We start from the raw sequence: 108,863 nt of genomic DNA, 5'->3' as shown, positions 1-108,863 counted from the left end.
GCCCAGCATCAGCGGGGTGGCGATGGCCTCCGACCAGGGCACGCCCAGCGCGTCGACCACGTCCGCGACCATCATCGCGGTCGCGGGGCGGCCGGGGTCCACGACGAGGGCGGCGGCCCGGCGGGCATTCGTGCCGTGGTGGTCCACGTTCACGACCTCGCCGGAAAAGGTCTCCAGGTCGGCGCCCGCCACCCGGGCCGGGTCGTTGTTGTCCACGTCCAGCACTGCGGCCAGGGCGCCCTGGGGCCACTCGGTGAGGGGCGGGCTGATCTCCCCGGCCTCGGGCAGGAAGCGCAGGTAGCGGGGCACGTCCATCGGCGCGATGACCGTCTTGCCCAGTGCTCGCAACGCCCGGGTGAGGCCCAGGACGCTCCCCAGCGCGTCGCCGTCCGGGTTCTCGTGCGAGAGGACCACGATGGGGCCGGGGTGACCCCTCAGTTTTGCCGCGACCGCCCTGACCTCCTGCGTGTAGGTGGAGGTGGGCGCGGCCTCGTTCATGCCGATCATGGGGCCGAGTATAGAGGCGCCCTTTCCCAGCCAGTTCCCGCCCGGGTGAGGCGCGGTGGGGGTATGCCTCCGGTCTGAACAGCCGCCCCCGCGCACCCGGGCCGCTGGGGCAGAATGCCGGGCATGACGCCCCTCACCCCGGCCCCCCGCCACGTCGCCTTCGACTGGGGCGGCGTGTTTACCGTCGGCACCTTCGACGGCCGCTCCACCCAGAATATGGCGGACCGCAGCGGAGTGCCCGTGGCGCGCGTGCGCGAGAGCTACTTCCGCCACGTGCGGCAACTGGAGGTCGGGGAGTGGACCCTCCCCCAGTTCTGGGCCGTGATGCAGGAGGAAACGGGCATCACCCTGCCCTACGCCGAGTTCGAGGCGCTGTACTTGGGCAGCGTCCACGACAACGCGCCCATGTACGCCACGCTCGCCGCCCTGCCCGCCGGGGTGCGCGTCGGACTCCTCAGCAACAACTACCCCGTCGTCAGCGACCACCTGCGCCGCGACCCGCGCTTCGCCCGCTTCGACGCCCTGGTCTTCAGCAACGAGATTCGGCAGAAGAAACCGCACCCCGACGCCTTCGCCGCACTGGAGGAGGCGATGGGGGTGCCCGCCGCGTCGGTCGCCTTTGTGGACGACGTGCAGGAGAACATCGACGCCGCCCGCCAGGCGGGGTTTCACGGCCTGCTCTACCACCACGACCGCCACGCCGAGTTCGAGCGCGAGCTGGAGGCGTGGCTGGGGGTGCCGGTCGGCGTGAGGGGCTGAGGCCCCTGGTCGGGCTGCGCGGTTCTCCATCTGGCAGGGGATGGACTCTTCCCAGCAGCTCTGAGGTGTAGGGACCTGAAGAGGCTTCCCGGCGACCCCGAACGCCCGGCCCGCTCACCCCCACCCGGCCTCCCCCCTCAAGGAGGAGCTTTTTGCCCTCCTATAAGCCTTTTTTTCTCGGCGGGGGCCTTCATGCGTTATCCGGCCCGTGAGGAGAGGGGGAGAAAATGCCCTGGCCGCCGCGTTTCCCTTGTGGAGGGGCCGGGGGGTAACGTCTGCTTTCGTCCTTAACCGGTGTACCCGCCGAAGTGGTGTACCCCGCCGTGCAAGAGGTACACCAGTCTGTCATTCGGCAGGGTCCGGCACAATGAGCCTATCCAGTCCAGAGGCCCCTGCCTCGCCCCCAGCAAGCCGCCGTTCGTCCCCTCGTCCACCCGGGCGAGGAGCCCTTCTCACACCCCCAGGAGGCCCCCATGACCCCCACCCCCCGCACGCACGCCGAGATTCTGGAGAAGACTTGGAAGACCGAGGAACGCTGGCAGGGCATCCGCCGCAACTACTCCGCCGATGACGTGGTGCGGTTGCGCGGCAGCCTGGCGGTCGAACACACGCTCGCGCGGCACGGGGCGCAGAAGCTGTGGAGGCTGATGAGGGAAGAGCCCTTCGTGAATGCGCTGGGCGCCCTGACCGGCAATCAGGCGATGCAGCAGGTCAAGGCGGGGCTGAGGGCAATCTATCTTTCGGGCTGGCAGGTCGCCGCTGACGCCAACAACGCCGGGCAGATGTACCCCGACCAGAGCCTCTACCCGGCCTCCTCGGTGCCCGACGTGGTGCGGCGCATCAACAACACCCTGCGCCGCGCCGACCAGATTCAGCACGCCGAGGGCAGGGATGACGTGGACTACTTCGTCCCCATCGTCGCCGACGCGGAGGCGGGGTTCGGCGGCCCCCTGAACGCCTTCGAACTCATGAAGGCGATGATCGAGGCGGGCGCGGCGGGCGTTCACTTCGAGGACCAGCTCGCCTCCGAGAAGAAGTGCGGCCACCTGGGCGGCAAGGTGCTCGTCCCCACGTCGCAGTTCATCCGCACCCTGAACGCGGCCCGCCTCGCCGCCGACGTGTGTGGAGTGCCCACCGTCCTGATTGCCCGCACCGATGCCGACGCCGCCAACCTGCTGACCAGCGATATCGACGAGAACGACCGGCCCTTCTGCACGGGCGAGCGCACCCCGGAAGGCTTTTTCCACGTGCGCCCCGGCATCGAGCAGGCGATCAGCCGCGCGCTGGCCTATGCCCCCTACGCCGACGTGATCTGGTGCGAGACGAGCGTTCCCAACCTGGAAGATGCGCGCAAGTTCGCCGAAGCTGTCCACGCCAAGTTCCCCGGCAAACTCCTCGCCTACAACTGCTCGCCGTCGTTCAACTGGAAGAAGAACCTCGACGACGAGACCATCGCCAAGTTCCAGCGAGAGCTCGGCGCGATGGGCTACAAGTTCCAGTTCATCACTCTGGCGGGCTTCCACTCGCTCAACCACTCCATGTTCGACCTCGCGTATGGTTATGCCCGCCGTCAGATGAGCGCCTTCGTCGAGCTTCAGGAGCGGGAGTTCGCCGCGCAGGAGCGGGGCTTCACCGCCGTCAAGCACCAGCGCGAGGTCGGCACCGGCTACTTCGACCTCGTGGCGACGGCGGCGGGCGGCGGCCAGAGCAGCACGACGGCGCTGGCAGGGAGTACCGAGGCGCAGCAGTTCGGGAAGGACCGGGTGCTGGCGGGGGCGCAGGGCTGAGAGAGCGGTTCCGCGTCATGACCGCCGAGGGAGGGGGGCTTAGAGCGCCTTCCCTCCCTGGCATCGTCACGTCGTCATGCGGGGGTCGTAGCCTGGGGAATGTTCATGTTCGCGCTTCTGCTCACCGCTGCCTTCACTGCACCCGTGACGCCCACGGAGGAAGTAACCTTTCTAACTGGACAGCGTATGACGGTGACCGGCCCAACCAACCGTAGCGATGGTCAGGGCTGGTCGCCCCCCTGGACGCACGAGCAGACCCTGATGTCGCCCCGTGGCAACGCTGCTGCCGTGCGCTTCTGTTGGGACGCTGTGAAATACCACGGCTGCCAGGTCTACCTCGCCCGCCCAGCTCAACCCGTGATGGAACTGAAAAACAGCAACGTGACCCGCCTGCTCTGGACCGGGGATGGGAAATACCTGATCGGCGCGGGAGAGAACACCGTTCGGCTATGGAATCTGTCCGGTGGCAGCAGGGCCAGCGTTCCTCGTCCCGCTCTCGCCAGCGGGCAGCAGAGCGTCTCGCATATAGGGCGGTTGTGGTTGCGGGACCATGAGCTGTGTGGCCATGAACAGCGAGGTGTTCGGCCCGAATGGCGGGTATGCCATCAGTTATTCAACGACTACCACCCGCTACGCCCTCCCCACCCTCAAGCCGCTGACGGTCACGACCCTGGGGGTGGGACCGAACGAAAAAGCGAAGGAGGCGGAATGCCGCCCCTTCACCTCGTCTGACCTCTGGCCGTAACTGCTTCGTTCCTGGTGCCCAGCGCCCTTCCTGTGTTTAAGGGGCTATGACCAACCGCGCCACATCTTCCCCAAGGCGCCGGAAGTGTTTGGCATTGAGGGTCACTCGACCCGTCGCGCCGCTTTGGAGGGCGGCTTCGACCATGAGGGTGTCGTAGATCGCGCCGCCTTGCAGCCTCAGGTCGCGGCAGCGTTCGGCCGCGCGGAAATAGTGGGCTGGGGTGAGAAGGATGACGGCCCACGTCTGCTCCAGGAAACGGAGGAACCGGGCCACATCGTCGGGTGGGTACCAAAACGAGGGCTCGCCGTCATCACCGCGAAGCATTCGGCCAGGCTGTGGGCACACAGCGCCAGCCCGTCCGCTCGCGTGAATTGCTCACTTGCCCAGGCGAACTGCCCATGATTCCGCGTGTGGGCGGCGATGACCGCACTCGCGTCGAACAGGTGCATCACTTGCAGCGGTCGATCATCTCCTGCAACCGCTCGTCGCGCATGTCCTGAACCGGGTCGCCCGTGATGGGCGGTCCACCGACAAAGACCAGGCGGCCCTCGAATTCCACCAGGCGAGCCCGACTCGCAGGTGAGCGGATCACGAGCCTTCCCCCCTCCACCTCGGCGTCCAGCGGCTCACCGGGCCGCAGGCCCAGGGCTTCCCGAAGTTCCTGCAGAATCAGGACCCGGCCCTGCTCGTCCATCTGGAGGTGAGCCGTCATGCCCCAGTGTACCTACTCCGTCCCCACCTCGTGCCCGTCGTCGCGCTGCTCCAGCCGGAAGCCGTGGGGCAGGAAGTCGCGCACAAGTCCGCTCACCACGTCGCCGTGCTGGTTTACACACACCACGCGGGCGTCTGGCGCGAACTCGAAGAGAACTTGACGGCACGCCCCGCAGGGGCTGGCGGGCGGCGTGGCCTCGGAATACACCACGAGGTCGGTAAACTCGCGCGCCCCGGCGGTCGCCATCGCCTGCACGGCGCTCTGCTCGGCGCAGCGGCCCAGGCCGTAGCTGGCGTTCTCGACGTTGGCGCCGAGGAAGACCCGGCCATCCGGGGTTCTCAGCGCCGCGCCGACGCGGAACCTGCTGTAGGGGGCGTAGGCCTGCTTGAAGGCGATTTTCGCCCCCTCCAGCAGTTGCGGGTCGGGCGCGGGGTTCGGAGCGTCGGTCTCTTCACGGCTCAGGTGAGGGTCAATCACGAACATGGTCCTCCACGGGGTCCAGGGGGTCGGGGGTGGCGGCGCGCTCCACGCGCACGCGGGTCACGCGGCGCTGGTCGGCCTCCTCGACGATAAAGGCCCAGCCGCCATGAACGAAGCTCTGGCCCACCTGCGGGATGTCGCCGAAGTGGCTCGTCATGAAGCCGGATAGGGTGTCGTACTCGCCCTCGCCGTCCTCCAGATTGGTGCCCAGCCGCTCCTCGACCTCGCCGACGGTGAGAGAAGCGTCCATCAGGTACACGCCCTCAGCAATCACCTCGATCAGCGGGAGTTCGTCCTCGTCGGTCTCGTCGTAGATTTCGCCCACGATCTCCTCCAGGGCGTCTTCCAGGGTGACCAGGCCCGAGGTGCCGCCGAACTCGTCCACCACGATGCTCAGGTGAGACTTCTTCTCGCGCATCTTGGCGAGCAGGTCCTTGATCTTCATGCCCTCGGGGACGAAGAAGACCGGACGCATGATGTCCGCGATGGTGATCTCGTCGAGGTCGTCGAGGTGGCGCAGCATGTCCGCCGCGTGCGCGATCCCCACGATATTGTCGGCGGTGTCCTGGTACACCGGCACCCGCGAGTAGCCGTGTTCGTTGTTCAGCTCCAGCAGGCGCCGCAACGAGCTGGCCCCGTCCACGACCACCATGTCCACCCGCGGCGTCATGATCTCGCGCACGGTGGTGTCCGAGAGGTCGAAGACGTTGTACACGAGTTCCTTCTCGTCGTCCTCCAGCACGCCCTCCTGGCTCGACGCGCTGACGATCATGCGGATCTCCTCTTCCGAGTAGGCGGTGTGGTGCCCAGCGACAGGCTTGAGGCCCACCAGCCGCAGCACCAGGGCGCCCAGCCCGTTCAGGCCCAGGATGATCGGCCGGAAGAGGGTGGTGAACCAGACGAGCGGGCGCACGAGCGAGAGGGCCAGTTGCTCGCTCTTTTGCAGCGCCGCCGACTTCGGCACGAGTTCGCCCAGGACGATGTGCAGCATGGTCGAGAGCGCAAACGCCACCAGGAACGCGGTGGGCCGCTGCCACGCCTCGGGCAGCCCCGCCGACCGGAACACCGGCTCCATCAGGTGCTCGATGGCGGGCTCGGCGATAAAGCCGATAAGCAGGCTCATCATTGACACGCCGAGCTGCACGGCGGCGATATAGAGGTCGAGGCGGCCCAGCACGCGCTGCACGGTGCGCGCGGCCCGGCTGCCCTCCTCCACGAGTTGATCGATGCGGGTCCGGCGCACGCTGACCAGGGCGTACTCGACCGCGACGAAATATCCGTTGGCGACCACCAGAAACAGCAGCGACGCCACGCCTAACCAATCATTCATCTGTGTGCGCGCTCCAACGCGCCCCGGCGTGCCGCGAGGCACCTGCTGCCCACCCAAACCCCGTGGGTCAGGTGTCGGTCGCCGGATTTGGCTGTCTGCCACAGCAAAAACGCCGCCCGCAGGCGGTGTTCACCGGGCGTGTATGCAGAGCCGAAACTGGGAGGCTCCATAACAACCATCAGCATACCACGCGGCAGGCCGGCGACCGTGCCGAGATGACAGGGAGAGCGGCAGGATGACGTGGTGCCGGGTGGGGTACCTTTGCTCGCCCTTCCCTCCTTCCCAACCCGGCGCTCCGCCCCTCACCCCAGCAGCCGCAGCAGCGGAGGCCCCAGCACGGCCAGCCCGACGAGCAGCGCCCCCACGCTCGCCATCAGCACCGCACCCGCCGCCGCATCCTTTGCCACCTTCGCCAGCGGGTGCCATTCCGGGCTGGCGAGGTCCAGGGCCGCCTCCAGGGCCGTGTTCAGCAGCTCCACGCTCAGCACCAGGGCGCAGGCGAGCAGGATGGGGGCGAGCGGGGCGCGCAGGGCCAGGGTCAGCGTGACGGCCAGCATCCCCGCCCACACCTCGATGCGGAAGTTGGCCTGCACCCGGTACGTGTGAACGATCCCCGCCCAGGCGAAGCCCGCCGAACGCACCCAGCGGCGCCACGAGAGCGCCGAGCCATCCGACCTCACGCGCCAGGCGGCAGGGCAGAGCGCGCGGCGTGCCAGGCGTCGTGGAAGACCTGCCACTCCGGCCCCGTCGCCCCCTCCTCGAAGCCCAGGCCCTCGGCGTGCGGGTGGTCGTGCCCGACGAGGTGGGTCAGGCCGTGGCTGGCGAGCAGGGCCACCTCCCGCGTCAAGGAATGCCCCCGGGCCCCCGCCTGCCGCCCCGCCGTGTCCAGGCTGATGATGATGTCCCCGAGGTGAGGCGGCATGAAGGGATCACCCGGCTCCCAGGTCGGGAAACTCAGTACGTCCGTGGGCACGTCCTCACCCCAGTGCTCACGCTTGAGGGCCCGAATCGCCCGGTCCCCGACGAGCACGACCGTCACCTCGCGGTCCTCCACGCCGAAATGCCGCATCGCCGCCGCCAGGCTGGAACGCAGGGCAGAACGCAGGCCGGGCGGCGGCGTTTTTCGGGCGACCAGGTCGATCACGGGAAACAGGATAGGGCAGGGAGCCGACATGCCCCCTGCCCTATCACCCGCCCTCAGCTCGCGTCGTCTTCCGAGATGTTGGCGAACTCGCCCCGCCGGGCGGCCCGCTTGTCCTGCTCGGCTTCCTCGACGGCCTCGTAGGCCTTGATGATCCGGCCCACCAGCGGGTGGCGCACCACATCCACGTCGGTGAACTCGTGCCAGGCGATGCCCTCGATGCGGCTCAGCACCCGCTTGGCGACCGCCAGCCCGCTCGTCACGTGGCGCGGCAGGTCGATCTGGGTCACGTCACCCGTCACGACGACCTTGCTCGAAAAGCCCATGCGGGTCAGGAACATCTTCATCTGCTCGCCGGTCGTGTTCTGCGCCTCGTCGAGGATGACGAAGGCGTCGTTGAGCGTGTTGTGCGTGACGACGAAGTGTTCGGTCACGTACAGCGCGTCCTCGGCGGCGACCCGGATGCACTGCATGGGGGCGCGGCCCACCCGCTCGATGTTCGTGATGAAGCGCGTGGGACGGCCGCCACCGCCGAACGCGGCGTACCGCTCGGCCTTGCGCCGCAGCCGGAAGGGGGCGACGTGCGCGGGGAGGCGAATCTCCAGCACATGGGCGTCGTGGCGATACGGCACGGGGCGGCCGTTCGCCTGGCCGGGAGTCCGCCCCTGGGCCGCGCGGGTCCGGCGCCGGGCCACCCCACCCAGCGACTGCACGAGTTCCGTCACGTCCTCGGCCAGTTGGGCAGAGGTCGTCGTGTACTGGATGCGGCAGGTCCGGCCCGCCTGCGTGACCGGGCCGCCATCGGTGTCCAGGAGTCCTTGCAACACCGCCAGGCGCACGGCAGCAGAGTTCTGCCTGTAGACCTCGGGCACGAACTTCTGCGAGGAGGTCTTGCCGTCCAGTCCCAGCGTTCGCAGCGCGGTCGTAACGGGGTTCGCCACCCGCAGGCCGCCCCGCCCGCCCGCCGTGTGGCGCAGGGTGTAGTCGTACCGGCCCTTATGCGTGACGGCCAGGACGGGCTCGGCCTCAGCCGGGTTGAGCGCCACCTCCAGCGCCGTCACCAGTTCGGGGTCGGCGGTCGAGAAGCCCGGCGTGGTCGTGCAGGTCGTGCAGCCGTCGCCCAGCAGCAGGCCCAGCGCGTAGGGGTCGAGGGGCACGGGTTGCTCGGGCAGCTCGGCGGGAGCGCCCAGCATCGGGATTTCGTAGCGGTACTGGTGGGCCGACCTTAGGTTGCCCATCATCTCGCGGGTTTCCAGCACCCGCCCCGGCTTGCCGCGCCGCTTGTCGGAGGCCGTGTAGACCGTCCAGAGGTGTTCCTCGCAGCACTCCACGCTGGAGCCGTCGCTGAAGGTCACCCGGTAGGTGTCCTTCTCGCCCTGCGGGTACACACCGAGCACGCGCGTGGGGCGGCCATCCGACCCGATCACATGGTCCCCCACCTCCAGGCTGCCCATCTCTCGCCAGCCCAGGGGAGTGAGGACCTTGGCCGTCAGGGGTTGCGCCCGCCCGCGCATGAAGGCCAGCGGCGCGACCTCGATCACCCCGCTCGTCAGGTACGACTCGAACTTCTCCTGGTCGAGCATGTCGTACAGGGCGTCGTACAGGGGCCGCAGGTAGGGGTCGATCTTGGCCTGGAGGTCGCCGGGCAGGAAGCCCAGCCGCTCGCCCGCCTCGACCGCCGGGCGGGTCAGGATGATGCGCTTGACCTTCTTGGCCTTGAGGGCCTGCACGGCCATCGCCACCGCGAGGTAGGTCTTGCCCGTTCCGGCGGGGCCCACGCCGAAGGTGATGTCCGAGGCCTCGATCTTTTCGAGATAGACCTTCTGCCCCGGCGTCTTGGCCTTGAGGCCGCGCGGCAGGCTCAGGCCATTGACCTGCGTTTCCTGGGCGAGGCTGCGGCCCTCGCCGCTCAGGCGGGCCGAACGCAGCAGGCTCTCGGGCGTGAGTTCGCCGCCGGTCCTCACCACGTCGAGGGCGTCGCGCACCATCCGCTCGGCGGCCTGCACGTCGGCCTGCTCGCCGGTGATGGTCACGGTCTCGCCCCGCGCGATGATCTTGGCGGGCGTCAGCTCGCGCATACGCCGCAGGTTCGCGTCCCCCGCCCCCAGCAGGGCGAAGGCCTCGCGCTGGTTGGCGAGGTGCAGGGTCGCGGAGGTCCCCCCGTTCGTGGGCTCGGTCGGGGCGGGGGAGGGCTGGCCGGGATTACGTTCTGTCAACTTGGCTCCTGTCCGTCTTGCGCGTGTGCGGCATGGGCGCACTCTCCCCCCAGCGGTGTTCTGGCGGGAGTCGGGAGGGATGAACTCATTTCGGACGTTCTCATTCTCTGGCGTCCGGCCCGGCGCGGGCGTGGGGCGGTACACAATCTTCCCCGTGCCCCCGCCGACCCTCAGGAAAGGGTAAACGGGAGGGCGCCGCCTCCACGGGGAAACGGGCGGCCCCACTTTCAAGCCGGACGGTACACTTGTGCCCGTGACCCACGGCGTGCCCTTCCCCAGCAGCACGGCCCCCGGCGTGTTGCGTGCCTTCCTGTACGCCGACCCCGCCGCGCATTCCCTCTCGCCCGCCATGCACGCCGCCGCCTTCGCCCACGCGGGCCTGAGCGGCGAGTACACGGCGGTCCGGGTCCCCGCCACCGAACTGGGGGCGGCTCTGGAGCGCCTGCGCGGACCCGGCATTCTGGGCGCCAACCTCAGCCTGCCGCACAAGGAGGCCGCGCTCGCCCACCTGGACGACCTGACCCCGGCGGCAAGGGCCGTAGGGGCGGTGAATACGGTGGTCAACCGGGACGGGCGGCTGGTGGGGGAGAACACGGACGCGCCGGGGCTGCTGCAAGCCCTGCTCGACCTGGGAGCGGGAAGTACGGGCGAACGGGACTTGGACGGCCCCGTCGTCGTCCTGGGGGCGGGTGGAGCGGCTCGGGCCGCCGTCTACACCGCCCTCATCCTGATGGAACGCGACGTGTACGTCGTCAACCGGACGCGGGCGCGGGCCGAGGAGCTGGCCGCCTTCTGGGACGGGCCGGAGGCCGAGTTTCAGGCCAAGGCCGCCGATCTCCACGAAATCCCCTGGCCCGAGGTCCGCCTCGTCGTCAACGCCTCCAGCGCGGGCCTCTCGGACCCGGACGAGACACCGCTGCCGGGCTTCGACTTCACGAGCCTGCCCCCCGGCGCCCTGGTCTACGACATGGTGTACAAGCCCCTGGAGACGCGGCTGATGCGGGAGGCCCGCGCCGCCGGAGTCCGGGCCGAAAATGGCCTGTCCATGCTCGCCCACCAGGCGCGGCTCGCCTTTCTGGCCTGGACGGGGGTGGACGTGCCCGCGCACGTGTTCCTGGGGGCGCTGGGGGCCGCCCACCCATGACCCGCCTGCCGCGCCGTCACCTCATTCCGCTGGCCGTGTTCGTGCTGGTGCTGGCCCTGAGCGTCGGGGCCGCCCTGCTGCTGGGCAGCCTGGTGCGGGCGCAGCAGCAGGCCCGGTTCGACCGCGAGGTGAGCGCCTACACCTTCAGCCTGCGCGACCGCCTGAGCGACTACGAGAACCTGCTGCGGGCCACCCGGGCCTTCTGGCGGGTGCGGGGCGGGCCGGACCAGGCGGCCTTCGGGACGTATGTGGACGGGCTCGACCTGGAGGGCCGCTACCCCGGCGTGCTGGCGGTCGGCTTCATCCGCTGGGAGGAGGGGCCGGGGGGCCGGGTGCGCGCGCCGATCACCCGCATCGCCCCGCTGGACGCCACCAACCGCGCGGCGCTGGGCTTTGACATGATGACCGACGCCACCCGCCGCGAGGCCATCCTGCGCGCCCGCGACCGCGAGGCCAGCCAGGTCAGCCGCCAGGTGAGGCTGGTGCAGCGCGGCCCGGACGGCGAGCGGCTGGACGGCCTGCTGCTGTTCCTCCCCGTGCGGGAGGGCGGGACTTTGCGGGGCATGGTCTACCTGGCCCTGCAAACCGGCAACCTGCTGGCGGGCCTGGCGCCCCCCGCCTCCACGCCGGGCCTGACGGTGCGGCCCCTGCTGAACGGGGAAGCGCTGGTCCCGGCGGAGGCTGCCGGTAACGCCGCCTTTGGGGAACGCACCCACCTGGACGCGGCGGGCGCGACCTGGGCCCTGGAGTTCAGCGCCCCCGGGAGCTTCGGGCGGGACGTGGTGGCGGCCGTGCCGGTCGTGGTGCTGGTGGCGGGGCTGCTGGTGGCGGGGCTGGCCTTTTTGCTCACCCAGGCGCAGGTGCGCGCCCGCGAGCGCGCGGAGGAGGTCTCCCAGACCCTGCGCGAGTCGCGCGCCCGGCTGGAGCGGTCCCGGGCCGAGTTCGAGGCGATCTTCCAGGCGATTCAGGACTCGGCGGCCTTTACTGACGCCCAGGGGCGGGTGCGGCTGGTCAACCGGGCGCTCACCGGGCAGTTCGGCTACCCGGAGGGGGCGCTCCTGGGCGAGCCGCTCGCCCTGCTGCACCTCGACCGCAGGCTGGAGGGCCGCGCCGCCTTCCAGGCGATCACCACGCCCTACCGCCGGGCGGACGGCAGCGTGTTCTCCGGCGAGGCGCAGCGCAGCGAGGTGATCGGCCCCCACGGCGAGGTGCTGGGGGTGCTCGAGGTCGTGCGCGACGTGACCGAGCGCATCGAGGCCGAGCGCGCCGTGCAGGCCGAGGAGCGGCGCTCGCGGGCGGTGCTCGACGCCATCCCGCACATCCTGTGGGTGAGCGACCCGTCCGGGAACATCACCTATGTCAATGCCCAGCACCGCGAGCGGCTGGGCCGCGACTACGTGCGCGAGCGCGTCCACCCGGAAGACCGCCCCACCTACGACCAGATGTGGGAGGACGCCTACGCGGCGGGCACCCGCGCCCAGGGCGAGGTGCGCCTGGCCATCGGGGAGGGCCGCGACCCCTACCGCTGGTTCGTGCTGCGGGTGGCGCCCATCCACGAGGAGGGCCGCCGGGGGGACCCCGACCAGGCCCGGGCGGAGGGCGGCGGCGTGACCGAGTGGGTCGCCTCCGCCACCGACATCCACGACCGCCTGGTGGCCGAGCGCCTCGCCCAGCGCAACGAGGAACGCTCGCGCGGGGTGCTGGAGGGGATGCCCCAGATCGTGTGGCTCACCGACCCGCAGGGGCGGCCCACCTACTTCAACCGCCGCTGGGAGGAGTACGTGGGCCGCGAGCGGGCGGGCTACGGCTTCCTGAGCCTGCTGCACCCGGAAGACCGCGCCGAGTACCGGGCGCGCTGGGCCGCCGCGGTGGAGAGCGGGCGCCCCTTCGAGGCCGAACACCGCCTGCTGGGGGCGGATGGCCGCTACCGCACCTTCGTGACCCGCGGGCTGCCCGTGCGGGACGCGGCGGGCCAGGTGCTGGAGTGGGTGGGCACCAGCACCGACGTGGACGACCAGGTGTACGCCGAGGCCGCCGCCCGGCTGCTCGCCGACGTGTCCGAGCGGCTCTCCAGCCGCGCCGACGACCCGCTGGCCTCCCGCGCGGAGCAGTACCGGGCGGCGCTCGACCTCGTGACCGGGCGCCTCGCTGGCAGCGCCGGGCTGTGGGGCCGCCCGCCCGGGCTACCGCTGCTCGCCACCTCCCGGGTGGACCCCGGGCGCCTCTCGCCCGCCGCCCGTGAGGCGGCCCGGGCCGCCGCCCAGCAGGTCGTGGGGGGCGAGGAGCCGCTCTTCGTGAGCGTCTCCGCCTTCCCGCTGCTGGAGGAGGTCAGCGCCAGCGGCGCCGTGCTCTACCCCCTGCTCGGCCAGGACGGGGCCGTGCGCGGCGTCCTGGGCCTGGCCTACCGCCAGACGCCCACCGACCGCGACCACGACCTCGCCCAGGAACTCGCCAAGCGGTTTGCCACGGCGCTCGACAACGACGCCCTGCGCTTCCAGGCGGCGGCGGCCCAGGCGGACCTCCAGCTTCTGAACCAGTCGCTGGAGGAACGGGTCGTGCTGCGCACTCTGGAACTCCAGGAGGCCAACCGCGAGCTGGAGGCCTTTTCCTACTCGGTGTCGCACGACCTGCGCACGCCGCTGCGCCACATCGTGGGTTTCGGTGACCTGCTGCGCAAGGAGGCGGGTGGCACCCTCAGCCCCAAGGGTGAGCGTTATCTCGGCGTGATCACCGACGCGGCGGCCCGCATGAGCCGCCTGATCGACGACCTGCTGGAGTTCTCGCGCATGGGCCGCCAGGAATTGCGGCGCGGCCCGGTGGACCTCGGCGCCGTGGTGCGCGAGGCCTGGGCGGCGCTCGAACACGACCGCGAGGGCCGGGCCGCGGGGATCGAGGTCGGGCCGCTCCCCACGGTGGAGGGCGACGCCGCGCTGCTGACCCAGGTGTTCACCAACCTGCTCTCCAACGCGCTGAAATACACCCGCACGCGCGGGCAGGCCCAGGTTCAGGTCACCGCCCGCGAGGGGCCGGGGGAGGTGACCGTGACGGTGCGCGACAACGGCGTGGGCTTCGATCCCCGCTACACGGATAAACTGTTCGGCGTGTTCCAACGTCTGCACCGCGCCGAGGAGTTCGAGGGCACCGGCATTGGCCTGGCGAACGTCCGCCGCATCGTGACCCGCCACGGGGGCCGTGTCTCGGCCGAGTCCGTCCCCGGGGAGGGCGCCGCCTTCCACGTGACCCTGCCGCTGGGAGGTGCCCCGTGACCTGGACTGCGCCCCTCCCCGGCCCCCGCCGGAGGGCGCGGGCGGTTCCGCCCCCCACGGAGGCCCTATGACCAGGGGCCATTCCCTTCCCGAACCCGGCCAGCCCCTGCGGGTCCTGCACCTGGAGGACAACGAACTCGACCACGAACTCGTCGCCCTGCACCTCGACGGCGAGCTGCCCTGGCCGGTCGAGATCGAGCGGGTGGAGGACGAGGAGGGCTTCCTCGCCGCCCTGGAGAGCCACCGCCCCCACCTGATCCTGAGCGACTACGCGCTGCCGGGCTACGACGGCCTCTCGGCCTTCCACGCCGCGCACGCCCGCGCGCCCCAGCTCCCCTTCATCATCGTGACGGGCGCGATGGGCGAGGAGGTGGCGGTCGACACGCTGCGGCAGGGCGTGACCGACTACATCCTCAAGCAGCGCCTGGAACGCCTCGCCCCCAGCGTGAAGCGCGCCATCGCCGAGGCCGACGCCCGCGACCGCCGTGAGCGCGCCGAGCAGGAGGTGCGCCAGCTCAACCTCTCGCTTCAGGCCCGGCTGGAGGAGGTCGAGCGCCTGCGCGGCATCGCCGAGGCGCAGCGCCAGCGCCTGGAGGTGCAGGCCCGCCAGCTTGAGGAGGCCCTCAACCTCCAGAAGACCTTCCTGGCCGAGACGAGCCACGAGCTGCGCACCCCGCTCACCGCCCTGCTGGGCTATCTGCGCCGCGCCGAGCGCGAGGTGGGGGGTTCCCAGACCCTGCAAGACGCCCAGCGGGTCGCCGAGAACATGACCCGCCTCGTCAACGACCTGCTGCAACTCTCGCGCGGCGAACTCGTGCAGGGCATCGAGACGCATTTCGTCAACCTGGGCAATATCATCCGCCAGGTGGGGCGCGACTACGGGGTGCGGGCCGAGGCCCCCGACCTGGAGATCGTCGGCGACCCCGGGCGGCTCACCCAGGTGTTCGTGAACCTCGTCAGCAATGCCATCCGCGTTTGCGGCACCCCGGCGCTCGTGCGGCTGGAGGCGTGGCAGGAGGACGGCCAGGTCTGCGCCGCCGTGATCGACCGCGGACCCGGCATTCCCGACCACGTCAAGCCGCGCATCTTCGACAAGTTCTACCGGGGCAAGGAGGCGGGCTCGGCGGGCCTGGGCCTCACCATCGCGCAGCAGGTCGTCCACTCGCACGGCGGCACCATCGAGGTGCTGGACACGCCCGGCGGCGGCGCCACCTTCAAGGTCTGCCTCCCCACCCCCGACGAGGACGAGGACGACCTAGAATTGGGGGCGGACTTTTATCCCGTCCGAACCGACCACCCGGCCTCCTGAGGCGCGGTAGGCTGCACCCATGAAGAAGACCCTGAACGTCACCTGGCTGGGCGAGCAGCGCTACGTCGGCGTCAGCGAGAGCGGCCACCAGCTCCTGATCGACAACAGCCCCGTCAAGATCGGCGTCTCCCCGATGGAGGCGCTGCTGGGGGCGCTGGCGACCTGCACCGCCTACGACGTGGTCGAGGTGATGAAGAAAAAGCGTATCGGCCTGACGAGCTACCGCATCGAGGTCGAGGGCGAGCGGGCCGAGACCCACCCGAAGCGGTACACGACCATCACCGTGCGCCACATCGCCAGCGGCGAGGGCCTGACCCCCGAGGCGCTGGAGCGCGCCGCCCACCTCAGCCACGAGAAATACTGCTCGGTCGCGGCGAGCCTGAACAGCGAGATCCGGCTGGAAACGCGCGTGGAGCGGGTGGAGGAGGGCGTCGGCCAGTCCTGACGACAGATGGACGCCGTCGTTCTTCGGGAAGGGCAGGTCGTCCTGCGCTTCGAGGTGCTGGGTTACCAGTTCCCTGAGATCGAGGATCGGGAGGGGGATTCGGACTGGCTGCTTGTCCGGCTGCATTTGCGGGACGGCGAGCAACTTTGGGAACGGACGGACACCGCTCTCTTGACGTTCGAGGTGCAGTGGTTGACCGAGTGGCTTGACGAGGTGGCGGGCCACGCAGCGGTCTTTGGCTCGTGGCGGCGCAACCGATTGACGACACGCATCTTTTTCACCGAGCCGTGTCTCGGACTTGAGGTTCTGAGCGGGCATCCCTCTGGGGCACCCATGACCCTCCGTTGCTACCTGGCGGCGGAGTTCCTGCCGCCCTTCAAGGAGCTATGCCCTCACGCGGCCATAGGCGAGGAGCCGGACGAGGTCTGGCTGGACTTCGGCGTGGATGAGGAGCAGTTGCGAGTCATTGCCGCACAGTGGCGGGCGCAGTTGGACCGCTTTCCCGTGCGTGTGGGACTGCGTTCGTTGCCTTCGTCTCGCGGCTAGGCTGCCTACTCCCCCCACACCGCCACGCCCGCCCCCCGCAGCAGCCGGATCACCAGCGCGAGCGGAAAGCCGACCACGTTGGAGTAATCGCCGTCCACACGGGCGACAAGCGCCATTCCAACCCCCTGGATGCCGTAGCCGCCCGCCTTGTCCAGCCCCTCCCCAGTCCGGGCGTAGTGGGCAATTTCGCCGTCGGTGAGGTCACGGAAGGTCACGTCCGTGCGCTCTACGCCGCCGAATTCCTGCCCGCCAGAGAGGACGGTCACGCCCGTGTACACCTGATGGGTCCGCCCCGAGAGCCGCCGCACGAAGGCCCGGTTCTCCGCCTCGTCGCCCGGCTTGCCCAGGAGGTCGCTGTCCGCTGCAACGACCGTATCCGCCGCGATGATGACGGCACCCGGGTTCGCTCTCGCCACGGCCCGCGCCTTGAGCGCCGCGAGTTCGCCCGCCAGCCGCTCCGGGTCGCGCTCCGGGCTGTCCTCCGCCTCGCCGCTGACGACGACGCGGAAGGGGACGCCCAGGTTCGCCAGCAACTCCCGCCGCCGGGGGCTGCCCGAGGCGAGGATGACCTCCCGCCCCTCAGTAGCCAGAACCGCTCCCCTCGCCGCTCACCAGGGCCACGCCGCCCGAGGTGCCCAGCCGGGTCGCGCCCGCCTCAATCATCGCCCGCGCGTCGGCGGGAGTGCGGACGCCGCCCGCCGCCTTGATCCCCGCCCGGCCCGCGATGACCTCGGCCATCAGGCGCACGTCCTCCACGGTCGCGCCGCTCGTGGCAAAACCGGTGCTCGTCTTCACGAAATCCGCGCCACCCGACACGGCGGCTTCCGTCGCCGCCCTCTTCTGCACGTCGTCCAGATAGCTGGTCTCGATGATGACCTTCAGCACGCTGTCGGGAATGGCCCGCCGCACCGCGCGCACGTCCGCCTCCACCGCCTCCCAGTCGCCCTCCAGCGCGGCGCCGATGTGGATCACCATGTCCACCTCGTCGGCCCCCGCCTCCACGCTCAGGCGGGCCTCGACGGCCTTCTGCTCGGGGAGGAGGGCGCCCAAGGGAAAGCCACAGACGGTGGCGACCTTCACGCCGGAGCCGGACAGTTCAGTTACCGCGAGCGGCACGTACACCGGGTTCACGCACACCGCGTAGAACGAGTGTTCCCGCGCCTCGGCGCAGAGCTGGCGGATGTCGGCAGTGGTGGCGGTGGCCTTGAGCAGCGTGTGGTCAATATACGGGGCGAGGTTCACGCCGCCCAGCATACCCGCGTCCCGCTCCATTCCCGTCCGCCGTCGGTTACCCTCTGCTCATGACCGACACTGCCCCCCGCCTGGCTCCCGGTGAGCCTTTCCCCGACTTCGCCCTGCCCGACGCCGAGGGGCAGACCCACCGCCTCTCCGACTACGCGGGGCGCCACGTGGTGCTCTACGCCTATCCCAAGGACGATACGCCCGGCTGCACCAAGGAGGCCTGCGACTTCCGCGACAGCGCCCTGCTCAAATCCCACGGCGCCGTCATCCTCGGCGTGAGCCGCGACGACGCCGAGAGCCACCGCGCCTTCGCTGAGAAATACAGCCTGCCCTTCCCGCTCCTGAGCGACGAGGGGGCGGAGTTCTTGAAGGGCATCGGCGCCTACGGCCCCAAGAATCTGTACGGCAAGGTGGTCGAGGGCGTGAGGCGCCAGACCTTCCTGATCGGCCCGGACGGACGGCTCGTTAGAGCCTGGCTCGCCGTGTCGGTGGACGGGCACGCCGACGCCGTGGCCGCCGCCATCGAGGCCGACCGGAAGAACCGCGCCGATGGCTGATCTCGAACGGCTGAAGGAGGAGGCCGCCCGCCGCGCCGTCACCCTCGTGAGAAGCGGGATGCGGGTCGGGCTGGGCACCGGCAGCACCGCCAAGTACGCCATCCTCGCCATCGGGGAGCGGGTGGCGTCCGGGGACCTGCGGGACATTGTCGGTGTGGCGACGAGCGACGCCTCGGAAGCCCTGGCCCGGCAACTCGGCATCCCGGTCGAGCCGCTCGACCCCCGCCCGCTCGACCTCGCCATCGACGGGGCGGACGAGATCGACCCGGGGCTCAACCTCATCAAGGGGCTGGGCGGGGCGCTGCTGCGCGAGAAGCTGACCGAGGTGCAGGCGCGGCGGCTCGTCATCATCGCCGACCACACCAAGGTCGTGACCCGGCTGGGGGAGAAGGCGCCCCTCCCGGTCGAGATCGCCCGCTTCGGTTTCTTGTCCACCATCGAGCGGCTGCGGGGGCTTGTCCCCGGTGGGCGGCTGAGACAGCCGGGCGCGCAGCCCTACGTCACCGACAACGGCAACTACATCTATGACGCGCAGCTTCCGCAGAGCTTCGACCCGGCCACATTGGAAAGGCAGCTCAAGGGCACGCTGGGGGTGGTAGAGACGGGCTTCTTCCTGGGGATGGCGGAACTGGCGTTCGTGGCCGCGCCGGAAGGGGTGCGGGAACTGGGGAGGTGAAGGGATGGCGGTGGGCGGCGAGGAAACGCGGAGGCGGCTGATTCTGGGTCTGCTCGGGGTCCTGGCCCTGGGGGCGGGGGAAGTCTCGGCCCAACCGGGGCAAGGCGCGCTTCCTGAAGAAGTTGGACTCCTGACGAACCAGGGCCGCACCCCTTCCACGCCGCCAACCCGTGAGGGCCGCTGGCGGCAGGACCTCGCCTTCCTCAAGACGGAACTGCCCCGTCTGCACGTCAACGCCTTTCATGCCATCAGCCGCGAGAAGTGGGAGGGCATGGTGGACGCGCTCGCGGCCCGCGCGGGCACCCTCACCGACGAGCAGATGACGGTGGGCGTGATGGAGTTGGTGGCGGCGATTGGGGACGGGCATACCCGGGTGGACACCGGGCTTCCGATCTATCCTCTACAACTGCGCTGGTTTGGGGAGGAACTGCGGGCCGTTGCTGCCAAGGGCAATGCCCGGGCCGCCCTCGGTCTGCGCGTTCTGGAGGTGGGCGGCCTCCCGCTGGAGGAGGCGGTGCGGCGTGCCCTCGCGGTGGTATCCCATGATTCCGAATGGGATGGCCGGGCCGGGGCGCGGGACGCGCTGCTTCGCCCCGACGTGCAGCAGTTCCTGGGGCTGAAGGCCGGACAGTTCACCTTCGCCCGGCCCTCGGGTGATCGGCTGACGCTGAAGCTCCAGCCCCAGACGCCATCCCAGGCACAGGCAGACTGGCAGGTGGTCGAGGCCCCCTTGACTCTGGCCGAGTCTCACGGCGTGGAACCGTACTGGCTGGATTATCCCGATGACCACACCGTTTATCTACGCTACCTGAGCTGCGAGGATGCCCCGGCCTTTGCCCAGGTGGCGCGGGTGCTATTGGTGAAAGTGGATGCGATGAAGGTGGGAAACCGCCGGGTTGTCGTGGACCTGCGGGGCAATGGTGGGGGAGACTCCCCCGTGATTCAGCCTCTGCTGGATGGCCTTAGGGCTCGCGGCTTCGGAATGGGCAGCAAGGGGAAGATCGCCGTTTTGATGGACCGCCACACCTACTCCAGCGCCCTGATGAACGCCGTCCAGCTCAAGGTGCTGGGTGCCCGGCTGTATGGGGAACCGCCCGGCGAGAACCTGACCTCTTATGGACAGGTACAATCCTTCACCCTCCCCAATTCCGGGCTCCAGATTCGGTACAGCACCTACCTCTTCAGAAACGCCCCCGAACTCGGCGACGGCCTCCTGCAACCCGATGTGCCCGTGACCCTGACCTACGCCGACTACCTGAAGGGCATTGACCCTGTTCTAGAAGCCGCCCTCAAGTAGCCCGTCAGCCCAACCTCGCCAACTGCCCCGCCAGCACCTCCGGGTCGCGGGTGGGGAGGTCGCAGGCGTGGCCCACGCAGACGTAGGCGGTGCCTCCCCCCGGCCTACCCTCCAGCACGGGCAGCCCCTCGCCGCGTTCGGCGGGCGCAATAGCCGCGAAGGGCAGGGGGAAGCGGGCGAGGACGCGCTCCAGCGGCGCACGTTCCGGCGGCGTGCCGATCAGGGCGACCTCCACGTGGGGCGCTTCGAGGAAGGCGGCGGCCTGCCACAGCCCCCCGAAGCCGCTCGGGGCGGCGAGCATATCGGACTGGTAGGTGCGGACGACGGAGCGGGCCAGGCGCCCGGCCTCCTCGTCGCCGAAGTAGCGGCTCATCCACAGGCCCAGGAGCGCGGCGGCGGCGTTGTCGCTGAGGATGGCGGAGTCGAAGCCCTGGGCCTGACGGGTCAGCAGCGTCTCGGCCCGGCCCCCCGTCGAGCGGAAGAGGCCCGCCTCCCCGTCCCAGAAGTCGCGGCGCACGACCCCCCAGAGTTCGCGCGCCCACTCCAGGTGGGCCAGGTCGCCGCCCGCCTGGTACAGCGCGACCAGCCCCAGGCCGTACAGCGCGTGGTCCTCCAGCAGCCCCTCCACCCGCGCTTCCCCGTTCTTGAAGGTGTGCCTCAGCGTCCCGTCGGGCAGGCGTAGATGACCGCGCACGAAGTCGGCGTTGCGGCGAGCGATTTCCAGATAATGCGCCTCCCCCAGAATCCGCCCCGCGTCCGCGAAGGCGGCGAGCGCCAAGCCGTTCCACGAGGTCAGCACCTTGTCGTCGGTGCCGGGCTGGGGGCGCTGCTCCCGCGCGGCGAGGAGCCGGGCGCGGGCCGCGTCCAGCCGCGTGGTAAAGGCCTCCACGCTCTCGCCCAGGTCGCGGGCGAGGTCGGCGACTGGGGTGGGCACGTGCAGCACGTTCCGCCGCCCGTACTCGGGCCTATGCGGGTCGAGGAAGTTCCCCTCCTCGGTCACGTTGTAGAGGCGCAACACGAGGTCGGTATCCGGTCCTTCCCCCAGCACTTCCCGGATTTCGGCAGGCGTCCAGGTGAAGGTCAGCCCCTCCACCCCCTGCGTGTCGGCGTCCTGGGCGGAGTAGAAGCCGCCCTGCGGGGACAGCATCTCGCGTTCCAGATACGTGAGAGTCTCGCGGGCCAACCGGGCGAAGTCCTCGTCCCCCGTGTACTGATAGGCCCTCAGCAGCGTGCGCGTCAGTTGCGCGTTGTCGTACAGCATCTTCTCGAAGTGCGGAACCAGCCAGCGGTCGTCCACCGAGTAGCGGTGAAAGCCGCCGCCAAGCTGGTCGTAGAGGCCGCCGCGCCCCATCATCCGCAGGGTATGCAGCGCCATGTCACGCCCGCCAGGCCGCGTCAGTAAGAAATCCAGCGTGGTCGGCGCCGGGAACTTGGGCGCCCGCCCGAAACCCCCGAGGTTGGCGTCGTACACCCGGCGCAGGTTCTCGACGCCCCGGCTCAGGAAGTCGGGGGGGAGGTCGCCCGCCGCCGGGCGGGGACGGCTCGCCTCGCGGACATGCTCGCTGAGGGCCTGGGCATTCCCGGCCAGCTTCTCCCGGTCCTCCCGCCAGGCGTGCGCCACGCTCGCCAGCAGGCGGCGAAAGCCCGGCATCCCGTAACGGTCCTCGGGGGGAAAGTAGGTGCCCGCATAGAAGGGCTCGCCCTCCGGCGTCAGGAACACCGTCATCGGCCAGCCGCCCTGCCCAGTCATGAGTTGGGTGGCCGTCATGTACACGCTGTCCACGTCGGGCCGCTCCTCGCGGTCGACCTTGACGCTCACGAAATGGGCGTTCATGTACTCGGCCGTCGCCTCGTCCTCGAAGCTCTCGTGGGCCATGACGTGGCACCAGTGACAGGTGGAATACCCGACCGAGAGCAGCACCGGCACGTCCCGCCGCCGGGCCTCGGCAAAGGCCTCCTCGCCCCAGGGCCACCAGTCCACCGGGTTGTCCGCGTGCTGAAGGAGGTAGGGGCTGGTCTCCCGGGCGAGGCGGTTCATGGGGGCAGGGTAGCGCCCCTCCCGCGCCCGGCTGCATGAGGGCCGCCCGAAATAGACTTCACACCCACCCCGCCGGTACCGCGCGGCAAACTGAACGGTATGCCCCAGCCCGACGTTCAGACTGACCCCGGGGCCACCCCGATTGACCAGCCCACTCGCGTCCGGGCGGGCTTTTCCCTCACCTTCGACGTGCCGTACGCCACCCCCATGCTGTTCGTGGTGCAGCCGCAGGACCGTCTGGGTGCCACGGGCACCCGCCAGCGCATCCTCGACCAGCGGCCCCTGGGCGCGGCGGCGGGCATCCACACCTACACCGACACGCACGGCAACCTCGTCTGGCGCACGCTCGCCGAGCCCGGGCAGTTCACCATCGGCCACGACCTGATCGCGGAGGTAACGCGCAGGCCCGATCCCGTCCTCCCCAACCTCCGCAAGCATCTGGTGGAGGAGTTGCCTGACGAGACGATCACGTACCTCCTCCCCAGCCGCTACGTGGACAGCGACCTGGTGAGCAGCGAGGCGTGGACCCGCTTCGGCAACATTCAGGGGGGCTGGGCGCAGGTCCAGGCGATCTGCGACTTCCTGCAAGACGAGTGCGTGTACGCCTCGGGCAGCAATTCCAGCACGACCGCCCGCCAGGCACTGGACAGCAAGCGGGCCGTGTGCCGCGACTTCGCCCACATGGGGGTCGCCTTCTGCCGCGCGCTGAACATCCCCGCCCGCTACGTGTGCGGCTACCTGCCCGACATCGAGTTCGACTCCGGCGACGTTCCCATGGACTTCCACGCCTGGTTCGAGGCGTTCCTGGACGGGCAGTGGCGCACCTTCGACGCCCGCCACAACGTCCCCCGCATCGGCCGCGTGCTGATCGCCCAGGGCCGCGACGCGAGCGACGTGGCCTTCGCCACCACCTTCGGGTCCGCCCGCCTGACGAACATGCTCGTCTGGGCCGACGAGACCGACGAGCGGATGACGCTGGACGACCCGCCGAGGCCACGGTTTTAAAAGGCTGATGCACGGCAAGACTGGAAGGCGCCCTTCCCAGAGTCCGTGCTCCAGGAAGACCCGTCCTCAAGCCTCCGCCAGGCCCTCCTCCAGCAGGCCGTTCCCCCCCGCGAACCGGTAATCCTCCTCGGACAGCTCCTCCTCGCGGCCCTCGTCGATCATCTGCCGAACACGGGCCTTCCGCACCTCAAGGCTCTCGCTGCCCTCGCCTGTCGTCTCGCCCCCCGTCGTCATGGGGACATTGCAACAGGGCGGGGTGAGGGAGCCGCCTCCATTCGCCCAACGGGTCTTCAGGCCGCTCTCCCTCAAATGCCCGCCAGCAGCCGCTCCACGTCCTCCAGGCTCGTGTAGTGCCCGATGCTGGCGCGCACCACCCCCTGCGGGTACAGGCCCAAATCCCTCAGCGGCTGCACGGCGTAGAAGTGCCCCGCCGCCACGTCCACCCCGTCCGCCGAGAGCCGGGCGGCGGTCAGCTCGGGCGCCTCGCCCTCCACCCGGAAGGCGACGGTGCCGATGCGGCCCTCCATCGTCTGCGGGCCGTAGACCGTGACGCCCGGGATACCCAGCAGGCCGTTCAGGAGGCGTTGGGCGACGGGCTCCTCCAGTTCCCGGATGCAGGCCGAGGCGGCTTCCAGCGCCTCGCGGCTCAGCGTCCCGTGCCCGCCGAGTTCGCGCAGGTAGTCCAGGGTGCCCAGCCATCCGGCGAGCAGCTCGAACTGGGGCGTGCCGTACTCCAGCCCGGTGATGTCGCCCTCCGGCACGAAGCTCAGCCGCGGCCAGGGGAGGTGGGGGCGGTGCTCCGGCGAGACCCACAGCGCCCCTAGGTGCGGCCCCCAGACCTTGTAGGGGCTGAACATCACGAAGTCCGCGCCCCAGGCCCCCACATCGGGAAAGGCGTGCGGGGCAGCGTGAACGGCGTCCACCACCGTCCACGCCCCCGCCGCGCGGACCTGCGCCGCGACCGCCGGAATGTCCACGCTCACCCCGAGGACGTTGCTCGCCGCCGTCACCGCCACCAGCCGCGTGCGGGGCGAGAGCAGGGCCGCGAGGTCATCTGGATGAAGTTGCATGTCGGGCTGCCGGGCGTGCCAGACGTGAACTTTCACCCCCACCCTCTCCAGCTCGCGCCAGGGGCTCGCGTTCGCCTCGTGCTCCAGGCCGCTCAGGATCACCTCGTCGCCAGGGCCCCACAGCCGGGCGAAGGCGGCGGCCAGCCGGAAGGCGAGGGCAGTGGCACTGGGGCCGAGCGCCACGTCCTCGGGCTGCGCGTTCAGGAAGAGGGCGGTGGCCTCCCGCGCGCGCCCCTTCAGCGCCAGAATCTCCTGCCCCGGCCGGTGCCCCGGCATGGCATTCGTGGCCCCGTAGCGGCTGAGGTGCTCGGTGATCGCGGCGATGGCCCGTGAGGGGAGCAGGCCGCCCGCCGCATTGTCGAGGTAGGCGCGGCCCGAGGCGAGGGGCGGGAACTGAGCGCGGATGGCGTCGAGGTCCATGCGGGGCAGTCTAAAGGGGAGCCGTGGGCGGGAGGCGACGCGCCTACTTCCGCCCCAGTGCCCAGCGCAGCCCCCCGCCCAGCAGCAGCCCCCACACCGCGCTCCCCACGCCCAGGAACGTCACCCCGCTCGCGGTGACCGCCAGGGTGAGGAAGGCCGCCTCGCGCCCACGTTCCGTATTCAGGGCCGCCGTGACGCTCGACAGGGTCGTGGACACGAGGGCCAGCCCGGCGAGTGCCGCCACCACGGGCGCGGGAACGGCCCCCACCGCCCCGACCACCCAGCCCGCGAACACACCCAGGGTCAGGTAGAAAAAGGCCGCGCTCAGCCCCGCGATCCACCGCCGGTCCGGGTCGGGGTGCGCCTCCTCGCCCGCCGCGATGGCCGCCGTGATCGCCGCGAGGTTCGTCGTGTGCGCCCCGAAGGGGGCCGAGAGCAGGCTCGCCACGCCCGACCACGTGATCAGCGGCGAGGTCGGCACCCGCGCGAAGCCGCAAGTTCGCAGCACCGCCACCCCCGGAAGCTGCTGTGAGGCCAGCGTCAGCACCGTCATGGGCAGCGCGAGGGTCAGCACCCCGCGCAGGCTGAACTGTGGCGTGGTCCAGACGAGCGTGCCCAGGCCTCCACCCGCCACCGGCCCCACGGCCCCCACCGCCAGCGAGAGCCCCGCCCCCGCGATCAGCGCTGCCGGAACCGCCCATCGCGTGAACCACACCCGTCCCGCCAGGAAGACCAGCAGCATTCCGCCCACCGGCACCGGTGCCTGGGGCAGCGCCCGGAAGGCGCCCAGCACGAAGGGCAGCAGCACCCCGGCCAGCAGTGCGTTCGCCAGCGCGGGCGGGATGCGCGAGGTGACCCGCTCGAAGGCGCCCGTCACGCCCAGCCCCGTCATGATGAGGGCGCTGAGCACGTAGGCGCCCAGAACCTCTGGGTAGTGCAGCCCATGCGAGGCCGCCAGGCTGGCGACGAGCGCGAGGCCCGGTGTCGTCCAGGCCATCTTGACGGGGGCCCGGTGGCGCCAGGTCAGCACGGCGCCCGAGACGCTGATCGCCAGGTAGCACGCCAGCACCCAGCTCACCGTCTGCCCGTGCGTCAGCCCGAAGTCGCGCGCCGCGCCCACCAGCAGGCCAATGCTGCTCGCCGCGCCCACCACCACGGCGACGAAGCCCGCCGTCACCGCCGAGCCCGAGGCGTCCCGGCGCAGGTCCGTCAGGGCCGTCACGAGTCCAGCCGCTCCGCCCGGCCCCCCACCCACACGTCCGACACGCCATCCGGTTCGAGCGTGAACTGGGCCGTCAGCCGCGAGGGAGCCCCTAGTCTCCGCTGTGCCCCCCGAATCATGTTCGTGGTCGTGGGGAGCCGTCCCAGGTCCCCCAGCACCCCGACGAGGCAGGCGAACATGTTGCTGCTCGCCCCGTCCTCCTGAAAGCCCCTCAGCGGCCCGAACGCCCGGAAGCTCACGTCCGCCCGGTTCGGCCCGCCCATCGTGAAGAGGATCAGGCCCGTCGTGTCGGTCGTCCGGTTCAGGGAGGCGATGGCGTCCACATCCGGGGCGAAGTCGTCCAGTGTGGCCAGGTCGGGGACCTCCACGGCCAGGTTCGGGCGCCCCGCCGAGGCGATCCACGCGGTTCCCCCCGTCAGGCCGATGGGGGAGAGGTCTGCCCCCACCTCCCGCACCGTCACGTCCCCCTGGCGCAGCAGCCACTCGCCGCCGCACAGTTGCGCGGGCACGACTTCCCCGCCCATCGTCACGTCCACCACGTCGAGCACGGCGCCCTGAGCTTGCAGGAAGGAGAGGGCCGCGAGCGCCCCGGAGTCCGAACTGCCCTTCTCGCGGGTGGGGGTAAAGACCCGGAGCGTGACGCCCGCCGCGTCCGCCGACTCGATGAAGACGGAGAGGGGGGTGCCGGACCCCGCCGCACGCGCCTGGAGGTCGCCGGAGGCGTCGGGGAAGACGGTGACGGTTTTGCCGCCCCCGGAGCCGGGCGGGGAGAGGACGCGATAACGGGCGGATGTCTCGGTCGAGGTCATCTGGGGGCTATTCCAGCACGCCGAACGCCTGACGCCGTTCAGGTTGCCTGACCTTTCCTGTGCATCTCGCTCCAGTGGATGGTCTGACATTGGGGACACACGCCGAGGTATATGAGTCTTCCCAAACCGTCGCTATAGACACGGGCCATCTGTACGATGCCGAATCCGCGCTCTTTGTCTTCCCTATCCCACAGGTCCCTTGCCCCATGCTTGTAAAGAAAGGTGTCCCTGGCACGTCCAACGGCATCACAGTCGCCAAAGCAGTCCTGCGGTTTGGAGACCTCCTGCTTGCTGAGGGGTGGCCTGAACTCCACCCATTGAACAGCTTTTGCCCGGAAGCGGAACAGGCTGGCGTAGGTGTCAGCCTGTCTGACCTTTTCCGCCTCTCTGGTTTCAAAGGAACTTTTGGGCATTTCTGCGCAGTTCACCGCCCAACCCTTACGCACTCACCCACTCCCGCAGCACCTGCTCCAGGTGGGCGTCGTCCAGCTCGTCCTGCTCGGCGAGGGCCTTGATGTGGTCGGTCACCCGGCGCAGGGCGTCCTCCCCGTAGTGCAGGCCCAGTTCACGCGCCCTGTACGCGATGGCGTGCTTGCCCGTCACCTTGCTCGCGGCCTGGATGCGGCGGCCCACCCCGAAGACGCCGGGCGGAATCGCCTCGTAGGCCCCGGGGTTGAGGTAGATCGCCTTGAGGTGCATCCCCGCCTTGTGGTTGTAGGCGAATTCGCCGGTCAGGTAGTTGTTCCAGGGAATCGGCAGGTCCACCATCCGGGCGATCATGCGGTCGAGTTCGGGCAGCACGCCCAGGTTGTACTTGTCGATCAGCCCCTGCGGGTCGAAGGTGAACATCCGCGCCAGGAAGCCACCCAGCGGCGTGATCCCGTTGCGCTCGCCGATGCCCAGGATGGTCGTGTCGATGTGCGTGGCCCCCGCCTCGATGGCCTCGTAGGCGTTGGAGACCGCGCAGCCCGTGTCGTTGTGCCCGTGGAACTCGATGCCGCATTCGGCGTGAATGATTTTCCGCACCTCGCGGACGAGGGTGTAGACCTGCCGCGGCGTGGCGACCCCCACCGTGTCCGCCAGCCCGACCCGGTGAACGCCCAGGTCGGAGACGGCGCGGTACACGGCCATCAGGTCCGCCTCCTCCGAGCGGAAGGTGTCCTCGGCGCTGAAGCGGATCTGGAGGTCCGGGCGGTTCTCCTTGATCCAGCCGATGACTTCCGACGCCGTGTCGATGATCTGCCCGATGTTCTTGCCGTGGCTGAATTCACGCAGGAAGGAACTCGTGCCGAACAGCAGGTCCAGCCCGTCCACCCCGAGGTCCACCGCTCGCCGCACGTCGTCCATGTGGCAGCGCACGTGGGTCAGGATGCGGGCCTTGAGGCCCAGCCCCGTCAGTTGCCGGATGTCCTGCGCGGTTTGCGCACTCACCATCGGCGTGGTGACCTCGATGAACTCCACCCCGAAGGCGTCGAGCGCCCGCGCGATCTCGACCTTGTCCCCCGTTTTGAAGTTCCCGCGCGCGAACTGCTCGCCCTCCCGCAGTGTCGAGTCGATGATGGCCCAGGAATGGGCGGGGATCAGGGGGGCCGGGGAGTCTGTCGTCATGGAAGCCTCGTGTGGGGCATTCTCTTCGTATTCCTGCTAAATGTCAAGAAAAAACAATAGTAAACCTTTCAATTAGAAGGCGAATAGGGCACGTTTCTGCTGCCTCTATGAAGCCCCCGCTCATGCCCTCCCCCCAAGTCCGGGCGTAGCGTGGCGGGTATGGCTATGCACAAGAGGGCGCTGGGCCGCACCGGCCTGCAGGTGACCGAGATCGGCTACGGGGCGTGGGGCATCGGGGCCGACATGTGGAAGGGGGCGCAGGACGACGAGAGCCTGAACGCCCTGCGCCGCTACATTGAACTGGGCGGCAACTTCATCGACACGGCGATGGGGTACGGGAACGGCCACAGCGAGCGGCTGGTGGGCCAGGTGGTTCGCGACAATCCGGGTATTTATGTCGCCACCAAGATCAGCCCCAAGAACGGGCAGTGGCCCGCCGCGCCGGGAACGACCGCCGACCAGGCCTTCCCGGGCGAGTACATGATCCGCATGACCGAGGCCAGCCTGGAACGCCTCGGCCTGCCCGCCATCGATGTGCAGCAGCTTCACGTCTGGAACGACTCTTGGCTGGGGCAGGGGGACTGGCAGGACGCGGCGGCGCAGCTCAAGCGCGACGGCAAGATCCGGCACTTCGGTATCTCCATCAACGACCACCAGCCGGACAACGCCGTCAAGGCTGTCGAGGCGGGCGCGGTAGAGACGGTGCAGGTCATCTACAACGTCTTCGATCAGTCGCCGCAGGACCGCCTGCTCGACGCCTGCCAGGCGAATGGGGTCGGGGTCATTGTCCGTGTCGCGCTCGACGAGGGGAGCCTGACCGGGCACATCACGCCGGAGACGACCTTTCCGCAGGGTGACTGGCGCAACAACTACTTTGGCGGCAACCGCAAGACGGAATTGCAGGAGCACCTGCGTGCCATCGAGTCGGACCTGGGGATCACGACGGAGCAACTGCCGGAGACGGCGCTGCGGTTCGTGTTGAGTCACCCAGCCGTCAGCACGGTCATCGTGGGAATGAGGAGCGTGCGGAACGTGGAGCGTAACGCTGTCCTTGCCGATGGGCGGGGGCTTCCCGCCGAGCAGGTGCAGAAGCTGTACGGGCACCGCTGGGAGCGGAATTGGTACAACGCGGCGGATTGAGGGGGTTGTTGGCTCCGAGTCGCTGACCTTGCCCCCACCCCCCCTGCCCCCACCGGGGGCCACGTCTCCGCCGCGCGGGGCGGCCCGCGCGTTGACGCCAAGCTCGCCTACGTGTCTCTCCTCTTGGTGGAGGGGGGAGTTTTCCACTGCGCTCGGCAAGGGGCTCGCCCATCGCGCCTGTGGCCGTCCTCCTTCACGCGGAATGTTTGATCTTGCTGCTTGCTGAGCTGCGGGCCCACCGTCTCGCTGCGCGAGCAAGGCGGGGTGAAGGCGGTGCGAGTGCGAGCTGTTGGCGGGAATAGGCCGTCCACAATAGACAGTTTTCAAAGAGCTATAGCTTTGGCGTTGTTACCCCTCGTGGGGGAGGCCGGGACTCGCGGAGCTGCTCGCAGAGGGGGTGGCAGGCACCGCCTGCGCTCCTGAGCAGGAAGGAACACAGCTCTCCAACTGCGAGGGGGCAGGTGCCAGTTCCCCTCACCGCTCCAAAGGCAACTCCACCGGCTGCCCGCCAAGCTGCGACGACCGCTGCAATGCCAGCACAATTTCCTGGTCCAGCCGCGCCTGTTCGGCCCCGTACGTCGGTTGACTCCCGGTCCGCACCGCGTCGACCAGGCTCATCAGGCAACTCGCCACCCCGATCTCGTCGTCGTGCCACTGGGGGCCGTGGCCCTTGCGGGCGGGCTGGAAGGGGTTTTCCCAAATGGCGGTGGGATGGACCGGATCATCCGTGTGGGCGACGATGGAGCGCAGCGCCCCGCCGTCGTTGCGTTCCAGGCGCCGCTCCAGGGTAATGAACTGCGGCGCCTCGCCGTCGGGGGTCAGCAGGCTCAGGCGTTCGTCGAGGTCGTGACCCAGGCCGACCGTGATCCCCATGCCCTTTTCCGCCAGGAAGCGGCTGGAGCGCCACCAGCGCAGGGCCGAGTCGTAGCCCACGCTCGTCCAGTGGAAGACGCCGATCTGCCCGCCCTCGAACTCGACCAGGCCATGTTCCTGCGTCTCGGTGCGCTCGCCCCGGGTGTTCGCCAGGAATGACCAGTGGGGCGCCAGGTGGTAGTCCCGCACCAGCCCGACCACCCGCACGGGCCGGGCGTCAAAGCCCAGGTAGCTCCGCATCACGCTCACGCCGTGGTAACCGTGCCCCGCGAAGTCGTTGAAGGAGGAGTAGACCCGCCCGAACACCCCCGACTGAATCAGCTTCAATTTGATCTGTTCCAGCGGGCGGCGGTGGAACTGCTCGGCCACCTCGACCTTGAGGCTCCGGCTCTTGGCCGCCCGGATGATCGCGTCCGCCTCGGCCAGATCATGGGCTATGGGTGTTTCCAGCAGGACGTGCAGCCCGTGCTCGACCGCCATCAGCCCGACCTGCCCGTTGGCCGCGTAGGCCACCGAGACGATGCCGATCTGTGCCCCCGTCTCCCGCATCAGCGTGGCCAGGTCCGTGAACCAGGGCGTTCCCAGGCTTTCCCCCAGCCGACGCGCCGATCCTTCGCTGCGGCCCCACACGCCGACGAGTTCGACCTGATCGGTCAGGCCACGCACGAGCGGGCCATAGAGGTAGTCGGAGCGGGCGGCGCTGCCCACGATGGCGACCCGGAGTCGTTCAGGCATACCCAGGAGATACACCCTCCGGGAACGTTCTTTTCGTTGCTGTCTTGCCCAGGCAGACTCGGCCGTGGACTGTTGAGCATTCGCTCAGATATCTGACAAGTGCCGGGAAGGGTCCTCGCATAGAGTGCCCCAGGAGGTTTTCCTGTGCTCGGCGCTCATCTACGCGACATCCTGCGGCTGGCCCTGCCCGCGAGTTTCGAGGCGGTCATCCAACTGCTGTTCAATTTTCTGGCCCAACTCATCGTGGCGACCCTGGGCGCGACGGCGGTGGCGGCGGTCGGCTTTTCCAACAACGTCACCATGATGGCGATCTTCACGCTGGCGACCCTGGGCTCCGGGGCGGGCATCATCGTCGCCCGCGCGTACGGGGCCGGGGACCGGGAAGCGGTGGCGCGGACGGCGGGCACGGCGCTGCTGCTCTCCACCGCCGTCACGCTCGTCCTGGTCGCCGTGTTGCACACATTCGCGCGTCCGGTGCTGGCCGCCCTGGGCGCCCCGGCGGACCTGTCGGAGGCCGCCACGCCCTTTTTCCAGGTCGCGCTGCTGGGCGTGCCCCTGATCGTTCTCAGCGTGGTCGCGGGCAACGTCCTGCGCTCGCTGGAGCGGCCCCGCATTCCCATGGTCGCCACCTTCTTCGCGGCGGCGGTGAACGTGGCCGTGGGGTACGCGCTGGTGCGTGGGTTCGCCGGGTTTCCCCGTCTGGGGCTGGTCGGCGCGGCCTGGGGCGCACTCGCCGGGCAGGCGCTGCGGGTGGTCCTGCTGGGCTGGTTCCTGTACGGGCCGCGCGGCGTCATCGCCCCGGCGTGGTCGGGTCTGGGGCGCGGGGGCCGGGTCCTGATCGGCGAACTGCTGAACCTGTCGCTGCCCCTGGCCGCCACCCAGCTTGCCTGGAGCGGCGGCAACCTGCTGTACGCGCTCTTTCTCGCCCGGCTGGGCACCTCGGTCCTGGCGGGGGTGCAGATCGGGTACACCATCGAGGGCATCTTCATCGTGGCGTCCTCGGGTCTGGTGCCCGCCGCGACCGCGCTGATCGGGCAGGCGGTCGGCCAGGGGGACGCCGGGCTGGCACGGGAGCGGGCCCGGGCGGTGGAGCGGTTCGGCCTCATCACGGGCGTGGCCTTCGGCGCGCTGTTCGCCCTCTCGGCGCTGGCCTTGCCCGCCCTGTACCCCAGTGTCGGCGAGGAGGTCCGCCGGATCGCCCTCGCCACGATCCTGGTCAATGCCGCCGTGCAGGTCGTGAAGGTTGCGAACCTGGTGCGCGGCGGCGGGGTGCTGCCCTCGGGAAGCGACACGCGCGGGGTCCTGATGGGGGACGCGATCAGCGCCTTCGCGGTCGGCCTGCCGCTAGCGTGGCTCCTCGCCTTCGGGCTGGGCCTGGGCGTGTGGGGCGTGCTCCTCGCCCGAGTGCTGGAGGAGGTCGTGAAGGTCGCCATCTTCACCTGGCGCAGGCGTAAGCTCTCGTGGCGGGAGGTAGTGGAGGGGCAGGCAAACCTTACCCCTGCGGCGGCGGACTGACCTCCGGCCTGCGCTGCATCAGCGCCGTCCGCTTGCACCGGGCCACGATCTCGCCCCGCTGGTTGATCGCCCGGTGCTCGACGGTCACGATCCCGGCGTCCGGGCGGCTGCGGCTCCCCCGGGCCTCCAGCACCTCCGACTCGGCGCGGATGGTGTCACCGTGGAAGACGGGTTTGGGGAACACCACGTCCGTCAGGCCCAGATTGGCGACCAGGGTGCCCAGCGTCAGCTCGTGGACGCTCAGGCCCACGAGCAGGCTCAGCGTGAGCAGGCTGTTCACGAGGGGCTGCCCGAACTCGGTCGCGGCGGCGTACTCGCGGTCGAGGTGCAGCGGCTGCGGGTTCATCGTCAGCGTGGTGAAAAAGACGTTGTCCGCCTCGGTGACAGTGCGGGTGATGCGGTGGCGAATCACCGTGCCGGGCGTCAGCTCCTCGAAGTAGCGGCCCTGGGGGCGGGTCAGGTCGTCGTTCATAAACCCTCCGGAGTGCTCAGGCTAGAGGGCCTGAGCACTCCCGACCGAAGGGAGAAGGAGAGAAGGCGAGTTCTGCGAAGTGCAGGACTTTCCAGTGCTTTCCTGGAAAGTCCGGAGTGGAGCGGAATTCGCCTCATACGTGTTCCCCCCTGGCGTGCAGGATGGCGCGGGCCTTGGCGAGCATGGGTTCGTCCACCATCTGACCCTCGAAGGAGAAGGCGCCCCGGCCCTCCCGCGCGGCGGCGTGGGCGGCAGCGAGTAGGCGGCGGGCGCGTTCCGCCTCCGCCTCGGTGGGACCGAAATACTCGTGCGCGAGGGGCACCTGCGCCGGGTGGATGCAGAGTTTGCCGCCGTACCCCAGCGCCCGGCCCTGCGTGGCGTCCTCCCGGAAGGCGGCCTCGTCGTTCAATCTCGTCACCACAATGTCGAGCGCGTGAACCCCGGTCAGCCGGGCAGCGAGTGCGACGTGGGAGCGGGCGTACAGCACCTCCAGGTTGCCGGGCGTGCGGGTGCCTCCCAGGTCGGTGGTGTAGTCCTCCGCCCCGAAGTAGGCCCAGGCCACAGCCTCTTCCGCCATAATTTCCCGCGCGTTCCAGACCCCCGCCCCCGTCTCCAGCCCGGCGAGGAGGGGGAGGTCCAGGCCCCGCGCTGAGAGCGCCTCCTTCACCCGCCGCACGTCCGCCGCCGATTCCAGCTTGGGGACCACGACGCCCGCGAGCTCCGGCGTCAGCACAGCCAGGTCCTCCTCGAAAAAGGGCGAGTGGACCGCGTTCACCCGCACGAACACGGCGAGGTGGGGCGCGGCGGCGATCAGGTCACGGGCCGCGTCGCGGGCGACCGGGCGGGCGGCAGCCTTCGCCTCCCCGGTCCCCGGCACCGCGTCCTCCAGGTCGAGAACGGCGGCGTCGGGTTCAGAGCGGGGAAGCTTGGCGATCAGGTCCGCGCGGTTGCCCGGCGCGAACAGGACGCTGCGGGGGCGCAGGGGGGAGGTGATCACCGGTCTCTCCTCCACAAACGGGCGTTCGTCAGCACGCCGCCCAGCATAAGGGACGGGTGGTGTAGACGCTCAACCTGCCCGGCAGAAAAGGACCGGTCCTCCGGCGCCACGTGTCCCAGGGGCGGGGGGAGAGCCCTTCACGCAGCCGGGGAGAACCCTCGCCCATGCGGACCTTCCGGCTGGGCCATGATGGTGGGCTGGACGGGAACAGGTGTCGCCTTGACTCACCGCAGCGGCAATTCGTAGCGGACGACGTGAAAGCCCTTCACTTCCCGCTCGTCCACCGCCCGGAAGCCTGCCCCCTCGTACAGCGCCCGGAGCTTGGGCCGCGTGGCGGCGGTGTCCAGCCGCAGAAAGGCACACCCGGCCCCCCGCGTCTCCCGCACCGCCTCGGCGAGCAGCATATGCGCGAGTCCCTGCCCCTGCGCATCCGGGTGAACGCCCAGCTTGTGCAGGTAGCGTGCCTCTCCGGGTGGGTCCTCGGGCCAGAAGAGGGGGTCACGGTCCACCAGCGCGAACGTTCCGACGGCCTCCCCGCCGCGCCACGCCACCCGCCAGCTCTCCGGCGGGTAATGCCGGGTGAGTCGCTCGGGGGTCAGGCTGGGCACGGGCCAGAGCGGTTCACCGCGTTCGGCCAGGCGGGAGGCCGTCGCCGTGAGGATGCCCGAGGCAGTGGCAAGGTCACCGCGAGTGAAGGTGAGACTGTCCATCATCCGCCCAGTTCCGGCGCGGGCTCGATCCCCGTCGCGTACAGGTCGCCGCCCCGCGCCTCCAACCGCACCCGGGGCAGCGGCCCGTTCGCCTTGCCGAACACCGCCTCGCCCGCTTGCAGGGGGTCGAACACGCTGAAGTGGCAGGGGCAGCCGAGTTGCGGGTGGCGGTCCTCCTGCGGCGGGCGGTAGTTGTAGGCGAAGGCGAGGACTTCCTGGTCGCGCACGAGATTCACCGAACAGCCCAGGTGGGTGCAGACCCGGGAATAGGCGGCGTAGTGTTCGTCGCCCACGCTCAGGCCGCCGGGTACGGGCTCGGGGACACGCAGCAGGACGCAGGGCCGCCCTGCGTAGGTGAACTCGACCTCCGCCCACTCATTCGCCAGGGCGGAACGGGACGCCACCCGCTGCGCCTCCCCCGGCTGGAAGTTCGGCGCGCCCACCCGCTCCTTGCCGAAGGTCACGCGCGAGGCGTACCAGCCCATGTAGCCGAAGGCGCCCAGCGTCCCCGCGACCGGCAGTACCCACCAGCGTTCCAGCAGGTCGCGGCGGGTGAGCCTCAAGAGCCTTCCTTCTGCCAGCGTTCCAGCACGTCCAGCAGGGCGTTCAGGTCTCCCGTATTCAGGTTGGGGTAGGCGGGCATCGCGCCCTTGCCGTTCACGATCACCGACCGCAGCGCCTCGCGGGTCAGGGTGGAGGCCCGCAGGCTGGGGCCAAAGGCGCCGCCCGCCCCGTTCGGCCCGTGGCAGCTCGCGCAGTTCGCCGCGTACACCCGCAGGCCGGGGTCCTCGTCGTTCTGGCGGGCACGGATGGCGGTGATGAGGTCGTCGGCGTCCCGCCCCCTGGGGTCCAGCGTCCGGTAGCGTTCCAGCGCCGTCAGCGCGTCGGCGTCCTGCCCGAAGCGGGCGAGCGCGAAGCCCAGCAGGAGCTGCGATTCGGGTTCCTTCGGAGCAAGCTGCGCCGCCGTGCGGATCAACAGGAAGGCTTGCTGCGCGTCCTCGGGCTTGACCTGCTGCCCCGTCTGCTCGCCCCTCGTCAGGAGCAGGATGCCCAGCCGCCGCAGCGCCTCGGGCTGCCGGGGGTCGAGCTTCAGGGCGTTGCCGTAGGCCGTCAGCGCCTGGTCGTAGTGCCCGCTGTCGAAGGCCGCCTTGCCCCAGGCCATGTACGCGGCCTTGTCGCTACTCACCTCGGCCCGCCGCCTCAACTGCGGCAGGGCCAGCGTGGCCTGGACGTTCTGCGCCTCCTGCGCGTTGAGCGAGGCGAGCTGCCAGCGCGGCACGAAGGTCAGCGCCCCGGCGACCGTGAGCAGGGCGGCGGCCCCCAGCCCGGCCAGGGCCAGCGTGCGGGTCTGTCCGCTCCGTGTGGCGGGGGGAGGAGCGGGCGGCAGCGCATCCAATGCCCGCAGGGTCAGGGCCGCGCGGCGTTCCAGGTCCGGGCGGCGGCTCTCGTCCTCCAGCGCCGCGAGTTCGGCGTAGAGGCGGTCGCGCTCCCCGGTCAGCCGCTCGCGCTCCGCTGCGTCGGGGTCGGCCGGTGCCCCCCGACGCAGCGGTTCCAGCACCAGCCATAGCGCCACGAGCAGGATCAGGGCGAGCAGGGTCAGGCTGAGGATCATGCGCCGCCGCCTTCCCCGGAACCGGCCCGCCTGGTCCGGCGCTGCACCTCAGCCAAATAGGGGTCGAAGGGCTCGTCAGCGGTCGGCGGAGCCGCCTCTTCCTGGGCTGAGCGTTTGCGGTGCAGGAACCCCCACAGCACGGCACCCCCCGCCGCCAGCGCCGCCAGCGGGGCGCCCCACAGCAGCACGCCTGCCCCCTCCTTGGGCGGGTCCAGCAGCACGAAGTTCCCGTACCGCGCGGCGAAGTAGGCGTAGATGTCCCGGTCGCTGCGCCCCGCCGCCACCTGCTCGCGCACCTCGCGCAGCATCTCGCGGCTGATGTCGTTGGGGCTCTCGGTGATGGGCACGCCCGTGCAGATCGGGCAGCGCAGGTTGCTCCCCAGGTGCTGCGCCCGCGTCTCCTGCGCCGGGGTCAGGGCGAGGGAGGCCGAGAGCAGAAGGCCGAGGGCAGAGGGCAGAAGGCGCCTCACAATCCCGCCACCCCGATCTTCGCCAGCCCGGCGTTCAGCCGCTCGCGGGTCAGGCCGCCCCGGTCCACGTGCTGAACCACACCGGACTGATCGATGAAAAAGGTCTCGGGAATGCCCTGCACACCGTAGTTGATCCCGGTCTGGATGCCGGGGTCCCGCAGCGACGGGTAGGCGAGGGCGTACTCCCGGATAAAGTCGCGGGCGTTCTGCTCCTTCGTCTCCTGAAAGAGGATGCCGACGACGGCGAGGCCCTGCCCCCCGCCCTGCCGGGTGCTGAGTTCGCGGAAGAGGGGCGCCTCCTCCCGGCACGGCCCGCACCACGAGGCCCAGAAGTTGAGGACGACGGGGCGGCCTTTGAGGGAGGCGAGGCTCACCTTCGTCCCGTCCAGGCTGGTCAGCGTGAATTGGGGAGCGGGCTTGCCGACGAGCGGGCCGCCATCGGTGGCATTGCGGGAAGGGCTGAGGAGCGCCACGCCCAGCACGGCGACGAGCGCGGCGGCGAGGAGGGGGGGCAGCAGGCGCCGCCACAGGGGGGCAGGCACCGAGGAGTTGGAAGGAGAGGGAATTTCAGTCATAGCAACTCTCACTCAGTCGGTCGCGGGGGCCGAGCGCAGGGCGGGGGCGCGGACCGTCGCGCGGCGCGGGGTCACGAGCGTCAGGCCCGCGCCCAGCACCACGATCAGGGTGCCCCACCAGATCCACGACACCAGCGGGCTCTCGATCAGCCGCACGCTCGCCCATTTGCCCTGCTCGTCGAAGGCCGTCACGACGAGGTAGGTGTCGCCCAGCAGCCCGTAGCGGACGGCGGGCGCGGGGAAGGCGGTCTCGCCCCCCTGCACGTAGGTGTTCATCCGGGCCTCGAAGGGCCGCCCGTCGATCAACACGCGCGCCACGGCGGAACGGCCATAAGGTTTGGTGTCCTGCCGCGTGCCTTGCAGGGCCAGCGTCTCGTTCAGCAGCCGCACGGGCGCTGCCCCGACATTGAGGGTGGTCTGCGCGTCCTGCCGGTACGTCCCCGAGAAGGCGATACCGAGGGCAATGACGACCAGACCTATGTGGGCGAGGTAGGCGCCATAGCGGCGTGGCTGCTCGCGGACGAGAGCGGCAAACCCGCCACCGCGTCCTCCCGACGACCGCTCCCGCACGGCCCGCACGGTCAGCAGCCCCAATCCGACGAGGTTGTACGCACCCAGCGCCACCGTGCCCAGCACACCCAGGCTCCGCACGCCGAACGCGAAGGCGATCAGCCCCGCCCCCAGCCCCGCCAGCAACAGGGGCCGCAGCGCTCGCCAGAAACTCTGGCCGTCCGCCCGCCGCCACGGCAGCAGCGGCCCCACGCCCATCAGGAGCAGCAGACCCAGCCCCAGCGGAATGGCGAAGGCGTTGTAGAAGGCCGGACCGACCGAGGCGTCCCGCCGCCCCTGCACCGCCTCCACGAGGGTGGGGAAGAGGGTGCCGACGAGCACCATCACCGCGAAGACGAGGAAGAGCCAGTTCCCCGCCAGGAAGGCGCCCTCGCGGCTGAGTGGGGCAGGCGGGTCCGCCTCGTCGCGCAGGTGGGGGGCACGCCAGGCGGCCAGGCCGATCCCCGCCACGAGCAGGAAGGCCAGGAAACCCAGGAACACCGGCCCGACTGGCCCGCCCGCGAAGGCGTGGACGCTCTGCACGATGCCCGAGCGGTTCAGGAAGGTACCCAGCACCGTACTCGCGTACGCCAGCACGATCAGCCACACGTTCCACGCCCGCATCAGCCCGCGCCGCTCCTGAATCTGGATGGAGTGCAGGAAGGCCGTCGTCAGCAGCCAGGGGATAAAGGAGGCGTTCTCCACCGGGTCCCACGCCCAGTAGCCGCCCCAGCCCAGCGTCTCGTAACTCCACCAGCCGCCCGCGACGATGGCGGCGGTGAGAAAGGCCCAGGCCACCAGCGTCCAGCGCCGCGTCACCACGACCCAGTGGTCGGACAACCGCCCGGTCACGAGCGCGGCGACCGCGTAGGCGAAGGGCACGCTCAGCCCCACGAAGCCCAGGTACAGCAGGACCGGGTGGACGGCCATCATCCAGTGGTTCTGGAGGGCGGGGTTGGGACCCAGCCCGTCGGCGGGAACCTGGCTCAGCGGCGTGAACGGGCTGGCGATGCTCGCGCACACGCCCACGAAGAAGAGCAGGCTGACGAACATCGCCCCCAGCGCCCAGGGCCGCAGCGCGTCCCGCCGCAGCGTGAGGCTCAGCACGAGCGCGAAGCCCGCGAGCAGCCACGCCCACAGCAGGATCGAGCCCTCCAGCGCCCCCCACAGGCTCGTCACCTTCACCCAGGTGGGGGAGGCCCGCATGGAATGTTCGGCCACGTACCGCACGGTGAAGTCGTCGCGCAGCAGCGCCACCATCAGGGTCAGCGTGCCGAGGCTCACGAGGGCGAAGACGGCCCAGATCGCCCGCCGCGCCGCCTCGGTCGCCCGGGTGTCGGCCTTCAGGCCACCGACGGCGGCCAGCCACGTCCCCCCGAGGGTAAAGGCCAGCGCCGCCAGCAGGCTGAGTTGCCCCAGCGCGCCGAGCGCACTCGATTGGAAGGAGATCAGGTTTAACATGCTCGGCGAGTCCTCACTCGCTCTCGCTCTTTTGCAGCAGGTCCTTGAGTTCGGCCTGCGTCTTCGGCACGTGGTATTCCTCCGAGTGCTTGACCACGAGTTCGGTGGCGTGGAAGGTGTTGCCCTGAAACTCACCGCGCACCACGACGCCCTGATTCTCCTTGAACAGGTCGCTCACCGCGCCGCGGTACTGCACGGGGAAGGTCGCGCCGCCGTCCGTCACGTTGAACTTGAGGTCCAGCGTCTGCGGGTTGTACTGCACCGCCTTCACCAGTCCGCCGATCCGCAGCGGGCGGCCCTGGTACTCGGCCTGCTGCTGCAGGTACTCCGTCGGCGTCACGAAGTATTCCAGGCTCTTGCCCAGGTTTCCGAAGGCGACGGTCGCGGTCAGCCCCACGAGGGCGAGCACGCCCAGCACGGTCGGCCAAGGGCTCCGTCTGCGCCGTCTCGCCCGGGGCAGGGGAGTGGTCGTCATTCGCGCTCCTCCCGCCCGGCACGCAGCCGAATCCACATCCAGGCCAGATACGCGGCGAGCAGCACGAAGGTCACCACATACACCACGATCACGTAAGCGGCGTACTTATCCACGCGCCACCTCCAGCGGCGAGAGGTCTTCCATCAGCTCGCGCTCCTCGCGCGCCTCCTCGCGGGCGGCCAGGATCGCCCGCACCCGCAGCAGGTAGAAGTACAGCAGGGTAAAGGCCACCGTGGCAGTCAGAAGCACCCAGCCGTAGACGGGCGCCGCGTCGAAGCGAATCTTGCCCAGCAGCTTCAGGGTTTGCGTCTGGTGCACCCCGCGCCACCACTCGACCGCCATGTAGTTGATCGGCACGTACAGGGTGCCCACCAGCCCCACGACCGCCGCCACCCGTGCCCGGCGCTCCGGGTCGTCGATCAGCGTGCGGATCAGCAGGTAGCCCCCGTACACCACCAGGCTCAGCGCCGTGGTCGTCAGCCGGGCGTCCCACACCCAGTACACGCCCCAGGTCGGTTTGGCCCACAGCATCCCGCCCACGATGGTCGTCACCGTGAACAGCACGCCGATCTCCGCGCTGCTCAGCGCCAGGCGGTCCCAGCGGCGCTGCCGGGTGAGGAGGTACAGCAGCCCGAACAGGCCCGTGCCGCCGTAGGCCAGGTAACTCAGCCACGCGCTCGGCACGTGCACGAACATCAGCCGCACGAGCGAGCCCTGGTTGATGTCCAGCGGCGCGCGCAGGCCCAGCACCACCGCTGCCGCGAGGGCCAGCAGCGTCGCGCCCCCCAGCAGCGTCGTCACGCGGTCTTGTCTCATGTCAAACCCCATTCTGACCCGCGCGCGGCCTCGTCACCGTGACAGAGGTGCGCGCAGGAAACTTTTCGCACGCGCAGCATCTCGTCTGGGAGGGCATGGAGGCAAGTGCGAGTGTCCCCGGGCAGCGGGCGCGGTAGCGTGGGGCTGGTGTCCCCTCAGGGGCCTGGGACCCGACATTCTCTTCTGCCCAGGTTCTGGAAAGGCCGCAGCAGGTACCCGTCGGGATCCAGCACGACGAATTGGCAATTCCCGGCCTCCCCCTCGTCCTGGCGATACCAGCGGTCTTCGAGGGGGACGAGGATTCGGGCACCGCACTGCTGAACACGCGCGTAGAGCCGCCCCACCTCCCGCACCTCGATGGACAGGTTCACTCCCCGGCCGAAGGGGTAGGACAGTTCGGCGGCGAGCCAGGTGCGGTCCTCCCCCGTCGGCTGCTCGATCATCAGTTCGGCTCCGTCCAGCCCCAGATAGGCGAAACGCTCCTCTGGACGCGCGTAGACGACACGAAATCCGACCACCTCCGTATAGAACCGCAGAGACGCGGCGAAATCGGAGCAGTACAGCTCAGGGACGAGTCTGGGGCGGGGGCTTTCCGGCTCGGCTGAACGCTCAGGCATAGATGAGGCACCCGCGCTCCTCCAGCCGCCGGAACACGGGGGGCAGGGCGGAGAGCCGGTTCCAGCGCAGGTCGAGTTTCTCCAGGTGGGGGAGGAAGGCGAGCCCTTCGGGCAGGGTGGTCAGCCGGTTCGCCCGCAGGTCCAGAACACGCAGGTTCTCCAGCTCCGCCAGCGAGGGGGGCAACTCCGACAGTTCGTTGAACCGCAGGTCCAGCTCGGCGAGCGCCCCCAGCCCCCCGATCTCCCCGGGAAGCGCGGTGAGGGCGTTGCCCTGTAGCGTCAGCCGGTTCAGCCGCCTGCACCTTCCCAGTTCGGGCGGCAGGCTGCCCAGACGGTTGTTCGTCGCGTGGAGTTCCCGCAGCCCGCCCAGTTCCCCCAGCGAGGCGGGCAGGGCCGTGAGGGCATTGTTATAGACGCGCAATTCCAACAGACTCCCCAACTCACCCAGCCACTCGGGCAGGGCCGGGAGGGCATTGTCCGTCACGTTGAGGTAGGCCAGCGAATTCAGGTGACGCAACGACGCGGGCAAGTCCGTCAGCCGGTTGTTGCTGAGGTACAGGAACTTCAGGTTTTGCAGATGGGCAAACACGTCAGGAAGCGCGCCGAGCCCGTTGTGCCCGAGGTCGAGCATCTCCAGCCGTGTCAATCTCCCCAGGCCCGGCGAGAGTTCGGTCAGCCGGTTCGCCGAGAGGTTCAGGGTCGTCAGGCTCATGAAGGTCCACACCCAGTCCGGCACCGCCGTCAACCCGTTGCCGTACACGCTCAGGACCCGCGCCCCCGTGCAGCGGCGCAGGCTCTCCGGCAGGGCGGTGAGCTGGCAGCCGTTCAGGTTCAGGTGGCCCAGCCGGGCCGAGGGGTCGCGCTCGAGGAGGTCCAGCAGCGCCCGCCCCCGCTCCCCGGCGGTGTGCTGGTGGTTCACCCTGTCCTCTGCTGGGGCATGGGCCACTGTAGCGCCCGCTACCCCTCCACGGCGAAGGGGAACAGCAGCGTCGCCAGGATGACCGTCCCCAGGTCGAAGGCGGCGAGGAAGATCGCCCAGGTCGTCACCTCCGGCGACCAGCCGCCCGTCAGCAGCAGGCTCGTGCCCTTCACGCTGGCGATCACCACGGGCACCAGGATGGGAAAGGCCAGCGCCGGGAGCAGCGCCTCCCGCGCCCGCAGGCTGACCGTGATCGAGCCGTAAAAGGTCGTCCCCGCCGCGAAGCCCACCACCCCGAGCAGGGTAAGGAGGGCCAGCGGCAGCCACGGCACGCCCCGACCCGCCCCCGCCGCCCCGAAGAGGATCAGCCCCGCCGGGAGGGTAAACGCCGCCACGAGCAGCAGCGGCCCCAGCACGCCGAGCAGCTTGCCCAGGTACAGCGCCCCGTGCGGCCCCGGGTACAGGGTGAGCTGCTCCAGCGCCCCCGCCTCCTGCTCCTGCGCGAAGGCCCGCTGCGCCCCCACCGCCGCCGCGAGCGCCAGCGCCGTCCACACCGCCCCCGCCGCCACGCCCGCCGTCCCCTCCGGGGTGCGCGCCGAGGTGTCCCCCCCCAGCGCCAGCCCCAGGACGAGGAGCACCAGCCCCGCGAAGAAAGCCGTCGCCAGCAGCGTGTCCCGCGTGCGCCCCGCGACCCGCAAATCCTTGGCCGCGAGGGTCAGAACGGACCTCATGGGGCACGCTCCAGGTGCTGGCAGTGGGCAGTGGACAGTGGGCAGTGGGAAAAGCTCAGGACCACTGCCCACTCACCACTAACCATCCACTTTCTCCAGCTTCCCGCCCACTAACCGCAGTGCCCGGGGCGCCACCTGCCGCGCGAGATGCGGCTCGTGCGCGGCGACCACCAGCGTCACCCCCCGCGCCGAGAGGTCGCCCAGCAACTCCAGCGCCAAGGCCCGCCCCGCGTCGTCGAGGTTGGCGAAGGGCTCGTCCACCAGCGTGACGGGCCGCGCGAGCAGGTGCGCCCGCGCCAGGGCCAGCCTTTTGCGCATCCCCGCCGACAGGAAGCGCACCCGGCGGTTCGCGGCCCGTTCCAGCCCGACCCGCCGCAGCGCCGCCCCCACGTCCCCCCGCGCCCCATGCATTTCAAGAGCGAAGGTCAGATTCTCCGCCCCCGTCAGGTCCGGGTACAGCCCCGCGTCCACCGGCATGAGGTGAATGCAGTCGCGCACCGCCCGCCCGTCCCGCAGGTCGAAGCCCAGCACCCGCCCCTCGCCCCGGGTGGGCCGCAGCCCCGACGCGAGCACCCGCAGCAACGTCGTCTTGCCCGCCCCATTCTCGCCGAGCAACGTGACGCCCTCCCCGGTGGGCACGTCCAACGTCACGCCCCGCAGGATGACCTCGCGGCCGAGTCTCAGCCAGATGTCGCGGAGCTGGAGGGCGTGGGGGTGAGTGGGGAGTGGGGAGTGGTCAGTGGTCCCGGGCCTTTCCCACGCCCCACTCCCCACTGCCCACTGCCCCTTCACACCCTCAGCCACGCGGGCATCACCTCATAGAAAAAGGTCGCCAGCCGCGTGAACTGCCCCGTCAGCATCAGGACGCCGACGATCACCAGGACCGCGCCGCCCACCTTCTCGAACACGCCCGCGTAACGGTTCAGGCGCCGCAGGTTCAGGCGGTCCCACAGCAGCGCGGCGAGCAGGAAGGGCACGGCCAGCCCCAGCGTGTAGGCGGCGAGCAGCCCCACGCCCGTCCCCAGGCTCGCGCTGCTCGCCGCCAGGCCCAGAATGCTCCCCAGCGCCGGACCCAGGCAGGGACTCCACCCGAAGGCGAAGGCGGCGCCCAGGGCGACCGGGCCGTATCCCCCTGCCCCCGCCAGCGCCCGCGTGTCGCGCATGAGCACGGGCAGGCGAATCACGCCCAGCATGACCAGCCCGAAAAAGACGATCAGGACTGCCGCCACCCGCCCCAGCAGAATCTTGTGCGGCGCCAGCAACGCCCCCAGGCTGCTCGCCGTCGCCCCCAGCGCGATGAAGACCAGCCCGAAGCCCAGGATGAAGCCCAGTGCCCGCGTGATGGGCGCCCGCGCCCCGCCGATCACGCCCAGGTAGCTGGGAAGGAGCGGCAGCACGCACGGGCTGAGAAACGAGATCAGGCCCGCGAGAAACGCCACCGTGACGGACGGGGCACCGGGAGGGGCGAACATGGGGCGAGTCTAGCCCGGTGGGCGGGGGCGGGCGTCCCTCGCCGGAGGCGCGGCCCGCGGCCGCCCCAGAACTATTGCCCGCCGCCTTTTGGGATACGCTGGCCGTATGCTGACCTTGCAGGGAAAATACCAAGTCGCGCAGAACAAACGGCTGACCATCTTCGCCGAGCCCCGAGCGCGGCAGAGCGCCACCCTCGACCTCGACATTCAGGCCCTGCGGTCGGCCTGTGACGTGGGCGGGGGCTGCTGCGTGGTTCACGTGCTGACCCAGCACGGCCCCATGCTCGGCACCCTGACCGAGAAGAAGCCCAGAAAGTTCAGCGAGTGGCAGTTCGAGGGCCATCTTTCCTTTCCGCCCCGCGAGTAGACCCTCACCGGACAGCGGAGCAGAGCGAGGAGCCCCGCAAGGCTCCTCTTTCCTGTTCCTCCCGTGGCCGGTGGCTACCCGGGCTCCCCGGACGGCTCGTCCTCCGGCTCATCCGCAGCCAGGCCACCCTCGTCCACCCAGGCGCCCTTGGCTGTGCCCTCGGCCCTGGAAGTCACGTGCTGGCGCAGGGGACCCATCAGGTCCGACAGATGAACCCGGGTGATGCTCAGGGTCACCCTGCCGCTGAGGTACAGCGGATTGAGGCTGTGCGAATCGGCGCGTTGGACATCCTTGAGCAGCACGGTGAACGTGCGGCCACCCTTCTCGAAGTGGACGCGGTCATTGCTTCCGGGCATCCAGCGCAGCGTGAGTGTTCGGGGCGGTGACATCATGACCTCCGTTGCCGGGGGGGCAGCCCACGGGGGGACAGCAGCGCGGCGTCCCGGTCCGCTGCCTCCCGAGTGAAGCGGAACCCGCGGCTTTTCGCGCGGCGTCCACCACCGGCGTTAATTCTGGAGTCGTCCCTGCATGACTCCGGCGATGGCTTTCCGCGCGCCCTCCAGATAGGGGGCCGCCGCCGCGTCCACCAGGCCCAGATCGCTCAGGTAGAGTTCCGCCTGCATCATGCCCACGTTCAGCGCGTCCTCGTGCGACCGCCTCTGCGTCAGGGCGATGTAGTACCAGGTCGAGCTCACCTGCCGCACCGAAGCGTAGATCATGCTGTCCATCGCTGCGTTCCTTCCCGGCGCGGAGAGGGGGAGCCGACCATCATCGGCCCGGGGCAGGCTGGGGGCGGCCCCGGTGACGGGTGCGGGCGGGAAACACCGACTCCTGCCGCGGCAGGATTCCCCGCGCCGTCATCGCTTCCAGGATGACCTCGCTGATCGCCTGGCGGGGCATCTCGGAGCCGTCGTGTGAGGCCAGCCGGACATCGTCCTTTTTCGCGTTGAAGAGGTAGGTGCCGGGGGGGAGACTGCCCCCATGCGTCCAGAAGAATTCCACGCCCTGGGCTTCCAGCCGTTCCAGGGCACTCCGCAGCCCCGGGGTGACCAGCTCGCGCCACTCACTGCGAACGGCGATGTCTTGTAAGTTCATCCCTCAGGGTACGCTTTCCGGGGAGTGGGTGCGGTCTGCCAATCGCCTATTGCCGGGCAGCCGGGCCTCATACGGATTCCGGCCCAGCAGTTACAAAAACTGTTCAACCCGAGCGGAGCGAGCAGGAACAAAACGGTTGCCGGGAAAGGAGTTATCGAAGCGGCGCTTTCCCGCTTCGATAACGGATTGGACGGAAACCGTATCAGTCCGTCACCGCCCCCCGCGCCGCGCTGCTCACCAACCGCGCGTATTTCGCCAGCACGCCGCGCTTATATCTCGGTTCCGGCGCGACCCACGCCGCCCGTCGCCGCTCCAGCTCCGCCTCGTCCACATGCAGCGTCAGCTCGCAGGTCTCGGCGTTCAGCTCGATGGTGTCGCCCTCCTGCACCAGGGCGATGGGACCGCCCACGTAAGCCTCGGGCGCCACGTGCCCCACGACGAGGCCATACGTGCCGCCGCTGAAGCGCCCGTCGGTAATGAGCCCCACGCTGTCCCCCAGCCCCTTGCCGATGATCGCGCTCGTGGGCGAGAGCATCTCGCGCATGCCGGGGCCGCCCTTGGGGCCCTCGTAGCGGATCACCAGCACGTCCCCGGCCCTGATCTGGTCCCCCATGATCGCCGCCATGCACTCCTCCTCCGAATCGAAGACGCGGGCGGGGCCGGTGATCTTGATGTGCCGCAGGCCGCTGATCTTGGCGACCGAGCCCTCCGGCGCGAGGTTCCCCCGCAGGATGGCGAGGTGCCCCTGCTCGTAGAGCGGCTGGTCGTAGGGGAGGATCACGTCTTGCCCGGGGTCGGGCTCGTCCGGCACGTCCGCCAGGTTCTCGGCCACCGTCTTCCCGGTCACGGTGAGGCAGTCGCCGTGCAGCAGCCCCGCCTTCAGCAGCATCTTCATCACGCGCGGGATGCCGCCCACCGCGTGCAGGTCGGTCGCCACGTACTTCCCGCTGGGCTTGAGGTCGCAGAAGACCGGCGTGCGCTCGCGGATGCGCTCGAAGTCCTCCAGCGTGAGCGGCACGTCGCAGGCGTGGGCAATCGCCATGAGGTGCAGCACGGCGTTCGTGGAGCCGCCCACCGCCATGACGACCGTGATCGCGTTCTCGAACGCCTCCCTCGTCAGGATGTCCAGGGGCCGCACGTCGCGCTCGATCAGCCCGAGCAGGGCGCGGGCCGAATCAGCGGCGGAAACGGCCTTCTCGGCGTCCACGGCGCTCATCGTGGAGGAATAGGGAAGGCTCATCCCCATCGCCTCGAAGGCCGAGGACATCGTGTTCGCCGTGTACATCCCGCCGCACGAGCCGTTGCCGGGGCAGGCCCGCTTCTCGATCTGCTCGAAGTCCTCGCGGCTCAGCTTGCCCGCCCCGTAGGCCCCGACCGCCTCGAATACCGAGACGATGGTGAGGTCCTTGCCGTTGTAGTGGCCGGGCTTGATCGTCCCGCCGTACACGAAGACCGCGGGGATGTTCAGCCGCGCGATGCCGATCATCGCCCCCGGCATGTTCTTGTCGCAGCCGCCCACCACGATCACGCCGTCGTGCGACTGGCCGCGGCTGACCGTCTCGATGGAGTCGGCGATGACCTCGCGGCTCACCAGCGAGCACTTCATCCCCTCGGTGCCCATGCTGATGCCGTCGGACACCGTGATCGTGCCGTAAATCTGCGGCATGGCGCCGCCCTCGTGGATCGCCCCGGTGATATGCCCGGCAAGTTCCCCCAGCCCGTTGTTGCAGGGCGTGATGTTGCTCTGCGCGTGCGCCACGCCGATGATCGCCTTGTCGAAATCGCCGTCCTGAAAGCCGACCGCCCGCAGCATCGCCCGGTTGGGGGCGCGCTCGTCGCCCTGGGTCACCTGATGGCTGTTCCAGTTCAGCTTCTTCTTCGTGGCGGTGTCGGTCATGCCACCAAGCTACGCCAATCACTGAACTGGGCGGGGGCACCGACACAGACAGGCGAGGAGGCGGCCCCCACCTGGAAGCCGCCCCCTGTTCCTGATTGCTGAACGCTGACTGCTTCCCCTACGCCTTCGCCGCCTGCGAGCCCCCCTTGCGCTTGTCCTTCCATTCCTCCAGGAACACCACCATGGGCGCGACGATATAGATCGACGAGTACGTGCCCACCAGGATGCCGATCAGGAGGATCAGGCTGAAATCCCGCAGCACCGGGCCGCCGAAGACGAGCAGGCTGACGAGCGGCAGCATGGTGCTCACGGAAGTCATCACCGTGCGCGAGAGCGTCTGGTTGATCGACGTGTTCACGATCTCGCGGTAGGGCCGCCCGCGCATCTCCCGCAGGTTCTCGCGGATACGGTCGGACACGATGATGGAGTCGTTCAGCGAGTAGCCGATCAGGGTGAGCAAGGCGGCGACCGTCGCCACGGTGAACTCCAGCCCGAGCAGGCTGAAGAGGCCCATCGCAATCGCGACGTCGTGAATGGCCGCCACGATGCTCCCCAGCCCCATGATGAAGTCGAAGCGGAAGCCGACGTAGATCAGGATCAGGGCCAGACCCAGCAGCACGGCCTGAATCGTCTTCTGGGTGAGTTCCTGGCCGACCGCCGGGCCGACCGTCTCCTGTGACTGCACCTCACCCTGCGGCAGTTTGGCGACGGCCGCGCTGAGCCTCTGCACCTCGGGCGCGGTCAGCTCCGGCACCTTCACGGTGTACTGGGCGCCCGTAAGGCCAGGAGTCTCGTTGCGCTGGATGGTGGCGCTCTGCGGCGTGACCTTGGCAACCCCAGCACCCGTCACGGCAGAGCGCACCTGGTCGGTCGTCGTCTGCGCGCTGGCCCGCACGGTCAGGCTGGTGCCCGAGGTGAAGTCCACCCCGTAGTTCATCCCCTTCGTCGCCACGATCAGGCCGCCCGCCAGCGCGAGCAGCACGCTCACCGTGGTCACGATGGGCGCCGCCTTGATGAAGTCGATGCGGGTGGCCTTGATCCACTGCGGGGCCGTCATGTTCGGCCTGCGCTGCGCCAGCCACTGCATGAACCACTTGGCGAACACCAGGTTCGAGAACGTCGAGGCGACCACGCCGATGATGAGGGTGACGGCAAAGCCCTTCACCGGCCCGGTCGAGTAGTTGTACAGCGCCAGGGCCGAGAGCAGGTGCGAGGCGTTCACGTCCAGGATCGCGGCGGTCGAGTGCTGGTACCCGGCCCCGATGGAGCCCCGGATACCCTTGCCGCGGCTCAACTCCTCCTTGATGCGCTCGAAGGAAATGACGTTGCCGTCCACCGCCGCGCCGATGGTGAGGACCAGCCCCGCGATGCCCGGCAGTGTCAGGGTCGCGCCGAAGCCGCCCAGCAGACCCAGGATGATGATGGAGGAGAACAGCAGCCCCAGCGCGCCCACCAGCCCGAACCACAGGCCGTAGTACAGGAACAGCATGCCGAACACCAGGCCGATGCCGACGAGGGCGGCAATCGCCCCGCTGCGGATCGCGTCCGCGCCGAGCGTCGGCCCGATGGCCCGCTCGGCCTCCGTCCTGATCTTGATGGGGAGCGCACCCGACTTCAGCACCAGGGCGAGCTGGTTGGCCTCCTCCGGGCTGAAGCTGCCGCTGATCTGCACGTCGCGGAAGAGGCGCTGCTGGATGGTCGCCACCGACTGAATCCGGTCGTCGAGCACGACCGCCATCAGCCGCCCGACGTTCTTGCCGGTGAAGTCCCCGAAGGTCTGCGCGCCCTTGTCGGTCGTCTGGAAGGTCACCACCCAGCGCCCGGATGTGGGATCAGTCGCCGCCTGCGCGTTGGCGATGACCTCACCCGTCGCCTGCACCGGGCCGAGGTCCGAGAGCTTGTACCCGCCCGAGGGGGGGTCTTGCTGCCGCAGCGTGGGGTCCGGCTGCGCCCCCTGGTTCACGATGCGGAACTCCAGCCGCGCGGTGCGCCCGATGATCTCGCGGGCGCGGTTTTGCACGGCGGGCGTGGCGCCGGGAATCTCCACGACCACGCGCTTGCCGCCCGAGACGGTCACGGTGGGCTCGGCCACGCCCAGCGCGTTGATGCGGTTCTCGATCACGGTCTTGACCCGGTCGAGTTCCTCGCGGGTGGCGTTGCCGCTCTCGGGCGCGAGTTCGATCCGCAGGCCGCCCTTGAGGTCCAGGCCCAGCGTCATGAACTGGAACTTGTCGTTCCACAGCGAGAACGGCGTCTGCGGGTGCTGCCACGGCCGCCAGATGAACGCCAGGCTGGCGAGCAGCGTCAGGAGCAGCAGCAGGCCCGTCCAGAGGTTGGGCTTGCTGGGGTTGGGGGCGCCGCGCCGGGGCGGCGGGCGGCGGTTGCGATTCCGATTGGGATTGCTGTACGTCACAGGTGTACTCCGGGAAAAGGGAGGTGGTCGGTGTCTTGCTTTTGCTCCTCCCCCTTGACGCGTAGAGCGGCTTGCAGGGGGGGAGGCCGAGTGGGGGTGAGCGGGCCGGGCGTTCGGGAAAAGGCCCTTCTCACTCCCCGCGGTCATCCTTCAAAAGCGCCTTAGCCCCCGTCGGTCTGCCGCCGCCCCAGCAGCGCGAGGGTGCGCGGGAGACTGGGCGCGGTCCAGATCGGGCCGGGTCCGGGGACGCGGCCACGTTCGCCCGCCACCCGGAACGGTTCCGGTGGTGGCGCGGCCGAGAGGGCCGGGCCCGGCGAGGGCTGCGGCGCGGGCCGCACCTCGGGCAGGACAGGGGCGACGTTGCCCGCCGTGACACGCGGCCCCCCGTCCGTCACGGAGGGCTGGTGCCCCAGCAGCACCGCCAGCACCGACAGCAGCGTGAGCATCCCCGGCCACGCCAGCGCCCGTGGCCACCGCAGGGGCGTCACGTCGGGGCGGATGGGAGGGGGCTGGGACTGGGGCATAGGGGAAAAGGCGCCCCAGCATACCAGGCCGTTCCGAATCGGAGGGCGACCGACCCGGCGTTTTAGCCCCCACTTAACCCGCCCCGGGCACCCTGTCCCTGCCGGTCTCCACCGACCGGACATCCCCCCAGGAGTGTGACCCCGTGAATCGCAACCGGAAAAACGTCTCCCTGATCGCGCTCGCCGCCGCGCTGCCCCTCACGGCGGGACTGGTGTTCGCCCAGCAGTCCACCACCCCCCAGCGGGTGCAGCCCGCCCAGCCGGGCCAAACCGCGCCGGGCACCCAGAACCCGGGCGGTCAGACCACGCCGACCCGTCCCCAGGCCAGCGGCACCAACTACGCCGACGTGTTCCTCCAGAAGCTCGCCGCGCAGCTCGGCATCACGGTGGAGCGCCTGAAGGCCGCCGCCCTCGCCGCCGGGAACGCCACCATCGACCAGGGCGTGCGGGCGGGGGACATCCCGAGTGACCGCGCCGCCGAGATGAAGCGGCGCCTCCAGCAAAACCCCTTCGCCTTCGGGGGGCGCGGTGGGCGGGGGATGGGCGGTCACCATCACGGCGGGCGGGACGGCTTCGGCCGAATGGACGGCGGCCCGCGGGATTCTGACCAGGCTCAGCCCAACAGCAGCAACGGGACGGGCACCGGCACGACTTCCGGCACCTGACCGAGCTTTCCCTCGCCGTTCTCCCAAGTGTGGAGGCCGTGAGGGAAGTTCTGGAGTACAAGGAGGTATGGCCCGGCGGCGCGCGGCGCGGCGCGACACCGGCGATCCCTCCAACCTCCCACCTGACCGTGACCATCCCGGGCGCCCCCCTGCCCCTCCGCTACGAGCGCACGGAGGCGGGCCACCTCATCCTCCACGGGGAGGAGTGGGGAAAACCCCTCACCATCGAACTCGTCCCCGGCCCAGGCGCCCGGTTGCTCACCTCGCGCGGCTTCCACCCGGTGAGCGAGTATCCCTTCAACAGGTAAAAAGGGGCGGCCCCCACACGGGAAACCGCCCCCTCTTTTTCTGACTGCTGAGCGCTGACCGCTCCCCTTACGCCTGCGTCACTTCCACCATCTCCGAGGCCTCGATGATGTCACCCTCGGTCACATCGTTCCAGTCGAGGTTGATGCCGCACTCGTACCCGGTCTGCACCTCGCGCACGTCGTCCTTGAAGCGCTTGAGGCCCACGATGGTGCCCTCGTAGACGACCTGACGGCCACGGGTGACCTTGGCCCGCGCGTTGCGCCGCAGCAGCCCGTCGGTCACGTAGGACCCGGCGATGTTGCCGCTCTTGGGGTGGCGGATGACCATGCGGACCTCCGCGCGGCCCAGGTACCGCTCCTCGAAGACGGGTTCGAGGTTGCCCTTGATGAGGCGGTCCACCTCGTCGATGAGTTCGTAGATGATGCGGAAGGTCTTGATCTCGATGCCCTTGGTGTCGGCCACCTTCTTCACGCCGCCCGAGGCGGTCACGCTGAAGCACAGGATGGTCGCGTCCGCCGTCGAGGCGAGCAGCACGTCGCCCTCGGTGGGCGAGCCGATGCCCGAGAGCAGCACGTTGAGCTTCACGTCCTCGGTTTCCTTCTTGGCGAGGATGCCCTGGATCGCCTCCAGGCTGCCCTGGGTGTCGGCGCGCAGGATCAGGTTGACGGTGCGCGTCTCACCGATGGGCCCCATCATCTCCTCCAGGGTGCGGCGGCGCTGGGTGCGGGCGGCCTCGGCATCGCGGCGGTCGCTGACGCGCTGGGCGATCAGCTCGCGCGCCGCGTGCTCGTTCTTCGCGCTGAAGACCTTTTCACCGCTGGCCGGAGCCTCGGAGAAGCCGAGAACCTGCACCGGGGTGCTCGGCCCCGCCTCCTTGATGCGGCCCCCGTTGGAGTCCGTCATCGCCTTGATCTTGCCGTAGTTCTCCCCGACCACCAGGAAGTCACCCACGCGCAGGGTGCCCTCCTGCACCATCACGGTCGCCAGCACGCCCGCCTGGCGGTCCACCCGGCTCTCGATGATCACGCCGCTGAATTCACCCTTGGGGTCGGCCCGCAGGTCCTCCAGCTCGGCGGTGAGCGAGATGTACTCCAGCAGGTCCTCGACGCCCTCGCCCGTCCGCGCGCTCACGGGCACGACGATCAGGTCGCCGCCGTACTCCTCCGGCACGAGGTTGAGCTGCGTCAGGTCCGTCTTGACCCGCTCGGGGTCGGCCTGCGGCAGGTCGATCTTGTTGATCGCCACGATCATGGGGACCTTGGCCGCCTGCGCGTGCGCGATGGCCTCGCGCGTCTGCGGCATCAGCGAGTCGTCCGCGGCGATCACGATGATGGCGATGTCGGCGACGTTCGCCCCACGGGCGCGAATCGTGGTAAAGGCCTCGTGGCCCGGCGTGTCGATGAAGACGACCTTGCCCTTGCTCGTCCTCGCCTCGAAGGCGCCGACGTGCTGGGTGATGCCGCCCGCCTCCTTGGCCGCCACCTTCGTCTTGCGGATGTAGTCCAGCAGCGAGGTCTTGCCGTGGTCCACGTGCCCCATGATCGTGACGACGGGGGCGCGGTGGGGGAGTTCCGGGGCCGACGGAGCGGCGGGTGCGGACGCCGCGACGGGCTCGCGTTCGGCCGTCGCGGTAGCCGCTGCCTGGGGCTGGGGCGCGCTGGCGGCCTGCGTCTCAGGCTGAGTGGGCGCGGCCTGGGGGGCGCTCGCCTGGACGGGCGCCGAGTCCGCCGGGGCCGCCGTTCCCGCCGCAGCCTCCTCCTCCAGAATCTGCTTGATGAGTTCGACGGTGTCCTCCTCGATGGTGGAGCTCACGCTCTTGTACGAGACGCCCAGCCCGTCGAGGATTTCCAGCATTTTGTTGTTGTCCACGCCCAGATCACGGGCGAGGGTATAGATGCGAACTTTCGACATGCTCACCTCCGGTGAGGCCCGCGTGTCCCCGGGGGGCGCGGGCAGCAGATCAGCTTGTCATGGTCTGACCTGTGGATGTGTCGTTCATGGCAGGGTTGAGGGCTTGCAGGTCCGCGCTGACCAGCGGAGCACTCGCCCCGAAGGCCCGCCGCAGCCGCTTCTCCGCCCAGCAGGCGGGCGAGTCGGCGCACACGTAGGCGCCCCGTCCCGTGCGGTTTCCCGCCAGCACCCTCCACCCCTCCACCGTCCGCGTCACCCGCACGAACTCGGGCTGCGGACGCTTGCGGCGGCAGGCGACGCAGGTGCGCTCCGGGATATGGCGGGGCTTGGGCGCGGCGGTCAAGCGACCTTACTCCTGCGTGTCGTCCGGGCTGGCGGTCGCCACCGACTTGCTGTCGCGGAACAGCGCATCGAAGGCGGAGGCGGCCGCGTTGCCCTTGCCCGCGCCCCCCCGCTCGTCCTGCATGGCCTGCTGCATCGCGGCGTCGAGGTCGCTGACCGCCGCCGTCTCGCGCAGGTCGATCTTGAAGCCCGTCAGCTTGGCCGCCAGCCGCACGTTTTGCCCGCCCTTGCCGATGGCGAGCGAGAGCTGGTCGGGCGTGACCGTCACCGTCGCCTCGCGGATGTCGGGCTGGACCTCGATCAGGCCCACCTTCGCGGGCGACAGCGCGTTGCGGATGAAGTCGCGGGTGTTCGCGTCCCACAGGATCACGTCCACGCGCTCGCGCCCCAGTTCGCCCGTCACCGCCTGGATGCGGTTGCCGCGGTGCCCGATGCAGGCGCCGATGGGGTCCACGTTCGGGTTATGGGAAAACACCGCCACCTTCGACCGCTGCCCCGCCTCGCGCGCAATCGCCTTGACCTCCACGATGCCGTTGGCGACCTCGGGGATTTCCTGGCGCAGCAGGTAGTCGAGCAGCCGCTCGTCGGCGCGGCTCGCCAGGATGGTCGGCCCCTTGGGCGTCTTGCGGACTTCCTTGAGGTAGATCTTGACGCGGTTGCCGGGCACCAGCTTCTCGCCGGGAATCTGCTCGCGGGGGGGCAGGATCGCCTCGCCCGCGCCGAGTTCGACGAACCAGTTGCCCTTGTTGTCGCTGCGGACGACCTGCGCGGTGAGCACCTGGCCCTCGCGGTCCTTGTACTCGTTGTAGACCACGTTGCGCTCGGTCTCGCGCATCTTCTGGGTCAGGGTCTGCTTGGCGGCCTGGAGGGCGATCCGGGAGAACTTCTCGCGGTCCACCGGGAACTCCATCTCCATGCCGATCTCGACGCCGGGGTCGAGTTCGAGCGCGTCGGCGAGCGAAATCTGGAGGTTCTCGTCCTCCACCTTCTCGACGACCTCGCGCACGATCAGGACCTCGAGTTCGCCGCTCACGGGGTCGAGGTGGACCTCTACCCGGCGGTCGGGCTCCACGTTGCGGGTGTAGGCCTGCGCGAGCGACTGCTCGAAGGCCTCGATCAGTTGCATCTCGTTGATGTTGCGTTGCTGCGCGACCTCACGCAGCGCGTCCGCGAAATTGAATTCACCTTGGGTCATCTCACTCTTCCTCTCGTATTCGGTTTTAGCGGTGCCGGTCCGGGAACTCGGCGAGGTGGCCCTGGAACGTTCCCACGGTCAGCGTCACGTCCTCGCCCCCCACGTCGAAGGTGACCTGCTCGCCGTCCACCGCCTTGATGGGCGCGGTGAAGGCGTGACCGTCGCCGCGCACCCGGGCCTTGAGGCCGATCATGCGCTCGTAGTGCCGGGCGCGGGTCAGCGGCCGCTTGGCCCCCGGCGACTCCAGCTCCAGGCGGTACTCGCCCGCGATGGGGTCCACCCGGTCGAACTCGGCGCCCACCGCGCGGCTGGCGGCCTCCAGGTCCTCGACGGTGATGGGCTGCTCGTCCAGGCGGTCCATGCGGATGACCACGACGGGCCGCCGTCCGGGATTCTGCACCTGCACGTCGAGCACCTCGTACCCCAGGGGCCGCAGGACGCCGTCGGCGAGGGCGTGCAGGTCGGTTGAGTTGTGGGTTGCGTTGTTATTCATATTGTGGGCCGCTCGCAGCAGGCCGGAAACCACCCCCTCCACGAAAAAAGGTGGGCCGGGCACCCACCTCGGTTCGAGGAATGTCTGAGCGGAGTATACCTCATCCTCGCGGCGGGGCGGGGAAGACCGTCACAAAGGCCGTCCCGAACGGGTGACGGAATCGTAAGAGTGGGCGGCGTACCGTAGAAGGAATGGGGGAGGCGCGCCTGTGGGTGCTGGCCAGGCTGCCCGCCCTGGCGGGAGGGCTGAGCTTCCTGCTCCTGTGGCTTCTTGTTCCACACTGGGGAGTCCGGGATTCCCTCCCCGAAGCCCTGCGCCAGCTCGCCGCGCTGCTCGTGGGCGCGGGGCTGAGGTGGTTCGTCCCGAGGACTCCCGCCGTCCGGCAGGCCGTGAGTCAGCTTCCCCCCCGGCAGCGTTTCGACGAGGAGTGGCAGGTCTACTTCTGGCTTCTGGGCCTGACACTCCTGCTCTTCGTGGGATTGCTGCTCTTTGCGGGGTGAGCCTGGGCGTCCCCGGCCCTCTGCCGGAAGCTCAGTTCGCCGGGGTGTCGTTGCCCAGCCGCACCGTCACGTCGGCGCCGGGCACCCCGGGCTCCTGTGAAACCTGCCCGTGCCCCACGTCGCGCAGCACCGCCCGGGCCGATGTGCCGCTCACGGTCGTGGGCACGTCCGCGCGCTCCCCGTTGGAGGTGACGACATCCCGGTAGCCCAGGCCCTCCAGCCGCTCCTTGAGGCGGCGGGCACTGCCCCCCGGGGCGCCGACGTTCACGACCGCCACCGTGAGGGACCGCGGGTCGTTGGGATCGCGGAAATGCTCCTCGATCAGGTTGGCGAGCCCCGCCCGGTCGGGCACCCAGGTCGGCCCGCCGAAGGTGCCGGGAACGGTGTAGGTGTTGATCTTGGGGCCGCTCAGCGCGCCGCCCAGGAGCGCCCCGATCTGCCCCCGCGTCAGGTTCGTCTTCATGTTGCCGTCGATGGCGGCCACCATCCGGGGCAGGCGCCACCAGTTCAGCGGGTTCCTCATCTGCCCCGCCAGGGCCGTCAGGAACGCCTGCTGCCGCGCCACCCGCCCGATGTCGCCCAGGTTGTCGTGACGGAAGCGCAGGAAGCCCTCGACCTGCTCGCCGCTGAGGTGCTGGCGCCCCGGCTGGAGGTCGATGTGAAGGTGCCCGGCGTTGTCGTCGTACTTCATGCGGGTGGGCACGTCCACCGTTACGCCACCCGCCGCCTCGGCCACCGCGCGCAGGGCGTTCAGGGACAGCAGGGCGTAGGCGTCGATGGGCACGCCCGTCAGGTCCTGCACGGTGCGGACGAGCAGCTCGGGGCCGCCCGCCGGATTCGCCGCGTTGATCTTGCTCCAGCCCCGGCCGGGAATGTTCACCCAGGTGTCGCGGGGAATGCTCAGCAGGTTGACCTGGCCGTCGGGCCACATCTGCGCGAGCATGATCGTATCCGTTAGGAAGGAGAAATCTTCCGGCTTGGGTGGATAGGGCCAGACCCCCGCCTTGTCGTCGTAATCCGGTGTGACGCCCGCGAGCAGCACATTCACGGGACCGTCCGCCTTGCGGGGCAGCGCCGCGTACCGCGACAGGGCCGGGAAAGCGGGGGCGGACAGGGCCACCAGGCCCGCGAGAACGACGAGGAGAACTACGGCAGCGCGGCGCACCCCGCGAGTGTAGCGGGCAGGGGGGGAGGGAACAATCATCCTTTGGAAGGAAGCGGGGTTCGGGAAACAGTATCCCCGGCCTCGGCCAGACGCTCCACCCGCGGACCCACCCCCGTCAGCACCTCGTATTCCACCGTGTCCGCCCAGCCCGCCACGTCGGTCACCGTCACCTCATTCCGGCCCCAGACCTCCACCCAGTCGCCGACCCGCACGTCCAGACCCGTCACGTCCACCATCATCTGGTCCATGCAGATGCGGCCCAGGACCGGGCGGCGCTCACCCCGCACGAGGACCCAGGCCTTTCCCGTCGCATTCCGGGGATACCCGTCCGCGTACCCGACGCCCACCGTGGCCACCGTGGTCTCCCGCCCGGCCCGCCACAATCCGCCGTAACTGACGCTCTCGCCGGGATGGACGGGGTGGACGTGCGTGACGCGGGCTCTCAGGGTCATCACGGGGGTCAGGGGAACGGCTTCCCGCAGGTGAGCTGGCGCGAACCCATACGAGGCGAGCCCGGGCCGCGCCAGACTCAGCCCCGGCAACACCCCGAAACTCAGGATGCCCCCCCCGTTCGCCGCGTGGGCCAGGACCGGGGGCAGCGCGGCGAGCACGCGCCGGAACCGTGCGAGCTGCTCGCGGGCAAAGCTCAGGTCCGGCTCGTCGGCGGTGGCGAAGTGGGTGTACACCCCCTCCAGCAGCCCCCGCCCGGCGAGGCGCAGGCCGATCTCCACCGCCTCCCCCGGACGGGCGCCCAGCCGGTTCATGCCCGTGTCCACCTTCAGGTGCGCGCGGGCGTGGGCGGGGAGCGCGTCGGCCTCCGCGAGCGAGGCGACCGGGAGCCGCACCCCCAGGTCGGCGAGCGGCCCCACCTCCTCCGGCATGGGCGGGGTGAGGAGCAGGATGGGCTTGCCGGGGTTGAGCTGCGCCAGCGCCGCCGCCTCGCGCGGCACGGCCACCGCCAGCCCCCACACGTCGGGGTGCCGCGCGGCAATTCGCGCCACGATCTCCAACCCGTGCCCGTAGGCGTCCGCCTTGACGGGAAGCAGCAGCCGCGCCCCGGCCCGCCGCGCCAGGGCCGTGAGGTTGCCCGCCAGGGCGGACTCGGAGATCAGGGCCTGTGCGCGGGAATGCATCACCCGTATGGTAGCCGCCCCGTTATGATTCTCGGGCAGTGAGCACGCGACGCCCTCCCTTCCCCATCACGCTGCTGACCCTCACCGCCCTGTTGGGCGGCCCCGCCTCTGCCCAGACGAGCAATCCCGCGGGCGGCATCCTGCCCCTGGTCTCGGTGGGCGCGAAGTGGCCGCAGGCGCAGGAAACCTACCTGATCCGTGTCTCACCGGAGAATGCGGGCAAACCCCTGGGCCTGGAGGTCTACAGCCCCACCTTCAACCTCGCCGACTATGTGGAAGGCCGCCGCGGTGAGGGCTACTTCGGCGACGAGCTGTACCAGAAGAATGAGCCCTTCGAGACCACCTTCGTGCTGACCGGCCCCGGTGGAACGGTCGCCGAGCGGCGCTATGCCACGAACCGCGAGCACACCTGGGAAAGCCTCTTCGCGGGCGGCCTCCCGGCGGGCACATACACCCTCAAGGTCAGCAGCCGGGGGGACGGCAAGAACTCCTACGCGCTGCGGACCGCCGCCCCCTTCGGGCTGGAGACGAGCGACTTCTCGGTGAACGCCCGCGACACGGAGGAGGCGCCCCTCCTCGCCGCCCGGCTGAACGTCCCGGCGGACTGGGTGGGGAGGACGCTCTCCCTCGTGAACTACGACGTGGACGGCCCCGGGGAGGCCGAACTGTGGGCGGTGAAGCCCGGCGGCGAGCGGGTGAACCTGACGCCCAGCGAGAACGGCAAGTCGGCGACCGACCGCTTCACCGTCGCGGCGGGGGAGGTGGGCGAGTGGCAGGTCTTCCTGCGGGTGCTGCCCACCACCCGGCAGTATTCCAACGCGATTCGCCTCTCCTTTCGCCTGAACGATCAGCCCGTGACGGCCCGGGTCGGCGGCTTCACCCCGCCCGAGAACGCCAGGATTGCGGGCCAGCTTCTCGTGGACGTGGTCGACCCCCAGGGCCGCCCGGTGCCCGGCGCGAGCTACACCCTGGTCGGCGAGGGCTCGGTGAGGCCCAGCCTGCCCCCCGGCTACGTGCCGGTCAGCAGCGCGATCATCGAGGGTGTGGGCAACGTCGTCTCGCCCACCGAGATCCGCACCCAGCCGGGGTACGCCAAGCTGCGCTTCGTGGCCCGCCCGCCGCAGGGGCAGCTCACGGTGGAGGCGGTGGCCCTGTACGGGGGCGAGCGCCTTCCCCTGAACGGCATCCCCTTCGAGGTCGCCGGGCGCTCCCTCACCACGCCCGCCACGCTGCCGCTCCCGCCCGGCGACTACCCCGTCACGCCGGGCACCGTCCCGGGCAGCACCGTCACGCCGCCCCTGCCCGGCCGGGTGGCCGACGCCGGAACGGGCAAGGTCACCCTGGAGTACCGGGTGCAGACCGAGCTCTCGCTCGTCACCTCGCCCGACGTGCTGAACGCCTGCGACGTGACCCAGCTCACCGCGACCGCCCGCACCGACTTCCCGCAGCGCCTCCCCGCCCGGCTGCGGCTCAACCTGCCCGCGGGCTGGAGCAGCGACTACCCGCTGGAGGTCCCCGGCGAGATCAGCAGCGCCGCCCCCCTGCGCCTGAAGGTGCCCGTCCGCGTCTGCCGCTCGGACACCGCCGAGGTGATCCTCGATCCCCTCGACCTGCACACGACCGGGCAGGCCCGCGTCCGCAATCCCGGCGGCGCCAACGTGACCCGCACCGTGCAGGGCGGCGCCCGCGCCACGTTGGGCAAGAGCGTGGAGGCCGCCGCGCAGGGCTACACCGTCACCCTCACTCTGACGGTGGACCGCACCCTGGAGAACGTGCGCCTCCTCGACCCCCTCCCGACTGGCGGGGGCACGCCCGCCGTGCGCGGCCCGCTGAGCGTCCAGGGGCCCAGCCTCGCCGGGGTCACGCCCCGGGTGGACGGTGACACCATCCTGCTCACGCGGGTGATTCCCGGCACATACACCCTCACGTACACGCTGCTCACCGACCAGCCCGCCGACCGCGTGGTCACGGCCCCGGACGTGAGCTGGTAGCCGGGGGCTGAGAATGGTGAAGAAGAGCCGCCCCCACCGGCGGTTTTTCTGTATACTCATGTGAACATGAGACGTGCGTGGCTTCTGCCCCTCGTCGCCGCGTTGCTGGGCGCGTGCGGCACTCTGGCCGGACCCCTCACCCCCACGGCCGGGGATCTGCTCGCCGCGCCGACCGCCCTCCAGATCGCGGGGCGCAGCCTAAAGGCGGACGCGACCTCCAGCCTGGACGGGAACTCCTTCCAGGTCCGCGTGCGGGTGCAGAGCAGCCGCCCCCCCCTGCCGTCCCTGGCGGTCACCGGCGTCTACGTCGTGACCGAGGACGGCGTCTGGAGCGCCGCCACGACCCAGAGCGGGCGCTGCGGCAAGGGCGCGTGCCTCCAGGGCACCGGCCGCGGTGGGGCGCGCGGGCTGCGTTCTGGCGAGGGCGCGCAGATCGTCGTCAGCCTGAGGGACGCCGGGGGCCGCACCCTGTGGTTGCGCGATCCCCAGGCCAGCGTGGGACAGGCAGGCGCCGGGCAGAACTGAGGGCCTCAGCCCAACTCGGTCCCATTCCAGAGCGTCCGGCGCTGGCCTGGATGTTCTCTTGTGTCCCAGCTTGAGGGTGATCCGTCTGTCAGCCAGCGCATGAGTCGGGCGGACTCGCTTCTGGCCTGTTGCCGCCGATTGGTTTCCCTCTGCCTCTCGTCCCCGACTCACCCCAAGGGCGCCTCAGTCCCCCGCCGTCACCACCCCGTCCCGGACTCTCAGCGTGTGGTCGGCGAGCGCCGCCACGTCCCGGTCGTGGGTGATTAGCACCACCGTGCGCCCCTCGCGTGCCGGGCCGGTGAGCAACTCCAGCACCCGCTCGCCCGTGTGCGAGTCGAGGTTCCCGGTCGGCTCGTCGGCGAGCAGCACGCGCGGGTCGTGCGCCAGCGCCCGCGCGATGGCGACCCGCTGCGCCTCCCCGCCCGAGAGCTGCGAGGGCAGGTGCGAGGCCCGGCCCGAGAGGCCGACCTGGTCGAGCAGCGCCCGCGCCCGCTCACGCCGCTCCCGTGGGGGCAGTCCCGCCAGCGTGAGCGGCAATTCCACGTTCTCCAGCGCGGTCAGGATGGTCACGAGGTTGTGGCTCTGGAACACGAACCCGTAGTTCGCCAGCCGGAAGTCCGCCCGCCCCGCCTCGGGCAGCGCGTGCAGGTCGGTGCCGTCCACCCACACGCGGCCCGTGGTCGGCGTGTCGAAGCCCGCGAGCAGGTTGAGCAGCGTGCTCTTACCGCTGCCGCTGGGGCCGACCACCGCCGTCATCCCCGGCGGAAAGGCGTGGGTGAAGGGCGCGAGCGCCGTGACGGTGCCCTCCCCGCTGGGGTAGATGCGCGAGAGGCCCTCGACCCGCAGGACGCAGGAACCCGTCATCACACGCGCCCCAACGCGTCGGTGATCCCCAGTCGGCTCGCCGCCCGGGCCGGGAGCAGGCCCGAGAGCAGCCCCAGCAGCAGGCTGATCCCCAGCGCGAGCAGGGTCAGCCGGGGCGTCAGCGCCGCCGCGTCGATCCCCGCGAGCTGCTGGGTGTAGGCGTTCACCGCCGCGATTCCCCCCAACCCCAGGATCAGCCCGCCCACGCCGCCCGCGAGTGCCAGCAGCAGGCTTTCACTCAGCACCAGCCCCCGCACGAAGCCGGGCCGCGCCCCGATGGCCCGCAGGGTCCCGAACTCGCGGGTGCGCTCGAACACGCCCATCATCACCGTGTTCGCCACCGCCAGCCCCCCCACGATCAGGGCGATCAGCGAGATGCCGAAGCGCACCGCGTCGCTGATCCGCAAGGCCCGGTCCACGAAGGACAGGAAGTCCGACTGCGTCTGCGCCTCCACATTCAGCCGTTTCGAGACCGTGTCCGCGACGAGCCGGGCATTTCGCGGGTTCGCCAGCTTCAGGGCCACGAGTGACACCCGCCCCTGTGCCCCCTCCGCCCGTTGCAGCGTCGTGAGCGGCAGGAAGATGAAGCTGTCCACCAGGCCCGACTTCGGGGCCAGGACCCCCACCACCTTCACCCGGCTGCGGCGGTTGAGGTTCAGGACCGAGCCCAGCCCCAGGTGGAGGTTCTGCGCCGCCTTCGCCCCGACCACCGCGACCCCCTGGCCCTCGTCTGCCGGGGTCAGGCTGCGGCCCCGCGCCGCCGGCGTGTTCGGGAATACCGCCCCCACCCCCTGCGCCGCGGGCAGGCCATACAGCACCGCGCTCTGCGTCACGTCCAGGCTGCCGCGCACCGTCATCACCACGGGCGTGACCGAGGTGATGCCCAGCTCGCCCGACAGCTTCTGGAGGTCGCCCACCACCGACTGCGGCAGGTTCGGCTGCGGCGCGAAGCCCTGGGTCAGGCCGCTCAGGCTCACCTGCACGTCGGGGCCGATGCCGCCGAGTTCGGCCGTGAAGACCTTACGGATGCCCTCGCCCAGGGACAGGAAGACCACCATGCTCGCCACGGCGACGGTGATGCCCAGGGCGGTGAGGAGGGTTCGTACCGGGCGGCGGGTCAGGCCTTTCCAGGCCAGTTTCCAGAGGTCGGACGGGTTCACGGGTCTCAAATTACGCCGGTTTGGGGGGAGGGACGGGGGGAAGGGCTGCGGTTGAGGTGGAGGGGGAGGACTAACTCCCTTACTCGGAGGTGGAGGGGTACAGCTTCGGCGGGCAGGGCATCTTGCTGCGGTTTGCCCCCACCCCCAGCTCCTACCCCCGGAGGGGGCAGGGGAGCTTTCCGCTGCGCTCGGCAAGGGGCTCGGCCCGCCGCGCCCGTGGTCGTCTTCCTTAACGCGCAAGGTTTGATCTTGCTGCTTCCTGAGCCGCGGGCCCACCGTCTCGCTGCGCGAGCAAGGCGTGGTGAAGGCGGTGCGAGTGCAAGTTCCCTTGTGGGGATGGGCTGCCCGCAATAGACGGTTTTGAAAAGCAAAAGCCTCGGCACTGTTCCTCCCCTCCCCGTGTGGGGGAGGTTGGGACTCGGCGAGCTGCTTGCAGAGAGGGTGGCGAGTGGAGCTCGCCCTCGTGCCGGGCGACGAAAAGGCTGTGTCGCCCAAGTTCTCCTTTCGCAGCAAGCGTTTGCAGGGGAGGCGGGGAGAGGGGTGGCAGGCCAAGCCTGTCCTCCAACACCTGTCCTCTCACAGTTCAGAGGCGGAGGGGCGCCTCTCCCTGCCGTGTGGGAGTTTGTCCAGAATTCTGGAGGACCGGGGCGGTTCCCCGTCCTGTCATCCCGTCAGGCCGTCCCCACCTGCTCCCGTGTCGCCGCCTCCAGTGCCCCGTCCAGCGCCGCCAGCATCTCCCCCAACTCGGCGTCCGTGATCGTCAGGGGGGGGCCGAGGAGGAGGTGGTCGCCGCGCGTGCCGTCCACGGCGCCCGTGCCGGGGTAGGTGATCAGGCCCCGGCTCAGGGCAGCCTTTGCCACGCGGTCGGCCACGCCCGGGGTCCCGAAGGCTGCCCCTGTCGTCGGGTCGCCCAGGACCAGGCCCAGCAGCAGGCCCTGCCCGCGCGCCTCCAGCACAACGGGGTACTTCTCCCGCAACTCCCGCAGCCCCGCCAGTAGCCGCTCTCCCTGCACCCGCGCCCGCTCTGTCAGGCCCTCCCGCTCCACGACGTCCAGGACGGCCAGGCCTGCCGCCACACTGACCGGGTGGCCCGCGTAGGTGAAGCCGTGCTTGAAGCCCCCCGAACCGTTCATCACGGTGTCGTAGACCCGGGCACTCGCGGCGAGGCCCGCCAGCGGCGCGTACCCGGCGGCCAGGCCCTTGCCCAGCACCACGAGGTCGGGCGTCACGTCCCCCCCCAGGCGCACGGCGAGCGGGGCCCCGCAGCGGCCCATCCCGCTCATCACCTCGTCGGCGATGAAGAGGACGCCGTACTCGCGGCAAATCTCGGCGATTCGCTTGTGGTAACCCGCATTCGGGGTTAGCGCTGCGTCCGACGCCCCCACAACGGGCTCGGCGATGAAGGCGGCGACACTGGAAGGCCCGGCCTCCTCCAGCACCCCGCGCAGCCGTTCGGCGTCCTCCTCACCGGGGAGGGAGGGGTCCGGCTTCGGCATCTTCGGCCACGCGGCCTCGTTGATCAGGGGCGAGTAGATGGCCCGCCGCGCGCCCATCCCCGACGCGGCGAGCGCCCCGAGGCTGGCGCCGTGGTAGCTCGGCACGCGGGTGATCACCTTGTAGCGGCCCGGTTCGCCCCGCTCGACGTGGTACTGCCGGGCGAGCTTGATGGCGCTCTCGTTCGCCTCCGACCCGCCCGACACCGCCCAGAAGCGGAAACCCGGCAGCCCCAGGAAGCCCATGAGCCGCGCCGCGTACTCCTCCAGCACCGGGCTCGTGAACTGCGAGCCGTGGACAAAGGGCAGCTCGCGGGCCTGGCGCGCCAGGGCCTCGGCGACCTCCACGCGGCCATGCCCGATGTTCGCCACCAGCGCCCCCGAGGAGCCGTCCAGATAACGCCGCCCCCCGGCGTCGAACAGGTACACGCCCTCGCCGCGCACGGCGGTGGGGTAGGGCTTGCGGGAGCGGTAGAAGACGCTGGAGTCGGTCACGGGTGCGGGCCTTTCAGGAGTCGAAGAGGGGCGGGAGGGCCAGCCACTCGCTGGGCGGGGGGTCACCCTCCACCTCCAACGCCCGCAGGATCAGGCGGCACGCGGCGCGGTGGGGGCGCAGGTCGGGAAAGGGGAGGTGCCGCGCGTAGGCCGCCCGAAAGTCCCGGGCGCCTTCCGGTGTGAGCAGCAGTTCCCACAGGCACAGGTCGAGTTCGGGAGGGGCGAGGGCGCAGGACTCCACATCCACCAGCGCGTGGGGTTGGCCGCCGCGCCACACGAACTGCGTGCCGTTCCAGTCGAGCAGCGTGGGCACGGCCCGGGTGGGGCAGGGGACGGAGGTGAAGGCCGACTCGACCTGCGGCCAGTGGTCCGCCCAGGCCGCCGGGCCGAAGTGTTCGGCCAGCTCGCGCACCACGTTCAGGGCGCGCGGGTAGAAGTCGGTCAGTGGGAAGCGGTGTTCGCCCGTCACATCCCCATACACGTCAGAGGCATGGGCGTGAGTCGCCGCCACCCGCCGCCCCAGTTCCCCCGCGTCCGCCTCGTGCAGGTCCCGGGCCGGCTCGCCCTCCACGAACTCCACCCCCAGCGCCGGGCTTCCCCGGAACTCCACCAGACCCAGCACGTCCGGCACCGCCCACGCGCCGAGCCCCTGCCAGAAGCGGTAGGTCCGGGCGGTGGCGTGCAGGTCGCGGGGGTCCACCCCGAACAGCCGGGAGAGCCCCAGCATGAAGGGGCTGACCCGCGGCGAGGTCCACCAGGCGCGGCGCAGGATCACCGGGCCGCCCGGCAAGTCCACCCGCCACACGTGCGAGGCCCGGCTGGAGTCGCCCGCGTTGAGCTCCGTGACGGCGAGCGCCGCGCCCGGGTCCAGGGCTGCTGGCCGCGCCCCTACCACGTGTCCCCCCCACTCGGGGGCGGCCACAGCCCGAGGGCCTGCCGGATCAGCACGACCTGCCCGAGGTGGTAGACGCCATGCCCCGCGAAGTTGACGAGCGTGGCGGCCCAGGGCTGGCCCTCGCGGGTGAGGCCGGAGGTGAAGCTGGCGTCGCGGCTCAGGGCCCGCAGCCGCTCCTGACCGCCGAGCAGCCGGGAGCGCAGCGCCTCCCAATCCCCCGGCTCGGGCCAGCCGCCCGCCGCGTGTTCAGGCCACGTGGGGTGACCGCCGCCCGCCGCCTCGAGCAGGAAGTCCTGCCAGAACGCCACATGGGCGGCGACCTGCGCGGCTGAGTGGGACAATCCGGGCGGCACCCGCGCCGCGTCCTCCGCGCCCAGCCCCTCCAGCGCCCGCTCCCAGGGGACGTTGGCGGGGCCGCCGGAGAAGAGGTTGCCCACCGCCTTCCCAAACGCGGCCTGTTCCCCGCTCACCACGTGTCCCCACCCCCGGGAGGCGGCCACGCCCCGAGAGCCTGCCGCACCGTCACCACCTGCCCGAAGTGATGTGCGGTGTGCAGCGCGAAGTCCGCCAGCAGCTCCCCGATGGTCTCGTCGTGGTTGACCGGGTTGGCGAGGTCCGGGCGGGCCGTGTGCGTGTCGATGCGGGCGAGCAACTCGTAGAACTCGGCCTTGACGCGCCCCCAGTCGGCCTCGCCCGCCGCGGGCCAGGTGTCCGCCGCGTGCTTCGGGTACGGCATCGCCTGCCCGCCCTCGATCACGTCCAGCATCCAGCGGTTCCACCAGTTCACGTGCGCCACGAGTTCGGCGACGCTGTGCGGCAGGCCCTCCGGCCTGCGCGCGGCCACCGCCCCGTCCAGCCCGCTCAGCGCCGCTTCCACGCCCACAAAGGCCTGCCCGCCCCGGAACAGCTTGGGCAGCAGTCGGGCGAAGGCGAGCTGGGCGCGCCCGTTTCGGTCAGCCTGGGTGTCGGTCATGGGGGTAGTTTCGCAGAGAGCGGTTGGCAGAGGGTTACCCTGACCTGGAGATGGAGGCTGAATCCCGGGTCAAGACGGCGGGCGAGCTGGGCGTGTCCCTCCGCGCCCTGGCCGACGTGCCGGACGTGATCGGAGCCGCCTTCGGCCTGGACGGGCTGATCCTGACGGAAGCCGACCTGTCCCCCGAGTTCTTCCGGTTGCGCAGCGGGCTGGCGGGCGAGGCCTTCCAGAAGTTCACGAACTACCGCATCCGGGTCGCGCTGGTGCTGCCCGACTTCGCGGCGCACGGGGAACGCTTCGCCGAGCTGGCGTATGAGCACCGGACCCACGCCTGGATTCGGTTCGTCCACACGGAGGAGGAAGCGTGGGCCTGGCTGAGGTCCCAGGTCTAACTCAATACTTCTGCGCCACCGTCTTCGTCTGGAGGAACCAGAAGAGGTAGTCGGGGCCGCCCACCTTGGCGTTCGTGCCGCTCATGCCGTAGCCGCCGAAGGCGTGGGTGCCCGACAGCGCCCCGGTGCATTTGCGGTTCACGTACAGGTTCCCCACGTGAATCAGCCGCCGCGCCTCACCAATCTTCCCCGGATCGCGGCTGTAGAAGGCGGCGGTCAGCCCGTACTCCGAGTCGTTGGCGAGGTCGATGGCGTGGCGCCAGTCGCGCGCCCTGGTAAAGCTCAGCACCGGCCCGAAGATTTCCTCCTGGAAGAGGGGGTCTTTCGGGTCCACGTCTGCAAAGATCGTGGGCTGCACGTACCCGCCCTCGCGCTCCCCGCTGTCCGCCCGCTCGCCGCCGAGGACCAGTCGGGCCGTCCCCCTGCCCTTCTCGATGTACCCCATGATGCGGTTCGCGCTGCCCTCGTGGATGACCGGGCCGAGGGGGGCGTTCTCCTCCGGCGAGCCGACCTTCAGGTCGCGGGCGAGGCTCACCACCTTGTCCAGCAGCTCGTCGTACACGCTCTCCTCGGCGATCACCCGGCTGCACGCGGAACACTTCTGCCCGGCGTACCCAAAGGCCGCCTGCACGATGCCCTGCGCCGCGGCGTCCAGATCAGCGTCGGCGCACACCACCGTCGGGTCCTTGCCGCCCATCTCGGCCATCACGCGCTTGAGCCACTTCTGGCCCGGCTGCACCTTCGCCGCGCGCTCCATGATCCGGCAGCCGATCTCCTTGGAGCCGGTAAAGGCGATCATGCGGATGTCCTTGTGATCCACCAGCGGATCGCCCAGCACCTCGTCTGTCCCCGTCAGGAACTGGATGACGTTCCGGGGCAGCCCCGCCTCGAACAGGAGTTCGACGAGCAGCAGGCTGGAGAGCGGCGTCTCCGAGGCCGGTTTCCACACCACCGTATTTCCCGCCGCGATGGCCCCCAGCGCCATGCCGAGCGGAATCGCCGCCGGGAAGTTCCAGGGGCTGATGACGGCAACCACGCCGATGGGCTCGTACACCATCGTCACGTGCTCGCCCTGCATGGGGTAGACGGGCTTGCCCTGCGCCCACTTCAGCGTCTCGCGGGCGAAGACCTCGAAGTGGTCCACGCACTCGGCGATCTCGCCGTCCGCCTCGGCCCAGTTCTTGCCGTTTTCCAGGCCCATCACGGCGTTGAATTCCATTCGGCGGGTGCGCAGCAGCTCGGCGGCCCGCTTGAAGATCGTCGCCCGCTGCATCGGGTCGGAAAAGCGCCACTCCTCGAACGCCACCTTCGCGCAGCGAATGGCCTCCTCCAGTTGCTCCGCCGTCGCCTTGGGGAAGTGCCACACGACCTCGCGGGTGTCGGCGGGGTTGCGGACCTCGAAGGTCTCGCCGCCCTCGACCGGCTTTCCGCCGATGTACAGCGGGAAGGTCCGGCCCAGGTACCCCTCGCGTACCCGGCGGTAGGCCTCGCGCTGCCGCTGCGCCACGTCCTCCTGCCCGAAGTTGAAGTACGGCTCGTGTTCAAAGGGGAGGAAGCCCTCCATCAGTGTGCTCGTCATTGCCCTGCCTCCTTGAGATTAAGGCGAGGGTAACACGCCCCCTGGAGCGGCGCAAAACCGCTGTCGGACGGTAAAAAAGAGGTGCTGCTGAAGGCTGAGGGATGTACCTCTGGCCGCTGTGGCTTTACAGATGTTAGGTCACGGTTGCTTCCCGCCCGGCCCACAACGCTGCCCCGATCAGCCCCGCGTCCGCTCCCAGTTCCGCGTGGATAACTTCAGGACGGTAGCGTTCAGGGAAGTGGGCGAGCGACTCCCGCACCCGGGCCAGGTACCCGGGGCGCAGGCCCACGCTGCCGCCCAGCGCCACCCGCGTCACGCCCAGCAGCGCCGCCACGTCCGCGATCTTCCAGGCGATGTGGGCGGCGGAATGGGTGTAGGCGGCGGACGCCACAGCCTCGCCATCCTCGGCCGCGTCGCACAGCGTCCGGGCGCCTTCATACCCCAGCTTCCTCGCCTGCTCGTTCAAGGCCGTGCCGCTCGTCTCGAATTCCAGAGAGGAGAGGAGACCCACGCCCGGAACCTCCCCCCCGGGTTCCACTGGGCGGGCACGCTCACGAAGCCCAGTTCGGCGTCCAGCCCGTTCGCGGCGAGGTGCAGCCGGCCCCCCAGCACCAGCCCGGCGCCCACCCCGGTACTCACCGTGATGAACATGAACTCGCTCGTCCCGCGTCCCGCCCCCACGCGGAACTCACCCCAGGCAGCGGCCCGCGCGTCGTTCAATGCTGCACAGGGCAGCCCCAGGCCCCCCGAGACCCGCTCGGCCAGCGGAACGTCCGTCCAGCCGGGAAAAGTATGGGCCGCCGTGGCGGTCACGCGGCCCCGGGCGACGGCCCCCGCACAGGCCACGCCGACCGCCGCCGCCTGGGGGGCCAGGGGCGCGGCGAGGTCCAGCGCCGCCGTGAGGACAGCCTCCGGGACGGCGGGCTTCGGCGTGCGCGTCTCGTGCCGCTCGGTCACCCGCCCACCCTCCACCAGCGCGGCGCGAATGGACGTTCCGCCGATATCGAGGGCGAGGAGGGACGGGACTGGATCGCCGGGGGAGGTCATGCGGACATTCTTATCCCTTCGCCAGAAGGAACCTGACCACCGTGTCCCGCATCCCCCGGCTGGTGTAGTGCCCCACACCCGGAAACACGATCTCCCGGAAGTTTTCCGGGCACCCCGCCCGCGCGTAGGCCTCACGGTAGGCAGCGGCGGTCGGGACGTGGTGGGCAGCGAGGGGAAACACCGGGTCGCTGTCCCCGCTCGCCAGCAGGAGGGGGACGGGCGGCGCGTCGCCCGCGTGGGTCGTGGGGCGGTGGGTCTCCAGAAAGGCGCGCAGTTCCGGCACCCGCACCTCCGGCTCCTCCCACACGCCCGAGGAGATCAGCACCGCCGCCCGCCCCACCCGCGCCTCGGTCCGGGCGAGAGTCTGGGCCACGTAGCCGCCCATGCTCGACCCGACCACCGCAAAGGGCAGCGGGCCGAACACCTGTTCAAGAGCGTTCAGCAAGGCCGGGGCCTCCGCCACCGTGCCCCGCACGCTCTCCCAGACGTACTCGCGGGCGTTCAGGCCGGGCGGCGTGTCGCCCACCCGCTCGCCGTGCAGCGCCGCGTCAGGGATCACGACGGCCCAGCCCCGCGCCGCGAGGGCGGAGTACACGCCCAGTTTGCCCTCCTTGGCCGCCCACGCGCCGTGGTACACGAGGCAGGAGGCCCGGATTTCCGTGACTTCCGGTGGGCGCTCGATCAGGACGGGCACCCCCGCCAGCACGCGCCGCTCGATCAGGTAGGGCGTGTCGCCGTGCATGGGCGTGGCGTGTGGATCGGCTGGGTTGAAGATTCGCTCGTCCGTCATACGTTCACTCCCAGACGCTCCACCCGTTCCGCTGAGTCCCCGAGATGAGGTTCACTGAACGCGAACCTTGCCCCAGACCTTCCCGTTCACGATCACCTCAAAGGGATCGGTGCGGGCAAGCGTGCCGGAGTCGGTGTACGACAGCGTCGTCTCGGTGTAGACGGCAGGACACACGGCACCCGGACGGGTCTCGGTCGCCTCGGCCTTCAGGGCCAGAACCTGTGCCGTCCGGGAAATCAGGGTGAGGCGGTGGTTCGTATCCTCACACGACCCCACGCCGACCCGGACATCCACCTGCAGGGGCGCCGTTGCGGAGACCGTAGCCGGAAGGCTGACCTTCACCACACCCAGGGGGACGGTCCGGGGCACGCCCAGAACTCCGCAGGCGCTGAGGGGCAGGGCGAGAAGCAGAGCAGCGGCGGACCAGGGCTTTAGCATGACCTCATGCTGCCATTCCGGGTGCTGTCCCGTTGCGGCAAAGGGGCGGTCCCCCACCTGACCAATCCAGTAAAAGACCGGCCCCCGGAATTGGAAGCCGGTCGCCCTGCTGCCGAAGCTCAGTGCCCGTCGCCGTCCTGCGCCTCGCGCTTGCCCTCGCGGTACTCGGCGTGCGCCTCGGCGTTGTGGACCTCGGCCTTGGCGCGGTCCTCGGCGGCTTCGATGTCATGCTTCGGGCTGTCGCTGAAGGCCCCGGCCACATCATGCCCGGCGGCTCGGGCGCGGTCGGCGCCCTCCTTCAGCTTGGCTCCGGCGGCGTCGGCCATGTTCTCCAGCGTGCTCTTGTCATCACTCACGGTGAACCTCCTGGTCGTGGATTCCCGGTTGGGTAGGGGCAGCATGGCGCGGCGAGGCGCCGACCGGGTGAACCTCGACTTCACGCCTCCCAGCTCGACCTTTAGCTGAGCTGCGACGTCGCTTCATGCAGCGGGGGGAGGGGAGGAGCGTGAAAAGTTGAACCGCGTCGACACCATTCGGGTGACACAGACACCCATGCACCTCTCAGGCGCGGGAGGGGTAGAGTTGGGCCGACATGACCCAGCTCAGCGATCCGCATATCCAGGTGCCCACCCAGGGCGAGAAGATCCGCATGGAGGGGGGCAAGCTCCAGGTGCCTGACCGCCCCATCATTCCCTTCGTGGAGGGCGACGGCACCGGCCCCGACATCTGGCGCGCCTCGGTGCGGGTGCTCGACGCGGCGGTGCAGCAGGCCTACGGCGGCGAGCGCCAGATCGAGTGGATGGAGGTCTACGCGGGCGAGAAGAGCGTCCAGGTCTACGGCGAGGGTGAGTGGCTCCCGCAGGCGACCATCGACGCCTTTGATGAGTTCCTCTTCGGCATCAAGGGGCCACTGACCACGCCCGTCGGCGGCGGTATCCGCTCCATCAACGTGGCGCTGCGCCAGGAACTCGACCTGTACGCCTGCGTGCGCCCGGTGCAGTACTTCGAGGGCGTGCCCAGCCCCCTCAAGCGGCCCCAGGACGTGGATATGGTGATCTTCCGCGAGAACACCGAGGACATCTACGCCGGGATCGAGTACAAGGCGGGCACCCCCGAGGCGGCCAAGTTCCGCGACTTCCTGATCGGCGAGATGGGCGTCACCAAGATTCGCTTCCCCGAGACTTCCGCCTTCGGCGTGAAGCCCGTCTCGAAGGAAGGCACCGAGCGCCTGGTGCGCGCCGCGATCCAGTACGCCGTCGACAACGGGCGCAAGAGTGTGTCGCTGGTCCACAAGGGCAACATCATGAAATTCACGGAGGGTGCCTTCCGCGACTGGGGCTATGAGCTTGCCAAGCGTGAATTCGGCGGGGTGGAACTCGACGGCGGGCCGTGGCTCCAGCTCCCGAACGGCGTCGTCATCAAGGACGTGATCGCCGACAACTTCCTCCAGCAGATTCTGCTGCGGCCCACCGAGTACGACGTGATCGCCACCCTGAACCTCAACGGCGACTACATCTCCGACGCGCTCGCCGCGCAGGTCGGCGGCATCGGCATCGCGCCGGGCGCCAACATCAACTACGTGACCGGCCACGCCATCTTCGAGGCCACGCACGGCACCGCGCCCAAGTACGCGGGCAAGGACGTGATCAACCCCTCGTCGGTCATCCTGTCCGGCGAGATGATGCTGCGCTACATGGGCTGGACCGAGGCCGCCGACCTGATCCTCAGGGGCCTGGATCAGACCATCGGGCAGAAGGTCGTCACCTACGACTTCGCCCGCAACATGGAGGGCGCGACCGAGGTGAAGACCAGCCAGTTCGCCGACAGGATCATCGAGAACATGCGCCAGGCGTAAAGAAGGTTGGGCGGGGCAGAGGGCCGGGGATGGCTCTCTGCCCCCACTTTTGAGAGCGTTTGACAGAAGAATGGTCACCCTAAGCGGAGTGAAGGGCTCCACCTGACACGGTTCTCTCTTCAAATGCTTGAGCGTCCTGCTCCCGGTGCAAGTGCAGGGGCACGGAGTCGGGGGTCACCCTCGTAAAGTGCCCGGAGTTCCCCGAAGGCAGCGTTGCCGAGGTTCGTCAGGGCCGCGGCCCGGTCCAGCAGCGCCAGGTCGGCCTGGGTCACCCCTGCCGCGCCGATCAAGCCCCAGCGGTCGGAACTGGGAAAGCTGTCCACGCCGTGGACGGCAGCGAGGTCATGCACAACCTGTCCGCGCAGGTAGGGCCAGCCGTGCGCCTGAGGCTGGCTCCAGTCCCAGCCGTAGCGAACCGCGCCGCTCTCCCCGCCCCGGCAGCGCGCCCACACCTCGGTGGCCGTCTGAAACTGCCCGGGCTGGAGGTCGTGGGCGTCGTACGTCACCCCTGCCGCCCGGCGCTGCTCGGGGCCGAGCTGCGGGTCTACCCGGACCCAGCGGTTCTCCTCGTCCCGCCAGTATTCCGTGATCCAGTGGTTGTAGTGTTCCTCCCCGGTCATCACGAAGCCGCTGCGGACGCGGGCGGGCACCCCCTGATGGTGCAGCAGCGCAGTGAGCAGGACGGCGAAGTTCATGCAGTGCGCCGAGAGCCGCCGCTCCGGTGGTCTGGGCAGGGTGAGGTCACGCCCATCCAGCTCGAGGATGCGGCGCAACTTGGCCTGCACGCCACGGTGGGAGCCGTCCTGGGCATCCCGTTCGGGCGGAAGCTGGACGCCGAACAGGTGCGCGTCGAAGGGGTGCAGGACCAGGCCGCGCACGATCTCGCAGAGGGCGGGCACATCACGCGGCAGGTCGTGGAAGGCCGCGCGGTAGGGGCCGAGGTCGGTGTGGGGCCCAGGCTGCCGGAAAAAGTCCAGGGCGCTGTGTTGCGGAGTGGTCATCCAACCTCCCGTCCGGGCGACGAACGCCCGGCCTGCCGTGTGGGTTTGGCCGCGCGACCGCCCGTATTGTCGGTGAAGCCGGGAAAAACGTCTCAGGGTTGCACCACGGAAAGTTCGGGGCTACTGTGAGGACAGTTCTGTCAGGGAAATCGAAGGGGGCGTGGAGCCCCCCTTTCCTTTGGGAGAATGGGCGGGAGGGGGGAGCAGATGATTTTAGGGTGCCCCCTTCTCACCGAGGGCTGACGGCTGACCGCCTATCGCTCTATCCTCCCCCCATGACACGCCTCCTGATCGCCCTGGCCGGAGTGGTGCTGCTGGCCGTCACCGCGCTGGCGCTGGTGTGGCTGGCGGGGCAACTCCTGGTAGGGCTGGGCGCCTTCGTGGTCGGGATGGCGGGTGTGCTGGCGCGGTTGCTGCGGTTCCTGGTCGTGGCGGGCCTGCTGGGCGGCCTGACCTACTTCATTGCGAGTGCGTGGCGCCCTGCACGCGGGTCGCGGCAGTGAGGACTCCCGACCGGTTTCTGGGAAGGGCGGGGGTGTACGCGCAGGCCCGGCCCTCCTACCCGGACGCTCTCGGGCTGTGGCTTGCCGAGCGGGGCCTGCTCCTTGATGGCGTCGCTGACGTTGGCGCGGGCACCGGCCTCTTCACCCGCCTGCTGCTCGGGCAGGGGGCGAAGGTCCACGCCGTTGAGCCCAATCCCGAGATGCGTGCCCAACTGGCAGCGGCACTGGCTGGGGAAATCACGGCGGGCCGCCTCACTGTCCATGACGGGACGAGCGAGGCCACCGGCCTGCCGGACGCTTCCGTCGCCCTGATCACCGCCGCCCAGGCCGCCCACTGGTTCACCCCCGAGCCCACGGTGCGTGAGTTCCGCCGTATCCTGCGTCCTGGCGGTCAGGTCCTGCTCGTCTGGAACGACTGGCGGGGCGAGGAAACGGCCTTCAACAGGGCTTACGGCGAGACGGTCCGCCCGTTTCAGGAGGTGGGCACGCCGGATGTCGCCACCCGCGTCCCCGAGCAGGAGTTGCCCCACCTCCTGCCCGGGGGCTTCGAGCGGATCACGTTTGAGAATCCCCTCCCGCTCACCCGCGAGCGGCTGCACGGCCTGGCCGCCAGCGTGAGCTACCTGCCTTCACCGGAGGACCCCGCTTACCCGGCGATGACACGGGAACTGGATCGTCTTTTCGACCAGCATCAGCGAGGTGACGTGGTGACGCTCGCCTACCGCACGCACGCCTTCCTGGGCCGCCTGGATTGACGCCCAAGCCGTAACCCCCGCTTCAGTTCGGAAAACAAAATCCGTTAAACTATTCGATTGTGACGTGCGCTGACTCCTGAGCGACCCTCAGCCCCCAGCGCCCCTTCCCCCTTAGGCACCGTGGAGGCTTCTTGAGTTACTGGCGTAGTCAAATCAAACCGCTGCTCGACGCGGAAACCGGGACCCTTTTCAAACAGGCGCCCATCCGCGTCACGCTGGCGTTTCCCAACCGCTATTCCGTGGGGATGGCCTCTCTCGGCTATCAGGTCATCTACCGCATGTTCAATCAGGAGGAGGGCGTCGCCTGCGAGCGGGCCTTCCTCCCCGACGACGTCGAGGCGTTCGAGCGCACCGGGCAGGCCCTGCCCACCGTCGAGAGCGGGCGCGACGCGGGCGACTGCGAACTCTTCGCCCTCAGCGTCTCCTTCGAGCTGGACCTGACGAACATCATCCGCACGCTGGACGTAGCGGGGATGCACCCGCTGCGCGAGGAGCGGAGCGACACCGACCCCGTCGTGATGATCGGCGGCCCCTTCACCTCCTCCAACCCCTACCCGCTGACGCCCTTCGCCGACGTGATCGTGATCGGTGACGGCGAGCAGATCGTGCCCGTGGTGTCCGAAGCCCTGCGCGAGTCCAGCACCCGCGAGGAGTTCTACGACCTGATCGACGGGATGCCCGGCATCTTCCTCCCCGCCCGGCACGTCCACGAGCCGACGTGGGCGACCGCCCCCAAGGAACTGCTGCCCGCTTACAGCCAGATCGTCACGCCGCACTCGGAACTCAGCAATATGTTCCTGGTCGAGGCGCAGCGTGGCTGCCCGCGTCCCTGCACCTTCTGTCTCGCCCGGACGATGTACGGCCCCAACCGCAACAACCAGGCGCAGGAACTCCTCGACACCATCCCCGACTGGGTGGAGAAGGTCGGGCTGGTGGGCGCGGCGCTCTCCGACTTCCCACATACCAAGTACGTGGGCCGCACGCTGACTGAGCGCGGCATCAAGCTCGGCGTCTCCAGCATTCGCGCCGACACGGTGGACGAGGAACTGGCCGCTATCCTCAAGGCGGGCGGGCTGCGGACTTTCACCGTCGCCTCTGACGCGCCCTCCGAGCGCCTGCGCCGCTGGCTGAAGAAGGGGATTACCACCGAGGACCTGATCAAGACCGCGCAGATCAGCCGTGACCTGGGCTTCTCCGGCATCAAGGTCTACATGATGATCGGTCTCGGGACCGAGACCGACGACGACATCACCGAGCTGATCAGCTTTACCAAGGACCTGGCGAAGATCAACCGGGTCGCGCTGGGCATCAGCCCCTTTGTGCCCAAGCGGCACACACCGCACTTCGCGGACCCCTTCGCGGGCGTGCAGACCATCGAGAAGCGCCTCAAGCGCATCCAGAAGGAATTGCGCACGACCGCCGAACTCCGCAATGTGTCCGCCAAGTGGGCCTGGGTCGAGTCCGTAATCGCCCGCGGCGGCCCGGAAGTGGGCATGGCCGCCTACTCGATCTACAAGAGCGAGAGCATCGGCGCCTGGAAAAAGGCCCTGGACGAGGTCGGCTGGCGCGACGAGTTCGAGGCCAACATGCCGGTGATCGGCCTGCCGCCCGGCCAGTACGAGACGAAGGACGTGAGCGCCCACGCGCAGGGGCTCGCGGTGTAAAGGCAGAGGGCCGGGGTGCGAGAGCCCCGGCCTTCTATTTGTGGGTCAGAGGATGGAGGTCCGCGTTACTTCGTGCGGGTCAGCGTGCAGGACGCCAGCCCGTCCATCTTCCCCGTGTCGATGTAGTCGTCGAACAGGTCGAACACCTTCCGGTCCCCGAGATTCTTGGCGTAGGCCCCCTTCAGGGGCTGCCCGACCGCCACGGCCCCGGGTTCCCGCACCAGGCAGGCCTCGTAATCCCCGCTGCCCGTGCTCGTGAGCCGCATGGCGAAGACGAATTCGGGGTCCGAGTCGTCGGGGTCATAGAAGAACAGGTCGGCCATCGCCCGGTCGTTCATTCGGACGAAGGTGGGCTCGTACGAGGCCGAGTTCCTCACCTTGAAGTCACGGACCCCGACCGTCATGGTCCGGGCGGGGCCGGCGTCGGCGACCTGCGGAGTCATGACCCAGACCTGCCCCTGGGCAAGGATGGGGTCGGTGATCATGGCCGTGGTGGCGGTGGGGGCACAGGCGGCCAGGGTCGAGACGGCGGCGAGAGCGGCTATGGGCAGCAGAGAACGTTTCGTCATGCGTGCCCACTATACTCACCTTTCTCCCACGGTGTTCTCAAAAATCGTCATCCTTGTTGCTCAGGTCCAAGTGTCCCATCATTCGGCGGGTGCGGCTGTCCCCCGGCTCGTTCATGCTGAGGGCAATGAAGACGCTGCACGTACAGACGGCGGGGCCGCCGATCCCCTCATCGGCCAGGCCCTGTGGCGGCTGGAGGATGCGCGCTCGCGCGCCGTAGAGTGGTCAGCGAGGATTCGTAACCTGGACTGGGCACCTGCCCCCGGCCTGAGCAGCGCGGGCGACCCGCTCTACCACCTCGCAGCCATCGAACTCGACTGGCTGGGGAGTGAAGTGCGCGGCGACGACTTCCCCGGGGGCTGGGAGGAGTGGTTCCCGGTAGATGTGCGGGATGAGCAGGGCCGCCTGAGCGAGGTGCGGGGGGAGACGCGGGAACGCCACCTCGCGCGGCTCTCGTGGGTGCGTTCGGGACTGCTCGCCACTCTCAGGGTGATGACCGTGGCCGACTTCCGGGAGCCGCGTGTCCTCCCCGCCTACACCGTCACGCCCGAGTGGGTGCTGCACCATCTCGCCCTGCATGAGGCGCACCACGCGGGCCAGATCGCGTTCCTGGGCCACCTGCACCGCGCGGCGAATTCTTAGGCCCGCACCTCCCGCAGCTTCCGGTCGAAGAGCGGCGCGAGTTGAGCGTCGAAGCGGGCGAGCACCGGGCCGAGAATGGCAGTCAGCAACACGTACACCGCGGCGAGCGGTCCCAACGTGGGCACCAATTCCAACCCCAGCCCCGCGATCAGGATGCTGAACTCGCCGCGCGCGATCAGGGTCGTCCCCGCGCGAAACCGGCCACGGGTCTGCACCCCGGCGCGGGCCGCGCCCCACCAACCCGTCATGAATTTGGTGGCGCTCGTGACGGCAGCCAGCCCCAGCGCGGGCAGCAGCACGCCCGGCACACTGCTTAAGTCCAGTTGCAGCCCGAAAAACACGAAGAACACGGCGGCGAACAGGTCACGCAGCGGCTCGATCAGCCCGCGGGCACGCTCGGCCACCTCGCCCGACAGGGCGATGCCGACCAGAAAGGCGCCGATGGCGGCGGAAACCTTCAGCAGGTCCGCCACCCCCGCCACGACGAGGACCAGCCCAAACACGCTGAGCAGCAGCGCCTCGTTGCTCTGCACGTTCATCAGGCGGCTCAGGACGTGCCCGTAGCGCAGCGCCAGAAAGAAGGCCAGCGCGAACGCGGCGAGGGCCACCAGCAGGTTGATCTCGATGGCGATGAGCGTCCCGCCGATGAGCAGCGCGGCCACCACCGGCAGGTAGGCCGCCATCGCCACGTCCTCCAGCACGCAGACGGACAGGATCACGGGCGTCTCGCGGTTGCCCAGCCTGCCCAGGTCGCCCAGCACCTTGGAGGCGATGCCGCTGGAGGTGAGGTACGTCACGCCCCCCAGCAGCACGGCGGCCAGCGGCGGGAAGCCCAGGGCGAAGCCCGCCAGCAACCCCGGTGTGAAGTTCAGCCCCAGGTCCAGCAGGCCGACCTGCCGGTTCGCCCGCAGGTTGTCGCGCAATTCCTGGCTGGTGTACTCCAGCCCCAGCGTGAACAGCAGCAGCACGGCGCCGATCTCCGCCCCGATGTGGATGAACTCCGTGGGCGCGTCGCCCAGCGACATGAAGGCCCCCAGCCCGATCCCCGCGAGCAGGTACAGCGGGATGGGCGTGATGCCCAGCCGCCCGGCGGCCCGGCCCACGAAGGCGAGCGCGAGGATGACCGCGCCGAGTTCCAGAAAGAGTTGAGCCAAGGGCACGTCGAACCTCGTCGAAAGGGGAAAGAGGCGGGGACGGCGTGCGGGAAGGGGGTGTGGGGGAGGTCAGGCCCCGCCGTTCAGCAGGTTCGCGGCGCGGACCACTCCTTCGGGTGTGCCCACCACGACGAGCGTGTCCCCCGCGCGCAGCGGGAACTCCGGCCCCGGGGCGGGAACCGCGTGCCCGTCCCGCATGATCGCCACAATGCTCGCCCCGGTGCGCGTGCGCATCATGGTGTCGCCCAGGAGCCGCCCCGCGTAGGGGCTGATGCCGGGCAGGCTCACCCAGTCCATCGCCAGGCCCTCGATGTCCTGCGAGAGGCGCGACACGTGCCGGGTGATCGTGCTGCCGCCCAGCAGGTCGGCCATCGCCTCGGCCTCCTCGTCGCTCAGGACGATGCTCTGCCCGCAGGCGTCCGGGTCGTCGCGGCGCGAGACGAAGATTTCCCGCCGCCCATCCCGGTGCGTGATCACGCCCACGCGCTTGCCGAAGCGGCCGTCAAAATCGTGCCGCACCCCCACGCCGGGGAGAGGGGTTTCTTCCAGCTTGACCATGCCCCCAGGATAGGGCGGAACCGCCCGGCAGACAGTGGCCTTACAATCGTTAGGCCTCGGACCTATTTGAGCATTCAAGCTCATACCCTCGCCCCCTATTCGCGCGAGAATGGCGACCATGACCGCCTCCCTTCCCCGCCCGCAGACGATGGCGGAAAAAATTCTGTCCCGGCGCGGCGCGCAGACCGTCTATGCCGGGGACCTCGCCGTGGTGGATGTCGATCAGGTCATGGTCGTGGACTCCATCGCCCAGAGCTTCATCGAGCGGATGCGCCGCGACCTGGACGCCGCGCCGAAATACCCGGAGCGCGTCTCCATCGTGATCGACCACGTCGCCCCCGCCTCCACCGTCAGCGTCGCGCAGGCCCAGAAGGAGGCGCGCGAGTACGCCGCCGCCACGGGCGTTCGGCTCTTCGACGTGGGGCGCGGCATCTGCCACCAGGTGCTGATGGAGGAACGCCTCGCGCAGCCGGGCTGGATCGTCCTGGGCTCGGACAGCCACTCGACGACCTACGGCGCGGTCGCCGCCTTCGGCACGGGGATGGGCGCGACCGACATCGCCCTCGCCGCCGCCAGCGGCAAGACCTGGCTGCGCGTGCCCGAAAGCGTGAGGGTGACGTTTACGGGCGACCTCCGGCCCGGCGTGACGGCCAAGGACGCCGCGCTGGAGATGATCCGGGTGCTGGGGGCGGACGGTGCCACCTACCAGAGCATCGAGATGCACGCGGGAGACCGTTTTACCCGCGGCGAGCGAATGACGCTGGCGAACCTGTGCGTGGAGGCGGGCGCGAAAGCCGGACTCGTCGTCCCCGGTGGTGAAATCCTCACCGACTACGGCTACGACATCCCCGACTGGGTGTATCCCGATCCTGGCGCGGGGTACATCCGCGAGGTCGAGATCGACCTCTCCGCCCTGCGCCCCCGCATGAGCGCCCCAAGTGAAGTGGACAACGTTCACGATGTGTCAGAGCTGCGTGGCCTGAAGGTCGATCAGGTCTTTATCGGTACATGCACCAACGGGCGTATCGAGGACCTGCACGCCGCCGCCGAGGTCCTGAGAGGGCAGAAGGTCCACCCCTCCACCCGTCTCCTCGTCATCCCCGCGAGCAGTCAGGTTATGGAGGAGGCGATGGCGGACGGCACCCTGCTCACGTTGATGCAGGCGGGCGCGGTGCTCGGCACGCCGGGCTGCGGGCCGTGCATGGGGCGTCACCAGGGGGTGCTCGCCCCCGGCGAGGTCTGCGTCTCGACCTCCAATCGCAACTTCATCGGGCGCATGGGGGATAAGGACGCGAGGATTTACCTCGCCTCGCCCGCAGTGGCGGCGGCGACGGCGGTGGCGGGGCGGATCGCGCTACCGGAGGACGTAAAGGCGACGGTGGGGGCATGAGGGCGCATTCCGCCTGGATTCTCGGCGCGAACTTCCTGCCCTGTCTGGAACTCCTTGCCCGCGTGGGAGAAACGGTCCTCGACGAGGGGATGAGAGGGGCTTTCGAGGGTGGGCTGAGCGGCACCAATTACGACGAGGGCCTTTGGTACGACCTTCCTCTCGGTGTGCTGACCGTTGGTATAGCGAAAGAGGAAAGTGGCAAGGTCTTCCTGCGAGTCACTGCTCCTCACGGTTTCGCGCGTGCGGTGGACGCCGTGACCTTCGCCTGTGCCTCGTATCGTCTGGAGATCAACTGACATGCCCCGCGTCTGGAAGTTCGGCGACTCCGTCAACACCGGCGACATCCTCCCCGGCAAGTGCGCGCCCTCCATGGCGGCCGAGGACGTGTTTCAGACCTTCGCCTTCCACTCCATCCGCCCTACCGGCCGAAATGTCGGCGTCCGGTAACTTCCCGCTTCCCCGGCACGTCCGGGTCACCCGTCAGCCCCACCGCCATCCGGCGCAGCCGCTCGACCTCCAGCACACGTTCGGCCGAGGTCTTGTCACGCCACTCTTCGCGGGCGGGTGGCTCCTGCCCCAGCTTGAATTTCCGCACGGCCAGTCCGGGCTTCACGGCCCTCATTCTAGGTCGTCCGCTTGTAGGTCCTCAATGTCGGCCAGGTCCCGGGGTCGTCCCAGCGCCCGCTTATTAGCGATCAGGTCCTCGCGGGCAAGAAAAGGGACCCGGAGTTCACCGAGCTGGAGGAGCACGCGCCGGGGGTACGCCTCGTGAAACTCAACTCCGGTCAAGCCGGTCAGAATGTCGATCCGGTTGGGCTCGTACCCCAGTTGCAGCACCATGTCCCGCTCCTCCAGGTCGGCGCTGGTCAGACCAAGCGAGGCCATGCCGAAATCGTCCAGGGCCAGCAGCAGACGCTCGGCGTTTTCCGGGCTCACTTCCACCCACACGTCCAGGTCCTTCGTGTAGCGCGGCGTGCCATGCGCGGCGATGGCAAACCCTCCAGCGACCACATACCGGACCTGCCGTTCGTTCAGGAGCCGCAAGAAATCCTCGAAGTCAGCCGTTAGCATTCCCGTCATCTCCCGCCATCGTAAGAGGAGACCCCATGCCCCGCATCTGGAAATTCGGCGACTCGGTCAACACCGACGACATCCTCCCCGGGAAGTTCGCGCCCTTTATGGCGGGTGAGGACGTGTTTCAGACCTTCGCCTTCCACTACATCCGTCCCGAGTTCGCCGCGCAGGTTCGGCCCGGCGACGTGCTCATCGGCGGGCGCAACTGGGGCCTGGGCTCCAGCCGCGAATATGCCCCGCAGGCGCTGAAAAAGCTCCAGATCGGCGGCATCGTCGCGCCCTCCTTCGCCCGCATCCACTACCGCAACCTGCTGAACCTGGGCATCCCCGCCTTCGAGGCCGACCTGACCGGCACGTTCCAGGACGGGGACGAGGTGAGCCTGGACGCCCAGACCGGCGTGCTGACGTACGCGGGCGGCACGATTCAGCTTCCGCCGCCGCCCGAGTTCCTGCGCGAGGCGCTGCGGGAGGGGAGCATCCTGGCCTTTTTCAAGAAGTACGGGCGCTTTCCGGGGGAGCAGCCGCAGGAGCCCACCCCGTAAACTGGGGTTATGGCGACCCTGGAAATCGACTGCCCCGTGTGCGCCGAGGTGCTGGAACTCACCGACGCCGACCGCGCCGACCTGTCGGTGGGCGACGTGATCGTGTGCGACTCCTGCAACGCTGAGATGGAAGTGACCCGCAACGGCCCCGGCGAGGACTTCGAGCTGGAGCTGCTGGGCGTGCTGACCACCTGCCCGAGCTGCGGCGAGGAATTCGACGTGACCGAGGACATGCTGGCCGAGGCCCCCATCATCGAGGCCGAGGCCGGACACGTGGCGAGCATCGTCTCCTGCCCCCACTGCCGCGCCCGCATCGAGCTGGAGTTCGAGGAGGCGGAGTAGGCTAGACAATAGCGTCTGCAAACTGTTAGGAGCGTTAGCCTACCATTCGCAAGGAGAGGACCATGCCTACCATTCAATTTGAAAACCCAGAGACGGGCGCCACCATCGAACTGACCGACCCCGAACTCGGCGAACTCGTCATCGACGACGAGACCGGGGTGGAGTACGAGGTGGTGTCCATCGACCCGCCCCGGCTGGAGCAGGCCCCGCAGGAAGCGGAGGACTGGGGGGAATAAGCGTTCAGCCGTCAGCCGGGATGCCGAACGCTGACGGCTGACTGCTCCCCGGAGCCCTATGGCCGACTTAGCTGTTCTCTACGACCGCATCCGCCCCGACGAGAAGATGCTCTTCGAGGCGCTGGACAGCCTCGGCGTGCCCTACGACAAGGTCTACACGCCGCAACTGCGCGTGACCTTCGACGATGCGGGGCGTGTGCCCTGGCGTGTGGCGCTCGAACGCTGCGTGAGCCAGTCGCGTGGGCACGCCGTCACCCGGGCGCTGGAGGGGCTGGGCGTGCGGGTGATCAACCCCGCCCACGTCATCGAGTTGTGTGGCGACAAGCTCGCCACGAACGCGGCGCTGGCCCGTGCGGACCTGCCCACCCCCCGCACCGGCGTGGCCTTCGACGGTGAGGCCGCCCTCGCGCTGATCGAGGAACTGGGCTACCCGGTTGTCCTCAAGCCCACCGTCGGCTCCTGGGGCCGCATGGTGAGCCGCATCAACGACCGCGACGCCGCCGAGGCGATCATCGAGCACAAGGAGGTGCTGGGCGGCCCGCAGCACGGCGTCTTCTACGTGCAGGAGCTGATCCGCAAGCCGGGGCGCGACATCCGCGCCTTCGTGGTCGGCGGCGAGTGCATCGGGGCGATCTACCGCACCTCCGAACACTGGATCACGAATACGGCGCGCGGCGCGAGGGCGAGCAACTGCCCCGTCACGCCGGAAATCGCGGACCTCGCCCGGCGGGCGGCGGCGGCTGTCTCCGGCGAGATCGTCGCCATCGACCTCGTGGAGGACCCGGGGCGTGGCCTGCTCGTCATCGAGATCAACCACACGATGGAGTTCAAGAACTCGGTGAGCACGACGGGCGTGGACATTCCCCGCCGGATGGGGGAGTACGCGCTGGGTCTGCTCAGGGGCGTGGCCTCCGGCAAACCTGTTCCTGAACCGGTCCGATAGGCGGGTCCAGCAAGGGGGTGTCACCCCGAGCGGCGTGAAGGGTCCCGGATGCCCGCTGGGGGATGCTTGGCCTGCGGCTCAGCATGACCACTGGTAGGCACGTTCAGAATGAAGGCCGGATGTTCGACCCCAGCCTCCTCCAGAACCTGTGGCGGTTCTCCGGTCACGCGGAGGCCGCCGCGTACCTCGATCTGGTCGGCGACCTGCTCACGGGGTTGGGGCTGGAGGGCGATGACCGCCGCTTCCACTTCAACCCGACGACCGGGAGCAGGTACTTCCTGCCCCTGACGGTCAACCACCGCTACATCGTGACCAAGGGCCGGGATGTGCAAGGCGGGCCGACGTGGTGGCTGATCCATCCCGGTCCCCATGCCGTCGCGGAGGCGGAGGAAGCGGAGTTGCTCGCCTGGCTGGCCTTTGCCCACAAACGTCACGACGCCCCCGAAGCGGCGCCGATGCTCGTGCAGTACCGGGTGCCCTTCGTGCTGGATAACCTCGGCTGGCTCGCCCCCCGCCTCCTCGCCCTGGCCGCGCGGGACCTCGCTGCCTGCCGGGGAGCGACGCCCTGCCGGGCCAGCCACAACTCCCTCGCCTACGCCCTCGCCGCTGACGACGGGGCGCGGGAGGTGCTGGCCGGCGTGGCCTTTGCGGGGTGTCCCCGTTCTCCCCGGCGCGGCCACCCGCGAACCTAGGCGCTCTGGCCTAGGCCCTTTTCCGGGCTTGATCTGCCCGGCTTTGGGGTTCATCATACCGTCTTATGATTGAGATACTTCCAAGCTTGGAACCATGATGGATCCCACCGCCCAGGCCAACGCACCGAACGGGGACACGGGCACCGACGCCGCCCGGCTCGGTCAGGAGATGAAGCGGCTGCACCGCCTGATCAGCAGCCGGGTCCTCCTGAACATGCAGGACGAGCTTCAGGACCACGACCTGACCTTTACCCAGATGACGGCCCTGCACCAGCTTCGCGCCCAGGCGCCCCTGACCGTCTCGGCGCTGGCGGAACGCGCCCGGCTGAGCCTGCCCGCGGCCAGCCACCTCGTGGAGCGGCTGGTGCGCCGGGGGTTCGCCGAGCGACGGGAGAACCCGGAGAACCGCCGCGAAAAGCTCGTCGTTCCCACCGCCCAGGGGCTGGACGTGGTGACGCGTATGGACGCCCAGTTCATCGGGGCCTACGAGGCGGCCTTCCGCGAGGTGAGACCCGAGACGATTCGCGCCGCCACCGCCGCCGTCCGCGCCCTGGTCGCCGAGGTCGGCTCCGGCCCCGGCTGCGCCCCCCCTTCCCAGGAGGATTCATGACTGCCCCCACTCCCCAAGGCGCCCCGCCCGCGCGCATCAACTACGCGCAGACCCTCGACATGGCGACCAAGCGCGTGATCCTGTTCGGCGTGCTGCTGGGGCTGTTTCTCAGCGCGCTCGACCAGACCATCGTGGCGACCGCCATGCCGCGTATCGCCGCCGACCTCAACGGCCTGAACCTCTACACCTGGGTCACGACCGCCTACCTCCTCACGAACACGGCGCTCGTGCCCATCTACGGCAAGCTCTCGGACCTGTATGGGCGCAAGCCCATTCTGATGTTCGGCATCCTGGTGTTCCTGTTCGGCTCGGCGCTGTGCGGCCTGAGCGGCGAGCCCTTCCTGGGCGACCTCTTCGGCGGCGGAATGATGCAGCTCGTCGTGTTCCGCGGCCTTCAGGGGATCGGGGCGGCGGCGCTGGGCTCGGTCGCCTTCGCCATCATCGCCGACCTGTTCGAACCCATCGACCGGCCCCGCTACCAGGGCCTCTTCGGCGCCGTGTTCGGCCTGAGCAGCGTGATCGGCCCGCTGCTGGGCGGCTTCCTGACCGACAACATCTCCTGGCGCTGGGTGTTCTACGTGAACCTGCCGCTGGGCCTGATCGCGCTGGCCTTTATCGCCAGCAAGATGCCCCGCCTCGCCAGCGGGCTCCAGGCGCGGGTGGACTGGCTGGGCGCCGCGCTCATCATCGTGTTCGCCGTGCCGCTGCTGCTGGCCCTGACCTGGGGCGCGGACGGCAACTATGGCTGGACGAGCCCCACCATCCTGGGCCTCTTCGGCCTGAGCGCCGCCGCCCTGATCGCCTTCCTGTTCGCCCAGTCCCGGCACCCCAGCCCCATCCTGCCGCTGACCCTCTTTCGCAACCCGACCTTCGCCTGGGGGGCGGTCGCGCGCTTCCTGATCGGGGCGGGCTTTCTCGGCGCGATCCTCTTCCTGAGCCTCTACCTCGTGCAGGTGCAGGGCGTGAGCGCGACCAAGGCGGGGACCGCCACCATTCCGCTGACGGTGGGCCTGATCATCGGGGCCATCGGCTCGGGCCAGATCGCCAGCCGCATCGGGCGTTACAAGCCCCTCATGCTGATCGGGCTGGTCGTCGCCGCGCTGGGTTTTTTCAGCCTCAGCACGCTGAACGCCGACACGCCCTACTCCGCCGTGGTGCTGAGGATGGTCCTGCTGGGCCTGGGCCTGGGTCCCGCGCTGCCGCTGTACACGACCGCCCTGCAACTCTCGGTCAAGCCCTGGGAGATCGGCGTGGCGACGAGCGCCGGGCAGTTCTTCCAGCAGATGGGCGGCACCATCGGCACGGCCGTCTTCGGCGCGGTCCTCACCGCGGGCCTGACGACCAACCTCGCCACCCAGTTCGCCGCGCAGGCCGCCGCCCAGCAGGGCACCGTCGCCACCACCCTGAAGGGCATCAGCGCGGGGATTCGCAGCGGGTCGGGCGAGAACCGCAACCAGGACCGCAACGCCACGCCGCAGAGCCCCGAGCAGATCCGGGCGACCTTCGCAGGGTTGCGCCGCAACGTCACGCAGGCCATCGAGACGGGCGACCGGGAGGCCATCGCCGCCATTCAGAACAACAAGACGCTGCCTGACGAGGCGAAACAGCAGCTCACGAACATCCCCGCCGGGGGCGTGGCCGCGGGCGTGACTGCCGGATTCGGGCAGGCCTACAATGCCATCGCCGCGGCTGTGAACAGCGGCGATCCAGCCCGCCTCGCTGCCGCCGCGGCCAACCCGCAGCTTCCCGCCGAGTTGCGCGCCCGCCTCGCGCAGATTCCCGCGCAGGCGCTCGCCAGCCCGCAGGCCCGCGCGCAAATCCTGGCCGGGATCAAGCAGGGGCTTGATGCCGCTGCCGCCGCCGCCGCGCGGCAGGCCCAGCAGCAGGCGCTCAGCGCCGCCCTGAAGGGCGTGAACGACGGTGAGCAGGTCGCGCTCCTGAGTGCCCGCGCGACGAAGGTTGCCTTCGCGCAGACCGTCGCCTCCATCTACCGTTACTCCATCGTGGTGGCGGCCCTCGCCTTCCTCGCCACGCTGATGATGCCCAACCTCAGCATGCCGACCCGGCAGAAGGGCGAGCGGATGGCCCCGGCACACGCCGAAATCTGAGCGGGGCAGGAGGAGAGGCGGGCGCGGAATTCCACGCCCGCCCCTCTTTTTCCTGAGCTTGAGCGGTGTCCCTCACTGCGTCGTCTGGGAAGGGTGGCTCTTCCACTGGCCCTGGACGCCAGCCCTGTTCGTCCCCACCTGGCCTCCCCCCTCAGGACGTTGGATGGGCGTGACAGGACCGGGAAGCTGGGCAAGCAGGAGTGAAGTTCTCGTTTGGCCCGAAGACGGGCCGCGCTCGTCCGCCCCCTCCCGCAGGGGGAGAGGGAGCAGCACACGGCCCAGACGGCGTTTTTTCCCTTGCACATCAGGCGTTCAAGGGGGAGGGGCCTTCTGGCCGGCCTGCAGGGCTTTTCTCTGTGAGAGCCCTCCGCGCGGCACTCGGCCCCTGGTGGGGGAGGAAGCAAAACTTCCCCCTACCGCAGGTGCTTCTCCTCCCAGATCAGGTCGCGCAGGACCCAGCCGCTGCCGGGGAACCGCAGCCCCGCACGAATTTCGGCGAGGAGGTGGTCGCGCACGGCCCACTCGTCCAGGCCCCCGGCGATCACCTCGCCGAGGTTGCGCTCGCCGTCCAGCGCCCTTGCCACGGGGGACGGCGTCACCCGGGTCGTGCCCGAGCGCAGGCGCAGGCTGTGCCAGGCGTAGCGCCCGGTCGGTTCTACCCGGCCCTGCCGCACCGCCTCGGCGAGGGTCTGGGCAACCTCGAAGAGGGGCAGCTCGGCCTGCCGCGCCGCGCCGCGCACGCTGCGGCCCCCCGGCTCGTCGAAGAGCGGCACGCCCCCCTGAAAGACCCGGCTGGGGCTGCCGATCACGGCGCAGATCTGCTCCCACTCGTCGGAAGCCCGCGCCCAGTCGGTCATAAAGTGATCGTAGGGGGCCAGGGGCGAGCCGGTCACGGCGCTCGGCTTGAACTCGAAACTGCCCTCGTCGGGAAGCATCGGGCTGGCGTGCAGCGCGTCCACGCCCAGCCAGTCGAGAATGCCGCCGCCCACGATCTCGCCGCCCACAAAGGCGACCGTGTAGGGCACCTCGGCCTTCACGTCGAGCACGCCGGTCTGCCGGGTGGTGTTCACCAGTTCCAGAATCCCCATCAGGGGCAGGTCGGAGAGGAGTCCCTGCATGTGTGGGGTTCAGCCTACCCCATCCCCCGCAGGTCGAGCCACGCCCCCCCCAACTCCGCGCTCACGTCGGTGGCGATCAGCCCGTAGCCGTGCCGTGCCCCGGCCCGTTCCCCCGCCCGCGCGTGCAGCCGCACCCCCGCCGCGGCGGCGTCAGGGGCCGACAAACCTTGCCCCAGCAGCGCCGCAATCACCCCGGAGAGGGTGTCCCCCATGCCCGCGCTCGCCATCCCGGGGTGTCCGCCACGGCTGATGCTGAGCCCCCCCGCGTGCGCGACCACGGAGGGGCCGCCCTTAAGCACGACTACGCCCCCGAAGCGCTCCTGCAGCCTTCTCGCGGCTGTCAGCGGATCGCGCGTGATCTCCCCTGTACTCGTCCCCAGCAGCCGAGCCGCCTCGCCGGGGTGGGGTGTCCAGACGCAGACAACGTGCCCGGCCCCGGCGAGTTCGGGCTGAAGGGCGTCGGCGTCGAGGACGGTGGGAATGTTCCAGGCGAGGAGTTGCCGGGCCAGATGGACGGCGTCCGGCCCCAATCCCATTCCCACACACAGGGCGTCCGGCGCCCCGTGCGCCCGCGCCTCCTCCAGCGCCCGGCCCAACTCCGCGTGCCGCCGAACCATCAACTCGGGCGTGACGAGGGGAACGTCCGCGGATGAGTGAATCGTCACCAGCCCTGACCCCGCCCGCAGCGCCCCCAACCCCGCCAGGGCCGCCGCCCCAACTGTGCCGGGATGCCCCCCGACCACCCACACCCGCCCGGCGGTGCCCTTGTGGGCGTCGGGGGAGCGCATGGGCAGCAGCGCCGCAACCTCCGCGTCGGTGGGCCGGGTGGCGAGGGCATGCTCCGCCCGCCACTCTCCCGGCACCCGCAGCGGCGCGAGCACGACTTCCCCAACCCCGTGCGCGGCGGGGCCGAACAGCAGCGCGGTCTTGAGGCCGGTCAGGGTCACGGTCAGGTCGGCACGCACCGACTCGTCCGGCGCGTCGGCGCTTGCCCCGTCCAAGCCGCTCGGCAGGTCGATGGCGACGACCCTTGCGCCCCCGGCCCGCGCCGCGTTCACCGCTTCAACCACCCCAACGAGTTCTGGGCGCAGCGGTGGCGTGAAGCCGGTCCCCAGCAATCCGTCCACGAGCACGTCCGCACTCTGGGAGGCGCGGGTGACGGCCTGCGGGGCCAGCGGTCCCAGCTTCACCCCGAAGGCCGCCAGCCGCCGCCGGTTGAGCCGGGTGAGGGGATGCTTGGCCGGGGCAGCGAGGACCTCCACCCCATGTCCCACCGCCGCGAGGTGCCGCGCGGCCACCAGAGCGTCCCCACCATTCGCGCCGCCCCCCGCCAGGAGCAGGACCCGGCGCCCGGGGAAGCGTTCATGAACGGCGTCCGCCACCGCCCGGCCCGCCTCCTCCATGGCGAGGTCGAGGAGGCCCGCCGCCTCCAGCCGCGCGTCCAGGGCGCGCACCCCCCCCGGGGCGTACACGAACTCCGGCATCCTAGTGGCCCGCCCCGCGCACGATCAGGAACAGGATGAGCACCGCCGCCGCCAGCAGCACCCAGCGCAGGGTCCGCAGCCGGGCGTTTGTGCGGAACTGCTCGCGCATCTCCTCGCGGGTGTCCTCCTGCGAGCGCTTCACGCTCAGGCGCTGGGCGCGGCGGATCGAGCCCACCGACTCGTACACCTTGCCCTGCCGCCGCAGCGCCACCCCGAGATTGTGGTGCGCCCCGTCGTAGTCGGGGTTGAGCCGCAGCACCTCGCGGTAGCGGGTCTCCGCCGCCCCGGGCTGTCCCGCCTCCAGCTCCAGGTTGCCGATGTTCGTGATCGCCCGGTAGTGGCTGGGGTCGGTGCCCAGCGCCTCCTCGAACGCCCCGCGGGCCTCGCCCGGCTCCTCGCGCAGCGCGTGCAGCACGCCGACCGCGTTCAGCGCCTCCGCCCGGGTCAGGGGGTGCGCGAAGGCCGGGGTTAACCGCTCCCGCAGCGCGCCCGGCTCCGTCTCGCCGCCGCTCCCGTTGCCCAGCCCCTCCAGGGCCGCCAGCGCGGGGGTGAGCGTGCCGGGCGACAGTAGGGAGGTCAGCAGCGCCGCCTCACCCGTCAGGCCGCGCGCCCGCGCCGCCTCCAGCGCCTCCTGGGTGGCGGCCCAACTGCGCCGCGCCTGTCCCGGGCGCCGCGCCCGCACGCCGTCCTGCACGCCGACCGCCCCGTCGAGCGCGGCGACCACCTCGGGCGGAGCCCCCGCGAGGCGGGCGGCCGCCAGGGCCCGCCGCCACTCGCCCGCGCGGGCGAACGCCGTCCAGTCCCGGGGCGGCTCGGCGGTGAGGGGTTCGGTGGGGGGGCGGGGTCCGTCATGCGCGGAGTATACTGACGCGCCCGGCGCGGAACCCTGTCCGTGTCCGCTCAACAGGACCCCCGTGACCCAGCCCAACTCCACCACCGATCTCCCGCTCTACTCGCCCGCCCGGGTGCGCGAACTCCTCACGCGCCACGGGCTGAGGCCGACCAAAAGCCTGGGGCAGAACTTCCTGATCGACGGCAACATCCTGCGCGCCATCGCCGAGGCGGGCGGCGCGGCCCCCGGCGTCCCGGTGCTGGAGGTCGGCCCCGGCCTGGGCGTCCTGACCCGCGAGATCGCCTCGCGCGGCGCTATCGTCACCGCGCTGGAAAAGGACGAGCGCCTGAAACCCGTCCTCGCCGAGACGCTCGCGGAGCTAGATGTGAAGGTGGTCTGGGGCGACGCCCTCGACTTCGACTACGCCTCCCTCCCGCCCGGCACGCGCGTCATCGCCAACCTGCCGTACTACATCACCGGGGTGCTGCTCTCGCGCTTCATGGGGGCGCCGGGGGTCCTCTCGGCCACCGTCCTCGTCCAGAAGGAGGTCGCGCAGCGGCTCGCGGCCCACCCCGGCGACGACAACTACGGCTTCCTGAGCGCGCTGGCCGCCCTGCACGGCACCGTCCGCCACCTGCGCGACGTGCCCCGCGGCGCCTTCCTGCCCGCCCCCGACGTGACGAGCAGCGTGGTGCGGCTGGACTTCGACCGCTCCCGGCCATTGCCCGACCCGGCCTTCCTGAAATTTGTGGAGGCCGCCCTGCACCACCGCCGCAAGACCCTGCGGAACAACCTGCGCCTGGCGGGCCTGGATGGGGAGGCGGTGGCCGCGGCGGTGGAGGCCGCGCGCCTGCGCCCCGACGTGCGCGCCGAGGACGTGCCCCTCCCGGACCTCCTTGACGTTGCCCGGCGGCTCGGCGTGGTACGTTAGAACGGCGTTTCAAACGCCAGTTTGTCACTTTCGGCGCCTGCGTCTCCCCGAGGAGCGCGGTGCATTGAGGGCCGTTTCAGGCTGGCCCGGAGGTTTCCCCGTGAAGTTTTACGTTATCGGTGACGTGACCGTCGATCACCTCTATCACCTTGACCGCCTGCCCGCCCCCGGAGAAGAGGTCGCCCCCAGGCGCGCCACCATGGAGCCCGGCGGGGCGGGCGGCACCATCAGCGTGACCCTGGCCCGGCTGGGCCACACGGTGACGCTCGCCGCCCGGGTGGGCAACGATCCCTTCGCCGAATACGCCCTGGACCGCGTGCGCGAAAGCGGCGTCGTCCAGACGGCCATCCAGCGCGACCCCGACCACCTCACGAGCACGATCACCGTGATGCAGACTCCCGACGGCGCCCGCGCCATGATCAGCGACGGGGCCGCCAACCGCCAGCTCGACCCCGCGAGGCTCAAGAAAAAGGACATCGAGGGGGCCGACGCCCTCATCGTCAGCGCCTACAGCCTCACGGAAGGGCCGCAGCGCGAGTACACGCTGAAGGCCATCGAGGCGGCGCAGAAGGCCAAGAAACCCGTCCCCGTCTTCGTGGACCTGGGGACCGGGGCCGTGAACAAGGTGGGCACCGACCTGATCGAGAACGTGATCGGGGCCGACTACCTGACCCTCAACCAGCACGAACTCCTGGCCCTGACGAACACGACGAGCATCAGCGCGGCGCTCGCGCAGCTCGGCGAGGCGGGCGCGCGGCGGGTCGTCGTGAAGGTGGGGCGCCTGGGCAGCATCGTCTGGACCCCCACCGAGACCGAACTCGTGGATCCCATCCGGCCCGAGGGCAAGGTCGTGGACTCGACCGGCGCGGGCGACACCTTCACCGCCGCCTTTGCCCACGCGGTCCTCACCGGCCAGCCGCTCGCCCAGGCGGCCCGCACCGCCAACGCCGCCGGGGCGCTCGCCGCCACCCGGGTGGGCGCCCAGGCGCGGCCCATCACCTCCGCCGACCTGGAAGCGGCGCTGGCGCAGGCTCCCCGGTAACGCCCGTCCTCCCGGTAGCCCCGGCCTGGGATGGTCGGGGCATTCGCGTGGACGGGTCGCTTACACTGCCGGGGATGACCTCCCTCGCCGCCCGCCGTCTCCCCTGGGGCCAGTGCCAGAATGCGCGTGACCTCGGCGGACTGCCGACGTTGGATGGCCGCACCATCCGGCCGCTCGCCCTGATTCGGAGTGACAATCACGACCGCCTCGGGGAAACCGGGGTCGTGGCCTTACGCCAGGCTGGAATCAGGCGGGTGGTGGACCTGCGTTCAGGCTGGGAGGCCGAGCGGTTCCCCAGTCCCCTGAGGGATGACCCCGAGTACCTGAACGTCCCCCTCTTCGACGAGGCGGACACGGAGGGGCGCGACCTCGTTCAGGCCGCCGAAACGGTCCTCGAGGTGTACCGCATCATGCTGGAGCGCTATCCCCGGCAGGTGGTGAGCGCCCTGCGGGCTATTGCGGGTGCCCCGACAGGTGGGGTTGCCGTCCATTGCCATGCGGGCAAGGACCGGACGGGTGTGGTCGTCGCCCTCGCCCTGCAGGTGGCGGGCGTCGCCCCGGAAGTGATCGCCGCGGACTTCGCGCTGACGGACGAATGTTTGGGGCGGCACTATGCCGAGGAGCTAGCCGCCGTGCCGGAGGGTGAGGGCCGTGCCCGCTTGCCATCGTTTCAGCAGGCCAGGGCCGACACCATGCTGGCCCTGTTCGGCCACCTGCGAGGAACGTACGGGAGTGTGGAAACGTACCTCCGATCAGGCGGAATGGAGGATGAAACCTTCGTGCACCTGCGGGATCGCCTTCGGGCATGAGACAGGGAGGGCGGCGTAACCTTCTCCCTCTTCGGAATGGATCACGTATCGGTGATACGCGGCCTCCCGCCGTACTACCCTGTCTCCCGTGACCTTCAACCCGGAGTACCCGACCGTTCGGCGACCCCTGTACGCCCGCCGGGGCATGGTCGCCACCGGCCAACCCCTCGCCGCGCAGGCCGGGCTGAGCGTCCTGCAAGCCGGGGGCAACGCCGTGGACGCGGCCATCGCCACCGCCGCCGCCCTGACGGTCGTGGAGCCGACGAGCAACGGCATCGGCGGCGACCTGTTCGCCCTGGTGTGGGCGGGGGGCGAGCTGCATGGCCTGAACGCCAGCGGGGCCGCCCCCGCCGCGCTGACCCTGGACGCCCTGCCCGGGGGCGAGATGCCCCGGCACGGCTGGACGCCCGTGACCGTGCCCGGCGCGGTGCGCGGCTGGGCCGACCTGCACGCGCGCTTTGGCCGCCTGCCCTTCGCCGACGTGCTGGCCCCCGCCATCCGCTACGCTCGAGAGGGCTACCCGCTCTCGCCCGTGCTGGCCGCGGGGTGGGCGCGGGCTACGGGGATCTACCGGAGCCTGAACCTCCCGGTCATGAAGGAATGGTTCCGGGTCTTCGCGCCGGACGGCTTCACGCCCGCGCCCGGTGCCCTGTGGCGCAGCGAGGGCCATGCCCGCACGCTGGAGCTGGTTGCCCAGACGAACGGCGCTGCCTTCTACGAGGGCGAACTCGCCGAGGGGATCGACGCCCACGCCCGCGCGACGGGCGGGCTCCTGCGCGCCTCCGACCTCGCCGCCCACCGCTCGGAGTGGGTCACGCCCATCCACGCCCGCTACGGCGACCACCTCGTCCACGAGATTCCGCCGAACGGGCAGGGCATCGCGGCCCTGATCGCCCTCAACGTTCTGAACGGGATGGACCTCCCCGACCGCCGCGACGACCCGGACGGGCTGCACCTCCAGATCGAGGCGATGAAGCGCGGCTTCCACGACGCCCACACCTATGTGGGTGACCCCCGGCACGTGCCCGTGGACGTGGAGCGGCTGCTGGGTGAGGCCAACACCGCCAGCCACCGCACCTCCCTCGGCGACCTGGCGCACGATCCGGCCACCCGCGCGCCGAGTACCGGGGGCACCGTCTACCTCGCCGCCGCCGACGGGGAGGGCGGCATGGTCAGCCTGATCCAGAGCAACTACATGGGCTTCGGCTCCGGCGTGGTCGTGCCCGGCACCGGCATCGCCCTGCACAACCGGGGGCACAACTTCCACCTCGACCCCGCGCATCCCAACGCCCTCGCGCCCGGGAAGCGCCCGTATCACACGATCATCCCCGGCTTCCTGTCCCACGCGGACGGTACGCCGGTCGGCCCCTTCGGCGTGATGGGCGGCTTTATGCAGCCCCAGGGACACCTCCAGGTCGTGCTGAACACCGTCCGTTACGGCATGAACCCCCAGCAAGCCCTCGACGCCCCGCGCTGGCAGTGGCTCAGCGGCAAGGGGGTGGAGGTCGAACACGCCCTGGGGGCACAACTCGCCCGTGCCCTCTCTGCCCGGGGCCATGAGGTGCGGGTGCAACTCGACTCCGGTTCCTTCGGGCGGGGTCAGATCATCTGGCGCAACCCGGAGACGGGGGTTTTGGAGGGCGGGACGGAGAGCCGGACGGACGGGCACATCGCGGTGTGGTAAGTGGGGAGTGGGCAGTGGTGAGTGGGAAAAGATCGAGTTCACTGCCCACTCCCTACTCACGGCGCGTCAGCGCCCCACGTACTCCTCGCTCAGCGTCCAGAGCCTCTGCGCCGCCCCGTCGTCCAGCGCCCGCGCGGACGGTTTGACCTCCCGTTCCTGGGCGAAGTAGCGCCCGCTGATCCGCAGCTCCGGGTCGCTGGCGAGGCGGATGCTCGTCCGGGCGCCCTGCTCGGGGCTGATGGCGAAGCGGTCGACGAGCCTCCACAGCAGGCTGGTCCCGCCGCCGTTGTTGTGCCCGAAGCCGGTGCGGACCATGCCGGGGTGGACGCTGTTGCTCCTGACCCCGGGCTCGCGCCGGGCGAGTTCCCGCGCGAAGAGGGCGTTCGCCAGCTTGCTCTGCCCGTAGGCGGCCCACCCGCTATAGCCCCGCCGGAACTCGGGGTCGTCGAAGCGAATCCGCCCGAAGCGGTGCGCGTCCGAGGAGACGGTGACGACGCGGGGGTCCTCCGCCTCACGCAGTAGGGGCAGCAATTCCCGGGTCAGCAGGAAGGGCGCGAGGTGATTGAGCGCCCAGGTCATCTCGATCCCCTCGCGTGTCTCCTGGCGCCGGGCATAGTACGCGCCTGCGTTGTTCACCAGCACATCAAGCCTCGGGTTCCGCTCTCTGAACTCGGCGGCGGCCCGGCGCACCTGCGTGAGTTCGGAGAGGTCGGCGATCAGGGCGTCCGCCGCGCCGACTTCCGCCGCCACCCGGGCCGTCTTCTCGGGATTGCGGCCCACGATCACCACCCGCGCCCCCCGCCGCGCCAGCTGCCGCGCCGTCACCAGCCCGATGCCGTTCGTCGCCCCGGTGACCAGCACTGTTTTCCCGCTCATGGCCTGCCTCATCCCGGCAGGATAGATGCGGCTCGGGGAGCGCGGCGCATTCATTCCGACAAACTCAGGAGTACCGCTCCCTCCCCGGCAGAACGGGTCGGCGCCACGCCTCCGGCAACCGGAGCGCGGCGGCCAGGCTCAAGGAGGCGCCCGCGATAAGGAGGCTGCCCAGTACGTCGAGCGTGTGGTGGGCACCGACCGCGAGCCGCCCGAGCCCGATGGCGAGCGTGCCCAGCGCGAACAGGGTGACGAAACGGCGGTCGATCCACAGGATGAACCCCGTGAACAGGGCCGCGACCAGGGTGTGGTCCGAGGGAAAGCCGTTGTCATGGGCCACCTGCGTGAGCGGCGTGTAGTGGCCGACCAGATAGGGCCGGGGGTCCGGGACGGCATGACCCAGCACCAGGGTGAGGAGCACAGTGGCGGCGCACGCGACCACCACCCGCGCGGCCAGCGCCCACGTCACGCTCCTGGCCTTCATCAGCACGATCCCGCCCAGCACCGCCGCCAGCACGAACAGGAGGAAGGAGGCGGTGAACACGGCCAACCCACCCAGAAGCGGGGTCCCGGCGGCCAGCGCGTGCAGCGAGGTCTGAAGCGAATTGGGGAGCATCCCCGGCAGCATACCCCTCCCCAAAAAGGTAAGGCTGACCCGTCTGGATCAGCCTCCCGGCGCGCGAGCTTCACCCGGCCCGCAGATTATGATTGCGCTGATGCCAGGAGTGTACGGGCTCGCCTGTCACAGGACTATGACCGGGGTGTAAAGGTCGCGTCATGGGAAGGGAAGGATGAACTCAACCCGGCTCGGAGGACGGCGTACCTCGGTCACTGCTCGGTGCAAAATTTTTCGAGGTTGGGGTACAGGAAGGTAGAGGGCCAGGGTGGACGTTCCGCTTTCCCGTGTCTCGCGGACATCCAGGTCAGATGCACGCGGACCCATGGGTTCTCCAACTCAGGCGCGTAGGCCAGAAAGTCGTCGTAGCCCACGCGCCGCGCGGGGAACTGAACACGGACGCCGTGCAGCACGTGCCCCTCGCTGACTTCACCCCGCAACTCCGCCGCGAACGTCTCTGCCTGTTCGGCCGTGAGCGGTTCCCAGAGAGGATCAAGCCGCCCCAGCCGCGCCCAGTCCTCCGCAGGAAGTTGCCCCCGCCTCAGATCACCTCGCGGAAGGCCACGCTCTGGCTGCGGTTCTGGAGTTCGCCCCGCAGGTACTGGAGGCGGGGGTGCTCCAGCCGTGGGTCGTGCGCGAGGATGTGCTTGGCGAGTTCGCGTGCCCGCTCGATGATCTCCACGTCGCTGGCAAGGTCACCCAGCCGCAGGTCGGGGATGCCGCTCTGGCGGGTGCCGCGAAGCTCGCCGGGACCGCGCAACTTGAGGTCGGCCTCCGCGATCACGAAGCCGTCGGTCGAGCCCTCGATGATCTTCAGGCGCTGCCGCGTCTTCTTGCTGTGTTCCCCCGCGACCAGGATGCAGTAGCTCTGCGCGCTGCCGCGCCCCACCCGGCCCCGGAGCTGGTGAAGCTGCGAGAGCCCGAACCGCTCGGCGTTCTCGATCACCATGACCGTCGCGTTGGGCACGTCCACGCCGACCTCAATCACGGTGGTGGACACCAGGATGTCGAACTCCCGCCCCCGGAAGCGGTCCATCACGTATTCCTTCTCGGCGGCGGTCATCTTGCCGTGCAGCAACTCAATTCGGGCTTCGGGGAGGATCGTCTTCAGGTCGTCCGCGAGTTGCGTGGCGGCGAGGAGTTCCAGGTTCTCGTTCTCCTCGATGAGCGCCGTAACCACGTAGGCCTGCCGCCCCTCCCGAATCTGGCGCATCACGAAGCCGTACGCCTGCTGGCGGTGCGTGTCCTGGATGAGCTTCGTCTCGACCGGCGTGCGCCCGGGCGGCAACTCGTCGATGATGCTCAGTTCCAGGTCCCCGTACGCCGTCAGCGCCAGGCTGCGCGGGATCGGTGTGGCGCTCATCACGAGCACGTCCGGGCGGCCCGCGAGCAGCTTGCGCCGCTGCATCACGCCGAAGCGGTGCTCCTCGTCCACCACGGCGAGTCCCAGGTTGTCGAAGCGCACGTTCTCCTGAATGAGCGCCTGCGTGCCCACGACCACGTCCACGTCCCCATCCGCGATGCGCGTCTGCATCTCCAGCTTCTGCTTCGGGGTCATCGCCCCGATCAGGAGCCCCACTCGGACATCGAGCTTCGACAGATACCCGACGAGGTTCGCGTAGTGCTGCCGCGCCAGAATCTCGGTGGGGGCCATGAGCGCCCCCTGATACCCGTCCCGCACGGCGAGGTAGAGCGCGCACGCCGCCACCGCCGTCTTGCCGCTCCCCACGTCCCCCTGGACCAGCCGGGCCATCTGCCGCTCGGAGCGCATATCGTCCGTGATCTCCAGCAGCACGCGCCGCTGGGCATTCGTGAATGCGAAGGGGAGGGCTGACTCGAAGCGGCTGATGTCCTCGCCCGTCGCCTGGAACCGCTTGCCGAGGAGCACGGCGTCCTCGCCCTGGAGGAGCACGCGCAGTTCCAGAAACAGGTACTCGTCGAACCTCAGCCGGTGCATCGCCCGTTCCAGTTGCGCCTCGTCGCGCGGGAAGTGGATGCCCCACAGCGCGTCCCCCAGGTCGGTCAGCCCGTACTGCCGCCGCCAGTGGGCGGGGAGGTAGTCGTCCAGCGGCGCGGCCCGGAGCGCCCGGTGCGCCGCCCGCCGCAGGAACTCCTGCGAGATACCGTCCTTGGAGTCGTACACGCCGACGATCCGCCCGGTGCTGAGGCTGTCCTTGGCATCCTCCACCGTCTCCAGGTGCTCGACCCCAAGTTGCACGCTCCGCCCGAACTTCTTCGCCCGGCCCGTCAGCACCAGCCGCGCGCCTTCTTTCAACTGCTGCTCGACCCACGGCTGGTTGAACCACGACGCCCGGACCCGCCCGCCCGAGGGGGTCTCCAGCGTCACCTCCAGGATGAGCATGTTCGGCTTGGGCTTGCGGCGCGACTTGGCGACGACCGTGCCCTCCACCGTCACCTTCTGGCCCTCCTCGACCTCCGAGAGATCGGGCAGGGCGCGGCGGTCCTCGTGGCGGTGCGGGTAGGCGTGCAGCACGTCGCGGATAGTGCGTAAGCCCAGCGACTGGAGCTTGCGCGCCCCGCCCGGCCCGGTGTCCAGCCGCGTGACCTCGGCGTCGATGGGAAGACGCTCGCCGGGGGAGGCGGTGGGCACCGCAGGCTTGACGGCCTGGGCGGGACGGGGAGTCCTCGCCGCCTTCTCCTGCCCGTCCAGCAGGGCGAGCGCCGCGTTCAGCGCCTCCTCCCGCCCCTCCGAGTCCAGGCCCGCGTAGCCGCTCAGCGCCTCCCGGACCTGCGGAAAAGGACCCGCCAGCGGGGACGCGAGCAGCCGCTCCAGCCCGCCCGCCACCACCCGGTTCGCGCACCCCGAGGCGAGTTCCGCCGCGAGCGGACGCCTGAGTCTCTCCCGCAGTTCCGCGACCGTCGCCATACCGGGGGCAGGCTAACAGACGCGCGGCGGGGGTTTCGTGTCCTGTGGCGCGTCTCCCCGAACTGCGGGTGAAGGTGCCGCGCCTCACCTTCCGGCTACACTGCCGGGCATGAAGTGGCTCAACATCCTGCTGATCTTCCTGCCCATCGCGGTCTTCCTGGAGGTCACGCACGGCAGCCCCACGCTGATCTTCGTCAGCGCCGCCCTCGCCATCCTGCCGCTGGCGGGCATCATGGGGACGGCCACCGAACAGCTCGCGGTGCGCGCGGGCAGCACGATAGGCGGCCTGCTCAACGCCACCTTCGGCAACGCGACCGAGCTGATCATCGCCTTTTTCGCCCTCCAGGCGGGCAAGCTGGAGGTCGTAAAGGCCAGCATCGTCGGCTCGATCCTGGGCAACCTGCTCCTCGTGATGGGCCTGGCCGTGCTGCTGGGCGGCCTGAAGTACAAGGAGCAGCGCTTCAACCTGAAGTCGGCGGGCACGGTCGCCAGCCTGCTGGTCATCAGCGTGATCGCCCTGATGATCCCCACCATCTTCGACCTGGCGGCGCGGGCGATCGCCCCAGAACGGGTGGCGGCCCTCGACGTGAACCTCAGCGACGCCGCCGCCGTCGTGTTGATCCTGGTGTACGCCGGGTACATCTACTTCACCCTGGTCAGCCACCGCGACATCCTCTCGACCGCCGACGACGAGGGCGCCCACGACGAGCACGACGGCCCCCTCTGGAGCGTGCCCCGCGCGGTGGGCGTGCTGGCCGCCGCCACGATTGGCGTCGCCTTCATGTCCGAGTTCCTGGTCGGCACGCTGGAGGAGGCCACGGCCGTCCTGGGCCTCACCGAGTTCTTCGTGGGCCTGATCCTGATTCCCATCATCGGCAACGCCGCCGAACACGCCGCCGCCGTGCTGTTCGCCCTGCGGAACAAGATGGACCTCTCCATGACGATCAGCCTGGGCTCCACGGTGCAGGTCGCCCTTCTCGTCGCGCCGCTGCTGGTGCTCGCGGGGCTGGTCGTCGGGCAGCCCATGAACCTCGTCGTGTCGCCGCTGGAACTGGTCGCCATCTTCGGGGCCGTGATCATCGCCAACAGCGTGGTGAGGGACGGGGAGACGAACTGGCTGGAGGGGCTGCTGCTGCTGGCCGTGTACGCGATTCTGGGATTGGCGGTGTTCTTCTACCCGGTGAAGTGAGGGGGAGACAGGCTTCGGCCTCCCGTCTGCGTGTGGCAGGGGAGGCCGAACTTGTTTTCGGAATCATGATCCCCACCGTCCCTGCCCCCGGGTTACTTTGGGGTGATGGGAGCCTACGACCGCCTCGCCGCGAGCTATGACCGGCTCTGGGGCCGCTACGCCCGGCGGACAGCCCGCGAGGTGCTGGACGCGCTGCCGCCCCTGGGGTCCGGCACGCTCCTCGACGTGGGCTGCGGCACGGGCACCCTGCTCGCGCTCGCCCGTGCCCGCTTTCCGGGGGCTCGGCTCGTCGGCGCCGAGCCCAGCGCGGGAATGCGCGGGGTGGCCGCGCGCACCCTCGCCGGGCAGGGCGTGACGCTTCTCGCCTCCCCGGCAGAGGCCCTCGCGCTGCCGGACGCCTCGGTGGACGCCCTGACCTGCCTGAACGTCCTGCACTACCTCGCGGACCCGGGGGCCGCCCTGCGCGAGTGGGGGCGGGTGTTGCGGCCCGGGGGCACCCTCATCGTGCAGGACTACGTGCCGAACGGCCTGCCCGGCTTCGTCCGGCTCGTCTCGCTGAACGACCGGGAACTCGTGCGGGTCTACACGGTGCCGGAACTGGCCGGGCTGCTGGAGGCGGCGGGGTTCGGCGGGGTCACGGCGCGGCCCTTTCGCATCGATCTGTTCTGGCGCGGCGGTCTGGCCCGTGGTAAGCGGGGTGGACCGGGACTTCACGCTCCCGGTTGACGGGCAGGCCCGCAGGCAAGGGACCGCTCCTCCCTACAGCGTCAGCGCCAGCCGCACCGCGTCGGCCAGCCCGCCGTCGTCCACATGACCGACGTGGTAGCGGGCGGCGGCGCGGGCCTCGGCGTCGGCATTGCCCATCGCCACCGGGTGGCCGACCTCGCGCATGGCGGTCACGTCGTTGTGGCCGTCGCCGACCATCATGGTGCGTTCCAGGGGCACCCCGTATTCGGCAGCCACCCGCGCCACGGCGCTGCCCTTGCCAATCCCCGCGCGGGTCACGCTGATAAACATGGTGTCGGGCATCACCGGGCTGCCCGCCGGGTGCAGGTCCAGGCCGGGGTGGGGCTCGGCCTGCACGGCTGCCGACTCCGCAAGCGGCACCACCCACTGCGCCCGGACGCGCGTGCCGATCAGCGTCTCCGGGTCGCGCGGGACGAAGGGCACGCCGAGGAGTTCCGCGTGCCGCCGGGCGAGGTCACCCGGGCAGGTCACCCCGTACTCGTTGTCGGTGTACACCTCCAGCAGCCGCCCCGTGGCGTGGGCGCGGGTCAGCAGCTCCTCCAGGGGCTCCACCGGCAGGGGTTCGGACAGGCTCGCGCCACGGCCCACATTCACGATGGAGGCGCCGTTCTGGAAAATATGCCAGCCGCCTGGGTCCAGCCGCCGCGCGTAGGCGAGCGCGTTGCCAAAGGCGGGCCGCCCGCTGCACAGCGCGATTCGCACGCCCCTTGAGCGCGCGTCCGCCAGGGCGGCCCACACGTCCTCCCGCACCACGTTCCCGGTGCCCACGAGTGTTCCGTCCACATCCACACAGATCAGGCCAAGCACCGGGGCAGTGTACGCCTCCGGGGTCAGCCCCCGGCGACGATGAATGCACCGCCTTCACCGCAGCGCACGATCCTTTAAACGTCAGCAGCGCGGCTCATCCCCCGGGAGACGGAAAGAGGGCCAGCGGCTCCACCTCTACCCGCGCGGCGTCCAGTACCCCTCACGGTCGAGGGCGGCCCGGCCCCCCACCCGGACCTCCTGCACGACCTGCCCGGCGAGCGTCACCTCGACCTCGACCTCGCCGGGGGTGCCGAGGGTGTGGCCCTGGTACACCACGCCCGTCGCCCGGTCGCCGCGCAGGGGGAGGCGGCCCTCCCGTGCCAGCAGGGCGAGGAGCGCCCCCGCCGCGCTGCCCGTCACCGGGTCCTCGGGGATGCCGACGGCGGGGGCGAAGTCGCGGGCAGCGAAGCGGTTGACGCCCATCGGCGTGTAGGCGTACACGCTACACACGCCGAGCGCGTCACTCAGGGCGTGGATGCGGGTGAGGTCCGGCTCCAGCCCGTCCAGAATCACCGGGTCCACCAGCGGCACGAAGACACTCCACAGGCCCGTACTCGCCGCCGCGAGGGGCAGCCCCCGGTGGATCATCCGCTCGTCGATCCCCAGCGCCTCGGCGAGTTCCCGCCGCAGGGTCCAGTCCACCGGGCGGCTTTCCATCCCCCGCTGCTTCATCCACACCCGCGTGGGCGTGCCCGCCTCGGCCTCCAGCGTCAGGGGAATGCGGCCCACCAGCGTCTCCAGCACGAGCGGCCCCTCCGTCCAGTGCCCGTTCTGCGCCAGCCTCAACCCCAGGGCGACCGTCGCGTGCCCGCAGAAGTCGATCTCCTGGGTCGGCGTGAAGTACCGCACCCGCACGGCGCCGTCCCCCATCCGGGTCACGAACACCGTCTCCGGGGCATCCAGAAACGCGGCGAGGGCCTGCATCTCCGCCTCCGACAGCCCCCCAGCGTCCAGCACGACGCCCGCCCGGTTGCCGTGCCCCGGCGTGTCGGTGAACGCGCTCACCTCGCAATACGCGATCATGGCGGCACTCTAGCGCAGAGCTGACAAAGGATAGAGTTCACACGCCGTCTCGTCGTGTACCTGTTCACATGCTTTGGAAAGGCAAAGCCGGGTGAGTAACCCGGCAGGGAAGAGACCGCTCAGGGCGACATGCGAGTCAGCATCCTCGGGAAGGGAATCGCCTCGCGGATGTGGTCAATGCCCGTGATCCAGGCGATCACCCGCTCCAGCCCCATCCCGAAGCCCGCGTGCGGCACGGAACCGAAGCGCCGCAGGTCGAGATACCACTCGAACGCTTCTACCGGCAGCCCCTCGTGCTCGATGCGCGAGCGCAGCAGCTCGTAGTCGTGGATGCGCTGCGAGCCGCCGATGATCTCGCCGTAACCCTCGGGGGCAATCATGTCGTCGCACAGGGCCAGGCGGGGGTCCTGCGGGTCGGGCTGCATGTAGAACGCCTTGATCGCCGCCGGATACCGCTCGACGATCACCGGGCGGTCGAAGTGATACCCCAGGATCGTCTCGTGCGGGGCTCCCAAGTCATCCCCCCACTCGACGGGCTGCACGTCCGCCTGGACGTTGGGCGGCAGGTCGCCGTCCTCGATGTGCTGCCGGATGATGTCCAGCGCCCCGGTGTAGGTCACGCGCGGGTAGTTCCCCTCGGCGGCGGGGCGCAACCTCGAAAGGTCGCGGCCCAGCGTCTCCAGCTCCGTCCCGCACTCTTCCAGCGCGCGGCGCACAATGAAGCTCACGAACCGTTCCTGAAGTGCCATGTTCTCGGTGTGATCGCTCGGCGCGACCTCCGGCTCGACCATCCAGAACTCCAGCAGGTGCCGCCGGGTCTTGCTCTTCTCGGCGCGGAAGGTCGGCCCGAAGGTGTACACCTTGCCGAAGGCGAGCGCCCCCGCCTCGGCGTGCAGTTGCCCCGTCTGGCTCAGGTACGCCTTGTCCTCGCCGAAGAGGTCGATCTCGAAGAGTTCGGTCGTGCCCTCCGCCGCGTTCGGCGTGAAGAAGGGCGCGTCGAAGCGCACGAAGCCCTCTCCGTGAAAGAAGTCCACGATGGCCCGCTGCACGGAGTCGCGCACCCGCAGCACGGCCCACGGGCGGCGGTGCCGCAGCCACAGGTGGCGGTGGTCGAGCAGGAACTCGATGCCGTGTTCCTTGGGCGTGATCGGGTACTCGCCGCCGTTCTCCGCGTAGGGCGCGAGGTCCCGCACCGCGAGTTCCACCCCGCCCGGCGCCCGCTCGTCCGCCCGGACCTCGCCCGTCACCCGCACCGCCTGCTCCTGCGAGAGCCGCCTGGCCGCCTCGAAGACCTCCCCCGGCACGTCCCCCTTGAAGACGGTCCCCTGCACGAAGCCGGTCCCGTCGCGCAGTTTCAGAAACTGGATTTTCCCCTTGCCGCTCTTGTCGGTCAGCCAGGCGCTCAAGGTCACCGTCTCGCCCACGTGCGCCTTTAAGTCGTTGATAGTTACATCAAAATCGGTCGCGGTCACGAGCGGAATTATAGGGGGAGGGGGTGGAGGACGCCCGTGGCACTGGAGAAGGTCAGAGCGGATCAAAAAGAGGACCCCACCCCAGGAGTAGGGTGGGGGAGAGCTGATCTCCTCACTTCAAAGCGTCATTCATCCCGATCACGTCCGCCACGTTCAGACTCGCGCCCCCGACCAGCGCCCCGTTCACGTTCGGCCCCGCGCAGATGGAGGCGATGTTGTCCGGCTTCACACTGCCGCCGTACAGGACGCGGATGCTGCCCGCCTGGTCGCCGTACAGCCCCTCCAGCGCCCCTCGAATCGCGGCGGCCATCTCCTCCGCGTCCTGTGCGGTCGCGGTCCTGCCCGTGCCGATGGCCCAGACGGGTTCATAGGCGACGACGAGTTCCGGCCCCACGCCCTCCGTGCTCGCGCGAAGCTGGTCCAGGGTAAAGTCCACGTGCCCCCCGCGCTCCCGCACGTCCAGGCTCTCGCCCACGCAGACGATGGGGGTGAGGCCGCCCGCCTGGGCCTGCCGCGCCTTGGCCGCGACCACCGCGTCCGTCTCGTTGTGGTACTGCCGCCGCTCGGAGTGCCCGACGATCACGTAGGTCGCGTTCACCTCGCGCAGCATGGTGGCGCTGATCTCGCCCGTGTACGCGCCCGACTCGTGCTGCGACACGTCCTGCGCGCCCACGTCCACGCCGCCGGGCAGCGTCTCTTTCAGTCCCGGCAGGTCAATGGCGGGGGCCATCACCGCGAGTTCGACCTCGCCCCGGTGATAGCCGTGCGCCAGTTCCCGTGCCCAGGCTTTGGCCTCGGTCGGCGTCTTGTTCATCTTCCAGTTCAGGGCGAGCAGGGTTCTGGGTTTGGTCATGGTTCCTCCTGGGAAGGGATTGAACAAGGAAGGGACTCAAGAAGTAGTTGTTTGTGCTGAGGAGTACGGGCCGTGCCCGGCAATAAAGTGTTCTGTGTCTTGGGCCAAATTTGCCAAGGAGAGATTGAACCAGGGGCAAGAGGTGACGATCCGCCCGCGCGGACACTCCATGCGGGGAAAGGTCAATGATGGCGACCTCGTGACACTTGTTCCGGCCCAGGAGTTGCCTCTGGAAGTGGGTGATGTGGTGCTGGTCCGTGTCGCTGGCAAGGACTACCTTCACCTCATCAAGGCCATATCCGGCGGGCGGTGCTTGATCGGGAATAACCGGGGCGGGATCAACGGCTGGGTGGGGTGTCAGAGCATCTATGGGAAAGCCGTGGACATCCGCCGTTCCACCTGACCCGCCCGTCGCGGTTACTTCATCGCCTCCACGCCCGGCAGCGTGCGGCCTTCCAGCAGTTCCAGGCTCGCGCCGCCGCCCGTGCTGATGTGGCTCACCCGGTCGGCCTGCCCGCTCTTGTTGATCGCGCTGACGGAGTCGCCGCCGCCGATGACGGTGTAAGCGTTGTCGCCCAACTCTGCTACGGCCTTGGCGATGGCGTTCGTGCCCCCCGCGAAGGCCGGGAACTCGAACACGCCGAGCGGCCCGTTCCAGAAGACCGTCTTGGCGCCCTGAAGCGCCTGCGTGTAGGCCTTCACCGTCTCCGGCCCGGCGTCCAGCCCCTGCCAGCCGTCGGGAATGGCGTCACTCGGCACCACCTGCGTCCGCGCGTCTTCTGCAAAGCGGTCAGCGGCAATCACGTCCACCGGGAGCATGATCTTCCCGCCGTACTCGTCCAGCAGTCTGCGGGCGAGCCCCAACTGATCGTCCTCGTGGATGGAGTCGCCGATCTGGCCGCCCTGGCTCTTGATAAAGGTGTACGCCATCCCGCCGCCGATCAGCATGCGGTCCACCCGCGGCAGCAGATTCTCGATCACCTTGATCTTGTCGCTGACCTTCGCCCCGCCGATGATGACGGCGTAGGGCCGGGCGGGGTTCTCCAGCAGCCGCGAGAGCGCCTCGACCTCGTTCTGGAGGAGCAGCCCCGCCGCGTGCGGCAGATACTCGGCGACGCCACTCACCGAGGCGTGGGCCCGGTGCGCGCTTCCGAAGGCGTCGAGGACGAAGGCGTCCCCCAGCCGGGCAAGCTGCCGCGCCAGTTCCGGGTCGTTCTTCTCCTCGCCCGCCTCGAAGCGCACGTTCTCCAGCAGGGCGACCTCGCCGGGCTGGAGTTCCCGCACCTCCCGCAGGGTCTCCTCGCTCGACGGCAGCGAGCCGATGAAGCGCACGTCGCGCTTGAGGGCGCGCTCCAGCACGGGCGCCACGGGCCGCAGGCTGTACTTCTCCTCCGGCCCGCCCTTGGGCCGCCCGAAGTGGCTCATGAGGACGAGGGAGGCGCTGCCGTCCAGCAGCCGCTCCAGGGTGGGCAGGCTCGCCGTGATGCGGGTGTCGTCCTGCACCACGCCGTCCTTGACGGGCACGTTGTAGTCCACCCGCACGAGGACGCGCTGGCCCCGGGTGTCCAGTTGATCGAGGGTTCGCATGGTTCCTCCTTGAGTCTTCAGCGATTAGCCGTCAGCCGTCAGCCAGAAGCGCTGAAAACTGACGGCTGACCGCTGACAGCCCCTTAAGCGCCCTTTTCCTGCACCAGCTCCACGAGGTCGGCGATGCGGTTGGAGTAGCCCCACTCGTTGTCGTACCAGGAGAAGAACTTCACCAGATTGCCCATCGCCATCGTAAGGCCGCCGTCGATGATCGCGGAGTGCGGGTCGCCCACGATGTCCTGAAGGACGATGGGGTCTTCCGTGTACCGGATGATGTTCTTGTACTTCCCTTCGGCGGCCTGGCGGAACACGTCGTTGACCTCCTGGGCGGTCACGTCGCGGCCCAGGATCACCACCACGTCGCTGATCGAGCCAACCGGGGTGGGCACGCGCAGTGAGGTCCCGTCGAACTTACCCTTGAGCTTGGGGTACACCTGCGAGACGGCCTTGGCCGCGCCCGTCGAGGTCGGGATGATGTTGACGGCGGCGGCGCGGGCGCGGCGCAGGTCCTTGTGGGGCAGGTCCAGCACGCGCTGGTCGTTCGTGTACGAGTGAACGGTCGTCATGATTGCCTTCTCGATGCCGAAGGCCTCGTCCAGCACCTTCATCGGGGCGCCCAGGCTGTTCGTGGTGCAGCTCGCGTTGGAGATGATGTTGTGGTTCGCGGGGTCGTACTGGTCCTCGTTCACGCCCAGCACGACGGCGAAATCCTCGTTCTTGGCGGGCGCGGTGATGATGACCTTCTTCGCGCCGCCCTGGAGGTGCTTGCTCGCCCCCTCGCGGTCGGTGAAGATGCCGGTGGACTCGATCACGATGTCGGCGCCGAGCTGGCCCCAGGGGATCGCGGCGGGGTCCCGCTCGGCGAGGGCCGCGATGCGCTGCCCGTTGACCGTCAGGGCCTCCTCGTCGAACGAAACGGTGCCGGGAAAGCGCCCGGCGGTCGAGTCGTACTTCAGCAGGGTCGCCAGCGTCTTGTTGTCGGTCAGGTCGTTGATCGCCACGACCTCCACGCCGCGCTCGACCAGGTTGCGGAACACCAAACGCCCGATGCGGCCGAAGCCGTTGATGCCTACCTTCATGCTGTGCCTCCTCGAATCTCGGGCCGCCCGCCCCTCGCGGGCACGCCACCAACCACAAATGTAACCCACCTCC

Annotated in this window: 116 protein-coding genes and 4 pseudogenes (1 of these 120 running past the window's edge); 43 read left to right on the top strand and 77 right to left on the bottom strand. The window is 69.9% G+C overall.

Annotation, left to right across the window (positions count from 1 at the left end):
* Nucleotides 1-507, bottom strand: partial view of a DHH family phosphoesterase gene (locus DAERI_RS05430; protein ID WP_103128412.1) — the beginning only. 516 nt of this gene lie to the left of the window's left edge; the window shows 507 of its 1,023 coding nt (coding positions 1-507); the start codon lies at nt 505-507; its stop codon lies beyond the left edge, outside the window.
* Between the two features lie 123 nt (nt 508-630).
* On the opposite strand from DAERI_RS05430, the gene DAERI_RS05425 reads away from it, so the two are divergent.
* The 3 genes from DAERI_RS05425 to DAERI_RS05415 all read left to right on the top strand — a co-directional run bounded on the left by DAERI_RS05425 (nt 631) and on the right by DAERI_RS05415 (nt 3,798).
* Nucleotides 631-1,266, top strand: coding sequence for an HAD family hydrolase (locus tag DAERI_RS05425; protein WP_165794083.1), 636 nt, complete (start codon nt 631-633; stop codon nt 1,264-1,266).
* A gap of 473 nt (nt 1,267-1,739) precedes the next feature.
* The gene (aceA, locus tag DAERI_RS05420) at nt 1,740-3,053 is read left to right on the top strand and encodes an isocitrate lyase (RefSeq protein ID WP_103128410.1); all 1,314 of its coding nucleotides are present in this window, start codon (nt 1,740-1,742) and stop codon (nt 3,051-3,053) included.
* A 550-nt stretch (nt 3,054-3,603) separates the two neighbouring features.
* Nucleotides 3,604-3,798 carry a hypothetical protein gene (locus tag DAERI_RS05415; RefSeq protein ID WP_133161968.1) on the top strand — a complete coding sequence of 65 codons (195 nt, stop codon included), beginning with the start codon at nt 3,604-3,606 and terminating at the stop codon, nt 3,796-3,798.
* 36 nt (nt 3,799-3,834) lie between these two features.
* Here the strand turns inward: DAERI_RS05415 and DAERI_RS05410 are convergent, their stop codons facing one another.
* The 9 genes and pseudogenes from DAERI_RS05410 to DAERI_RS22730 all read right to left on the bottom strand — a co-directional run.
* Nucleotides 3,835-4,122: a PIN domain-containing protein gene (locus DAERI_RS05410; RefSeq protein WP_103128408.1), complete on the bottom strand. Its 288-nt coding sequence runs from the start codon at nt 4,120-4,122 to the stop codon at nt 3,835-3,837.
* A 124-nt stretch (nt 4,123-4,246) separates the two neighbouring features.
* The gene (locus DAERI_RS05405) at nt 4,247-4,510 is read right to left on the bottom strand and encodes an AbrB/MazE/SpoVT family DNA-binding domain-containing protein (RefSeq protein ID WP_103128407.1); all 264 of its coding nucleotides are present in this window, start codon (nt 4,508-4,510) and stop codon (nt 4,247-4,249) included.
* Nucleotides 4,511-4,522: 12 nt separating this feature from the next.
* On the bottom strand, nt 4,523-4,993 hold the full coding sequence (gene cdd, locus DAERI_RS05400) for a cytidine deaminase (RefSeq protein WP_103128406.1): 471 nt from the start codon (nt 4,991-4,993) through the stop codon (nt 4,523-4,525).
* A complete protein-coding gene (locus tag DAERI_RS05395; RefSeq protein ID WP_103128405.1) occupies nt 4,980-6,320 on the bottom strand; it encodes a hemolysin family protein in 1,341 nt (446 codons plus the stop codon). The genes cdd and DAERI_RS05395 overlap by 14 nt, the downstream gene beginning before the upstream one ends.
* A gap of 302 nt (nt 6,321-6,622) precedes the next feature.
* Complete coding sequence (locus DAERI_RS05390) at nt 6,623-7,000, bottom strand: diacylglycerol kinase family protein (RefSeq protein WP_103128404.1); 378 nt, start codon at nt 6,998-7,000, stop codon at nt 6,623-6,625.
* Entirely contained in the window at nt 6,997-7,464 is a 468-nt protein-coding gene (gene ybeY, locus DAERI_RS05385; protein ID WP_165794082.1) for an rRNA maturation RNase YbeY, read from the bottom strand. Before ybeY ends, DAERI_RS05390 begins: the two co-directional genes overlap by 4 nt.
* Before the next feature lie 53 nt (nt 7,465-7,517).
* A pseudogene (locus tag DAERI_RS22740) lies at nt 7,518-7,865 on the bottom strand (PhoH family protein); the annotation flags it as partial.
* Between the two features lie 270 nt (nt 7,866-8,135).
* Nucleotides 8,136-8,288 (bottom strand): annotated as a pseudogene (locus DAERI_RS23295) (LAGLIDADG family homing endonuclease); the annotation flags it as partial.
* A gap of 675 nt (nt 8,289-8,963) precedes the next feature.
* Nucleotides 8,964-9,677, bottom strand: a pseudogene (locus DAERI_RS22730) (PhoH family protein); the annotation flags it as partial.
* Nucleotides 9,678-9,930: 253 nt separating this feature from the next.
* Between DAERI_RS22730 and aroE the strand changes: the two are divergent.
* From aroE to DAERI_RS05355, 5 genes are all read left to right on the top strand, one after another.
* The gene (aroE, locus tag DAERI_RS05375) at nt 9,931-10,821 is read left to right on the top strand and encodes a shikimate dehydrogenase (protein WP_369689445.1); all 891 of its coding nucleotides are present in this window, start codon (nt 9,931-9,933) and stop codon (nt 10,819-10,821) included.
* A complete protein-coding gene (locus DAERI_RS05370) occupies nt 10,818-14,087 on the top strand; it encodes a PAS domain S-box protein (protein WP_103128401.1) in 3,270 nt (1,089 codons plus the stop codon). Before aroE ends, DAERI_RS05370 begins: the two co-directional genes overlap by 4 nt.
* Before the next feature lie 67 nt (nt 14,088-14,154).
* Nucleotides 14,155-15,396 carry a hybrid sensor histidine kinase/response regulator gene (locus DAERI_RS05365; RefSeq protein ID WP_165794081.1) on the top strand — a complete coding sequence of 414 codons (1,242 nt, stop codon included), beginning with the start codon at nt 14,155-14,157 and terminating at the stop codon, nt 15,394-15,396.
* Between the two features lie 19 nt (nt 15,397-15,415).
* Nucleotides 15,416-15,841: an OsmC family protein gene (locus DAERI_RS05360; RefSeq protein ID WP_103128400.1), complete on the top strand. Its 426-nt coding sequence runs from the start codon at nt 15,416-15,418 to the stop codon at nt 15,839-15,841.
* Between the two features lie 6 nt (nt 15,842-15,847).
* A complete protein-coding gene (locus DAERI_RS05355; protein ID WP_235610266.1) occupies nt 15,848-16,387 on the top strand; it encodes a WapI family immunity protein in 540 nt (179 codons plus the stop codon).
* 5 nt (nt 16,388-16,392) lie between these two features.
* Here DAERI_RS05355 and DAERI_RS05350 read toward each other — a convergent pair whose 3' ends face one another.
* Both DAERI_RS05350 and deoC read right to left on the bottom strand, forming a co-directional pair.
* Entirely contained in the window at nt 16,393-16,977 is a 585-nt protein-coding gene (locus DAERI_RS05350) for a Maf family nucleotide pyrophosphatase (protein ID WP_103128399.1), read from the bottom strand.
* The gene (gene deoC, locus DAERI_RS05345; RefSeq protein ID WP_103128672.1) at nt 16,967-17,629 is read right to left on the bottom strand and encodes a deoxyribose-phosphate aldolase; all 663 of its coding nucleotides are present in this window, start codon (nt 17,627-17,629) and stop codon (nt 16,967-16,969) included. Before deoC ends, DAERI_RS05350 begins: the two co-directional genes overlap by 11 nt.
* Before the next feature lie 59 nt (nt 17,630-17,688).
* Between deoC and prxQ the strand changes: the two genes are divergently transcribed.
* From prxQ to DAERI_RS05330, 3 genes are read left to right on the top strand one after another with little or no spacing between them, the layout of a single operon-like run.
* A complete protein-coding gene (gene prxQ, locus DAERI_RS05340) occupies nt 17,689-18,186 on the top strand; it encodes a thioredoxin-dependent peroxiredoxin PrxQ (RefSeq protein ID WP_103128398.1) in 498 nt (165 codons plus the stop codon).
* Nucleotides 18,179-18,862 (top strand): ribose 5-phosphate isomerase A, encoded by a 684-nt coding sequence (gene rpiA, locus DAERI_RS05335; protein WP_103128397.1) that lies wholly within the window; start codon nt 18,179-18,181, stop codon nt 18,860-18,862. Before prxQ ends, rpiA begins: the two co-directional genes overlap by 8 nt.
* A 4-nt stretch (nt 18,863-18,866) precedes the next feature.
* A complete protein-coding gene (locus DAERI_RS05330; RefSeq protein ID WP_103128396.1) occupies nt 18,867-20,159 on the top strand; it encodes a S41 family peptidase in 1,293 nt (430 codons plus the stop codon).
* Between the two features lie 4 nt (nt 20,160-20,163).
* Here the strand turns inward: DAERI_RS05330 and DAERI_RS05325 are convergent, their stop codons facing one another.
* Nucleotides 20,164-22,197, bottom strand: coding sequence for a thioredoxin domain-containing protein (locus DAERI_RS05325; RefSeq protein ID WP_103128395.1), 2,034 nt, complete (start codon nt 22,195-22,197; stop codon nt 20,164-20,166).
* Between the two features lie 99 nt (nt 22,198-22,296).
* Here DAERI_RS05325 and DAERI_RS05320 point away from each other — a divergent pair, with 99 nt between their 5' ends.
* A complete protein-coding gene (locus DAERI_RS05320) occupies nt 22,297-23,202 on the top strand; it encodes a transglutaminase-like domain-containing protein (RefSeq protein WP_103128394.1) in 906 nt (301 codons plus the stop codon).
* Nucleotides 23,203-23,268: 66 nt separating this feature from the next.
* Here the strand turns inward: DAERI_RS05320 and DAERI_RS22320 are convergent, their stop codons facing one another.
* The 6 genes from DAERI_RS22320 to lysS form a co-directional block, all read right to left on the bottom strand.
* Nucleotides 23,269-23,436 carry a hypothetical protein gene (locus DAERI_RS22320; protein WP_165794080.1) on the bottom strand — a complete coding sequence of 56 codons (168 nt, stop codon included), beginning with the start codon at nt 23,434-23,436 and terminating at the stop codon, nt 23,269-23,271.
* A gap of 71 nt (nt 23,437-23,507) precedes the next feature.
* Entirely contained in the window at nt 23,508-24,692 is a 1,185-nt protein-coding gene (locus tag DAERI_RS05315) for a cysteine desulfurase-like protein (RefSeq protein ID WP_103128393.1), read from the bottom strand.
* Nucleotides 24,693-24,735: 43 nt separating this feature from the next.
* Nucleotides 24,736-25,914: a benzoate/H(+) symporter BenE family transporter gene (locus DAERI_RS05310; RefSeq protein WP_103128392.1), complete on the bottom strand. Its 1,179-nt coding sequence runs from the start codon at nt 25,912-25,914 to the stop codon at nt 24,736-24,738.
* A complete protein-coding gene (locus tag DAERI_RS05305) occupies nt 25,911-26,723 on the bottom strand; it encodes a PhzF family phenazine biosynthesis protein (RefSeq protein WP_103128391.1) in 813 nt (270 codons plus the stop codon). The genes DAERI_RS05310 and DAERI_RS05305 overlap by 4 nt, the downstream gene beginning before the upstream one ends.
* A 38-nt stretch (nt 26,724-26,761) precedes the next feature.
* On the bottom strand, nt 26,762-27,169 hold the full coding sequence (locus DAERI_RS21935; RefSeq protein ID WP_133161967.1) for a hypothetical protein: 408 nt from the start codon (nt 27,167-27,169) through the stop codon (nt 26,762-26,764).
* Nucleotides 27,162-28,331, bottom strand: coding sequence for a homocitrate synthase (gene lysS / locus DAERI_RS05300; protein WP_103128390.1), 1,170 nt, complete (start codon nt 28,329-28,331; stop codon nt 27,162-27,164). The genes DAERI_RS21935 and lysS overlap by 8 nt, the downstream gene beginning before the upstream one ends.
* Before the next feature lie 165 nt (nt 28,332-28,496).
* Here lysS and DAERI_RS05295 point away from each other — a divergent pair, with 165 nt between their 5' ends.
* A complete protein-coding gene (locus DAERI_RS05295) occupies nt 28,497-29,471 on the top strand; it encodes an aldo/keto reductase (RefSeq protein WP_103128389.1) in 975 nt (324 codons plus the stop codon).
* A gap of 474 nt (nt 29,472-29,945) precedes the next feature.
* Here the strand turns inward: DAERI_RS05295 and DAERI_RS05290 are convergent, their stop codons facing one another.
* Nucleotides 29,946-31,079, bottom strand: a complete 1,134-nt coding sequence (locus DAERI_RS05290; RefSeq protein WP_103128388.1) for a Gfo/Idh/MocA family protein — start codon at nt 31,077-31,079, stop codon at nt 29,946-29,948.
* A gap of 144 nt (nt 31,080-31,223) precedes the next feature.
* On the opposite strand from DAERI_RS05290, the gene DAERI_RS05285 reads away from it, so the two are divergent.
* Nucleotides 31,224-32,594, top strand: coding sequence for an MATE family efflux transporter (locus DAERI_RS05285; RefSeq protein ID WP_103128387.1), 1,371 nt, complete (start codon nt 31,224-31,226; stop codon nt 32,592-32,594).
* On the opposite strand, the gene DAERI_RS05280 is transcribed toward DAERI_RS05285, so the two are convergent.
* The 15 genes from DAERI_RS05280 to DAERI_RS05210 form a co-directional block, all read right to left on the bottom strand.
* Nucleotides 32,572-33,066: a MaoC family dehydratase gene (locus DAERI_RS05280; RefSeq protein ID WP_103128386.1), complete on the bottom strand. Its 495-nt coding sequence runs from the start codon at nt 33,064-33,066 to the stop codon at nt 32,572-32,574. The genes DAERI_RS05285 and DAERI_RS05280 overlap by 23 nt on opposite strands.
* Before the next feature lie 133 nt (nt 33,067-33,199).
* Complete coding sequence (locus DAERI_RS05275; protein WP_103128385.1) at nt 33,200-34,063, bottom strand: HpcH/HpaI aldolase/citrate lyase family protein; 864 nt, start codon at nt 34,061-34,063, stop codon at nt 33,200-33,202.
* Between the two features lie 224 nt (nt 34,064-34,287).
* Complete coding sequence (locus tag DAERI_RS05270) at nt 34,288-34,776, bottom strand: GNAT family N-acetyltransferase (RefSeq protein WP_369689444.1); 489 nt, start codon at nt 34,774-34,776, stop codon at nt 34,288-34,290.
* Nucleotides 34,773-35,336 (bottom strand): Rieske 2Fe-2S domain-containing protein, encoded by a 564-nt coding sequence (locus DAERI_RS05265; protein WP_103128384.1) that lies wholly within the window; start codon nt 35,334-35,336, stop codon nt 34,773-34,775. Before DAERI_RS05265 ends, DAERI_RS05270 begins: the two co-directional genes overlap by 4 nt.
* Nucleotides 35,333-36,385 (bottom strand): c-type cytochrome, encoded by a 1,053-nt coding sequence (locus DAERI_RS05260; protein WP_103128383.1) that lies wholly within the window; start codon nt 36,383-36,385, stop codon nt 35,333-35,335. The genes DAERI_RS05265 and DAERI_RS05260 overlap by 4 nt, the downstream gene beginning before the upstream one ends.
* Nucleotides 36,382-36,855, bottom strand: coding sequence for a cytochrome c-type biogenesis protein (locus tag DAERI_RS05255; RefSeq protein WP_103128382.1), 474 nt, complete (start codon nt 36,853-36,855; stop codon nt 36,382-36,384). The genes DAERI_RS05260 and DAERI_RS05255 overlap by 4 nt, the downstream gene beginning before the upstream one ends.
* Nucleotides 36,852-37,430, bottom strand: coding sequence for a TlpA family protein disulfide reductase (locus tag DAERI_RS05250; RefSeq protein WP_103128381.1), 579 nt, complete (start codon nt 37,428-37,430; stop codon nt 36,852-36,854). Before DAERI_RS05250 ends, DAERI_RS05255 begins: the two co-directional genes overlap by 4 nt.
* 12 nt (nt 37,431-37,442) lie before the next feature.
* Nucleotides 37,443-39,440 carry a heme lyase CcmF/NrfE family subunit gene (locus tag DAERI_RS05245; RefSeq protein WP_103128380.1) on the bottom strand — a complete coding sequence of 666 codons (1,998 nt, stop codon included), beginning with the start codon at nt 39,438-39,440 and terminating at the stop codon, nt 37,443-37,445.
* Between the two features lie 13 nt (nt 39,441-39,453).
* Nucleotides 39,454-39,915, bottom strand: coding sequence for a cytochrome c maturation protein CcmE (gene ccmE / locus DAERI_RS05240; protein WP_103128379.1), 462 nt, complete (start codon nt 39,913-39,915; stop codon nt 39,454-39,456).
* Nucleotides 39,916-40,020: 105 nt separating this feature from the next.
* Nucleotides 40,021-40,731, bottom strand: coding sequence for a cytochrome c biogenesis protein CcsA (ccsA, locus tag DAERI_RS05235; protein WP_103128378.1), 711 nt, complete (start codon nt 40,729-40,731; stop codon nt 40,021-40,023).
* Nucleotides 40,732-40,886: 155 nt separating this feature from the next.
* Nucleotides 40,887-41,348, bottom strand: a complete 462-nt coding sequence (locus tag DAERI_RS05230; protein ID WP_103128377.1) for a bleomycin resistance protein — start codon at nt 41,346-41,348, stop codon at nt 40,887-40,889.
* Complete coding sequence (locus DAERI_RS05225) at nt 41,341-42,267, bottom strand: leucine-rich repeat domain-containing protein (RefSeq protein ID WP_103128376.1); 927 nt, start codon at nt 42,265-42,267, stop codon at nt 41,341-41,343. Before DAERI_RS05225 ends, DAERI_RS05230 begins: the two co-directional genes overlap by 8 nt.
* A 38-nt stretch (nt 42,268-42,305) precedes the next feature.
* A complete protein-coding gene (locus tag DAERI_RS05220; protein ID WP_103128375.1) occupies nt 42,306-42,998 on the bottom strand; it encodes a heme exporter protein CcmB in 693 nt (230 codons plus the stop codon).
* Between the two features lie 78 nt (nt 42,999-43,076).
* The gene (locus DAERI_RS05215; protein WP_103128670.1) at nt 43,077-43,772 is read right to left on the bottom strand and encodes an ABC transporter ATP-binding protein; all 696 of its coding nucleotides are present in this window, start codon (nt 43,770-43,772) and stop codon (nt 43,077-43,079) included.
* 14 nt (nt 43,773-43,786) lie between these two features.
* Nucleotides 43,787-44,470, bottom strand: a complete 684-nt coding sequence (locus DAERI_RS05210) for a cytochrome c biogenesis CcdA family protein (protein WP_103128374.1) — start codon at nt 44,468-44,470, stop codon at nt 43,787-43,789.
* A gap of 106 nt (nt 44,471-44,576) precedes the next feature.
* Here DAERI_RS05210 and DAERI_RS05205 point away from each other — a divergent pair, with 106 nt between their 5' ends.
* Nucleotides 44,577-44,837: a hypothetical protein gene (locus DAERI_RS05205; RefSeq protein ID WP_103128373.1), complete on the top strand. Its 261-nt coding sequence runs from the start codon at nt 44,577-44,579 to the stop codon at nt 44,835-44,837.
* A gap of 74 nt (nt 44,838-44,911) precedes the next feature.
* On the opposite strand, the gene DAERI_RS05200 is transcribed toward DAERI_RS05205, so the two are convergent.
* The 6 genes from DAERI_RS05200 to DAERI_RS05175 all read right to left on the bottom strand — a co-directional run bounded on the left by DAERI_RS05200 (nt 44,912) and on the right by DAERI_RS05175 (nt 50,766).
* Nucleotides 44,912-45,193 carry a hypothetical protein gene (locus DAERI_RS05200; protein WP_103128372.1) on the bottom strand — a complete coding sequence of 94 codons (282 nt, stop codon included), beginning with the start codon at nt 45,191-45,193 and terminating at the stop codon, nt 44,912-44,914.
* Nucleotides 45,194-45,343: 150 nt separating this feature from the next.
* A complete protein-coding gene (locus DAERI_RS05195; protein WP_133161966.1) occupies nt 45,344-45,556 on the bottom strand; it encodes a hypothetical protein in 213 nt (70 codons plus the stop codon).
* 49 nt (nt 45,557-45,605) lie between these two features.
* Nucleotides 45,606-45,932, bottom strand: coding sequence for a hypothetical protein (locus tag DAERI_RS05190; RefSeq protein ID WP_103128370.1), 327 nt, complete (start codon nt 45,930-45,932; stop codon nt 45,606-45,608).
* Between the two features lie 202 nt (nt 45,933-46,134).
* On the bottom strand, nt 46,135-47,829 hold the full coding sequence (gene ilvD / locus DAERI_RS05185) for a dihydroxy-acid dehydratase (RefSeq protein WP_103128369.1): 1,695 nt from the start codon (nt 47,827-47,829) through the stop codon (nt 46,135-46,137).
* A 118-nt stretch (nt 47,830-47,947) separates the two neighbouring features.
* Nucleotides 47,948-50,242, bottom strand: coding sequence for a protein translocase subunit SecD (gene secD / locus DAERI_RS05180; protein WP_103128368.1), 2,295 nt, complete (start codon nt 50,240-50,242; stop codon nt 47,948-47,950).
* A gap of 161 nt (nt 50,243-50,403) precedes the next feature.
* Nucleotides 50,404-50,766, bottom strand: a complete 363-nt coding sequence (locus DAERI_RS05175; RefSeq protein ID WP_235610264.1) for a hypothetical protein — start codon at nt 50,764-50,766, stop codon at nt 50,404-50,406.
* Nucleotides 50,767-50,909: 143 nt separating this feature from the next.
* Between DAERI_RS05175 and DAERI_RS05170 the strand changes: the two genes are divergently transcribed.
* A complete protein-coding gene (locus tag DAERI_RS05170; protein WP_201262720.1) occupies nt 50,910-51,431 on the top strand; it encodes a hypothetical protein in 522 nt (173 codons plus the stop codon).
* A 38-nt stretch (nt 51,432-51,469) separates the two neighbouring features.
* Nucleotides 51,470-51,739 (top strand): hypothetical protein, encoded by a 270-nt coding sequence (locus DAERI_RS05165; RefSeq protein ID WP_103128367.1) that lies wholly within the window; start codon nt 51,470-51,472, stop codon nt 51,737-51,739.
* A gap of 67 nt (nt 51,740-51,806) precedes the next feature.
* Here DAERI_RS05165 and infB read toward each other — a convergent pair whose 3' ends face one another.
* From infB to rimP, 4 genes are read right to left on the bottom strand one after another with little or no spacing between them, the layout of a single operon-like run.
* A complete protein-coding gene (gene infB, locus DAERI_RS05160; protein ID WP_103128366.1) occupies nt 51,807-53,651 on the bottom strand; it encodes a translation initiation factor IF-2 in 1,845 nt (614 codons plus the stop codon).
* A gap of 49 nt (nt 53,652-53,700) precedes the next feature.
* Nucleotides 53,701-53,994: a YlxR family protein gene (locus tag DAERI_RS05155; RefSeq protein WP_103128365.1), complete on the bottom strand. Its 294-nt coding sequence runs from the start codon at nt 53,992-53,994 to the stop codon at nt 53,701-53,703.
* A gap of 6 nt (nt 53,995-54,000) precedes the next feature.
* The gene (gene nusA, locus DAERI_RS05150; protein ID WP_103128364.1) at nt 54,001-55,188 is read right to left on the bottom strand and encodes a transcription termination factor NusA; all 1,188 of its coding nucleotides are present in this window, start codon (nt 55,186-55,188) and stop codon (nt 54,001-54,003) included.
* A gap of 25 nt (nt 55,189-55,213) precedes the next feature.
* The gene (gene rimP, locus DAERI_RS05145) at nt 55,214-55,681 is read right to left on the bottom strand and encodes a ribosome maturation factor RimP (RefSeq protein ID WP_103128668.1); all 468 of its coding nucleotides are present in this window, start codon (nt 55,679-55,681) and stop codon (nt 55,214-55,216) included.
* 191 nt (nt 55,682-55,872) lie between these two features.
* Here rimP and DAERI_RS05140 point away from each other — a divergent pair, with 191 nt between their 5' ends.
* Nucleotides 55,873-56,181 (top strand): hypothetical protein, encoded by a 309-nt coding sequence (locus tag DAERI_RS05140; protein ID WP_103128363.1) that lies wholly within the window; start codon nt 55,873-55,875, stop codon nt 56,179-56,181.
* Nucleotides 56,182-56,212: 31 nt separating this feature from the next.
* On the opposite strand, the gene DAERI_RS05135 is transcribed toward DAERI_RS05140, so the two are convergent.
* Complete coding sequence (locus DAERI_RS05135; protein ID WP_103128362.1) at nt 56,213-57,346, bottom strand: LCP family protein; 1,134 nt, start codon at nt 57,344-57,346, stop codon at nt 56,213-56,215.
* A 35-nt stretch (nt 57,347-57,381) separates the two neighbouring features.
* The gene (alr, locus tag DAERI_RS05130) at nt 57,382-58,479 is read right to left on the bottom strand and encodes an alanine racemase (protein WP_103128361.1); all 1,098 of its coding nucleotides are present in this window, start codon (nt 58,477-58,479) and stop codon (nt 57,382-57,384) included.
* Nucleotides 58,480-58,517: 38 nt separating this feature from the next.
* On the opposite strand from alr, the gene DAERI_RS05125 reads away from it, so the two are divergent.
* Both DAERI_RS05125 and DAERI_RS05120 read left to right on the top strand, forming a co-directional pair.
* Nucleotides 58,518-60,470, top strand: coding sequence for a hypothetical protein (locus DAERI_RS05125; RefSeq protein WP_103128360.1), 1,953 nt, complete (start codon nt 58,518-58,520; stop codon nt 60,468-60,470).
* A 66-nt stretch (nt 60,471-60,536) separates the two neighbouring features.
* Nucleotides 60,537-60,995 (top strand): hypothetical protein, encoded by a 459-nt coding sequence (locus DAERI_RS05120; protein ID WP_103128667.1) that lies wholly within the window; start codon nt 60,537-60,539, stop codon nt 60,993-60,995.
* 183 nt (nt 60,996-61,178) lie between these two features.
* Here DAERI_RS05120 and DAERI_RS05115 read toward each other — a convergent pair whose 3' ends face one another.
* The 6 genes from DAERI_RS05115 to DAERI_RS05090 all read right to left on the bottom strand — a co-directional run bounded on the left by DAERI_RS05115 (nt 61,179) and on the right by DAERI_RS05090 (nt 66,875).
* Entirely contained in the window at nt 61,179-61,859 is a 681-nt protein-coding gene (locus DAERI_RS05115; RefSeq protein WP_103128359.1) for an ABC transporter ATP-binding protein, read from the bottom strand.
* Nucleotides 61,859-63,019 carry an ABC transporter permease gene (locus DAERI_RS05110; RefSeq protein ID WP_103128358.1) on the bottom strand — a complete coding sequence of 387 codons (1,161 nt, stop codon included), beginning with the start codon at nt 63,017-63,019 and terminating at the stop codon, nt 61,859-61,861. The genes DAERI_RS05115 and DAERI_RS05110 overlap by 1 nt, the downstream gene beginning before the upstream one ends.
* A 671-nt stretch (nt 63,020-63,690) precedes the next feature.
* Nucleotides 63,691-65,007 (bottom strand): aminotransferase family protein, encoded by a 1,317-nt coding sequence (locus tag DAERI_RS05105; protein ID WP_103128357.1) that lies wholly within the window; start codon nt 65,005-65,007, stop codon nt 63,691-63,693.
* A 13-nt stretch (nt 65,008-65,020) separates the two neighbouring features.
* Nucleotides 65,021-65,902 carry a hypothetical protein gene (locus DAERI_RS22315; RefSeq protein ID WP_103128666.1) on the bottom strand — a complete coding sequence of 294 codons (882 nt, stop codon included), beginning with the start codon at nt 65,900-65,902 and terminating at the stop codon, nt 65,021-65,023.
* Nucleotides 65,896-66,372, bottom strand: coding sequence for a DinB family protein (locus DAERI_RS05095; RefSeq protein ID WP_235610263.1), 477 nt, complete (start codon nt 66,370-66,372; stop codon nt 65,896-65,898). Before DAERI_RS05095 ends, DAERI_RS22315 begins: the two co-directional genes overlap by 7 nt.
* A complete protein-coding gene (locus DAERI_RS05090) occupies nt 66,369-66,875 on the bottom strand; it encodes a DinB family protein (RefSeq protein ID WP_103128355.1) in 507 nt (168 codons plus the stop codon). Before DAERI_RS05090 ends, DAERI_RS05095 begins: the two co-directional genes overlap by 4 nt.
* 50 nt (nt 66,876-66,925) lie before the next feature.
* Between DAERI_RS05090 and DAERI_RS05085 the strand changes: the two genes are divergently transcribed.
* Nucleotides 66,926-67,267, top strand: a complete 342-nt coding sequence (locus DAERI_RS05085; RefSeq protein WP_103128354.1) for a DUF4180 domain-containing protein — start codon at nt 66,926-66,928, stop codon at nt 67,265-67,267.
* 1 nt (nt 67,268) lies between these two features.
* On the opposite strand, the gene DAERI_RS05080 is transcribed toward DAERI_RS05085, so the two are convergent.
* The 6 genes from DAERI_RS05080 to DAERI_RS05060 form a co-directional block, all read right to left on the bottom strand.
* Nucleotides 67,269-68,846, bottom strand: coding sequence for an L-glutamate gamma-semialdehyde dehydrogenase (locus DAERI_RS05080; protein WP_103128353.1), 1,578 nt, complete (start codon nt 68,844-68,846; stop codon nt 67,269-67,271).
* Nucleotides 68,847-68,979: 133 nt separating this feature from the next.
* Nucleotides 68,980-69,357, bottom strand: a complete 378-nt coding sequence (locus DAERI_RS23060) for an ROK family protein (RefSeq protein WP_268806072.1) — start codon at nt 69,355-69,357, stop codon at nt 68,980-68,982.
* Nucleotides 69,309-69,893 carry an ROK family protein gene (locus tag DAERI_RS23055; RefSeq protein WP_268806070.1) on the bottom strand — a complete coding sequence of 195 codons (585 nt, stop codon included), beginning with the start codon at nt 69,891-69,893 and terminating at the stop codon, nt 69,309-69,311. Before DAERI_RS23055 ends, DAERI_RS23060 begins: the two co-directional genes overlap by 49 nt.
* Before the next feature lie 10 nt (nt 69,894-69,903).
* Nucleotides 69,904-70,683 carry an alpha/beta hydrolase gene (locus tag DAERI_RS05070; RefSeq protein WP_103128352.1) on the bottom strand — a complete coding sequence of 260 codons (780 nt, stop codon included), beginning with the start codon at nt 70,681-70,683 and terminating at the stop codon, nt 69,904-69,906.
* Between the two features lie 51 nt (nt 70,684-70,734).
* Complete coding sequence (locus tag DAERI_RS05065) at nt 70,735-71,121, bottom strand: hypothetical protein (RefSeq protein ID WP_103128351.1); 387 nt, start codon at nt 71,119-71,121, stop codon at nt 70,735-70,737.
* A 119-nt stretch (nt 71,122-71,240) separates the two neighbouring features.
* Nucleotides 71,241-71,477, bottom strand: coding sequence for a hypothetical protein (locus DAERI_RS05060; protein WP_235610262.1), 237 nt, complete (start codon nt 71,475-71,477; stop codon nt 71,241-71,243).
* 236 nt (nt 71,478-71,713) lie between these two features.
* Here DAERI_RS05060 and icd point away from each other — a divergent pair, with 236 nt between their 5' ends.
* Nucleotides 71,714-72,976, top strand: coding sequence for an NADP-dependent isocitrate dehydrogenase (gene icd / locus DAERI_RS05055; protein ID WP_103128349.1), 1,263 nt, complete (start codon nt 71,714-71,716; stop codon nt 72,974-72,976).
* Between the two features lie 119 nt (nt 72,977-73,095).
* Here the strand turns inward: icd and DAERI_RS05050 are convergent, their stop codons facing one another.
* A complete protein-coding gene (locus DAERI_RS05050) occupies nt 73,096-73,977 on the bottom strand; it encodes a transglutaminase-like domain-containing protein (RefSeq protein ID WP_103128348.1) in 882 nt (293 codons plus the stop codon).
* 275 nt (nt 73,978-74,252) lie between these two features.
* Between DAERI_RS05050 and DAERI_RS05045 the strand changes: the two genes are divergently transcribed.
* From DAERI_RS05045 to DAERI_RS05035, 3 genes are all read left to right on the top strand, one after another.
* Nucleotides 74,253-74,480, top strand: coding sequence for a hypothetical protein (locus DAERI_RS05045; RefSeq protein WP_103128347.1), 228 nt, complete (start codon nt 74,253-74,255; stop codon nt 74,478-74,480).
* Entirely contained in the window at nt 74,477-75,235 is a 759-nt protein-coding gene (locus DAERI_RS05040) for a class I SAM-dependent methyltransferase (protein WP_235610261.1), read from the top strand. Before DAERI_RS05045 ends, DAERI_RS05040 begins: the two co-directional genes overlap by 4 nt.
* A 131-nt stretch (nt 75,236-75,366) precedes the next feature.
* Nucleotides 75,367-76,899 carry a B12-binding domain-containing radical SAM protein gene (locus DAERI_RS05035; RefSeq protein ID WP_103128345.1) on the top strand — a complete coding sequence of 511 codons (1,533 nt, stop codon included), beginning with the start codon at nt 75,367-75,369 and terminating at the stop codon, nt 76,897-76,899.
* 65 nt (nt 76,900-76,964) lie between these two features.
* Here the strand turns inward: DAERI_RS05035 and DAERI_RS05030 are convergent, their stop codons facing one another.
* Nucleotides 76,965-77,468: a hypothetical protein gene (locus DAERI_RS05030; protein ID WP_165794079.1), complete on the bottom strand. Its 504-nt coding sequence runs from the start codon at nt 77,466-77,468 to the stop codon at nt 76,965-76,967.
* Nucleotides 77,469-77,538: 70 nt separating this feature from the next.
* On the opposite strand from DAERI_RS05030, the gene DAERI_RS05025 reads away from it, so the two are divergent.
* A complete protein-coding gene (locus tag DAERI_RS05025; RefSeq protein WP_165794078.1) occupies nt 77,539-78,108 on the top strand; it encodes a DinB family protein in 570 nt (189 codons plus the stop codon).
* Here the strand turns inward: DAERI_RS05025 and DAERI_RS05020 are convergent.
* Both DAERI_RS05020 and DAERI_RS05015 read right to left on the bottom strand, forming a co-directional pair.
* Nucleotides 78,105-79,268 (bottom strand): cation:proton antiporter, encoded by a 1,164-nt coding sequence (locus DAERI_RS05020; protein WP_103128342.1) that lies wholly within the window; start codon nt 79,266-79,268, stop codon nt 78,105-78,107. The two genes, DAERI_RS05025 and DAERI_RS05020, sit on opposite strands and share 4 nt — an antisense overlap.
* A 63-nt stretch (nt 79,269-79,331) precedes the next feature.
* The gene (locus DAERI_RS05015; protein ID WP_103128341.1) at nt 79,332-79,820 is read right to left on the bottom strand and encodes a cation:proton antiporter regulatory subunit; all 489 of its coding nucleotides are present in this window, start codon (nt 79,818-79,820) and stop codon (nt 79,332-79,334) included.
* Between the two features lie 118 nt (nt 79,821-79,938).
* On the opposite strand from DAERI_RS05015, the gene DAERI_RS05010 reads away from it, so the two are divergent.
* From DAERI_RS05010 to DAERI_RS05000, 3 genes and pseudogenes are all read left to right on the top strand, one after another.
* Nucleotides 79,939-81,210 carry a homoaconitate hydratase family protein gene (locus DAERI_RS05010; protein WP_165794077.1) on the top strand — a complete coding sequence of 424 codons (1,272 nt, stop codon included), beginning with the start codon at nt 79,939-79,941 and terminating at the stop codon, nt 81,208-81,210.
* A complete protein-coding gene (locus DAERI_RS05005) occupies nt 81,207-81,506 on the top strand; it encodes a hypothetical protein (protein WP_103128339.1) in 300 nt (99 codons plus the stop codon). Before DAERI_RS05010 ends, DAERI_RS05005 begins: the two co-directional genes overlap by 4 nt.
* Nucleotide 81,507: 1 nt before the next feature.
* A pseudogene (locus DAERI_RS05000) lies at nt 81,508-81,630 on the top strand (homoaconitate hydratase); the annotation flags it as partial.
* Here the strand turns inward: DAERI_RS05000 and DAERI_RS04995 are convergent.
* Both DAERI_RS04995 and DAERI_RS04990 read right to left on the bottom strand, forming a co-directional pair.
* Entirely contained in the window at nt 81,629-81,823 is a 195-nt protein-coding gene (locus tag DAERI_RS04995) for a hypothetical protein (protein WP_103128338.1), read from the bottom strand. The pseudogene DAERI_RS05000 and the gene DAERI_RS04995 sit on opposite strands and share 2 nt — an antisense overlap.
* Before the next feature lie 5 nt (nt 81,824-81,828).
* Complete coding sequence (locus tag DAERI_RS04990) at nt 81,829-82,290, bottom strand: nucleotidyl transferase AbiEii/AbiGii toxin family protein (RefSeq protein WP_201262719.1); 462 nt, start codon at nt 82,288-82,290, stop codon at nt 81,829-81,831.
* Between the two features lie 26 nt (nt 82,291-82,316).
* On the opposite strand from DAERI_RS04990, the gene DAERI_RS04985 reads away from it, so the two are divergent.
* The 7 genes from DAERI_RS04985 to DAERI_RS04955 all read left to right on the top strand — a co-directional run bounded on the left by DAERI_RS04985 (nt 82,317) and on the right by DAERI_RS04955 (nt 87,757).
* Nucleotides 82,317-82,826 carry a LeuD/DmdB family oxidoreductase small subunit gene (locus DAERI_RS04985; protein WP_103128336.1) on the top strand — a complete coding sequence of 170 codons (510 nt, stop codon included), beginning with the start codon at nt 82,317-82,319 and terminating at the stop codon, nt 82,824-82,826.
* 9 nt (nt 82,827-82,835) lie between these two features.
* Nucleotides 82,836-83,168, top strand: a complete 333-nt coding sequence (locus DAERI_RS04980; RefSeq protein ID WP_165794076.1) for a hypothetical protein — start codon at nt 82,836-82,838, stop codon at nt 83,166-83,168.
* Between the two features lie 62 nt (nt 83,169-83,230).
* Complete coding sequence (gene lysW, locus DAERI_RS04975; protein ID WP_102127425.1) at nt 83,231-83,404, top strand: lysine biosynthesis protein LysW; 174 nt, start codon at nt 83,231-83,233, stop codon at nt 83,402-83,404.
* A gap of 58 nt (nt 83,405-83,462) precedes the next feature.
* Complete coding sequence (gene lysX, locus DAERI_RS04970) at nt 83,463-84,347, top strand: lysine biosynthesis protein LysX (protein ID WP_165794075.1); 885 nt, start codon at nt 83,463-83,465, stop codon at nt 84,345-84,347.
* Between the two features lie 119 nt (nt 84,348-84,466).
* Complete coding sequence (locus tag DAERI_RS04965; protein WP_103128334.1) at nt 84,467-85,039, top strand: hypothetical protein; 573 nt, start codon at nt 84,467-84,469, stop codon at nt 85,037-85,039.
* A gap of 94 nt (nt 85,040-85,133) precedes the next feature.
* Nucleotides 85,134-85,649, top strand: coding sequence for a MarR family winged helix-turn-helix transcriptional regulator (locus DAERI_RS04960; RefSeq protein ID WP_103128333.1), 516 nt, complete (start codon nt 85,134-85,136; stop codon nt 85,647-85,649).
* The gene (locus DAERI_RS04955) at nt 85,646-87,757 is read left to right on the top strand and encodes an MDR family MFS transporter (RefSeq protein WP_103128332.1); all 2,112 of its coding nucleotides are present in this window, start codon (nt 85,646-85,648) and stop codon (nt 87,755-87,757) included. Before DAERI_RS04960 ends, DAERI_RS04955 begins: the two co-directional genes overlap by 4 nt.
* 413 nt (nt 87,758-88,170) lie before the next feature.
* On the opposite strand, the gene DAERI_RS04950 is transcribed toward DAERI_RS04955, so the two are convergent.
* The 3 genes from DAERI_RS04950 to DAERI_RS22310 are packed head-to-tail and all read right to left on the bottom strand — an operon-like array spanning nt 88,171 to nt 91,263.
* Nucleotides 88,171-88,875: a DUF4388 domain-containing protein gene (locus DAERI_RS04950; RefSeq protein ID WP_103128331.1), complete on the bottom strand. Its 705-nt coding sequence runs from the start codon at nt 88,873-88,875 to the stop codon at nt 88,171-88,173.
* A 14-nt stretch (nt 88,876-88,889) separates the two neighbouring features.
* The gene (locus DAERI_RS04945; protein WP_103128330.1) at nt 88,890-90,359 is read right to left on the bottom strand and encodes an NAD(P)H-hydrate dehydratase; all 1,470 of its coding nucleotides are present in this window, start codon (nt 90,357-90,359) and stop codon (nt 88,890-88,892) included.
* 1 nt (nt 90,360) lies between these two features.
* Nucleotides 90,361-91,263: a tetratricopeptide repeat protein gene (locus DAERI_RS22310; RefSeq protein ID WP_235610260.1), complete on the bottom strand. Its 903-nt coding sequence runs from the start codon at nt 91,261-91,263 to the stop codon at nt 90,361-90,363.
* Nucleotides 91,264-91,273: 10 nt separating this feature from the next.
* Here DAERI_RS22310 and rsmA point away from each other — a divergent pair, with 10 nt between their 5' ends.
* The 4 genes from rsmA to DAERI_RS04920 all read left to right on the top strand — a co-directional run bounded on the left by rsmA (nt 91,274) and on the right by DAERI_RS04920 (nt 95,657).
* Entirely contained in the window at nt 91,274-92,122 is an 849-nt protein-coding gene (gene rsmA, locus DAERI_RS04935) for a 16S rRNA (adenine(1518)-N(6)/adenine(1519)-N(6))-dimethyltransferase RsmA (RefSeq protein WP_103128329.1), read from the top strand.
* A 100-nt stretch (nt 92,123-92,222) separates the two neighbouring features.
* Nucleotides 92,223-93,164, top strand: coding sequence for a carbohydrate kinase family protein (locus DAERI_RS04930; RefSeq protein WP_103128328.1), 942 nt, complete (start codon nt 92,223-92,225; stop codon nt 93,162-93,164).
* Between the two features lie 74 nt (nt 93,165-93,238).
* On the top strand, nt 93,239-93,973 hold the full coding sequence (locus DAERI_RS04925) for a tyrosine-protein phosphatase (RefSeq protein ID WP_103128663.1): 735 nt from the start codon (nt 93,239-93,241) through the stop codon (nt 93,971-93,973).
* A gap of 145 nt (nt 93,974-94,118) precedes the next feature.
* A complete protein-coding gene (locus tag DAERI_RS04920; RefSeq protein ID WP_235610282.1) occupies nt 94,119-95,657 on the top strand; it encodes a gamma-glutamyltransferase family protein in 1,539 nt (512 codons plus the stop codon).
* Nucleotides 95,658-95,723: 66 nt separating this feature from the next.
* Here the strand turns inward: DAERI_RS04920 and DAERI_RS04915 are convergent, their stop codons facing one another.
* The 3 genes from DAERI_RS04915 to recG all read right to left on the bottom strand — a co-directional run bounded on the left by DAERI_RS04915 (nt 95,724) and on the right by recG (nt 100,033).
* A complete protein-coding gene (locus tag DAERI_RS04915) occupies nt 95,724-96,545 on the bottom strand; it encodes an SDR family oxidoreductase (RefSeq protein WP_103128662.1) in 822 nt (273 codons plus the stop codon).
* A 52-nt stretch (nt 96,546-96,597) separates the two neighbouring features.
* The gene (locus DAERI_RS04910; RefSeq protein ID WP_165794073.1) at nt 96,598-97,146 is read right to left on the bottom strand and encodes a phosphatase PAP2 family protein; all 549 of its coding nucleotides are present in this window, start codon (nt 97,144-97,146) and stop codon (nt 96,598-96,600) included.
* 541 nt (nt 97,147-97,687) lie between these two features.
* Complete coding sequence (gene recG / locus DAERI_RS04900; protein ID WP_103128324.1) at nt 97,688-100,033, bottom strand: ATP-dependent DNA helicase RecG; 2,346 nt, start codon at nt 100,031-100,033, stop codon at nt 97,688-97,690.
* 109 nt (nt 100,034-100,142) lie between these two features.
* On the opposite strand from recG, the gene cax reads away from it, so the two are divergent.
* Both cax and DAERI_RS04890 read left to right on the top strand, forming a co-directional pair.
* Complete coding sequence (cax, locus tag DAERI_RS04895) at nt 100,143-101,222, top strand: calcium/proton exchanger (protein ID WP_103128323.1); 1,080 nt, start codon at nt 100,143-100,145, stop codon at nt 101,220-101,222.
* A gap of 105 nt (nt 101,223-101,327) precedes the next feature.
* Nucleotides 101,328-101,948 carry a class I SAM-dependent methyltransferase gene (locus tag DAERI_RS04890; RefSeq protein WP_103128322.1) on the top strand — a complete coding sequence of 207 codons (621 nt, stop codon included), beginning with the start codon at nt 101,328-101,330 and terminating at the stop codon, nt 101,946-101,948.
* A gap of 33 nt (nt 101,949-101,981) precedes the next feature.
* Here the strand turns inward: DAERI_RS04890 and DAERI_RS04885 are convergent, their stop codons facing one another.
* The 4 genes from DAERI_RS04885 to tpiA all read right to left on the bottom strand — a co-directional run bounded on the left by DAERI_RS04885 (nt 101,982) and on the right by tpiA (nt 106,124).
* A complete protein-coding gene (locus tag DAERI_RS04885) occupies nt 101,982-102,776 on the bottom strand; it encodes a Cof-type HAD-IIB family hydrolase (protein WP_103128321.1) in 795 nt (264 codons plus the stop codon).
* A gap of 135 nt (nt 102,777-102,911) precedes the next feature.
* The gene (locus DAERI_RS04880; protein WP_103128320.1) at nt 102,912-103,799 is read right to left on the bottom strand and encodes a PhzF family phenazine biosynthesis isomerase; all 888 of its coding nucleotides are present in this window, start codon (nt 103,797-103,799) and stop codon (nt 102,912-102,914) included.
* Between the two features lie 119 nt (nt 103,800-103,918).
* Entirely contained in the window at nt 103,919-105,271 is a 1,353-nt protein-coding gene (gene asnS / locus DAERI_RS04875) for an asparagine--tRNA ligase (RefSeq protein WP_103128319.1), read from the bottom strand.
* Between the two features lie 112 nt (nt 105,272-105,383).
* Entirely contained in the window at nt 105,384-106,124 is a 741-nt protein-coding gene (gene tpiA / locus DAERI_RS04870; RefSeq protein WP_103128318.1) for a triose-phosphate isomerase, read from the bottom strand.
* Nucleotides 106,125-106,266: 142 nt separating this feature from the next.
* Here tpiA and DAERI_RS04865 point away from each other — a divergent pair, with 142 nt between their 5' ends.
* Nucleotides 106,267-106,527, top strand: a complete 261-nt coding sequence (locus tag DAERI_RS04865; protein ID WP_201262718.1) for a S24/S26 family peptidase — start codon at nt 106,267-106,269, stop codon at nt 106,525-106,527.
* 14 nt (nt 106,528-106,541) lie between these two features.
* Here DAERI_RS04865 and DAERI_RS04860 read toward each other — a convergent pair whose 3' ends face one another.
* Together DAERI_RS04860 and gap are read right to left on the bottom strand one after the other, a co-directional pair.
* The gene (locus DAERI_RS04860) at nt 106,542-107,711 is read right to left on the bottom strand and encodes a phosphoglycerate kinase (RefSeq protein WP_103128316.1); all 1,170 of its coding nucleotides are present in this window, start codon (nt 107,709-107,711) and stop codon (nt 106,542-106,544) included.
* Nucleotides 107,712-107,794: 83 nt separating this feature from the next.
* Complete coding sequence (gene gap / locus DAERI_RS04855; RefSeq protein ID WP_103128315.1) at nt 107,795-108,790, bottom strand: type I glyceraldehyde-3-phosphate dehydrogenase; 996 nt, start codon at nt 108,788-108,790, stop codon at nt 107,795-107,797.
* Nucleotides 108,791-108,863 lie beyond the last annotated feature (73 nt).

This window comes from Deinococcus aerius (genome assembly GCF_002897375.1).
GTDB lineage: Bacteria > Deinococcota > Deinococci > Deinococcales > Deinococcaceae > Deinococcus > Deinococcus aerius.
The sequence above is the reverse complement of the archived record's forward strand: the minus strand, read 5'-3'. Positions and strand labels throughout refer to the sequence as shown.

Excerpts from the sequence above, each read along its gene's own strand:
- DAERI_RS05045 (WP_103128347.1), top strand. The coding sequence starts at position 74,253 with ATGACACGCCTCCTGATCGCCCTGGCCGGAGTGGTGCTGCTGGCCGTC.
- ilvD (WP_103128369.1), bottom strand. The coding sequence starts at position 47,829 with ATGACCGACACCGCCACGAAGAAGAAGCTGAACTGGAACAGCCATCAG.
- DAERI_RS05120 (WP_103128667.1), top strand. The coding sequence starts at position 60,537 with ATGAGACGTGCGTGGCTTCTGCCCCTCGTCGCCGCGTTGCTGGGCGCG.
- DAERI_RS04920 (WP_235610282.1), top strand. The coding sequence starts at position 94,119 with ATGGTCGCCACCGGCCAACCCCTCGCCGCGCAGGCCGGGCTGAGCGTC.
- DAERI_RS05370 (WP_103128401.1), top strand. The coding sequence starts at position 10,818 with ATGACCCGCCTGCCGCGCCGTCACCTCATTCCGCTGGCCGTGTTCGTG.
- gap (WP_103128315.1), bottom strand. The coding sequence starts at position 108,790 with ATGAAGGTAGGCATCAACGGCTTCGGCCGCATCGGGCGTTTGGTGTTC.
- DAERI_RS05090 (WP_103128355.1), bottom strand. The coding sequence starts at position 66,875 with ATGACCGACACCCAGGCTGACCGAAACGGGCGCGCCCAGCTCGCCTTC.
- DAERI_RS04950 (WP_103128331.1), bottom strand. The coding sequence starts at position 88,875 with ATGCAGGGACTCCTCTCCGACCTGCCCCTGATGGGGATTCTGGAACTG.
- cax (WP_103128323.1), top strand. The coding sequence starts at position 100,143 with ATGAAGTGGCTCAACATCCTGCTGATCTTCCTGCCCATCGCGGTCTTC.
- DAERI_RS04985 (WP_103128336.1), top strand. The coding sequence starts at position 82,317 with ATGCCCCGCATCTGGAAATTCGGCGACTCGGTCAACACCGACGACATC.
- DAERI_RS04990 (WP_201262719.1), bottom strand. The coding sequence starts at position 82,290 with ATGACGGGAATGCTAACGGCTGACTTCGAGGATTTCTTGCGGCTCCTG.
- DAERI_RS05070 (WP_103128352.1), bottom strand. The coding sequence starts at position 70,683 with ATGACGGACGAGCGAATCTTCAACCCAGCCGATCCACACGCCACGCCC.
- DAERI_RS05230 (WP_103128377.1), bottom strand. The coding sequence starts at position 41,348 with ATGCCTGAGCGTTCAGCCGAGCCGGAAAGCCCCCGCCCCAGACTCGTC.
- DAERI_RS05205 (WP_103128373.1), top strand. The coding sequence starts at position 44,577 with ATGCTGACCTTGCAGGGAAAATACCAAGTCGCGCAGAACAAACGGCTG.
- DAERI_RS05425 (WP_165794083.1), top strand. The coding sequence starts at position 631 with ATGACGCCCCTCACCCCGGCCCCCCGCCACGTCGCCTTCGACTGGGGC.
- DAERI_RS04910 (WP_165794073.1), bottom strand. The coding sequence starts at position 97,146 with ATGCTCCCCAATTCGCTTCAGACCTCGCTGCACGCGCTGGCCGCCGGG.
- DAERI_RS22320 (WP_165794080.1), bottom strand. The coding sequence starts at position 23,436 with ATGACGACGGGGGGCGAGACGACAGGCGAGGGCAGCGAGAGCCTTGAG.
- DAERI_RS05010 (WP_165794077.1), top strand. The coding sequence starts at position 79,939 with ATGACCGCCTCCCTTCCCCGCCCGCAGACGATGGCGGAAAAAATTCTG.
- prxQ (WP_103128398.1), top strand. The coding sequence starts at position 17,689 with ATGACCGACACTGCCCCCCGCCTGGCTCCCGGTGAGCCTTTCCCCGAC.
- DAERI_RS05030 (WP_165794079.1), bottom strand. The coding sequence starts at position 77,468 with ATGACGAAACGTTCTCTGCTGCCCATAGCCGCTCTCGCCGCCGTCTCG.
- DAERI_RS05260 (WP_103128383.1), bottom strand. The coding sequence starts at position 36,385 with ATGATCCTCAGCCTGACCCTGCTCGCCCTGATCCTGCTCGTGGCGCTA.
- DAERI_RS04915 (WP_103128662.1), bottom strand. The coding sequence starts at position 96,545 with ATGAGGCAGGCCATGAGCGGGAAAACAGTGCTGGTCACCGGGGCGACG.
- DAERI_RS04880 (WP_103128320.1), bottom strand. The coding sequence starts at position 103,799 with ATGATCGCGTATTGCGAGGTGAGCGCGTTCACCGACACGCCGGGGCAC.
- DAERI_RS05290 (WP_103128388.1), bottom strand. The coding sequence starts at position 31,079 with ATGCCTGAACGACTCCGGGTCGCCATCGTGGGCAGCGCCGCCCGCTCC.
- rimP (WP_103128668.1), bottom strand. The coding sequence starts at position 55,681 with ATGAATAACAACGCAACCCACAACTCAACCGACCTGCACGCCCTCGCC.
- DAERI_RS04925 (WP_103128663.1), top strand. The coding sequence starts at position 93,239 with ATGACCTCCCTCGCCGCCCGCCGTCTCCCCTGGGGCCAGTGCCAGAAT.
- DAERI_RS05080 (WP_103128353.1), bottom strand. The coding sequence starts at position 68,846 with ATGACGAGCACACTGATGGAGGGCTTCCTCCCCTTTGAACACGAGCCG.
- DAERI_RS05415 (WP_133161968.1), top strand. The coding sequence starts at position 3,604 with ATGAGCTGTGTGGCCATGAACAGCGAGGTGTTCGGCCCGAATGGCGGG.
- DAERI_RS05065 (WP_103128351.1), bottom strand. The coding sequence starts at position 71,121 with ATGCTAAAGCCCTGGTCCGCCGCTGCTCTGCTTCTCGCCCTGCCCCTC.
- DAERI_RS23055 (WP_268806070.1), bottom strand. The coding sequence starts at position 69,893 with ATGACCTCCCCCGGCGATCCAGTCCCGTCCCTCCTCGCCCTCGATATC.
- DAERI_RS05410 (WP_103128408.1), bottom strand. The coding sequence starts at position 4,122 with ATGCTTCGCGGTGATGACGGCGAGCCCTCGTTTTGGTACCCACCCGAC.
- DAERI_RS05085 (WP_103128354.1), top strand. The coding sequence starts at position 66,926 with ATGGAGGCTGAATCCCGGGTCAAGACGGCGGGCGAGCTGGGCGTGTCC.
- DAERI_RS05175 (WP_235610264.1), bottom strand. The coding sequence starts at position 50,766 with ATGCCCCAGTCCCAGCCCCCTCCCATCCGCCCCGACGTGACGCCCCTG.
- DAERI_RS05005 (WP_103128339.1), top strand. The coding sequence starts at position 81,207 with ATGAGGGCGCATTCCGCCTGGATTCTCGGCGCGAACTTCCTGCCCTGT.
- DAERI_RS05360 (WP_103128400.1), top strand. The coding sequence starts at position 15,416 with ATGAAGAAGACCCTGAACGTCACCTGGCTGGGCGAGCAGCGCTACGTC.
- nusA (WP_103128364.1), bottom strand. The coding sequence starts at position 55,188 with ATGACCCAAGGTGAATTCAATTTCGCGGACGCGCTGCGTGAGGTCGCG.
- DAERI_RS05245 (WP_103128380.1), bottom strand. The coding sequence starts at position 39,440 with ATGTTAAACCTGATCTCCTTCCAATCGAGTGCGCTCGGCGCGCTGGGG.
- aceA (WP_103128410.1), top strand. The coding sequence starts at position 1,740 with ATGACCCCCACCCCCCGCACGCACGCCGAGATTCTGGAGAAGACTTGG.
- tpiA (WP_103128318.1), bottom strand. The coding sequence starts at position 106,124 with ATGACCAAACCCAGAACCCTGCTCGCCCTGAACTGGAAGATGAACAAG.
- icd (WP_103128349.1), top strand. The coding sequence starts at position 71,714 with ATGACCCAGCTCAGCGATCCGCATATCCAGGTGCCCACCCAGGGCGAG.
- DAERI_RS05280 (WP_103128386.1), bottom strand. The coding sequence starts at position 33,066 with ATGAACGACGACCTGACCCGCCCCCAGGGCCGCTACTTCGAGGAGCTG.
- infB (WP_103128366.1), bottom strand. The coding sequence starts at position 53,651 with ATGTCGAAAGTTCGCATCTATACCCTCGCCCGTGATCTGGGCGTGGAC.
- DAERI_RS05270 (WP_369689444.1), bottom strand. The coding sequence starts at position 34,776 with ATGATGGACAGTCTCACCTTCACTCGCGGTGACCTTGCCACTGCCTCG.
- DAERI_RS05250 (WP_103128381.1), bottom strand. The coding sequence starts at position 37,430 with ATGACTGAAATTCCCTCTCCTTCCAACTCCTCGGTGCCTGCCCCCCTG.
- DAERI_RS04955 (WP_103128332.1), top strand. The coding sequence starts at position 85,646 with ATGACTGCCCCCACTCCCCAAGGCGCCCCGCCCGCGCGCATCAACTAC.
- ccmE (WP_103128379.1), bottom strand. The coding sequence starts at position 39,915 with ATGACGACCACTCCCCTGCCCCGGGCGAGACGGCGCAGACGGAGCCCT.
- DAERI_RS04965 (WP_103128334.1), top strand. The coding sequence starts at position 84,467 with ATGTTCGACCCCAGCCTCCTCCAGAACCTGTGGCGGTTCTCCGGTCAC.
- DAERI_RS05295 (WP_103128389.1), top strand. The coding sequence starts at position 28,497 with ATGCACAAGAGGGCGCTGGGCCGCACCGGCCTGCAGGTGACCGAGATC.
- rpiA (WP_103128397.1), top strand. The coding sequence starts at position 18,179 with ATGGCTGATCTCGAACGGCTGAAGGAGGAGGCCGCCCGCCGCGCCGTC.
- DAERI_RS05200 (WP_103128372.1), bottom strand. The coding sequence starts at position 45,193 with ATGCCCGGAAGCAATGACCGCGTCCACTTCGAGAAGGGTGGCCGCACG.
- DAERI_RS04945 (WP_103128330.1), bottom strand. The coding sequence starts at position 90,359 with ATGCCGGAGTTCGTGTACGCCCCGGGGGGGGTGCGCGCCCTGGACGCG.
- DAERI_RS04980 (WP_165794076.1), top strand. The coding sequence starts at position 82,836 with ATGGCGACCCTGGAAATCGACTGCCCCGTGTGCGCCGAGGTGCTGGAA.
- DAERI_RS05395 (WP_103128405.1), bottom strand. The coding sequence starts at position 6,320 with ATGAATGATTGGTTAGGCGTGGCGTCGCTGCTGTTTCTGGTGGTCGCC.
- DAERI_RS05305 (WP_103128391.1), bottom strand. The coding sequence starts at position 26,723 with ATGACCTCGACCGAGACATCCGCCCGTTATCGCGTCCTCTCCCCGCCC.
- lysX (WP_165794075.1), top strand. The coding sequence starts at position 83,463 with ATGGCCGACTTAGCTGTTCTCTACGACCGCATCCGCCCCGACGAGAAG.
- recG (WP_103128324.1), bottom strand. The coding sequence starts at position 100,033 with ATGGCGACGGTCGCGGAACTGCGGGAGAGACTCAGGCGTCCGCTCGCG.
- lysW (WP_102127425.1), top strand. The coding sequence starts at position 83,231 with ATGCCTACCATTCAATTTGAAAACCCAGAGACGGGCGCCACCATCGAA.
- DAERI_RS04890 (WP_103128322.1), top strand. The coding sequence starts at position 101,328 with ATGGGAGCCTACGACCGCCTCGCCGCGAGCTATGACCGGCTCTGGGGC.
- DAERI_RS05195 (WP_133161966.1), bottom strand. The coding sequence starts at position 45,556 with ATGATCTACGCTTCGGTGCGGCAGGTGAGCTCGACCTGGTACTACATC.
- DAERI_RS05015 (WP_103128341.1), bottom strand. The coding sequence starts at position 79,820 with ATGGTCAAGCTGGAAGAAACCCCTCTCCCCGGCGTGGGGGTGCGGCAC.
- DAERI_RS05210 (WP_103128374.1), bottom strand. The coding sequence starts at position 44,470 with ATGTTCGCCCCTCCCGGTGCCCCGTCCGTCACGGTGGCGTTTCTCGCG.
- cdd (WP_103128406.1), bottom strand. The coding sequence starts at position 4,993 with ATGTTCGTGATTGACCCTCACCTGAGCCGTGAAGAGACCGACGCTCCG.
- DAERI_RS05355 (WP_235610266.1), top strand. The coding sequence starts at position 15,848 with ATGGACGCCGTCGTTCTTCGGGAAGGGCAGGTCGTCCTGCGCTTCGAG.
- DAERI_RS05320 (WP_103128394.1), top strand. The coding sequence starts at position 22,297 with ATGCCCCAGCCCGACGTTCAGACTGACCCCGGGGCCACCCCGATTGAC.
- DAERI_RS05220 (WP_103128375.1), bottom strand. The coding sequence starts at position 42,998 with ATGAGGTCCGTTCTGACCCTCGCGGCCAAGGATTTGCGGGTCGCGGGG.
- DAERI_RS05330 (WP_103128396.1), top strand. The coding sequence starts at position 18,867 with ATGGCGGTGGGCGGCGAGGAAACGCGGAGGCGGCTGATTCTGGGTCTG.
- DAERI_RS05140 (WP_103128363.1), top strand. The coding sequence starts at position 55,873 with ATGGGGGAGGCGCGCCTGTGGGTGCTGGCCAGGCTGCCCGCCCTGGCG.
- lysS (WP_103128390.1), bottom strand. The coding sequence starts at position 28,331 with ATGACGACAGACTCCCCGGCCCCCCTGATCCCCGCCCATTCCTGGGCC.
- alr (WP_103128361.1), bottom strand. The coding sequence starts at position 58,479 with ATGCATTCCCGCGCACAGGCCCTGATCTCCGAGTCCGCCCTGGCGGGC.
- DAERI_RS05365 (WP_165794081.1), top strand. The coding sequence starts at position 14,155 with ATGACCAGGGGCCATTCCCTTCCCGAACCCGGCCAGCCCCTGCGGGTC.
- DAERI_RS05050 (WP_103128348.1), bottom strand. The coding sequence starts at position 73,977 with ATGACCACTCCGCAACACAGCGCCCTGGACTTTTTCCGGCAGCCTGGG.
- DAERI_RS04960 (WP_103128333.1), top strand. The coding sequence starts at position 85,134 with ATGATGGATCCCACCGCCCAGGCCAACGCACCGAACGGGGACACGGGC.
- DAERI_RS05325 (WP_103128395.1), bottom strand. The coding sequence starts at position 22,197 with ATGAACCGCCTCGCCCGGGAGACCAGCCCCTACCTCCTTCAGCACGCG.
- ccsA (WP_103128378.1), bottom strand. The coding sequence starts at position 40,731 with ATGAGACAAGACCGCGTGACGACGCTGCTGGGGGGCGCGACGCTGCTG.
- DAERI_RS04860 (WP_103128316.1), bottom strand. The coding sequence starts at position 107,711 with ATGCGAACCCTCGATCAACTGGACACCCGGGGCCAGCGCGTCCTCGTG.
- DAERI_RS05315 (WP_103128393.1), bottom strand. The coding sequence starts at position 24,692 with ATGGACCTCGACGCCATCCGCGCTCAGTTCCCGCCCCTCGCCTCGGGC.
- DAERI_RS05115 (WP_103128359.1), bottom strand. The coding sequence starts at position 61,859 with ATGACGGGTTCCTGCGTCCTGCGGGTCGAGGGCCTCTCGCGCATCTAC.
- DAERI_RS05190 (WP_103128370.1), bottom strand. The coding sequence starts at position 45,932 with ATGAACTTACAAGACATCGCCGTTCGCAGTGAGTGGCGCGAGCTGGTC.
- DAERI_RS05405 (WP_103128407.1), bottom strand. The coding sequence starts at position 4,510 with ATGACGGCTCACCTCCAGATGGACGAGCAGGGCCGGGTCCTGATTCTG.